This is a genomic window from Amycolatopsis ruanii (assembly GCF_003385175.1).
GTDB lineage: Bacteria > Actinomycetota > Actinomycetes > Mycobacteriales > Pseudonocardiaceae > Amycolatopsis_E > Amycolatopsis_E thermalba.
The window spans coordinates 1-113984 of the sequence record NZ_PQHY01000015.1; the positions used below are offsets into that span (position 1 = coordinate 1).

The following is a 113984-nucleotide window of genomic DNA, read 5'->3' on the forward strand; positions in this document are numbered from 1 at the left end:
GTGCCGGGCCGAGCAGGCCGCCGACACGCCGGCCCCCGGCTCGGCCCGGCACGCCGGCCCCCGGCTCGGCCCGGCACGCCGGCCCCCGGCTCGGCCCGGCACGTCGCCCCCCGGCTCGGCCCGGCACCGCCCTCCGGCGCCGGGCGTCCGCTCGCCTGCGGCCCCTCGGAATCGCGCGGCCCGTCGGCAAACCTGCGCCGCGAGTGGCTTCGCCGCAGCTCCGTGCGCGGGTGACCGTCAGCCGGCGCGGCGCTCCGGTAGCCGTACGTGCGGGCGGCGCCCGCGGGAGATCGTCCGGGGCGGGGGTACCAGGCCGGCGTCCGCCAGCAGCTCGACCGCGGCCAGCTCCTCGCTGTCGAGTTCGACCACCGGGGGTGCGTCGACCACGGCGCTCAGCACGCAGTCACCGCAGGCGCGGCCCCGCAGCGTGCACCGGTTGCACTCGATGATCACGGTGTTGTCGTTCATGGTGTGCCTCCTCGGTTCCTACTGAGGTGCACGGTACGAGTGACCACCGACAATTTCGGGCGCGCGTATCGAACGAATGGACCAACGGTGCACCAGCAAACCGCTGACCAGCGGAAACTCCGCTGAAAAAATTCCTCAGACCCGTCCCAGACGAGCCAGCAGCACCGCCGAAGCCACCGGGTGCGCCCCCGATCGCCGCACCGAGTCGGCCACCGCGCGGTCCGTCGAGGCCACCACCAGCGGCCGCCCCTGGGGCTCGGCCGCCACGAGCGACCGGATCACGTCGTCCGCGATCACGCCCGGGTCGGAGAACAGCACGCGCACCCCGCGGGCGCTCACGGTCGGCACCGACATCACCTCGGCGCCGTCGAACACCACCGTGATCTCCGCGCCGGTCCGCGCCGCCAGCGCCCCGAGCTGCTGGACCAGCCGGTTGCGCTGGTCGGCCAGCGCCAGCTCCGGATAACCGGTCTTGGTCACGTTGTAGCCGTCGACGATCAGGTGGACGCTGGGCAGCGCGAGCAGCCGGTCCAGCACCGCCGGATCCCGCACCTGACGCCCGGCCCCGGTCCCCGACGACGCCCCCGGCACCGTGTCCGCGGGCCGCCGCGAGCTGGTGTCCAGCGACAGCTCCCGCCGCAACCCGGACACCGCGCCCTGCAGCGTGTCCACGAGCAGCGACAACCGCACCTCGTCGGCTTCCCGGGCCTCCTTCGCGGACTGGCGGGCGATCTCCGCGTCCGCCGCCGCCCGCTCGGCCCGGGCCCGCTCGGCGGCCGCCCGCTGGCGCTCACGCTCCAGCTGAGCGGTCACCGCGGCCACCTCCTGCTCCCGCCGCACGTCGGCCTGCGCCAGCAGCTCACGCGCCTCCTCAGCGGCGTCCTTGGCCTGCCGCAGCTGCGTGCCCTGCTCCCGCAGGCGGTTGCGGAGCTTGGTCAGCTCCTCCTCGCGCTCCTGGCGGGCCCGCTCGACAGCCTCCAGCGCCTGCGTCAGCTCCTCCCGCACCCGCGCCAGCTCCGCCTCCAGCCGCTGGCTGCGCGCCACCGCGGCGTCGCGCTCGGCGCGCAGCGCCGTCTCCGCCGCGTTCTTGACCACCAGCCGCACCCGGGTGGCCGCGCTGGCCTCGCCCAGCAGGACGGCCGCCACCGCGGCGGCCACCGGATCGGGGTCGTTCGGGTCGAGCGCGTCCGGCCGGTACTCACGCACCCACTCCAGGACGGCGGTGCGGAACGCCGTCGAGTCCTCCAGCGTTGTGAGGAGCGCCGCACCACCCAGCTTGGCCCGCTTCGCCGGCGCGAACTTCGCGACCGGGCGCAGCTGCTGCGGGATGTCGATGCGCGGGATCTTCCCCAGTGCCTCGGCGGCCAGCTCGGCGAGCCGGCCGCGCACCGGCTCGGGCAGATCGCGCCAGCTCACGGACCTGGCGTCCGGCTCCGGGCGCGGGCTCGCCGCGGCGGCCCGGAGACCGGGGTCTTCGGGCTCTTCGGCGTGCACTGAGGGAAACATCCATCCAGGGTAGTCCGCTTCGGTAACGATCACCGGTCGTGCCGTGATCCGGGATTGTCGGTCCCCCTCCCTAGGGTGCCGATCATGCACCTGGCGGACCGCGCGCAACTGACCTTCGACGAACTCGGCACGCCGTTGCGGGACACCACCTTCGTGGTGTTCGACCTGGAGACCACCGGGACCAAGCCGGGCCCGCACGGCATCACCGAGATCGGCGCGGTCAAGGTCCGCGGCGGCGAGGTGCTGGGTGAGTTCGCCACCCTCGTCGACCCGGGGATGCCGATCCCGCCGCAGATCGTCGCGCTGACCGGCATCACCTCGGCGATGCTGCACGACGCGCCGAAGATCGACCGCGTGCTGCCCGCGTTCCTGGAGTTCGCCAGCGGCGCCGTGCTGGTCGCGCACAACGCGCCGTTCGACACGTCGTTCATGCGCGCGGCCTGCCTGCACCACGGCTACGCGTGGCCCAGGCCGGCCGTGGTGTGCACGGTCCGGCTGGCGCGCCGCGTGCTGACCCGGCAGGACAGTCCCAGCTTCCGGCTGTCCGCGCTGGCGGCCCTGTTCGGCTCGCCGGTGACGCCGAACCACCGCGCGCTGGAGGACGCCCGCGCCACCGTCCACGTGCTGCACGCGCTGCTGGAGCGCGTCGGCAACGTCGGCGTGCAGTCCCTGGAGGAGCTGCTCGACTACCTGCCCGAGGTGACGCCGGCCCAGCGGCGCAAGCGCGGCCTGGCTGCCCACCTGCCGGAACGCCCGGGCGTCTACCTCTTCCGCGGCCCGGGCGACGAGGTTCTCTACGTCGGCACGGCGAGCAACCTGCGGCGCCGCGTGCGCCAGTACTTCACCGGTTCGGACAGCCGCGGCCGGATCCGCGAGATGGTCGCCCTCGCCGGGCGGGTGGACGGCATCGAGTGCAGCCACGCCCTGGAGGCCCAGGTCCGGGAGCTGCGGCTGATCGCCGCGCACCGGCCCGCCTACAACCGGCGGTCGAAGAACCCGCGCAAGTCGTGGTGGATCGTGCTGACCGACGAGGCCTTCCCGCGCCTGTCCGTGGTGCGGCTGCCCAAGGACGGCGCACTCGGGCCGTTCTCCTCACAGGTCACGGCCAAGATCGCGGCGGACGCCCTGGCCGGCGCCGTCGGTCTGCGCACGTGCACCCAGCGGATCTCCGCGCACTCGCCGTCCGGCCGGCCGTGCGCGGCCGCCGAGCTCGGCCGGTGCGGGGCGCCGTGCGCCGGACGGCAGAGCGTCGAGGAGTACTCCCCCGGCGTGCACGCGATCGCCGACCTGGTCGCCGGCCGCGGCACCCGGCCCCTGGACTCGGCTCGGCGCCAGCTGGACGAGCTGGCCGGGGCCGAGCACTTCGAGCAGGCCGCGCGGCGGCGGGACGAGCTCGCCGTGCTGGTGCGCGCCGTCGACCGGGCCCACCGGCTGTCGTCGCTGGCCGCCATCCCGGAACTGGTCGCCGCGGCCCCGGACGGCAACCGCGGGTGGGAGTTCGCGGTGATCCGGCACGGCAGGCTGGCCTCCGCCGGAGTGGCCCGCCGGGGTGTGCCGCCGATGCCGGTGGTCGAGCAGCTGGTGGCGTCGGCGGAGACGGTCGAGCCGGGCCCCGGGCCCCTCTACGGGGCGCCGCCCGAGGAGACCTCGATCCTGCTGCGCTGGCTCACCCGGCCCGGTGTGCGGCTGGTGCGCACCGCCGTGCCGTGGTCGGAGCCCGCGCACGGCGCCGGCCCGTGGCGCGGCTGGCTGGAGCAGGTCGCCACCGCCGTGTCGCTCGAGCAGGCCGGGTAGGGACGCGGGGAGCTACGATCGCCGCGCTACCCAATTCATGCGAGGAGGACGCGAGTGATCACCGCGATCGTGCTGATCCATGCCGTGGCGGACAGCATCCCGGAGACCGCGCAGGCGATCGCCGACATCGACGGCGTGGCGGAGGTGTACTCGTGCGCCGGCGACGTCGACCTGATCGCGATCGTGCGCGTGCACGCCCACGAGGAGCTCGCCGACCTCATCCCGGCCCGGATCGGCAAGGTGCCCGGCGTGATCGACACCGACACGCACATCGCGTTCCGGTCCTACTCCACCGCCGACACCGAGTCCGCGTTCGCGATCGGCATCGAGGACGCCGACTGACCGGACGAAACGAGAAAGGGCCCCCGGATCGCTCCGGGGGCCCTTCTCGTGACCGTGGACTAGTGGTCCGGCGTCTTCCAGCCCGCCGGGACCTCGCCCTTCTCGGGCAGCTCGCCCGGGACGTGGCCGTTGCCGTGCCCGTCGCCGCGGGCCCGGTCGAGCGCCGCGGTCTCCTCCACCGGGTCCGGCGCCAGCATCGTGCCCGGCACCGCGCGCCCGGCCGCGCCGAGCTTGTTCATCTTCTTCGGCACCGCCGCGCCCTGGTACTCCAGCGGGATGGCGTGGCCGTGGTCGTCCACACCGCCCAGCGGCTGGTGGATCTCGATGAACTCACCATGGGGCAGGCGCTTGATGATGCCGGTCTCGATGCCGTGCTCCAGCACCTCGCGGTCGGACCGCTGCAGGCCCAGGCAGATCCGGTAGGTGATGAAGTACGCCAGCGGCGGCAGCACCAGGATGCCGATGCGGCCGGCCCACGTCGTCGCGTTCAGCGAGATGTTGAACTTGTCCGCGATGATGTCGTTGAACCCGGACAGCTCGATCACCATGAAGAACGCCAGCGCCATCATGCCGATCGAGGTGCGGACCGGTGCGTCACGCGGGCGCTGCAGGAGGTTGTGGTGCGCGGTGTCGCCGGACAGCTTCCGCTCGATGAACGGGTAGGCGATCAGCAGCGCGAACAGGATCGGCATCCAGAGCGCACCGGCGAAGAACACCGCCGGGACCGTGTAGTTGCCCAGGTAGAGCTCCCACGCCGGGAAGATGCGCAGCAGGCCGTCGGCCCAGGCGAGGTACCAGTCCGGCTGCGAGCCCGCGGACACCTGCCCCGGGTTGTACGGGCCCAGGTTCCAGATCGGGTTGATCTGGAAGAGACCCGACATCATCGACAGGATGCCGGTGACGATGACGAAGAAGGCACCGGCCTTCGCGGCGAACACCGGCATGATCCGGACGCCGACGACGTTGGTCTCCTTGCGCCGCACGCCGGGGAACTGGGTGTGTTTCTGGTACCAGACCAGCGCCAGGTGCACCCCGACCAGCGCGAGCATGATGCCCGGAATCAACAAGATGTGCAGCGTGTACAAGCGCGGCACGATCTCGTCGCCGGGGAACTCCCCGCCGAACAACGCCCAGTGCAGCCAGGTGCCCATGATCGGCACCGAGAGCACGATGCCCGACATCGTGGCGCGGATACCGGTACCCGACAGCAGGTCGTCCGGCAGCGAGTAGCCGAAGAAGCCCTCGAACATGCCCAGGATCAGCAGCAGCGCGCCGATGACCCAGTTGGCCTCACGCGGCCTGCGGAACGCTCCGGTGAAGAAGATCCGGAACATGTGCACCATCATGGCCGCGACGAACACCAGCGCGGCCCAGTGGTGCAGCTGGCGGACGAACAGGCCGCCGCGGACCTCGAACGAGATCTCCAGGGTCGTCTGGAACGCGCGGGACATCTCGACGCCCTGCAGGTTCTTGAACGGCCCGTTGTAGACGACCTCGGTCATCGACGGATCGAAGAACAGGGTCAGGTAGACGCCCGTGATGATCACGACGATGAAGCTGTAGAGCGCGATCTCGCCGAGCAGGAACGACCAGTGGGTCGGGAAGACCTTGTTCATCTGGTGCCGCAGGCCCTTGGCCAGGCGGTACCGCTGGTCCATGTTGTTCGCGGCCTCGCCGGCGTGCCGCTCCAGGGCGCCGGACCCCCGGGTCGGCGTGGTGAGTGAACTCATGACTTGCGCTCCCAATAGGCGGGGCCGACCGGCTCGATGAAGTCTCCGCGCGCCACGAAGTACCCCTCATCGTTGACCGTGATGGGCAACTGCGCAAGCGCGCGGGTCGCCGGGCCGAAGATGGGCTTGGCGTACTGCAGGGCGTCGAACTGCGACTGGTGGCACGGGCACAGGATCCGGTTGGTCCGCTGCTCGTACAGGGAGGTCGGGCATCCGACGTGACTGCAGATCTTCGTGTAGGCGTAGTAGTCGCCGAAGTTGAAGTCCTCCTGGCCCGCGCGCTTGACGACCCGCTGGGCGTCCTCGGGACGCAGGCGGATCAGCATGACCGGGGTGTCCGTGCGCATGAAGACCGCGGACAGCGCCTCGTGGTCGCCGCGCTCGCTCTCCCGGAACGGGTAGACGGTCTCCATGCCGCCCGCGTCCAGGTCCTCCGGGCGCAGCAGGACGACCTCGTGCGGCTTGCCGGTGTAGCGGCGCAGGTAGACGGTCTCGCCCGGGTGCGCCGGCTTCCACGGCGTGTGGGCCAGGTTGTCCGGGGAATCGGGGTCGGCCCACGGGTTCTTGATGAACGAGGCGACCGGCAGGGCGACCAGGCCCAGGCCCATCACACCGGCGCCGAGGCCGGCGGTGCGCTTGACCAGGGAGCGGCGGCCGATGGTGCTGCGGTTACCCGCGTCGGCCAGCTGCGCGACGATGGTCTTGCGGTCGATCTCGGCCGAACCCTTGCCGTCGCCGTCGTGCCGCTCCTGCACCGCGAGCTCGTTCGGGATGAACCGCTTGGTGTAGAGCAGCACGCCGATGCCCAGCGCGAGGATCGACAGGCCGAGCGTGAAGCCCAGCACGGGCGTGTAGAGCGCGTACGTCTCGTACTCGCCGGTGTCCGGAGCCTTGTACTCCCACCACTCCGGCCAGCAGATGGTCACCAGGAAGCCCAGACCGGCCAGCGCCGCGATGGTGAACCACAGCGCGACGACCCGCTCCGCGCGCTTCTCGGCGCGGGTGCCCTTGACCGGCCACGGGTCCGGGTAGTCGACCAGCTCGACGCCATCGAGCTTCGTCCCCAGCTCCACCAGCTGGTCGCGGTCCATCTCGGCCAGTTCGGCCTCGGAAGGCTGGGGAACCCCCGGCTCGCGCCCGGCGCCCGGGTGCTCTTCCATGCTAGTCATGCCCTCGATCCAATCCACAAAGTCACGCCGACGATGGCGCCGATGCCGACGATCCACGCCACGAGCGCCTCCGAGGCCGGCCCCAGGCCGCCCAGGCCGTTGCCGCCCGGGTTGTTGTTCCCGTCGGACACGGACTTGACGTAGGCGACGATGTCCCGCTTCTCCTCGGGGGTGAGCTGCCGGTCGGAGAACTTCGGCATGTTCTGCGGACCGGTCAACATCGCCGTGTAGATCTGCTCTTCGTTGGCCGGGCCGAGCTCCGGCGCGAACTTGCCTGCCGACAGGGCGCCGCCCTGGCCGGTGAAGTTGTGGCACGACGCGCAGTTGAGGCGGAACAGCTCGCCACCGCGTGCCGGGTTGTCGCCGCGCAGCGCCTCACCGGTCTGGGCGGGCCGCTCCGGGCCGCCGCCGTTGGCCTGGATGTAGGCGCCGAGCGCGTCGATCTCCTCCGGGGTCAGCTTGGCCGGCTTGCGCTCGGCCTGCGCCTCCTGGCGGACCGCCGGCATGCGGCCGGACGAGGTCTGGAAGTACACGGCCGCGTCGCCGACGCCGATCAGGCTCGGCCCGCGGTCCTCCACGCCCTGCAGGTTCGAGCCGTGGCAGCTGATGCAGCTGTTGTTGTAGACCTGCTGGCCCAGGCGCAGCTGCGCCGGGTCGTCCTGCGCCTGCGCCGTCTGCGGCTGCGGCACCAGGAGGGCGTAGCCCAGGCCCGCGCCGACCAGCGCCACACCGAGCGCGAGCGCACCGGCGAGGCGGCGGCGCAGCTTGGTGCGGGCACCGAACCGGCGCCTGGAGGTGTTCTTGCTGGTGGTCATTCTTCGGCAACCCTTGCTGTCAGTTCAGGCCGGTCCATGGGGTGGCTGGCGCGGTCACGGGATGATGTAGATGACCGCGAACAGGCCGATCCACACGATGTCGACGAAGTGCCAGTAGTAGGACACGACGATCGCCGAGGTCGCCTGCGCGGGGGTGAACTTGCTCAGCTTCGTGCGGATGAGCAGGAAGACGAAGGCGACGAGACCACCGATCACGTGCAGACCGTGGAACCCGGTCGCCAGGAAGAACACGGTGCCGTAGGCCCCGGACGGGATGGTCACGCCCTCGTGGATCAACGTGACGTACTCACCGGCCTGACCGGCGACGAAGATCGCGCCCATGATCAGGGTGATGACGTACCAGCGGCGCAGCCCGTAGACGTCACCGCGCTCGGCGGCGAACACGCCGAGCTGGCAGGTGAACGACGACGCCACCAGGATGATGGTGAAGGGCAGCGCGTACGGGATGTCGAGGTGGATGGGCTCGTCGGTCGCCGGGTTGATCGGCGGCCAGACCCCCGTGTCGTTCTGCGCCTTGACCGTGAAGAACATCGCGAACAGCCCGGCGAAGAACATGAGCTCGCTGGAGAGCCACACGATCGTGCCGACACTGACCATGTTCGGCCGGTTCAGCGAGTGCACCCGCTGGCTGATGGTGGGAGCTGCCGTTGTCACGGGTCGCATTATGTCTCCCTGCGAAGCGACCTGCTTGGTCGGGTCCGGCACGCCGCGCCGGGGGTGTTGGTCACAGTGACGAACGCGGAGGGTGAGGATCAGGGCGTGGGATTCTTCGATCGGGTGCGTGACCTGCTGCGAAAGCGTGGCGGACCGGAGCTCACCGTGGACACCGAGGGTGTCGTCGTCGTGGCCGAGGCCTTCGACGTCGCCGAAGCCGACTCGTCGGTGCTTCGGAGATCACACCGCTGGCGGGCGGACGAACCGGCGATTCTGCGCCATCACCTCGTTCTGCCACCGGATCGGGTCACCGAGGCGGCGTCGGTGCTCGCCCAGGACGGGTGGCAGCTGCGCCCGGAAGCCGGCGGCGCGGGACCCGTCCGGGTGCACGCGCTGCGCGTGCAGAAGCTCGACGCGCTGCACTGCGCGCAGGAACGGGCCCGGATGGCCGGTCTGGCGCAGCGGCTGGACGGCGACTGGCTCGGCTGGGACGCGTTACAGCCGATGGGCCTGGGTGGAACCGGGCGGGACGGCTAGCATCGACACGACCAGTACAGCGACGAAGCCGGAGGGTCGACTTGTCCGAACAGTCCACGCGGATCCTGGTGTTCAGCCACCGACCAGAAGTGCGGGAGTCGATCATCACGGCGGTCGGCCGCAGGCCCGCCACCGATCTGGGCCGGGTCGACTACGTCGAGGCCGCCGGAGTGGCCGACGTGCTGGCCGAGATGGACGAGGGCGCGGTCGATCTGGCGATCCTGGACGGCGAGGCCCAGCCGACCGGCGGCATCGGGTTGTGCCGGCAGTTGAAGAACGAGATCGACGACTGCCCGCCGATCGTGGTCGCCGTCCGGCGCAAGGACGACCGCTGGCTGGCGACCTGGTCCCAGGCCGACGCCGTCCTGGTCCATCCGCTCGACCCGCTGACCGCGGCGGAGACGGTCGCGGACGCTCGCCGGGCCCGCCGGGTCCCGGTCGTCCGGGGCTGAGGCGCCGCGACGAACTCAGGCCGGTTCGCCGGTCTGGAGGAAAGGTGACCATGGGCACGCAGACTTGGCCCACGCTGCTCAACCAGCTGATCGCCGGCGCGGATCTGTCCGCGGAGGACACCGCGTGGGCGATGGACCAGGTGATGTCCGGGGAGGCCACCCCCGCCCAGGTCGGCGGCTTCCTGGTCGCGCTGCGCGCGAAGGGCGAGACGCCGGCCGAGATCACCGGTCTGGCCGACGCGATGCTCGCGCACGCCCGGCGGGTGCGGATCTCGCGGGACGCGGTGGACATCGTGGGCACGGGTGGTGACCGGTCGGGGTCGGTGAACATCTCGACGATGGCCTCGCTCGTGACGGCGGCGGCCGGGGTGCCGGTGGTGAAGCACGGCAACCGGGCGGCGTCGTCGAAGGCCGGGACCGCGGACGTGCTGGAGGCCCTCGGGGTGGCGATCGACCTGCCGCCCGAGGGGGTGCAGCGGTGTGTGGAGGAGCTGGGCATCGGGTTCTGCTTCGCGCCGGTGTTCCACCCCGGGTTCCGGCACGCGGGTGCGCCGCGCCGGGAGCTGGGGGTGCCCACGGCGTTCAACCTGCTGGGCCCGTTGACGAATCCGGCCCAGCCGACGGCCGGGTTGATCGGGTGCGCGTTCCCGGACAAGACGGAGGTGCTGGCGCGGGTGTTCGCGCGCCGGGGCACGTCGACGCTGGTGGTCCGCGGAGACGACGGCCTGGACGAACTCACCACGACGACGACCAGCTCGGTGTGGGTGGTGTCGGCCGGGGCGGTGCGGGCGGCGTCGCTGGACCCGGCCGCGCTGGGCATCCCACGCGCGACGGCGGAGGACCTGCGGGGCGGCGACCCGGCGGTGAACGCGGAGGTCGTGCGGGAGCTGGTGGCGGGCAAGCCGGGCCCGGTACGGGATGCGGTGCTGCTCAATGCCGCTGGCGCGCTGGCGGCGCACGCCGGGTTCACGGAGTCGCTGGAGGATGACCTGACGGCGGGACTGCGCCGGGCGGCGGAGGCCGTGGATTCGGGTGCGGCTGCCGAGCTGCTGGCTCGGTGGGCGGCTTTCCGCTGAGTTTTCTCGGTTGGGGGTTGGGTGCGCGGCTGGGTCGGGCCTGGGTGCGCAGTGGGGCCGGTGGTGGCCGCGAGGCTGGACCAACGGCGGCCGCACGAGAGGACCGTTCGCGTAGGCGCGACTGGCGCCCGCACGACTGGGCCGGTGGTGGCCGCACGAGAAGACCACTCGCGCGGGCACCACTGGCACCCGCGCGACTGGACCAACCGCGACCGCACGAGAAAACCACCCGCGCAGGCACCACTGGCACCCGCACGACTGAGCCAGCGGCAGCCGCGCGACTGGACCCACCCCGACCGCACGAGAAAACCACCCGCGCAGGCACCACTGGCACCCGCACGACTGAGCCAGCGGCAGCCGCGCGACTGGACCCACCCCGACCGCACGAGAAAACCACCCGCGCAGGCACCACTGGCACCCGCACGACTGGGCACGTGATGGCCGCACGAGAGGACCGTTCGCGTGCGTGCGACTGGCGACCGCACGGCTGGACCAGTGGTGGCCGCACGGAAGGACCAACGGCGACGACCCGAGAAGCCCACTCGCGCAGGCGCCACTGGCAACCGCACGGCTGGACCAGCCGCGGCCGCACGAGAAGACCAACCGCGCCCCCACGACCGGCCCAACGGTGACCACATGAAGGGACCGTTCGTGCTGCGTGGAAGGGCCACTCGGCGAAGGAAGACCGCCCAGGGCCGCCTCAGCCAGACACTCAGCCCGCACCAGTCACAAAAGGGCGCCCCTCCGCCGAACGCCCAGCCCGCACCACGGACGAAGAGGGCTGCCCTCAGCCGAACACCAGCCTCACCAGGAACAAGACACGGCCGCCCTCAGCCAGGCACCCAGCCCACACCAGTCACAAAAGGGCACGACAGCCACGCAACCAGCCCGCACCAGCCGCAACAGGGCGCCCCTCACCCGAACACCCAGCCCGCACCCGGCACGCGAAAAAGGCCCGCCCGGCGTGCATCCGCCGGACGGGCCCCCCGCAGAACAAACATCACTCGTGGTTGGGCCCCGTGTGGTACTCGAACACCAGGCCGCCCACCGTGAGCAGAATCAGGATCCCCCCGACGACCAGCATCCAGATGTGGAAGAACGCCAGGCCGAGACCGACGAACGCGGCCGACGCGGCCAGCCCGACCGGCCAGTAGCTGCCCGGGCTGAAGAAGCCCATCTCGCCGGCGCCATCACTGATTTCGGCGTCGTCGCGGTCCTCGGGGCGCGGTTCGATCCGGCGGCCCACGAACCGCATGTAGCTGCCCGCCAGGAGGGACAGCCCGCCGGTCAGGATCAGGGCTACCAGGCCGACCGGCTCGACGCCGTAGCCACTGGCCAGGCCGGTCCACACGCCGTACACGATCGCGATGAAGAACGCGAAAGCGGTGACCAAGTCGAAAATCCGGGCTTCGACCTTCATGACGCTGTCCTCACTGTGCTCATGCTTCCAACACCCACGTGAACCAACCGGCTCAGCCGGACTGCGTCCGCAGCGTGCGGTCGGTGTTGAACGGCTTCGTCGTGGTCGCCTGCGGCGCGCACAGCTCGCCGCAGTTCAGCGCGGCCAGCGCCTCGGCGGTGGTGTTCGGCTGCCCGGTGGCCGGGTTGATCTGCGTGCGCAGCTGGATGTACCGGTCGAACTGGTCCGCGGGCAGCGCCCGGACCTCGAAGTTCATGCCCGAGTGGTAGGTGCCGCACAGCTCGGCGCAGCGGCCGACGAACGCACCGGTCCGGTCGATCGTGTTCTGGAACGACGGGTCCTGGTTGTTCTTCTCCGGGTCCGGGAACACGTCCCGCTTGAAGTGGAACTCCGGCACCCAGAAGGAGTGGATGACGTCGGCCGACCGCAGGTTGTACTGGATCCGCTTGCCGGCGGGCAGGACCAGGATCGGGATCTCGCTCGAGCTGCCGACGGTCTTGATGACCTGGCCGTTGGCGTCCTTCGGCGCGCTCGGGTAGTCGAACTCCCAGTTCCACTGGAACGCGATCACGTCGACCGTGACGTCCGGGTCCGGCTCCTCGGCCAGCACCTTGCTCTCGGTGGTCGCGGTGAAGAAGAACAGCACGCAGACCATCACGAGCGGCAGCACGACGCAGAACAGCTCGAGCGGCACGTTGTACTGGAACTGCCGCGGCAGGTCGCCCGGCCCGTGGGTCTTCTTCTTCCGGTGGAAGGCGACCGACCAGAAGATCAGGCCCCACACGATGACGCCGACGACGAGCGCGGCGATGACGGACCAGGTCCACAGGACACGCATGTCCTCGGACTCCTTGGTCACGCCGACGGGCCACCCGAACCGCAGCACCTCGTCACCGGAGCACCCGGTCGCCAGGAGCGCGACGAGCCCGGCCAGCGCGGCGACCTTACCCACTTTCGCCGAACGTGATGCCGGAGTGCGCTCATCCCTGCCCACTGCGCAGCGCCCTTTCAACCCAGGCCTCCTTGACGATTTCTGGCTTACCAGCGGGAGCCTAGCCGAGCTACCGCGATCCGCAGCCCAAGGGGTGACCGTTCGTGGCGGGGGCTGCGGGCATACTGGGCGCTCGACATCCGGCCACGACCTCGAGGTGTGAATATCCGTGTGCGGCCTGCTTGGACTGGTGTGTGCCACTGAGAACGACGCGGTCAACGCGCGTGACGCGGTCGGCGAAGCCATGCGCTGCCAGCGTCATCGCGGTCCCGACGAGCGCGACACCTGGACCGACGCCGAGGTCGTCTACGGCTTCAACCGGCTCGCGTTCATCGACGTCGAGCACGCCCACCAGCCCCTGACCTGGGGCCCGCCGGAGTCGCCGAACCGGTACACGCTGAACTTCAACGGCGAGATCTACAACTACCGTGAGCTGCGGGAACAGCTCACGGAAGAGCACGGTGCGAAGTTCGCCACAGAGGGCGACGGCGAGGCGATCGTCGCCGCCTACCACTACTGGGGCCGCTCGGCGGTGGCGAAGCTGCGGGGCATGTTCGCGTTCCTGATCTGGGACGCCGAGGAAAAGGTGATCTTCGGCGCACGCGACCCGTTCGGCATCAAGCCGCTGTTCTACACGCACGGGCCGGGCGGCACGGCGTTCTCCAGCGAGAAGAAGTCGCTGCTGGAGCTCTCCGGCGTGCTGGGGATCACCAAGCAGCTGGACCGGACCGCCCTGCAGCACTACCTGACCCTGCAGTACGTGCCGGAGCCGGAGACCCTGCACACGCGCATCCGCCGCATCGAGTCGGGCACGTCGTTCACCGTGTCCCCCGGCGGCGAGCCCAGGATCGAGCGCTACTTCTTCCCCGAGTTCACCGCCAAGCCGGTGCGCGGCGCCGCCGAGGCGAAGATCCTGCACGAGCGCATCCGCGACGTGATGCGCGACTCGGTCGGCAAGCACATGATCGCCGACCCGGACATCACCGTCGGCACGTTCCTGTCCGGCGGCATCGACTCGACCGCGATCGCGGCGCTGGCCAAGGAGCACAACCCGAACCTGATCGCGTTCACCACCGGGTTCGAGCGCGAGGGCTACTCCGAGGTCGACGTGGCGGCCGAGTCGGCGGCGGCGATCGGCGTGAAGCACGTCATCCGGACGGTGTCGGCGGACGAGATGATGGAGGCCCTGCCGCTCATCGTCTGGTACCTCGACGACCCGGTGGCCGACCCGGCGCTGGTGCCGCTGTGGTTCATCGCGCGGGAGGCGCGCAAGCACGTCAAGGCGGTGCTGTCCGGCGAGGGCTCGGACGAGCTGTTCGGCGGCTACACGATCTACAACGAGCCGCTGTCGCTGGCGCCGTTCGAGAAGGTGCCCGGCGGCCTGCGCAAGGTGATCGGCAAGGTGTCGGAGCGGATCCCGGAGGGCACCCGCGGCAAGGACCTGCTGCGCCGGGGCGCGCTGCCGCTGGAGGAGCGCTACTACGGCAACGCCCGCATCTTCCGCGACGACCAGCTGCGCGGCGTGCTGAAGACGTTCCAGGAGGGCGTCGGGCACCGGGACGTCACCGCGGAGCACTACCGCACGTCGGCGAACTGGGACCCGGTCGCCCGGATGCAGCACGTGGACCTGTTCACCTGGCTGCGCGGCGACATCCTGGTCAAGGCCGACAAGATGACCATGGCGAACTCGCTGGAGCTGCGGGTGCCGTTCCTGGACGCCGAGGTGTTCAAGGTCGCGGCCGGCATCCCGCTGGACCAGAAGATCACCAAGGAGACCACGAAGTACGCCCTGCGCCGCGCGCTGGAGGGCATCGTCCCGGCGCACGTGCTGAACCGCCGCAAGCTGGGCTTCCCGGTGCCGATCCGGCTGTGGCTGCGCGACGAGATGTACGACTGGGCGCGCGGCATCATCGCCGATTCCAGGACCGACGAGCTGCTGGACAAGCAGGCCGTGCAGCGCCTGCTCGACGAGCACCGGGCCGGCACGCTGGACCACAGCCGGCGCATCTGGGCGCTGCTGGTGTTCATGATCTGGCACGGCATCTTCATCGAGCACCGCATCAAGCCGGAGATCCCGGAGCCGGTCTACCCGGTGCGGATCTGACGCGCTGACCCCCGTGACGGGCCGTGGCCGGATGACCGGCCACGGCCCGTTTTTTCGCGAGCCGCGTGCGGGGGGTCAGGCGGGCAGCGCGGGAGCGATCTCCGCCGCCGCGTCCGGGCCGAACGCCGCGCCGATCCGGGACAGCGCCGACTCGCGGTCGAGGGTCCACTCCTGCGTGCCGACGGTCTCCAGCACCAGCACGGCGATCATCGAGCCGAGCTGGGCGGAACGCTCCAGGCTCAGGTCCGCGTTCAGGCCGGCCAGGAATCCGGCCCGGAAGCCGTCGCCGACGCCCGTCGGGTCGGCCTTGGTCAGCTCGGGCACCGCGCCGACCTCCAGCGCCACCCCGCCCTTGCCGACGATCTCCACGCCCTTCTCGCCGAGGGTGGTGATGCGGATGCCGACGTGGTCGAGCACGTCGGCCTCGGACCAGGCCGTCTTCTGGAGCAGCAGCTCCCACTCGTAGTCGTTGGTGAACAGGTACTTCGCCCCGGCGACGAACCGCCGCGCCTGCTCGCCGGTCATGCGCGCCAGCTGCTGGGAGGGGTCCACCGCGAAGTCGAACCCGCGCTGGCGGCACTCGTCGGCGTGCCGGAGCATGCCGTCCGGGTCGTCCGGGCCGATCAGCATCAGCCCGATCCCGCCCACGCGGTCGGCGATCGGGCCCAGCTCGATGTTGCGGGCCTCGGCCATGGCGCCGGCGTAGAAGGTGGCGATCTGGTTGAGGTCGTCGTCGGTGGTGCACACGAACCGGGCGGTGTGGGCCAGCTCCGAGATCAGCACGCCGGCCGTGTCCACCCCGTGGCGCTCCAGCCAGGACCGGTAGTCGGCGAAGTCCGCGCCCGCCGCGCCGACCAGCACCGGGCTCGCGCCGAGCACGCCCAGGCCGAAGGCGATGTTGGCGCCGATGCCGCCGCGCCGGACGACCAGGTCGTCGGCGAGGAAGCTCAGCGAGACGCGGTGCAGCTGGTCGGCGACCAGCTGCTCGGCGAACCGGCCGGGGAAGTGCATGAGATGGTCGGTTGCGATGCTGCCGGAAACGGCGATGCGGGCGTTGATGGCCACCGGTGCTCTGCTCCCTCTGGCTGGCTCGAACTGAAGTTACCGACGGGAAATACCCCGTCGGAGCTAAATCTGACCCGCTGACCGACACTACTAGCTGGTAGACCTGTCCGGCTCGCGCTGGTCGTCCTAGCGTCGCCTGCGTGAGCACCGTGACGGAACCGGAGACCATCGCCGAGCTGATCGACGACTGCGCCGACATCCCCGCCGAACTGCGCGCCGCGCACGCCTCGGCGCCCCGCCCGCCCGCGCCGCGGGACTGGGCCGTCGCCGACGCCTGCCACGCACAGGTAGTCGGGCTGGAGGACTATTAGTTACGCGGACGCGAAAAGGGCGCCGGTCGAAGCTTCGACCGGCGCCCTTTCGTGTGATGGCTCAGTGGAACGAGTCACCGCAGGCGCAGGAGCCCGTGGCGTTCGGGTTCTCGATGGTGAAGCCCTGCTTCTCGATCGAGTCGACGAAGTCGATCACCGCGCCCTCGACGTACGGCGCGCTCATCCGGTCGACCGCCACGCGCAGGCCGTCGAACTCGCGGAACAGGTCGCCGTCGAGCGTGCGCTCGTCGAAGAACAGCTGGTAGCGCAGGCCCGCGCAACCACCGGGCTGGACCGCGATGCGCAGGTGCATGTCGTCGCGGCCTTCCTGGTCGAGCAGGGCCTTCGCCTTGCTCGCCGCGGCGTCGCTCAAGGTCACGCCGTGGGTGGCCTCGGCCTCGGCCTGCGTGCTGGTCTGCTCAGCGGCAGTCATAGCTCTCCCTCGGGGTCTTGCCGTGCACCGGGTGGGGGGTGCTCCTCCCTACTGGAAACACCAGTGCCACCCGATCTGTTCCCGGGCTGGTTTCCCGCCTTGGCGCTGATCCCATGGTTACACATCCCCGAGGGGGATGAACACGGACGCCGGTGTCTGGAATAAGCTGGTCGAGTGAGGTTTCTCCGTCGTAACAGCACGACCACCGCAGACAGCCCCGAAAGCGAGGCCGCCGAGGTGGCCGAAAGCGTCGAATCTCACACCCGGGGTTACACCCCGGCCAAGGGCAGGCCGACGCCGAAGCGCAAGGAGGCCGAGGGCAAGCGCCGCGGCCCGGTCGCGCCGCCGCCGCGGACCATGCGGGAGGCGATGAAGCGCAACCGCGAGCTGCGCAAGTCGAACCCGGTGAGCAAGGAAGAGCGGCGCCGCCTGGCCGGGGAGCGCCAGGAGCGGATGGCCGCCGGCGACGACCGCTACCTGCTGCCGCGCGACAAGGGCCCGGTCAAGGCGTACGTGCGCGACCTGGTCGACTCGCGCCGCCACTTCCTGGGCGCGTTCATGCCGCTGGCCATCGTCGTGTTCGTCGTGCTGCTGGTGCCCTACCCGGCGATCCAGCAGTACGTGACGCTGCTGTGCATGGCCGCCATCCTCGTGATGGCCGTCGAGGGCTACTTCAACGGCCGCCGCATCGCCCGGCTGGCCCGCGAGAAGTTCCCGAAGGAGAACATCAGCGGTCGGTCGCTGGGGTGGTACGCGTTCGTGCGGGCGAGCCAGATCCGCAAGCTCCGGATGCCGAAGCCGCGCGTCAAGGTGGGCGACAAGGTCTCCTGACCCCGGCTGGAGCCACTCCAGGTCGTTAGCAAGGCGAACCATTTCCGAGTAGGCTGCCGGCCATGGAGTTTCGCCGTCTCGGCCGCAGTGGCCTGTCCGTCAGTGAGATCGCCTACGGGAACTGGCTCACCCACGGGTCCCAGATCGCCGAGGAGCAGGCCCAGGCCTGCATCAAGGCCGCGCTCGACGCCGGGATCACCACCTTCGACACCGCCGACGTCTACGCGAACACCGTGGCGGAGTCGGTGCTCGGGCGGGGGCTGGCCGGTCAGCGCCGGGAGAGCCTGGAGATCTGCACCAAGGTGTTCTGGCCGACCGGCCCCGGCGGTCCGAACGACCGCGGCCTGGGCCGCAAGCACATCATCGAGTCCTGCCACGCGTCGCTGAAGCGCCTGCAGACCGATCACATCGACCTCTACCAGGCGCACCGGTTCGACCCGACCGTGCCGCTGGAGGAGACCATGTCGGCCTTCGCCGATCTGGTCCGCCAGGGCAAGGTGCTCTACATCGGGGTCTCGGAGTGGAACGCCGAGGAGATCACGCGCGGCGCGGCGCTGGCCCGCGAGCTGCGGATCCCGTTCGTGTCGAACCAGCCGCAGTACAACATGCTCTGGCGCGTCATCGAAGCCCAGGTCGTGCCCGCGAGCGAGCGGGAGGGGCTGAGCCAGATCGTCTGGTCGCCCATCGCGCAGGGGGTGCTGACCGGGAAGTACAAGCCGGGCCAGCCGCCGCCCGCCGGATCGCGCGCCACCGACGAGAACGGCTCGCGGTTCGTGCAGCGGTTCCTGCAGGACGAGGTGCTGGAGCGCGTCGCCCGGCTGGAGCCACTGGCCGCGCAGGCCGGGCTGACGCTCGCGCAGCTGGCGGTGGCGTGGGTGCTGCAGAACCCGAACGTCGCCTCCGCGATCGTCGGCGCCTCCCGGCCGGAGCAGGTGCACGAGAACGTCAAGGCGGCCGGCGTGAAGCTCGACGCCGACCTGCTCACCGAGATCGACTCGGTCCTGCTCGGCGTCGTCGAGGAGGATCCGCGCCTGACCGCCCGCGCGGGCTGACGATAAGTTGGCGCCGTGACTGACGTGTCGTTCGCCGACGTCCCCCAGCCCGACGAGCCCGCCCGCGCCGAGGCCCTGCGCCGGCACGCCGAGCTGCTCAAGCCGGTCGACTCGCTGGGTCAGCTGGAGGCGCTCGGCGCGTGGGTCGCGGCGTGCCAGGGCTCGGTGCCGCCGCGGCGGTTCCAGCGGCCCCGCGTGATCGTGTTCGCCGGGGACCACGGGATCGCCGCCAAGGGCGTCTCCGCCTACCGGCCGGAGGCCACCGCGCAGCTGGTGAGCACCCTGCTCAAGGGCTCCGGCCCGGTCGCGGTCGCCGCGGCCGTGGCCGGCGCCGGGCTGCGCGTCGCCGACATCTCGGTCGACGGGGAGACGCCGGTCGCCGAGTTCAAGGTCCGGGCCGGCTCCGGGTCGATCGACGTCGAGGACGCCCTCACCGAAGACGAGGTGCAGGCCGCGCTGCGGGCCGGGATGGCGATCGCGGACGCCGAGGTGGACGAGGGCACCGACCTGCTCGTCGCGGGCAGCGTCGGGGTCGGGGTGAGCACGCCGGCCGCGGTGCTGGTCGCCGCGCTGACCGGGGCCGAGCCGGTGGCCGTGGTGGGCCGCGGCTCGGGCATCGACGACAACGCCTGGATGCGCAAGGCCGCCGCGATCCGGGACGCGCTGCGCCGGGCCCGCGCCGTGCTGCCCGATCCGGTCGCGCTGCTCCGCACGGCGGGCGGCGCGGATCTGGCCGCGCTGACCGGTTTCCTGGCGCAGGCCGCGGTCCGCCGGACCCCGGTGCTGCTGGACGGCCTCGCGGTGGGCGCGGCCGCGCTGGTGGCCGAGGAACTGGCGCCCGGCGCGCGCTCGTGGTGGCAGGCCGCCCACCGCGACGCCGAGCCGGCGCACCGGATGGTGCTGGAGCACCTCGACCTGAAGCCGATCGCCGACCTGGGCATCCGGCTCGGCGACGGCACGCCGACCGCGACGGCGCTCCCGCTGCTGGTCACGGCCGCCCGGATGCTCACGGACCTGCCCACGCACGCCGAAGCCGGAGTCGCGCCGCCGAACGCTTGATCCGGCGTCAGGTCCCGGCTTCCCCCTCCGCCAGCCCCAGACGGCGCCGCGCGTAGGCATCGATGGCCGCGGCCAGCCAGGCCGGGAGGTCCGGGTCGGCCTCCTCGGCCATCGACCGTTGCGGGTCGGTCACGTACAACCCGCCCAGAGCGGCGTACGCCCGGGGCGTGGGTTCCCAGTGCAGGCGCACGGACTCGTAGTGATCGGCGACCGCGTCGAGTGCGGCGGGCTCGTCCGGCGCGGCCCCGGTGCGCATCACCCGGGCGAGCCGCCGGAACAGGGCCGCACCCCGGGCGGCGGCGTGTTCGTAGTCCGCGGCGGTGAGACCGTCCTGCGCGGCTTCGGCGGCGTCGAAGGCCGCGTCGGTTCCCTCGCCGAAGGTCGCCCGCAGGGTGCGCCGCATGGCGGCCCGGTCCTCCCGCAAGCCGGCGAAGAACCGCTCGGGATCACGAATCCGGGCCTCGTCGAGGTCGGCGATGGTCTCCCGCACGGTGGCGATGACCTGGTCGAGGTGGCGCCGCTCGTCTTCCAGCTACGCCGGGTGCCCGCGCAGCGCGGCCGCCTCGACGGTCTGGCTCCGCAGCACCTCACCGATCTCCGCGAGCCCGAGGCCGAGGCGGCGCAGCATCATGATGCGCTGCAGCCGGAGCAGTTCCGCCCGGCCGTACCAGCGGTATCCGTTGCTGCTCACCGAACCCGGCGGGAGCAGTCCGATCGCGTCGTAGTGGCGGAGCATCCGCGCGGACACGCCGGAGGCCTTCGCGACCTGGCTGATCGAAAACCGCTCGTCCACAAGCTTGACCTTCACATCGTGTCAACTTTTACCGTGGTCGTCACACGCCGCCCACGGTGCGCGTGGCGATGGCGCAGGGCGCGGGACCGGAGGCGGCAGACGTGCGGTCGTCCAGCATCGGCCACGGCTCCCGGCGGACATCCCACGATGATGTACGCGCCCTTCCCCTACGTGACGGGCCCGCAGGACGCGGCGGCGTTCGTCGCCGACCGGGTGGCCGAGGGAGCCACCCACCTGAAGGTCCTGTACGACGACGGCACGGGCGGCGGTCCGATGCCCATGCCGTCCCTGGACGTGCCGACGATCGCCGCGCTCGTCGAGGCCGCGCACCGCGCCGGCCTGGTCGTGGCGGCACACGTGTCCACGGCCCGCGGTGCGGTGGACCTGCTGCCGACAGGCGTGGACGTCCTGGCCCACGTGCCCTTCGACCCTCTCACCGAGGGCCAGGTCGAGGCCATCGCCGAGGCGGGCGTCGCGGTGATCACGACCTTGGCGGTGGCCGACGGCTTCCCCGGCGAGGACGGTCCCGGGGTGCCGCTGCTCGCCCGGCCCGCGCTGGCCCGGCTCCTGGGTCCGGCCTGGTCGGGGGTCCTCGAACGGCAGGCGGACCGGTGGATGTCCCCGGAACTCCCGGACTTCACGGTGCCGGCCGGCAACGCCCGCCGGCTGCACGAGGCCGGCGTGCGTCTGCTGGTCGGCACGGACGCGCCCAACCCCGGGACCGTCCACGGCGCGAGCGTCCACCGCGAACTCGAACGCCTCGTGGCCGCGGGCATCGGCCCGGCCGCGGCCCGCACCGCGGCCACCGCGCGCACGGCCGACGTGTTCGGTCTCCGCGACCGGGGCCGGATCCGCCCGGGACTGCGCGCGGACCTGGTCCTCGTCGACGGGCGACCCGACCAGGACATCACCAGCACACAGCAGGTGGCGGCCGTGTGGAAGCAGGGCGTCCGCGCCGACCTCGGCACCTACGTCGGCTCGGCCGACGAGCGCGACGGACTGGCCGCTCTCCGCGCGCAGACCGAGAAGGTCATGGCCGCCGTCCGGGAGCGGCTGGCCGAGTTCCACGGCAACCCGAGGAGTTGAGACATGATCACTTCGGACCCGACGATCAAGTGCCCCTGCGCGGGCTGGTCCGTCAGTGGGTGCGCCCACCGGACGCGGAAGCGGTCCCGGCGCGCTTCCTGGATGCGGACAGGTTTCCAGCTCGACAGGCCCTCGTGGATCGACCCGCGAACCGTGCGCGTGCAGCGCCCACCACCCGTGGTGACGCGACAAGGGCCACCTCACCGGAACCGGCGGGGTGGCCCTTGTCGAAACAACGATCAGGACAGCTTGTGCATCCAGCCGTGCGGGTCGGGGCGCGTGCCGTCCTGGATGCCGGTCAGCTCGGCGCGCAGCTTCATCGTCACCTCGCCGGGCTGGCCGCCCGCGATGGTGAACTCGCCGCCGGCGTGCTTGACCCGGCCGACCGGCGTGATGACCGCCGCGGTGCCGCACGCGAACACCTCGGTCAGCTCACCGGACGCGGCCGACTTCTCCCACTCGTCGGTGGAGATGCGGCGCTCCTCGATGCCCAGGCCGTGGTCGGCGGCCAGCTTGATCAGCGAGTCGCGCGTGACGCCGGGCAGCAGCGAACCGGACAGTTCCGGCGTGACGATCCGGGCGTCCGCGCCCGAGCCGAACACGAAGAACAGGTTCATGCCGCCCATCTCCTCGACGTAGCGGCGCTCCACCGCGTCGAGCCACACCACCTGGTCGCAGCCCTGCTCGACGGCCTGCGCCTGGGCCACGAAGGACGCCGCGTAGTTGCCGGCGAACTTCGCCGCGCCGGTGCCGCCCGGGGCCGCCCGCACGTACTCGGTGGACAGCCACACGCTCACCGGCTTGACCCCGCCGGTGAAGTACGAGCCGGCCGGCGAGGCGATCACCAGGTACAGGTACTCGCTGGCGGGTGCGTTCACGCCGAGCCCCACCGAGGTGGAGATCATGAACGGGCGCACGTACAGCGTGTCGCCCGGGTTGGTGGGCACCCAGCGCTCGTCGACCGCCATCAGCTCGTGCAGGGAGCCGAGGAACAGCTCCTCGGGCAGCTCCGGCATCGCGATGCGCGCCGCCGACCTGCGGAAACGGGCCGCGTTGGCGTCCGGGCGGAACGCCGCGACCGATCCGTCCGGCTGCCGGTAGACCTTCAGGCCCTCGAAGATCGCCTGCGCGTAGTGCAGCACCGACGTGGCGGGGTCGAGCACGATCGGCTCGTAGGGGCCGACGTTCGCGTCGTACCAGCCGCGGTCGTTGCTGTACTTGATCGAGACCATGTGGTCGGTGAAGAACGTCCCGAAGCCCGGCTTCGCCAGTACCTCGGCTACACGCTCCGCCGAAGCGGGAGACGGGTGCGGGGTACGGGTGAAGGGCAACGTGGTCGTCATTCGACCAGGATAACGGTTAGTTGGACTTCCGAGAATCACCTACTCCCCTACCATGACCGCGTGACCGCCAACGTGCCGCAGCCCGCCACACCGAACTCGGTGTCCGCCGGACCCGCCTCCGACGTCAAGACGTTCCTCACCGCCATCCTGCTCACCTTCGCGGTGGGTGAGCTGACGCTCCTCGGCTACGCCCTGCTCGGGGTGTTCGGCGGGATCATCGGCCTGGTCGGCGGCATCTTCGGAATCGTGTGGTGGCGCAGCATCCACGACAAGAAGGTGTTCCCGCGCGACCTGCCTGCCAAGTCGGTGATCATCCTCGCGGTCGCCACCGCGCTGATCACCGTGGTGGCGTTCCTGCTCGTCGCGTGACGACGGTGCCCGCCGCGACGGCGGCGACCGTCCCCAGTAGATACACCGGCGGCAGCCAGGCCAGCAGCGTCACGGCCAGTACCGCCGCGATCACGGCGCGCACGGTGATCCCGGCGATCATCGACAGCACCGCGGTCACCAGCACCTCGGCCAGCGCGGCCGCGGCGGCCAGCAGCAGCGCCTGATCCGGGTCCAGCAGGCCGGCCACCACCGCGGTGATCAGTCCACACGCGACGGACACCCGCGGCCAGGACAGTTCCGCCCGCGCCTCGCCCAGCGCGAGCAGCGCGGCGGGCACAGTGGACAGGACGACGACCCCGGCCAGCAACGGATCCAGCACCTGACCGTCCAGCGCCGCCAGCGCGTCGCGGACGGGCACCCCGGACAGCGCCAGCCGCACCGGGCCGAGCTGGTACAGCGCACCCGCGCCGATCGCCAGCACCGCCACCACCGAGCCCGCGAGCCAGGGCGGGTTGTGCCGGGGCAGCAACGGGAACAGCACCGCGCCCGCCGCGCACAGCCCGCCGATCGTGAACTGCGGCGCGGTCACCGGTTGCGCGGGCTCGATCCCGAAGCTCAGCGCCACGAACCCGGCCCCGGCGACCAGCAGGACACCCAGCAGCCACGCCCGCGCGTACCGGGCCAGCCGCAACCCGGCGGCGTCGGCGGCGGTGATCACGAGCGCGACGACCGCGCCCGCCCACGGCTGGTCCGGGAACAGGTAGGCGGCGAACACCGCGGCGAACAGCGGCACCAGCGCGAGCCGGGACACCAGGCGCGTCGCGGCCAGCAGCCGGGCCGGGTTCGGCTCCAGCGCGGGGGTCCGCGGCACGCAGAACGCCAGCAGCGCCGCCACCACCGCGCCACCGAGCAGCCACCAGCCGCCCGCCCGCGCGCCCACGGCCAGCGCGATCAGCAGCCCCGCCGCCAGCCGCACGCCCACCACCTGCCTCTCCCGCCGGGCTCCGTCCTCATTAGCATGGCTCACTACCCGGCCGGGTACCCGACCCGGCACGACCGTCGATGGATGCGCGAGGAGCCACAAGTGACCGTGCCGAAGTTAGCCCTGATCGAGAACACCGGCGCCGCGCTCGGCAAGAGCCGGGCCGAGGTCGTCGTGATCGGGACGCTGCAGGGCGACAAGGCCGTGACGCTGGCGCCGGGTGCCGAGGCCGTCGACGCGGCCTTCGACGGGAAGCTCGCCGAGCTGCTGGCGACCGTGGGCGCGACCGGCAAGGCCGAGGAGGTCGTCAAGCTGCCCACGCTGGGCAAGCTGCCCGCCGCGGTCGTGCTGGCCGTCGGCGTGGGCAAGGCCGCCGACGACGGCACCGTGACCGCCGAGCAGGTGCGCCGCGCCGCGGGCGCCGCCGGGCGCGCGCTGGCCGGCACCGCGCGGGCGGTGTGCACACTGTCCGCTGTCGACCTGCAGGCCGCGGTGGAGGGCACCGCGCTGGGCGCCTACAAGTTCACCGAGTACAAGTCCGAGCCCGGCGACGCGCCGGTGGCCGCGGTCGACTTCGTCTCGCCCGCCGAGGGCACCAAGCGGGCGCACACCGCGACGCTCAAGGCCGCGACGGCGATCGCCGAGGCCGTGATCATCGCCCGCGACCTGATCAACACCCCGCCGAACGACCTGTTCCCGGCCTCCTTCGCCGAGCGCGCCCGCACGATCACCGAGGCCAACGACCTGGACTTCGAGGTGCTCGACGAAAAGCAGCTCAAGCGCAAGGGTTTCGGCGGCATCCTCGGCGTCGGCGGCGGCTCGTCCCGCCCGCCGCGGCTGGTGCGGGTGTCGTACAAGGGCCCGAAGGCGGCGAAGAAGGTCGCGCTGGTGGGCAAGGGCATCACGTTCGACTCGGGCGGCATCTCGATCAAGCCGGCCGCGAACATGGACCACATGACCTCGGACATGTCCGGGGCCGCCGCGGTGCTCGCCTCCGTGGTGCTCGCGGCCAAGCTCAAGTACCCGCTCGAGGTGACCGCCAACATCCCGCTCGCGGAGAACCTGCCCTCGGGCACCTCCTACCGCCCGGGTGACGTGCTGCGCATGTACGGCGGCAAGACCGTCGAGGTGCTCAACACCGACGCCGAGGGCCGCCTGGTGCTGGCCGACGCGATGGTCCGCGCCGCCGAGGACGACCCGGACTACCTGATCGAGACCTCGACGCTGACCGGCGCGCAGATGGTCGCGCTGGGCAACCGCACGGCCGGGATCATGGGCTCGGACGACTTCCGCGACCGGGTGGCCGCGATCGCGCAGGCGACCGGCGAGGGCGGCTGGCCGATGCCGCTGCCCGAGGAGCTGCGCGGCGACCTGGACTCGCGGCTGGCCGACCTGGCGAACGTGACCGGGCACCGCTGGGGCGGGATGCTCGCCGCGGGCATCTTCCTGCGCGAGTTCGTCGCCGAGGGCCTGCCGTGGGCGCACATCGACATCGCGGGCCCGTCGTTCAACACCGGCGGCCCGTGGGGCTACACCGGCAAGGGCGGCACGGGCGTCCCGGTGCGCACCATCGCCGCGGTGCTGGCGGACATCGCCGACCAGGGCTAGCCCGGGGTCACGGCGCGGCGGACGGTTTCGCGGAGGAGCGCTCGGCGGCGGTCGTGGACGTCGCCGGGCTCCCCGGCCGTCGCGGCGTAGACGTGGCTAGCCCGGCGCAGGAAGCTCGCTCGGCGGGCAGCGGTGGCAGGCCCGCGACCGCCGCCGTGCTCGCCTCCGCGCCGCACGGGATCACCGCCGAGGCCGAGGTGCTCCCCTCGGCCGGGGTGAACGAGCGCCTGGCGCGGGGCGACGTCCGCTACCGCTTCGTCCTCGATCCGTCCGACCTGGACTGACGTCAGCCCCCGGCGCGCTTCTGCCGCTCTGTGTATTCGCGCATGCGCTTGGGGTAACCGACTTTCGCGACCTCGTAGACCGGGATCGAATGCTTGCGCCCGAACTGCTGCGCGGCGTCCAGGCTGCCGATCCGCCGCCGCGTCCATTCGCCGTCGTGCGCGACCAGGACGACCGTGGTCTCGGTGACCGTCGTCCGCGGCTCCACGAACGCCTCGACGCCCCGCCGCGCGGCCGCCCAGCCCTCCAGATGACGCAGGTCAGCGTCGCTGGCACGGCGCAGCGTGCCCGGTTTCCCGGCGCCGCGCCTGCGCTTCAGACCGTCGAACAGACCCACCTCGACCACCTCATCTCCGCCGGCCCTCCCCCGCCATTATCCCGGCGATCAGAAGTGCGCCGATTAACACACCCGGCTACCTCGCAGGGCCGGACTCCGTAGTGACAAGATGATGAGGGTTTGGACGTAAAACGAGGAGTAAATGACGTGAGCGACGCTGGCGCCGACCTGGTGATCCTCGGTGGCGGATCCGGCGGCTACGCCGCGGCTTTCCGCGCCGCGGAGCTGGGCCAGTCCGTCATCCTGATCGAGAAGGACAAACTGGGCGGGACGTGCCTGCATCGCGGCTGCATCCCGACCAAGGCACTGCTCCACGCCGCCGAGGTCGCCGACACCGCCCGCGAGGGCGAGCAGTTCGGTGTGAAGACCACCCTGGAGGGCGTCGACATCGCCGGCGTCCACAAGTACAAGGACGGGGTCATCAGCCGCCTCTACAAGGGGCTGCAGGGCCTGGCGAAGGCCCACAAGGTCACCGTCGTCGAGGGCACCGGCACGTTCGTCGGCGGCACCACGGTCGAGGTGGACGGCACCCGGTACACGGGCAAGAACCTGATCCTGGCCACCGGCTCGTACTCGAAGACCCTGCCGGGCCTGGAGCTGGGCGGCCGGATCATCGCCAGCGACGAGGCGCTGACCCTGGACTGGATCCCGGAGAAGGTCGTCGTGCTCGGCGGCGGCGTCATCGGCGTCGAGTTCGCCAGCGTGTGGGCCTCCTTCGGCGTGGACGTGACGATCGTCGAGGCGCTGCCGCGGCTGGTCCCGGCCGAGGACGAGTTCGCCAGCAAGCAGCTCGAGCGCGCGTTCCGCCGGCGCAAGATCGGCTTCAAGACCGGCGTGAAGTTCACCGGCGCCAAGCAGGACGACAACGGGGTGACCGTGTCCCTGGAATCCGGTGAGACGCTGGAGGCCGACCTGCTGCTGCTCGACGTCGGCCGCGGCCCGAACACCGCGGGGCACGGCTACGAGGAGGCCGGCGTCAAGATGGAGCGCGGTTTCGTCCTCACCGACGAGCGCCTGCGCACCAACCTGCCGAACGTCTACGCCGTCGGCGACATCGTGCCCGGCCTGCAGCTCGCGCACCGCGGCTTCGCCCAGGGCATCTTCGTCGCCGAGGAGATCGCCGGGCTGCAGCCGAAGGCGATCGACGAGGCGGGCATCCCGCGCGTCACCTACAGCCACCCCGAGGTCGCCTCCGTGGGCCTGACCGAGGCGGCGGCGAAGGAACGCTACGGCTCCGACGTGAAGACCTTCACGTACGACCTGGCCGGCAACGGCAAGAGCCAGATCCTCAAGACTTCCGGCGCGATCAAGGTGATCAAGGCGCCGGACGGGCCGGTCGTCGGCCTGCACCTGGTCGGGGACCGGGTCGGCGAACTGATCGGCGAAGCCCAGCTGATCTACAACTGGGAGGCCTTCCCGGAGGACGTCGCTCCGCTGATCCACGCCCACCCGACCCAGACCGAAGCCCTCGGCGAAGCACACCTCGCCCTGGCCGGCAAGCCACTGCACGTGCACAGCTGAGCCGGACCGCAGCCGACAAGATTCAAGGGAGTCAATTCACGATGGCCTTCTCCGTCACACTGCCGGAGCTCGGCGAGAGCGTCACCGAGGGCACCGTCACCCGCTGGCTGAAGCAGGAGGGTGACACGGTCGCGGTCGACGAGCCGCTGCTGGAGATCTCCACCGACAAGGTCGACACCGAGGTCCCGTCGCCGGTCGCCGGCACGCTGCAGAAGATCGTCGCCCAGGAGGACGAGACCGTCGAGGTGGGCGGCGAGCTCGCCGTGATCGACGACGGTTCCGGCGGCGGTTCCGCTCCGGCGCAGGAGCAGGCGCCCGCGCAGCAGGCCGAGCCGGAGCCCGAGCCGCAGCAGCAGGCCGCCCCGCAGCAGCAGGAGGCGCAGCCCGCCCCCAGTGGTTCCGCTCAGGGCGGTTCTGCCCAGGGCGGTTCTGCTCAGGGCGGTTCTGCCCAGGGTGGTTCTGCTCAGGGCACGCCGGTCACGCTGCCCGAGCTGGGCGAGAGCGTCACCGAGGGCACCGTCACCCGCTGGCTGAAGTCGGTCGGCGACACGGTCGCGGTGGACGAGCCGCTGCTGGAGATCTCGACCGACAAGGTCGACACCGAGGTCCCCTCGCCGATCGCCGGCACCCTGCTGGAGATCAGCGTGCAGGAGGACGAGACCGTCGAGGTCGGTGGCACGCTCGCCATCATCGGCGACGCGAGCGCCGCGCCCGCCCCGCAGCAGGAGCAGCAGAAGGCGCCGGAGCCCAAGCCCGAGCCGAAGCCGGAACCGAAGCCCGAGCCGGCCCCGGCCGCGCAGGCCCCCGCACCCCAGCAGCAGGCGCCCCAGCAGCCCGCGCCGCAGCAGCCGGCTCCGCAGCCGCAGGCCGCCCCGGCCGCGAGCGACGGCAACGGCAGCGGCCCGTACGTCACCCCGCTGGTCCGCAAGCTCGCCACCGAGCACGGCATCGACCTGGCGACGGTGACCGGCAGCGGTGTCGGCGGCCGCATCCGCAAGCAGGACGTGCTGGCGGCGGCCGAGGCGAAGCAGAAGCAGAGCGCTCCGGCTCCCGCCGCGCAGGCCCCGGCCGCCGCGCCGAGCGCCCCCGCGGCGAAGGCCCCCGCGGCCCCGTCGCCGGAGCTGGCCGCGCTGCGCGGCACCGTGCAGAAGGCGACGCGGATCCGCCAGGTCATCGCGCAGCGCACCCGCGAGTCGCTGCAGAGCTCGGCGCAGCTGACCCAGGTGTTCGAGGTGGACGTCACCAAGATCGCCCGGCTGCGTCAGCAGGCGAAGGCCGCCTTCCAGGAGCGGGAGGGCGTGAAGCTCACGTTCCTGCCGTTCTTCGCCAAGGCGACGGTCGAGGCGCTCAAGCAGCACCCGAACATCAACGCCTACCTGGACGAGGAGAAGAAGGAGATCACCTACTTCGGCGAGGAGCACCTCGCCGTCGCGGTGGACACCGACCGCGGCCTCCTCTCGCCGGTGATCCACAAGGCGGGCGAGCTGAACCTGGCCGGCCTGGCCCGGGCGATCGCCGACGTCGCGGCGCGCACCCGCGCGAACAAGATCAAGCCGGACGAGCTGTCGGGCGGCACCTTCACGGTGACCAACCTGGGCAGCAACGGCGCCCTGTTCGACACGCCGATCATCAACCAGCCGCAGTCCGGGATCCTGGGCGTCGGCGCGGTGGTGAAGCGGCCGGTCGTGGTCACCGACGCCGAGGGGCAGGACACCATCGCCATCCGGTCGATGGCCTACCTGGCCCTGACCTACGACCACCGCCTGATCGACGGCGCCGACGCGGGCCGGTTCCTGACCACGATCAAGAACCGCCTCGAAGAGGGCCACTTCGAGGACGAGCTGGGCCTGTAACCGCTTGACCGGGGACCCCCTCCGCCGGTATTCCGTAATTACGGAAAACTGGAGGAGAGGGTCTTCGTGCTTTCCCGGCGCACGCTGCTCGGCTCCGCGGCACTCGCCGGCGCGGCCACGCTCGCCGTGCCCGCGACCGCGGTCGCCGACACGTCCACCCCGCAGGGCTGGTTCGATTGGATCGCCCGGCACCGCGACCAGGTCGGCGCCTTGGCCGTGGACGCCGACGGGCGCCGGGTGGCGCACCGGCCGCACGCCCAGCAGGTCCTGGCGTCCACGATCAAGGTCGTGCACCTCGCCGCCTACGCCGCCGCGGTCGAGCATGGCCTGAACCCGGACGAGCCGGTGCTGCTCGGCGACTGGGAGGCGTTCTACCCGTTCGGCGGCGACGGCGGCGCCCACCTGTCCGCCCTCCGGGAACTCGGCATCCCGCACACGGACCGGGGCAACGCGCTCGACCCGGACGCGACGGTCCCGCTGGACCGGCTGGCCCGCGCGATGATCGTCTTCAGCGACAACGCCGCGGCCGACTACCTGCGCGACCGCCTCGGCGACCGGGCCCTGACCGCCGCGGCCGCCCGCGGCGGCTGGCTCCGGCCCGACCTCCGGTCGTTCTGCGGCGAGGTGCTCCTGCTGCTGTTCCCCGAGTTCCTCCCGCGCTCCCCCGCGCTGCGGCCCGCCGCGGGCGACCGGCTGGCGCGCCGGTTCGCCACCGAGCCGGCGTTCCGGGACGAGGTGCTCGCCCGCTTCCAGACCGCGCCGGGTGCCGACGCCCAGGTGGCCTGGACGCGCGGGCACGGGCGCGGGAGCGCGGCCGGGCTGTTCGCGATGCACCGCGCGCTCGCGGCCGGACGCTTCGGCGAGACCGTCGTGCGGCGGCACCTGGAGGAGCCCTTCGCCGCGCTCGTCCCGCCCGGCGCCGCGGCGGTCGCGTTCAAGGGCGGCAGCCTGCCGCGCGTGCTGACCGCCGGGATGACCGTGCGGTGGCCGGGCGGACGCGCCGCGACCCTCGCGCTCCTGCTCGACGACGTGGCCGACGTGGATTTCGCCCACCAGGGGCCGTTCGTGCGCGCCGGGCTCGCCGCACTGTCCACGCGGGAGGGTTTCGACGGGTTCGCGCGGGCACTGCGCGGCTGACCGTCATGCTGGGTCCGTGAACGACGACGTGCTCAACCGTCTGGCGGACCTGGAACGCCGGGTGGCCGCGCTGGAAAGCGGCGCCAGGGCGGACGGGACCGGTGTGGTCGCTTACCGCGGCCGCACCGAGGAGCCGCTCGAACTCGAGTGGGAGATCACCGTCACCCCGGCCCGCGCGCTGGCCCTGGACGACGGTCCGCGCGCGGAAGTCCTGGCGGCGCTGGGCAATCCGGCGCGCCTGGCGATCGTGCGGGCGCTGGCCGCGAGCGGGCCGCAGCCGGCCGCCGCCCTCCAGGAAGCCGCCGGCCTCGGCTCGACCGGGCAGCTCTACCACCACCTCAAAGCACTCACCGGCGCCGGGATCGTCGAGCCGGACAAGCGCGGCAGCTACCGGTTGCCCGCCCGCGCCACGATCCCGGTACTCGTGCTGCTGACCGCGGCCGCCGACGTCGCCGGGCAACTGCGGTGAGGGAACGTGCGCGAACCGGCGGCGTGCGCAACCATCGGGGTATGCGAGTACTGATCGCCGGCTCCAGCGGGCTCCTCGGCTCGGCGCTCGTCGCCGCGCTGCGCGACTCCGGGCACGACGTGCGCCGCCCGGCCCGGCGCCCGGCCCGGGCCGCGGACGAACACTCGTGGGACCCGCCGGCCGGGCGGATCGACGACCGCGCCTTCGAGGACGTCAGCACCGTCGTCAACCTGTGCGGCTCGCCGATGGGACTGCGGTGGAGCGCGGCCCGCAAGCAGATGATCCGGGACAGCCGCGTCGAGCCGACCGAGGTCCTCGCCGAAGCGGTCGCCGAGTACCGGATCCCGGCGCTGGTGAACGCCTCCGGCGTCGGCTACTACGGCGACACCGGCGACACGGTCGTCACCGAGGACTCGCCGCGGGGCGACGGCTTCCTGGCCGAGCTGTGCGAGGCGTGGGAGGAGGCGACGGCACCCGCGGCCGAGGCCGGTTCCCGCGTGGTCAACCTGCGCACCGGCCTGGTGCTCGCGAAGGGCGGCCTGATCGGGCCGCTGAAGCCGCTGTTCTGGCTCGGCCTGGGCGGGCGGCTCGGCGACGGCGGGCAGTACATGCCGTGGATCAGCCTGCGTGACCACGTGGCCGCGGTGCGGTTCCTCCTCGAACACGAGACGCTGTCCGGCCCGGTGAACCTGTGCAACCCGGAACCGGCGACCAACGCCGAGTTCACCCGCGCGCTCGGGCACGCGCTGCGTCGGCCGGCGCCGTGGTGGGTGCCCGGTTTCGCGCTGCGCGCCGCGCTCGGCGAGGTGGCCGACGAGATGGCGCTGATCTCGCAGCGCGCGGTCCCCGCGGTACTGGAGAAGGCCGGGTTCACGTTCGTGCACACCGACCTGGAGGGCGCACTGGCGGTGGCCCTGTGACCAGGTGGCTCCCGCTCGGCGGCGCGTTCTTCGTCCTGTTCCTCGGGCTGGGCGTGGCCGTCGCCCGGCCGCCGTACGCCGTCGACCGGGCCGTGGCGGGCCTGGTGCAGGGCTGGTGGCGGGACACCCCGGGCCGGGTGGCGCAGATCGTCAGCGACGTGTTCGGGCCGGTCGTGCCCGCGACGTTCGCGATCGCGCTGGCCATCGGGATCCTGGTGTGCTGGCGCCGCGGCATGCGCTACCAGGCCGGCGTCGGCCTGCGGGTGCTGGCCGTGCTCGCCACGACCCGGCTGGTGAGCGTGGTGTTCAAACCGCTGTTCGACCGTGACCGGCCGCGCGAGTACCCGGAGTTCAGCTACCCCAGCGGGCACGTGGTGTCGATCTCCAGCACCGGCCTCGCGGCGACGCTGCTGTGCCTGTGGCTGGCGCCGAAGCTGACGAAGTGGGTCGTGGTGTTCTTCTCGATCGCGATCGTGCTGTGCGCGGCCAGCCGGGTGGTGCTCGGGGTGCACTGGGTCAGCGACACCATCGGCGCCGTCCTCGGCGTGCTGGGCGTCGGGTTCGTCACCGGCTGGGCGGTGCGGTTGCTCCCGCCACAGCCCGTGCCGTCGCCGGCGCGGGCGGCGTAACCTGCCAGACGTGAGTCCACAGTCCTGCCGCGCCGCCGGCGCCCCCGTCACCGTCAAGAACGTCGGCACCATCGACTACCTGCAAGCCTGGGAGCTGCAGCGGGAGCTGGCGACCGCGCGGGCGGAGTGCGAAGAGGCGTCGGACACGCTCCTGCTGCTGGAGCACCCCTCGGTCTACACCGCGGGCAAGCGCACGGAGGAGTCCGACCGGCCCACCGACGGCACGCCGGTGATCGACGTCGACCGCGGCGGCAAGATCACCTGGCACGGGCCGGGACAGCTGGTCGGCTACCCGATCGTGAAGCTGGGCGACCCGATCGACGTCGTGCACTACGTGCGTCGCCTGGAGGAGGCGCTGATCCGGGTGTGCGACCAGTTCGGTGTCTACACCGGACGGGTCGAGGGCCGCAGCGGCGTGTGGGTGCCCGCCGACGAGCGCGGGCCGGAGCGCAAGATCGCGGCCATCGGCATCCGCGTGCAGCGCGGCGTGACGATGCACGGCTTCGAGCTGAACTGCAACGCCGACCTGACCGCGTTCGACAAGATCGTGCCGTGCGGGATCCGGGACGCCGGCGTGACGTCGCTGTCGTTCGAGCTGGAGCGGGACGTCCCGGTCGCCGAGGCGCTGCCCCTGGCCCGCGACGCGGTGCTGGCCGCGCTGGACGGCGAGCTGGCGGTGTCGGACGACCGGTGGCTGCGGCGCGAGGACTCGGCGCCCGCCGCGCCGGGCGTGACGTTCGCCCTCCGGCCCTGAGCCGCGCCCGGGGCCGGAGGACGCGCGGTCACAGCTGCGGGGCGACCTTCGACGCGATCAGCTCGAGGTGGTCCAGGTCGGACAGGTCCAGGACCTGCAGGTACAGCCGGGTGACGCCGGTGGCCTCGCGGTAGCGGCCGATCTTGTCGACCACCTCGTCGACGGTGCCGGCCAGGCCGTTCTGCTTCACCTCGCCGGTCTCGCGGCCGATCGCGGCGGCGCGGCGGGCGAACTCGGCGGCGTCCTTGCCGACGGCCACCACCTGCGCCGCGGACCGGATGATCTCCTGGGGGTCGCGGCCGATCTCGCGGCAGGCGGCGTCGACGCGCTCGAACTGGGCGGCGCCGGTGGCCGAGTCGACGAACGCGACGTTGAACTCGTTGGCGAAGCGCGCGGCCAGCGCCGGGGTGCGCTTCTTGCCGCCGCCGCCGATGATCACCGGCGGGCGCGGCGACTGGGCCGGCTTGGGCAGCCCGGGCGCGTCGGCGAGCTGGTAGTGCTTGCCGTCGAAGGAGAACGTCTCGCCCTCGGGGGTCTCCCACAGGCCGGTGATGATCTCCAGCTGCTCGGCGTAGAGGTCGAAGCGCTCCTTGATCTCCGGCATCGGGATGCCGTAGGCCTGGTGCTCGGCGTCGTACCAGCCGGAGCCGAGACCGAAGTCGACGCGGCCGCCGGACATCTGGTCGACCTGCGCCACGGAGATCGCCAGCACCGACGGGTGGCGGAAGGTGGCGGCGGTGACCAGCGTGCCCAGCCGGATGCGGGAGGTCTCGCGGGCCAGCGCGCCGAGGGTCACCCACGCGTCGGTCGGGCCGGGCAGCCCGGAGGCGGAACCCATCTTCAGGAAGTGGTCGGAACGGAAGAAGGCGTCGAAGCCGTTGTCCTCGGTCGCCTTGGCGACGCGCAGGAGATCGTCGTAGCTCGCGCCCTGCTGGGGCTCAGTGAAAATCCGAAGGTCCACGAGCCCACCCTAAGGAATATCCGGTGAACGGCTTGCGTGGCGGTGCGGGTGGCGGAACCTGAGGCGGCCCCTCGCTGTGGGATCGCCTCCTCATGAACGCCAGTTCACCACGTCGGCGCTGTCCTCGCGAGGAACCACCTCAGAACCCGCGGCGGTGCAAGCATGGCGGCGCGACGCAAAGGCTAGGCGGTGCGCCGAACCCGGTGCAGCAGCTGCACGATCACCGCTTCGATCTGGGCGCCGACCTTCTTCGGGTCCGGTGAGCTCGCGATCTCGGTCGCCGCGCTGTGCAGGGCTCCGAACAGCAGCCGCGCGGTGATCTCGACCGGGACCTCGTCCACCTCGCCCGCCTCGATCAGGTCCTCCAGGCTCGACCGGATCAGCCCGAAGCTCGCCCTGTCCTCGGCCTCCCGCCAGCGCTCCCAGCCCATCACCACCGGCGCCTCGTGGATCGCGATGCGCTGGTAGGCCGGGTCGAGGCAGCTGGAGATGAACTCGCGCAGCCCGGCCAGCGCCCGCTCCCACGGCGTGCCGCTGCCGCCCATGATCTCTTCCAGGCGCCCGAAGACCCGGCTCTCGACCTTCTCGAACGCCGCTTCGAAGAGCGCCTGCTTTCCACTGAAATGGTGATACAGGGCACCCTTGGTGACGCGGGCGCGCTTGGCGACCTCATCGAGCGAAGTGCTCGCGTAGCCCCGTTTGGTGAACAGCTCCACCGCGCTGTTCACCAGGGCCGACCGCGTGGACTCCGAATAGTCGAGACGCCTGGACCGCATTGTCACCACGCTCACAAGCTTACGCCGGTTTCCGTTTCCATACCCGTGGTATGTTCACTGTGTCGGCACCATACCGACAGTATGCTTCAAACCCAGAGTATGGCCGGGGTCACAACAGTGGAGGACCCATGAGCTGGAACGACTTCTACCGGCGGCGCGACATCCTGGACGCCGTCCTGACCGCGGCGGCCCGCGACCCGCGAGGCCCGCTGCCCTTCGAGGAGATCCCCGGAGCCGAGCAGGCCTTCGGCACGCGCGAGAACCTCATGGCCGCGCTGCACTACCGCTGGACCCAGCTGCTCAGCGGTCACCTGCGTGCCCAGACCGAGGGCGAGGACGACCACGTGGACGCGGTCAAGCGGGCGTTCACCGCTGCCGTGCGGCGCAACCGCGCGCTCTACGAGGTCGTCGCCACCCACCGGGACTCCTACCCCGCGCTGAAGACCGCGCACCGCGCCGAGCAGGCGATGCTCGCCGTCGCGGCCGGGCTGGCCGGGCCGGACGAGCCGGTGGAGGAGGTGGCCAAGGTCGGCGCCGCCTTCGAGGCCCTGCTGACCGAGGGCCCCGGCCTGCGTCCCGCGCGGCCGTTCAACCGCCTGCTGCGGATGCTGGCCCCGAGCGCGTGATCTTCCCTAGTATCCGGGCATGAAAACCTGGACCGAGGCCGACATCCCCGACCAGACGGGCCGCACGGTGCTCGTCACCGGCGCGAACTCCGGCCTCGGTCTGCAAACCTCCCTCGTGCTGGCCGCCAAGGGCGCGCGCGTGCTGATCGCCTGCCGCAACCCGGAACGCGGTGAGCAGGCGCTGCGCACCGTTTCCGCGGCCGCGGCGGTCGCCCCCGAACTGATCTCCCTGGACCTGGCCGACCTCGCGTCGGTGCGCGCGGCCGCGCAGCGCACCGAGGAGATCACCAGCGGCAGGCTCGACGTCCTGATCAACAACGCCGGCCTGATGGCCGCGCCCAAGAGCCGCACCAAGGACGGTTTCGAGCTGCAGTTCGGCACCAACCACCTGGGGCACGCGGCACTGACCTGGCTGCTCATGCCCGCCCTGCGGCGCGGCACGGACGCCCGGGTGGTGACGCTGTCCAGCCTCGCCGCCACCGGTGGCCGCGTCGACTTCGACGATCCCGGCTTCGAGCACCGGCGCTACAACCCGGCCGCGGCGTACGCGCAGTCGAAGATCGCCAACCAGATCTTCGCGCTCGAACTGGACCGCCGCCTGCGCGCCGCCGGTGACGACGTGATCAGCGTGGCCGCCCACCCCGGCTACACGGCGACCAGCCTGAACTCGAACATGGCCAACGCGCAGGGCCACCCGGTCGTGCGCGCGATCGTCGGCGGGGTGACCTTCCTGGGTGACCTGCTCATCGCGCAGGGTGTCCGGACGGGCGCGCTGCCGTCACTGATCGCGGCCACCGCGCCGGACGTCAACGGCGGTGACTACATCGGCCCGCGCCTGTTCCGCGGCATCCGCGGCAACCCCACCGTGGTGCCGCCGCTGCGCCCCGCGCTGGACCGCGAGACCGGCCGCAAGCTGTGGGAGCTGACGGCCAAACTGACCAGCGTGACCCCCGACCCAGCGTAGGTCGTCGCCCCCTGCCGAGAGCGTACGCTGGGGCGCGTGACTGTTGTGCCTGAAGGTCGGAAACTGCTGCGGCTCGAGGTCCGCAACAGTGAAACCCCGATCGAGAAGAAGCCGTCCTGGATCAAGACCCGCGCGAAGATGGGGCCGGAGTTCACCGAGCTCAAAGGCCTGGTCCGCCGGGAGGGCCTGCACACGGTCTGCGAAGAGGCGGGCTGTCCCAACATCTACGAGTGCTGGGAGGACCGCGAGGCGACGTTCCTCATCGGCGGTGACCAGTGCACCCGCCGCTGCGACTTCTGCCAGATCGACACCGGCAAGCCGGCGGCGCTGGACCGCGAGGAGCCGCGCCGGGTCGCCGAAAGCGTTCAGGCGATGGGCCTGCGCTACTCGACCGTCACCGGTGTCGCCCGCGACGACCTCGAAGACGGCGGCGCGTGGCTGTACGCCGAGACCGTCCGCCAGATCCACGCGCTCAACCCGGGCACCGGCGTCGAGCTGCTGATCCCGGACTTCAACGCCGACCCCGGCCAGCTGGCCGAGGTGTTCGGCTCCGCGCCCGAGGTGCTCGCGCACAACGTCGAGACCGTGCCGCGGATCTTCAAGCGCATCCGCCCCGGCTTCCGCTACGCGCGGTCGCTGGAGGTCATCACCCGCGCCCGCGAGGCCGGGCTGGTCACCAAGTCGAACCTGATCCTCGGCATGGGGGAAACCCCCGAGGAGGTCGAGCCGGCGATGCGCGACCTGGTGAACGCGGGCTGCGAGATCCTGACGATCACCCAGTACCTGCGCCCGTCGGTGCGGCACCACCCGGTGGACCGGTGGGTCAAGCCGGAGGAGTTCGTCGAGCACGCCAAGGTCGCCGAGGGCCTCGGGTTCGCCGGGGTGATGGCCGGGCCGCTGGTCCGCTCGTCCTACCGGGCCGGCCGGCTGTACGCCCAGACCAAGCGGCACCGCGGCGAGGAGCTGCCGGAAAACCTGGCCCACCTGGCCGAGGCCGGGCCCGCCGCGCAGGAGGCCAGCAGCCTCCTGACGCGCTGAAAGTCGGGGGAATTCCCTGACGAAAGTGCGCCGCGGGCCCGATACCGTGCACGGTAGTTTGAAGGGGTCAGCAGGGGCGTAACGGACAGGGGAATCGCACGTGGCGTTGGTAACCGACATCCTGGAATGGCTGCAGGCACTACCGCAGCCGGCGTTGGTCGGCGCGACGGGCGCGCTCGTGTTCGCCGAGTGCACGATCGGGCTGGGTTTCATCGCCCCGGGCGAGTCGGGACTGCTGGTCGCCGCGACCACGGCCAACACCGCGCCGCGGTTCCTGATCCTGTGGGCGGTGGTGTCGGTGTGCGCCACCCTCGGCGACTCGCTCGGGTACGCGATCGGGCGGAGGTTCGGGCCGCGGCTGCGGGAGACCAAGCTGATCCAGAAGTACGGCACCGACGCCTGGGACAAGGCGACCGACGTGCTGCACCGCAGAGGCGCGTGGGCGGTGTTCTTCGCGCGGTTCCTGCCGGTGATCCGGACGCTGACCCCGGCCGCGGCGGGCACTTCCGGCCTGGAGTTCCGGAAGTTCCTGCCGGCCGCGGCCGCGGGCGCGATCAGCTGGTCGCTGCTGCACATCAGCCTGGGCGCCGCCATGGGCGAGGCGGCCAAGCGCATCGAGGGCATGCTGAACACCGGCGGCCTGATCGTGGTCGGCGTCCTGGTCGCGGTGGGCGTGTTCTTCCTGCTGCGGTGGAAGAAGAAAAAGGCGATGGGCAAGCTCGAGCAGCGCACCACGGAGCCCAGCAAGGCCGAGTGAGGCAGCGCACGAACGCAGAACTCGCCTCCCCGAACGCAGAACTCACCTCCCCGAGCGTGGGACTCGCGGTCACGAGCGTGGAACTCGCGGCAGCCGCGAGTCCCACGCTCCGGCGCGCGAGTCCCACGCTCCGGCGCGCGAGTTCTGCGTTGCGGCGCGCGAGTTCTGCGCTCGTGTGCGGTCAGCGGGCGGCGGCGATCAGCGCCTTCGCCGCGGCCACGTCGAGCGTCGCGTGCACACCGAAGTCCACGGTCGTCGTCGGCGTCGGTTCGGCCGGGCGGCGGGGTGCGGCGTGCACGTGCCGGACCCTGGTGGCGTCGAGCACCTGGCGGACGTTGTGCGGGCGGATCCCGCCGCACGCCATCACCGTCAGCCGGTCCCCGGCGGCCGCCGCCATCCGCCCCAGCACCGGCGCACCCTCCACCGCGGTCCTGGCCTGACCGGAGCTGAGCACGCGCCGCACGCCCAGCTCCGCCAGCACCTCCAGCGCCGCGAGCGGGTCCGCGCACACGTCGATCGCCCGGTGGAACGTCACCTCGCGGCCGTCCGCGGCGGCCACCAGCTCCCCGACCACGCCCCGGTCGACCTCGCCGGCCGCGGTCAGCGCCCCGACCACCACCCCCGGCGCCCCGGCCGCGACCGCGTGCCGGACGTCGGCGAGCATGGCGTCCACCTCGGCCGGCGCGTAGCGGAACCCGCCGTCCCGCGGGCGGATCAGCACGTGCACCTCGGCCCGCGCGCAGCGGGCCAGCGTGGCCGCGAGCAGCCCGGGGCCGGGCGTCAGTCCGCCGAGCGCCCCGGCGGCACACAGCTCGACGCGGTCCGCGCCGAGGCGGTCCGCGGCGATCGCACCATCCACCGTGTCCGTGCTCAGCTCGACGAAGGCCATCGCCGAGTAGTACCACGGCTCAGCCGGTCGCGTACCGCCGCGCGACGTTGTCCTCGGTGGACGCTCCCGCCCGCCAGTCGGCGATCCACGGCCCGGTGCCCTCGCTCGGGTCCAGCACACCCTCCTCGAGCCAGGTGTAGGCGCCGTCCAGGACCCGGTCGGTGAGCCGGCGGTCGGCGTCGTCGGTGTTGCGCCACAGGCCCTCGAACAGCACCTCGATCCGCACCCGCGCCTGACGGCAGAACACGTCGGCCAGCTCGTAGGCGGCCTCGCCCTCCCGCACGTCGTCCTCGCGCTGCATCTCCGCCCGCACGCACGCCGCGGACATGGCGAACAGCTCGGCGCCGATGTCGACGATCCGGCCCAGGAAGCCCTGCCGCTTCTCCAGCCCGGCCTGCCAGCGCGCCATCCCGTAGAACGTCGACCGCGCCAGCTTGCGCGCCGTGCGCTCGATGTAGCGCAGATGCGGCGCGAGCTGCCCGAACTCGGCGAACGACGTGGGCACCTGGCCGCGGCCGGTGACCAGCTGCGGCAGCCACTTCGCGTAGAACCCGCTGGCCTTGGCGGCGGCCTTGGCCTTGGCGGGCAGGTCCGCCTCCAGGTCGGCGAGCGCCCCGGCGGCGGCCAGGTGCGCGTCGACCGCTTCCCGCGCGATGAGCAGGTGCATGATCTCGGTGGAACCCTCGAAGATCCGGTTGATCCGCAGGTCGCGCACCAGCTGCTCGACGACCGCGGCGCGTTCCCCGCGCGCGGCCAGCGACTGGGCGGTCTCGTACCCGCGGCCGCCGCGGATCTGCATCAGCTCGTCGGCGATCTTGCAGGACATCTCGCTGGCGTAGAGCTTCGCCAGCGCCGCCTCGATGCGGATGTCGTTGCGGCCCTCGTCGCTCATGTGGCCGGACAGCTCCTGCACGCTCTCCAGCGCGTACGTGGTCGCGGCGATGAACGAGATCTTGTTCGCCACCGCGGCGTGCCCGGCGATCGGCTTGCCCCACTGCACGCGCGCCGCGGACCACTCGCGGGCGATCTTGAGGCACCACTTGCCCGCGCCCGCGCACATCGACGGGATCGACAGCCGGCCGGTGTTCAGCGTCGCCAGCGCGATCTTCAGCCCCTTGCCCTCGCCGCCGACGACCGCGTCCGCGGGCACCCGGACCTGGTGGAAGCGGGTGACGCCGTTCTCGATACCGCGCAGGCCCATGAACGCGTTGCGCCGCTCGACGGTGATGCCGGGCGAGTCCATCTCGACGATGAACGCGGTGATCCCGCCCGGGTGCCCCTCGCTGCGCGGCACGCGCGCCATGACGACGACCAGCTCGGCGACGACCCCGTTGGTGGTCCACAGCTTGACGCCGTCGAGCAGGTAGCCGCCGTCCTCGGTCGGGGTCGCGGTGGTGGCCAGGCGCGCCGGGTCGGAGCCGACGTCGGGTTCGGTGAGCAGGAAGGCGGTGACCGCACCCTTCGCGCAGCGCGGCAGGAACTTCGCCTTCTGCTCGGGCGTGCCGGCCAGCTTGAGCGGTTCCGGCACGCCGATCGACTGGTGCGCCGACAGCAGCACGCCCAGCGTCGGGTGGACCGAGCCGAGCAGCGCGAGCGCGCGGTTGTAGGCGACCTGGGACAGCCCGAGCCCGCCGTACTCCTCGGGGATCTTGATGCCGAAGCAGCCCAGCTCGGCCAGGCCCTTCACGTACTCGTCGGGGATGCGCGACTCGCGTTCGATCACCGTGCCGTCGAGGGTCTCGGCGTACTCGCGCAGGCGGGTGAGGAACTGCTCGGCCTTCGCCGCGGCGGCCGGTTCGGCACGCGGGTGCGGGTGGACGAGGTCGAGCCGGAAGCGGCCGAGGTACAGCTCCTTGGCGAACGACGGCTTGCGCCAGCCGCTTTCCCGGGCCTCCTCGGCGACCGCGCGGGCTTCCTTCTCCGTCACCTTCGGCTGATCAGCCACCGGACACCTCCGCGCTACGCCGTCAATGGTTTGTGACCAGTGTTACTCGCTGGTAGTGCGGAAGGGAAGCCCCTTGCCCGAGGTGGTGAACGCCACCTGACCTCCGATGGCGACGCCGGGGAACGCGGAGCACCATGCGAGTGGAGGTGGTCCGATGCCCGAGGTCGACCTGCCCCGCCCGGTCGGGTTCGTGCTCGGCGGGGGCGGCAGCCTGGGGGCGATGCAGGTCGGGATGCTGCGTGCCCTCGGCGAGGCCGGGATCAAGCCCGACCTGGTGGTCGGCACGTCCGTGGGCTCGCTCAACGGCGCGGTGCTCGCGCTGGATCCGGACGACGCCGGCGAGCGGCTGCGCAAGACGTGGACCCACATGACCCGCCACGAGGCCTTCCCGGGCGGCGTCCTCAGCCAGGTCCGCACGCTGCGGCACAGCAAGACCCACCTGTTCCCGAACATCGGGCTGTCCACGATCGTCGACGACCACCTCGGTCCGGGCACCCGGTTCGAAGACCTGGCGCTGCCGCTGGGCGTGGTCGCCACCGAGGTGGACACCGCGGAGGCCCGGCTGTTCACCTCCGGCGACCTGCGGCCACCGCTGCTGGCGAGCGCGGCCATCCCGGGCATCTACCCGCCGGTCGAACACGACGGGCACCTGCTCTACGACGGCGGCCTGGTCGCGAACGTGCCGATGCGGCAGGCCCTCACGCTCGGCGCGCGGTCGCTGGTCGTGCTGGACTGCGCGTTCCCCGGTCAGATCCCGTCGCCGCCGCAGACGTTCGCCGAGGTGCTCATGTACACCGCGATGGTGAGCATGCGGAACCAGGCCGTGCTGGAGGCGCCGATCGCGGCCGCGGAGGTGCCGGTCGTCTACCTGCCCGGCCCGCGCCCGGTCCGCCTGAGCCCGTTGGACTTCAGCCGCACCGAAGACCTGACCGACCTCGCCTACCAGGCCGCGCGGATCTACCTGGACGGCCTCACCATCGACGGGCCGGGCCTCTACGGCGGCCCCGGAGTCAAGATCGGGTGAGCCCGCGGAAAAACGCGGTGATCCGGACCACTCCGGTACAACAAACCGGGTGCGGGCGCGTCTATCCGGCGCGGTAGTTTTGCTTGCTCACCCACCATTTTCCCAAAAAGAGACCACATGACAGTCAAGAAGACTTTACTTTTCTCCCGCAGGGCGCCGATCGCGGCCGGACTGCTCGCCGTGGCACTCTTTCTTCCGGCCTGCACTTCCGGCGATTCCGGCAATTCGAACAACGGCACGGCCGGGCCCGCGGGTTCGAGCCAGGCGGCCGCGGTGACCGTGTCGATCGAGCCCGCGAACGCGACGAGCATCAGCCCGGTCACACCGATCGTGGTGAAGGCGGCCAACGGCACGCTCACCGGCGTGACCGTCCAGAACACCGCCAAGCACACCACGGTGAAGGGCGAGTTCTCGGCCGACAAGACCACCTGGACCTCGTCGGAACCCCTGGGCTACGGCAGCACCTACGCCATCGACGCGCACGGCGCGGACAGCAGCGGCAAGACGGTCGAGCAGCAGGGCCAGGTGACCACGGTGTCGCCGTCGAAGCAGGCCAACCCGAACATGATCCCGGCGCCGGCCTCGGTGGCGCAGACCGGGGTCGGCGTCGGCCAGCCGATCGTCTTCCAGTTCACCTACGCGGTGAAGAACAAGGCGGACGTGGAAAAACAGCTGTCGGTGGTGTCGAATCCGCCGCAGGAGGGCAGCTGGTACTGGATCGACGACAAGAACGTGCACTACCGGCCGAAGGAGTACTGGCAGCCGGGCACCACGCTGACCGTTTCGGCGAAGATCTACGGTGTCGATTTCGGCAACGGCGTCTACGGCGCGGAGGACCGCACCGAAACCTACCACGTGCACGATTCCTGGATCGCGAAGGCCGACGGCAACACCGAGCAGATGCGGATCTTCCACAACGGCCAGGTGGTGAAGACCATGCCGATCTCGATGGGCAAGGACTCCACCCCGACCCACCTCGGCCCGCACGTGATTTCGTTCAAGGCCGAGAGCTACCACATGGACTCCTGCACCTACGGGGTCTGCAAGGGCGATCCGGGGTGGTACAGCTCCGACGAGAGGTGGTCCGAGCGCATCTCCAACGACGGCGAGTTCGTCCACGAGAACCCGAACAGCGTGGGCGCGCAGGGCAGTTCGAACGTCTCGCACGGGTGCATCAACCTCAACGCCGAGAACGCCGAGTGGTTCTTCCACAACCTGGGTCTCGGCGACGTGGTCGAGGTGACCAATTCCGGCGGGCAGCAGCTCCCGGTGTGGGACCTCTACGGCGACTGGGCGTTGTCGTGGGAGCAGTGGCAGCAGGGCAGCGCGCTGAAGTGAGCAGGTGGTGATCGCGGTTCCGGGACGGCACGATGGGGGCATGACCGCCCCGGAACTCGATCACGCGCGACTGCTCGTGGACGGCGCTTCGCGGATCGTCGCGCTCACCGGCGCCGGCGTCTCCACCGATTCGGGCATCCCGGACTTCCGGGGGCCGCAGGGGGTGTGGACGAAGAACCCGGCCGCGGAGAAGCTGTCGCACATCGACGACTACGTCGCCAGCCGCGAGGTGCGCGAGCAGTCCTGGCAGGCGCGGCTCGGCCACCCGGGCTGGTGGGCCCGGCCGAACGCCGCGCACCTGGCCCTGGTGGACCTGGAGCGGCAGGGCAGGCTGTCGGCGATCCTCACGCAGAACATCGACGGGCTGCACCAGAAGGCGGGCAACTCACCGGACCGGGTCGTCGAGCTGCACGGCACGATGGCCGACACGATCTGCCTGTCCTGCGACGACCGCCGCGACATGCACGAGACGCTGGACCGGGTGCGGGCCGGGGAGTCCGATCCGGAGTGCGAGGTCTGCGGGGGGATCCTGAAGTCCGCGACGGTGTCGTTCGGGCAGATGCTCGACCCGGAGGTGGTGGACCGCGCCCGGGAAGCCGCGATCACCTGCGATCTGATGCTGGCGCTGGGCAGCTCGCTGACCGTGCACCCGGCCGCCGGGCTGGTGGACGTCGCCGGGGCCGCCGGGGCGCCGGTGATCGTCGTGAACGCCTCCGAGACGCCCTACGACGACGTGGCGACCGTCGTGCTGCGCGAACCGCTGGGCGAGGTGCTGCCGAAGCTGGTCAGCCGCTGACCGGTTCGCCGTGGCTGGCGATCACCGTGGTCGCCACGAGCGCGGGGATCGGGAAGCCGATCACGATCGGACGGCACACCTGGCGGGTGGGCCCGGCTCCCCCTCGTCCGGGCCCACCGCGTGGGTGCCTTCTCACCGCCGTACGGTCCCCCGCGGACGCCGACGGTACCGGCCGGAGTGACCCTGAGTGTCCGATCTCGAGAGCCCGGAGCACGGTCCCCATCCCCGGGACCCGCTCCATCTCGCCACTGTCCGTAGCTGATACCCGGACCGTGAAGGCTAGACAAGGTTTACCCGGTCGCTCTCCGTAGAGCTAGCACCTTCGGGGAACTCTCACTCGTATGGAGCAGCAGTTGTGGCGCTGAGTAGTTGATCGTTCGAGCCCCGTGCTCGCCGGGTCCGCAGTTCCGCGATCGCGAGCGCCAGCGCGACGACGACGAACCCGACGGCGCACAGCAGCGACAGGGCGAGCGCGGCCGGGAAGTCGTTGTCCGAGGCGGGAAGGACCGCCCGGAACACGGACGCGAGCACCGCGGTGCCGATCGCCGTGCCGATCCGCTGCCCGGTCTGCAACGCTCCCCCGGCGACACCGGCCATGCGCGTCGGCACGCTTTCCAGCGTGAGGGTCGTGTTGGGCGAAATCACCATGCCACCCCCGATCCCGGCGACCAGCAGCGGCAACGCGACCACCAGCCCGAGGTCCTGCCCCGGCGCGAGCCACGCCAGCAGCGCCACGACGCCCAGCCCCAGCGCGACGAGGAACAGGCCGGCGACGGTGAGACGGCGGCCCCACCGCGCGACGAGACGCCCGGCCACGGCCGCGGACACCGCCGCGCCGACCGCGAACGGGGTCACCGCCAGCCCGGACTCCAGCGGCGTGTACCCCAGGCCCTGCTGGAAGAACATCGCGAACACCAGCCAGATCCCGGCGAACCCGCAGAAGTAGACCGCGCCGATCGCGGCACCCGGCGTGTAGCCGGGGGTTTCGGTGAACAACCGGACGTCCATCAGCGGCGGGCGGTCGTGCCGCACGACGCGTCGCTCCCAGCGGACGAACGCGAACCCGAGCACGGCCGCGACCGGGAACAGCCACCACAGCCGCCGCGGACCGTCCTGTTCGGACTCCACCAGCGGCAGGAGCACGCACAACACGGCGAGCCCGAGCAGCAGCACACCGAGGAAGTCGATCTCCGAGCGCAGCCGCGCGGGACGGCCCCGCGCGGGCGGCAGCAACCGCAGCGCCAGGACGAACGCGAGCGCGCCGATCGGCACGTTGACGAAGAACACCCAGCGCCAGCCGTGCTCCTCCCCGAACACGGCGAGGATGAGTCCGCCCAGCACCGGGCCGACCGCCGTAGAGATGCCCACGACCGACCCGAACAGGCCGAACGCCGGGCCGCGGTCGGCACCTTGGAACAGGTCCTGGATGAGACCGGAGTTCTGCGGCGTGAGCATCCCGGCCGCGCACCCCTGCAACAGCCGCGCGACCACCAGCACCTCACCCGTCGGCGCGGCCCCGGCGAACGCGCTCATCGCGACGAACGCCGCCAGCGCGATGAGGAACATCCGGCGCCTGCCCAGCGCATCACCCAGACGGCCACCGGAGACCAGGACCAGGCCGAAGGTGAGCGCGTACCCGGAAACGACCCACTGTGCGGTGCCGGCGTCCCCGCCGATGCCCCGCTGGATCGAGGGCAGGGCGACGTTGACGATGCTGACGTCCAGCAGGCCCATGAAGCCCGCGGTGAGACTGACGGCGAGGGCCTTCCAGCGGCGCGGGTCCGGTTGCCGGGTGAGGGTCACCTGTCCATGGTGACTTGTGGTTGCTGATGGCGCGCGCTTTGGAGCCGCTACGCGGGTGTTTGCGCTGCACGCGGCTGAAAGCGCCGGCTTCGCTTCGCTACGCCCGGATCTGCCCCTCCCGAACCCGGTCTTTCAGTGTTCGGTTGCCGAGAAGCGGCGTCAAGGCTGGAAAGAGTACCTTGACCCCGCTGCTCGGCAACCGATTTCGCTGGGGATCGGGTTGCGGGAGAGGTGTGGCTCGGGCGGTGGGGCCGCTTGCGTTGCCGAGTGGCGGTTTGGGTGGGTTGTTGTTCTGTCAGGTGCCTGCGGTGATGCCGGGGATGCCCTTCAGTTCGCCCATCAGCATGGAGCTGACCTTGACCGGGTAGTCGTAGAGGGCGAACGTCGTCTCGCGTTGTTTGCCCACCAGCTTCAGCCGGACGGGTGTTTCGCCGCGGTGGGCGAGCAGCGTCGACTTCAGCTCGCCGACCACGCTCTTGTCCAGGCGTTCCGCGGTGCACCGCAGCACGAGCGGGGGCTCGTCCTCCCCGTTGCCGATCTCGGACAGGTCCAGTGGTACCAGGCCGCCGCCGAACACCGACATCTTGTCCTCGCGCCAGTTGACCCGGCCCTTGACCAGGACGGCGTTGTCCTCGATCAGGTCCGCCGAGAACATGGCGTAGGCCTTGGGGAAGAACAGGACTTCCAGCGAGGCGTCCATGTCCTCCACCGTGCAGATGGCCCAGGGTTCACCCTTCTTGTTGACCCGCCGCTCCAGCGAGGTGATCAGGCCGGAGATGACCAGCTCACCTTCCTTGGGCGGGTTGTCCAGGATCGCCGCGATCGGACGCGGGGCGTGCTTGCGCAGGATCCGCTCGGCGCCGTCCAGCGGATGCGCCGAGACGTACAGGCCCAGCATCTCCCGCTCGTAAGCCAGCAACTGCTTGCGTGGCCATTCCTCGTCGCCGAACTTCAGGTGCGCCAGCGGCGACGACGACGGTGCGGCTTCGGCCGCGTCGCCGTCTCCGCCGAAGGCCCCGAACAGGTCGAACTGGCCCATCGCCTCCTGGCGCTTGAGCGGCACGACCGCGTCGACCGCGTCCTCGTGGACCTGGATCATCGACAGGCGGGTGTTGCCGAGCGAGTCGAACGCACCGGCCTTGATCAGGGATTCGATGACCCGTTTGTTGCAGGCCACCAGCTCCGACTTGTCGAGGAAGTCGGTGAAGGAGGTGTACTTGCCCTTCTCCTGACGGGTCTTGATGATCGATTCGACGACGTTGGCGCCGACGTTGCGCACCGCGCCCATGCCGAAGCGGATGTCGTTGCCGACCGCGGCGAAGCGCTGGCCCGACTCGTTGACGTCCGGCGGCAGCACCTTGATCCCGAGCCGGCGGCACTCCGACAGGTAGACCGCGGACTTGTCCTTGTTGTCACCCACCGAGGTGAGCAACGCCGCCATGTACTCCGCGGTGAAGTTCGCCTTGAGGTACGCCGTCCAGTACGACACCAGGCCGTACGCGGCCGCGTGGCTCTTGTTGAACGCGTACCCGGCGAACGGGAGGATCGTGTCCCACAGCGCCTGGATGGCCTCGTCGGAGAAGCCGCCGGGAACGAGGTCGCTGGCCTTCATCCCCGCGGCGAAGCCCTCGAACTCCTTGTCGAGGACCTCCTTCTTCTTCTTGCCCATCGCGCGGCGCAGCACATCCGCTCGGCCCATCGAGTAGCCGGCGACCTTCTGCGCGATGTGCATGATCTGCTCCTGGTAGACGATCAGGCCGTAGGTGTCGGCCAGGATCTCCTTCAGGGGCTCTTCCAGCTGGGGGTGGATCGGCTTGACCTGCTGCCGGTTGTTCTTCCGGTCGGCGTAGTCGTTGTGGGCGTTCATGCCCATCGGACCGGGCCGGTACAGCGCGCCGACCGCGACGATGTCGTCGAACACCGTCGGCTGCATGCGGCGCAGCAGGTCCCGCATCGGGCCACCGTCCAGCTGGAACACGCCGAGCGTGTCACCGCGGGAGAGCAGCTTGTAGGTCTCCGGGTCGTCGACGCCCAGGGTGTCCAGGTCGATCTCGATGCCGCGGTTGGCCTTGATGTTGTCGATCGCGTCGCCGATGACGGTGAGGTTGCGCAGGCCCAGGAAGTCCATCTTCAACAGGCCGATGGCCTCACAGGAGGGGTAGTCCCATCCGGTGATGATCGATCCGTCGTCGCGCTGCCACAGCGGGATGGCGTCCATCAGCGGCTCGCTGGACATGATGACCGCGCAGGCGTGCACGCCGGCGTTGCGGATCAGGCCCTCGATCCCGCGTGCGGTGTCGAAGATCGTGGAGACCTCTTCGTCGGTCTCGATCAGCGTGCGGACCTCGGCCGCCTCGCCGTAGCGCTCGTGCTGCGGGTCCACGATGCCCGACAGCGGGATGTCCTTGGCCATGATCGGCGGCGGCAGCGCCTTGGAGATCTTGTCCGCGATCGCGTAGCCCGGCTGACCGAAGTGGACCCGGGCGGCGTCCTTGATCGCCGCCTTGGTCTTGATGGTGCCGAACGTGATGACCTGGGCGACCTTGTCCGCGCCGTACTTCTCGGTGGCGTAGCGGATCATCTCGCCGCGGCGGCGGTCGTCGAAGTCGATGTCGATGTCGGGCATCGACACGCGCTCGGGGTTGAGGAACCGCTCGAACAGCAGCTTCTGCGGGATCGGGTCCAGGTTCGTGATGCCCAGGACGTAGGCGACCAGCGAACCCGCCGCCGAACCACGGCCCGGGCCGACCCGGATGCCGACCTTGCGGGCGTAGTTGATGAGGTCGGCGACGACGAGGAAGTAGGCCGGGAAGCCCTTGCCGATGATGACCTCGAGCTCCATGTCCAGCCGCTCGCGGTACCCCTCCGGTGCGCCGTCGGGGAACCGCCACGCCAGGCCGCGGTCGACCTCGGCGCGCAGCCAGGACGCCTCGTCGTGGCCCTCGGGCACCTCGAAGACCGGCATGCGGTCCTTGTGGGTGTAGACGTCTTCGTAGGACTGGACGCGTTCGGCGATGAGCAGGGTGGAGTCGGCGGCGCCGGGCACCTCGGTGTCCCAGTACTCGCGCATCTCCGCGGCCGACTTCAGGTAGTAACCGTCGCCGTCGAACTTGAACCGGTTCGGGTCGTTGAGCGTCTTGCCCGACTGCACGCACAGCAACGCCGAATGCGAGGCGGCCTGGTCCTTGGTGACGTAGTGCGAGTCGTTGGTGGCCAGCGGCTTGAGGTCGAGCAGCTTGCCGATCTCCAGCAGCCCCTCCCGCACCGACCGCTCGATCGGCAGGCCGTGGTCCATCAGCTCCAGGAAGAAGTTGTCCGCCCCGAAGATGTCCTTGTAGTCCGAGGCCGCCTGGATCGCCTCGGCCTTCTGACCCAGCCGCAACCGCGTCTGCACCTCACCCGACGGGCAGCCGGTGGTGGCGATGATGCCGGAGGCGTTCTCCGCGATCAGCTCCCGGTCCATCCGCGGCTTGCGGTAGTACCCCTGCATCGAAGCCAGCGACGACAGCTTGAACAGGTTCCGCAGACCCGTCGCGTTCTCCGCCAGCATCGTCATGTGGGTGTAGGCACCACCACCGGAGACGTCGCCGCCCTCACCGAACTCGTCCGAGCCCCGCTGCGACGCCTGCCCCCAGAACACCGGCTTCTTGTGGAACCGCGACTCCGGCGCGATGTAGGCCTCGATCCCGATGATCGGTTTCAGCCCGGCCTTGCGCGACTGCTGGTAGAACTCGTCCGCCCCGTACATGTTGCCGTGGTCGGTCATCCCGACCGCGGGCATGCCGAGACGACTCGCCTCGGCGAACAGCGGGGCGATCTTCGCCGCACCGTCGAGCATCGAGTACTCGGTGTGCACGTGCAGGTGGACGAAGGAATCGTTCGACACCAGCAAGAACCTCCCCTGTGTTGCGCGCTGACTCCCGGCCTGGAGGATCAGCGTAGCTCGCGGCACCGACAAAAAATCGCCGACGTGCCGAGCGAAGTTTATTTGACCTCTAGTTCCAGTTTGAGCTACGGTCGCGGCGTGGCGAGAGCGAAGGCCTTCGACGTGGACGTGGCCGTGGACCGGGCGATGGAGGTCTTCTGGGCGAACGGGTTCGGCGACACCACACCCCAGCAGCTGGTCGACGCGCTGGGCATCGGCCGCGGCAGCCTGTACAACGCGTTCACCAGCAAGCACGCCCTCTACGAGCGGGCGCTGCGGCGCTACTACGAGCGGGAGACCGTCCGGCTGATCGAGATCCTGGACGGGCCGGGGCCGGCCCGCGAGCGGCTGCGCGCGGCGGTCGGACTCGTCGTCGAGGCGGCCCGCGAAGACCGGCGGGGCTGCATGATGGCCAACGCCGCGGTCGAGTTCGGCGAGGCCGACGAGGTGGTCAACCACCTGGTGCGGCGCACCTTCGAACGGCAGGAGGCGGCCTTCCGCAGCACCATCGAGGAGGGGCAGCGAGCGGGCGACATCGATCCCGACGCCGACGCCGGCGCGCTCGCGGCGTTCCTGCTCACCACCATCAACGGCATCCGCGTGCTGGCCAAGGCCGACCCCGACCCGCGACGGCTGGCGGGCCTCGCCGAGACGGCGTTGCGCGCGCTCTGAACCCACCTGCTGGCGGCGCGCCGTGCGCTGCGCTCATTTTGTAACTCTAGTTCAAGAAAGAGAGAACACGTGGACCTGCAGCTGGAGGGCAAGACGGCGGTCGTGACCGGCGCGAGCAAGGGGATCGGGCTGGCGATCGTCCGGGCGCTGGCCGCCGAGGGCGTGACCGTGTTCGCGGCGGCACGCACGGTGAGCGAGGGCATCCCGGTCCGGGCCGACCTGACCACCCCCGAGGGGGTGACGCTGCTCGCCGAACGCGCCGGGGACGTGGACATCCTGGTCAACAACCTCGGCGGGGTGACCACGACCAGCATGCGGGCCGGCGGTTTCCTCGACATCGACGACGAGGCGTGGCAGCGGACGTTCGAGCTGAACCTGTTCGCCACCGTGCGGGTGACCCGGGCGCTGCTGCCCGGGTTGCTGCGGCGGCGTGGAGTCGTGATCAACATCTCGTCGATCGGCGCGCGTGCGGCGTTCCCGCCGGTGGACTACGGCACGGCCAAGGCGGCGCTGACGAACCTGACGAAGGCGCTGGCGGAGGAGTTCGGCTCGCGCGGCCTGCGTGCGCTCACGGTCAGCCCGGGCCCGACGCGGACCGCCAACTGGGCCGACCCGGACGGGTACGCGGGTGAGCTGGCGGCCGCCGCGGGCGTCCCGCTGGCCGAGTACCTGGCCGGCGTACCGGCCGCGATGGGCATCACGACCGGCAGGCTGACCGAGCCCGAGGAGACGGCCGCGCTGGTGACGTTCCTCGCCTCGCCGCGGTCGGGCAACCTGACCGGCGCCGACTACCTGGCCGACGGCGGGGTGATCAAGACCGTGTAGTGACGAGCATCCGCTTGACAGGGTGGAAGCGGCGCGGCGAGCCTCGGGGCGTGGTGATCCCTCTGGTTCAGGTAGTCCGCGACGGGCTCGTGGAAAGTGTCCACTTCGGATCGCGGGTCGTCCTCGGCCCCGGTGGCGAGGTGCTGGAGGCCGGGGGTGACGTCGACCAGCCGGGTTACCCCCGGTCGACGGCGAAGCTCATGCAGGCCACCGGCATGGTGCGGCTCGGTCTCGACCTGCCGCCCGACCTGCTCGCCCTGGCCGCCGCCAGCCACTCCGCCGAGGAGTTCCACCTGGCCGGCGCGACCCGGATCCTGGACGGGGCCGGGCTCACCGAGAACGACCTGCGGTGCCCGGCGCACCTCCCGCACGACCCCGTCCTGCACGACCGGTGGATCACCGAGGGCCGGGCGCCCCGGCGGCTCGCGCACTGCTGCTCGGGCAAGCACTCGGCCATGCTCGCCACCGCGAGGCTGAACGGCTGGTCCACCGGCGACTACCTCGACCCGGCGCACCCGCTGCAGGTGCAGCTCGCCGAGACGGTGGCCGAGCTGGCCGGGGAACCGGTCGCGCACACCGCCGTGGACGGGTGCGGCGCGCCGCTGTTCGCGATCTCCCTGCGCGGCCTGGCGCTGGCCGTCCAGCGGGTCGCCACCGCGCCGCACGGGACGGCCGAGCACCGCGTGGCCGAGGCGATCCGCAAGCACCCGGAGATGCTGGCCGGCCCGAACCGGGACGTCACCCAGCTCATGACGGCCGTGCCCGGGCTGATCGCCAAGGACGGCGCCGAGGCCGTGCAGATCGCGATCCTGCCGGACTGCACCACGGTCGCGGTCAAGATCGCCGACGGCTCCGAGCGCGGCCGCATGCCGGCGACCCTGGCGGCCCTGCGCCGCGTCGCGCCCGAGTACGACTGGGACGACGTGGTAAAGCGTTGTCCCCGCCTGGACGCGCCCAATATGGTCGGGCTGTGACAACACTGCGCGAAGAAGACGTCGACCGCCTCCGCCGCGACACCCCGGGCACGGACGCGGTCGTGCACCTCAACAACGCCGGTTCGTCGCTGCCGCCGCGGCAGGTCACCGACACCGTGCTCGACTACCTGCGGGAGGAGTCGGTGCGCGGCGGCTACGAGACCGCCGCCGCGCACGCCGACCGCATCCGGGGCGTCTACGACGGCATCGCCCGCTTCCTCGGTGCCGACGCCGCCGACATCTCGGTGACCGACAGCGCGACCCGCTCGTGGCAGGCCGTCTTCTACGCGTTCCGCTTCGCACCGGGCGACCGCATCCTGACCGGCCGTGCGGAGTACGCCAGCAACGCCATCGCCTACCTGCAGATCGCCCGCCGCACCGGCGCGGTGGTCGAGGTCGTCGAGGACGACGAGAGCGGCCAGCTGGACATCGCCGACCTGGAGCGCCGGCTGGACGACACCGTCAAGCTCATCGCGATCACGCACGTCCCGACGCAGGGCGGCCTGGTCAACCCGGCCGAGGAGGTCGGCGCGATCGCCGAGCGGGCCGGGATCCCGTTCCTGCTCGACGCGTGCCAGTCGGCCGGGCAGCTGGACCTCGACGTGCGCCGCCTGCGCTGCGACGCCCTGTCCGCCACCGGCCGCAAGTACGTCCGCGGCCCGCGCGGCACCGGTTTCCTCTACACGCACCCGCGGCTGCGGGAGCGGCTCGAGCCCGCGATGCTCGACCTGTACTCGGCCACCTGGACCGCGCCGGAGGAGTTCGAGATCGCGCCGGACGGCCGCCGCTTCGAGACCTGGGAACGCAACTACGGCCTCGTGCTCGGCCTCGGTGCCGCCGTCGACTACGCGCGGCGGGTCGGGCTCCCGGCCATCGAGGAACGGGTGACCGCGCTGGCCGCCCGGCTGCGGGCGGACCTGTCCCAGATCGCCGGGGTCACGGTGCACGACCAGGGCAAGCGCAAGTGCGGGATCGTCACCTTCAGCGTCGCCGGGACCGAGGCCGCGGAGGTCCAGCAGCGGCTGGCCGCGGCGAAGATCAACACCTCGATCACGCGCCCCACCTCCTACCAGTACGACCAGGAGGTGCGGAACCTGCCCGCCATGGTGCGGGCTTCGGTGCACTACTACAACACCGAGGACGAACTGCGCGCGCTGACCGAAACCGTGGAGCGGCTCGCGTAGCCGGTCACTCGCTGCGCAGGACGGCGGCGATGGGCGTCCGTGCGGCGCCCCGCGCCGGGATGACGGCCCCGGCCACCGCGATGACGATGCCGGCCAGCACCAGCCCGGCCGCCGTCGGCACGCGGTAGACGTCCACGACGAAGCCGAACACGTCGGACTGGGCCGCGCGCATCATCGCGGGGGCGACCACCCGGTGCGCGAGGATCCCGAGCGGCACGCCGACGAGGCCGCCGACGAGGCCCAGAGCGCCCATCGAGGTCACCATCATCACCGTGACCTGGCGGGGTGTCATGCCGATCGACTTCAGCATGCCGAGGTCGCGGCGGCGTTCCCGGGCGTCGAGGACGACGGTGTTGAACACGCCGAGCGCGGCGACGGCCCCCAGCACCAGCGTCAGCAGCGTGGCGGAGCCGACGAGCACCTGGGCCTGGCTCGACGTCCCGTCGCGCGGGGGCAGCACCACCAGGCCCGGGTCGCCGTCCGCGACGGCGGCCCGGTACGCCTCCTGGTCCGTGCCGGGCGCGAGTTCGACCCGGTAGGTGTCGGCTCGTGCATCCGGGTCGAGCAGCGCCAGGGCCGTCCAGTCGGCGAAGATCGTGTCGGCGTTGTTGACCAGCACCACGCCGACGATCCGCATCGCGGCGCGCTGCCCGGCGAGTTCCACGGTGACGGTGTCACCGGTCGCGAGCCCGCGCTGGTGCAGGAACCTCGACGGGACCGCCACCTGCCCGGGTCCCGCCGGCCAGTGCCCGCTCGCGAGCCGCGGGGCGAGGGCGGCGGAGTCACCGCGGAAGAACTCGGCCCGCGCGGTCTGCTGCCCGCCGACCACGTTGACGTTCTTGGCGGCCACCGCCGCCACCCGCCGCGCACCGGGGGCCGAGCGCAGCAGGGCCTCGTCCTCGGCGTCGCTCAGCGCCGGCGTGACCGCGCCGCCGGGCGCCGGCCCGCCTGCCAGCACCTCGATCCGGTCCGGATAGGACGGACGCATCGCCGCGTTGTAGGCGTTCACCGACAACGTCACGCCGATCGCGAGCGTCACGGTGGTGACCCCGATGACGACCGCGGCCAGCGTCAGCCCGCTGCGCGCCGGGCGGGCCAACGGCACCCCGAGGCCGAGGCTCACCGACCGCGGCAGCCGCAGGCCGGACAGCCACCGCTGGACCACCAGCGCGCGGCCGGGCCGGGGTGCGCTGCCCGCGCTGATCGCCAAGGCCGCGGGCAACCGGCGGGCCCGCAGCGCGGACAGGAGCGCGGCCAGGACGACCACGGCGGGCAGGCCCAGCAACGCCACCACGGTCACCCACGGGTCGATGCCCGCCGCGCCCGCGCCGAAGACCTGGAACGCGTCGGCCAGCAGCGGCCGCGCGACCAGGTTGCCGAGCACCGTGCCCAGCACGCACCCGGCCGCGGACGGGACGGTGACCATCACCAGGTAGACCGCCATCACCTGGTTCGGGGTGAAGCCGAGCGCCTTGAGCATCCCGATGTCGCGGAACCCGGCCACGACCGCGCCGCCGACCACGTTGGCGACGATCAGCACCGCCACCACCAGCCCGAGGACCCCGAAGACGACCAGGAACGGCACGTACACCCCGACCTCGGCGACGAGCTGCTGCCGCACCGTGAGGGAGGACTGCGCACCCAGGAGTGCCCCGGGCGGCAGCCCGGCCGTCACGGCGGCCTGCCCCGCGGCGACGTCCTCCGCGGTCGCGTCCGGGGCGAACCGGTAGAGCATCTGGGTGGCGGTCGGCCGCAGCGCCGCGGCCTGCTCGGGGGTGACCCACGCGTCGGCGGACGCGCTCACCGTGTGGGCGAACCCGACGACGGTCAGGACGGGCTGCCCGGGGACCTCGATCCGCGAACCGAGGGGCACCAGGGTCGTGCCGGGGGCCAGGTTGAGGACGATCTCGCCCGGTGTGGTGGCCCACCGGCCGTCCCAGACGTCCACCCGGTCGACCGGGCCGCCGGGCTCGGCGCGGCCCACCGTGGTCAGGGCCGGGCCGACGAACTGCGTGCTCTGCGAGGTGTCGAGGGTGAGCTGGGCGAACGGCCCGGCCACCGCGTCGGCCCGGGCGCCGGCCCGCGTCAGCTCCTCGTCGGTCACCTGGGCGCGGTCGAACACGGCGACCAGGTCGGCGCCGCTCTGCCGTGCGTGCGCCCGGTCGAAGGGAGCCGACGAGGACACCAGCAACCCGAGCGCGAGCACGATCGTCGCCGTGGAGATCGTGACCACCAGGCCGATCACGGTGGTCTGCAACCGGCGCCGCCCGAGCTCGGCCCGCGCGACCCGCCACACCGCGCTCACGGGGTCCGCTCCACACCGGTCTCGCGCGCGACCCGGCCGTCGACGACCTCGACCACGCGGCTCGCGCAGCGGGTGGCGAGCCGCTCGTCGTGGGTCACCAGCAGCAGCGTCTGCCCGATCTGGTTGAGGTCGAGCAGCAGGTCCATCACCTGCTCGCCGGCGCGGCTGTCCAGCGCGCCGGTCGGCTCGTCGGCCAGCAGCAGCGCGGGCCGGTTCATCAGGGCCCGCGCGACCGCGACGCGCTGCCGCTCACCGCCGCTGAGGCGGGCCGGGTAGACGTTGCGCCGTCCGGCGATGCCCAGTTCGCCGAGCAGTTCGAGCGCACGCTTGCGTGCCTGGCCCGCCGGGGTGCCGGTGAGCTGCGCGGCCAGCGCCACGTTGTCCAGCGCGGGCAGGTCGTCGAGCAGGTTGAAGAACTGGAAGATCATGCCGATCCGGCGGCGGCGGAACAGCGCCAGCCCGGTCTCGTTCAGCTTCCCCAGGTCCTCGCCGTGCACGACCACCGTGCCGGAGGTCGGGCGGTCCAGCCCGGCCACCAGGTTCAGCAGCGTGGACTTGCCGCTGCCGGAGGGTCCCATCACCGCGACCGCCTCCCCGGCGTGGATCTCCAGGGAGATCCCGTCCAGGGCAACCGAGTCGCTGTATTCCTTGCGCACGGCGGTCAGCCGCACGACCGCGCCGTCATCTCTGGTCACAGCGGCCATCCTGCGGGCCGCGGCCCGGTGCGGGCATCGGCCCGGGGAGGTAACCCGCCGCGCGGGTCATCCCGGGGATGTAGTCCGGAGGTGGATGCGGATCGCGCGCTGTCCTGGAAGAGTTGCCCCGTGGTGGAACTGGTTGTCGCGGCGGTGGCGTGCCTGGTGGCCGCGGTGCTCGCGGTCCGGCTCGCCCGCTGGCGGCGGGCGTTCGCCAGAGCACTGGAGGAACGCGGCTGGCTGCTGGAGCGCGAACGGGAAAGCGCGGCACGCAGCGCGGTGGACGCCGAACGGGCCCGGATCGCGCGGGAGCTGCACGACATCGTCAGCCACAACGTGAGCGTCATGGTGGTGCAGACCGGGGCCGCGCGCCGGGTGCTCGCGACCGAACCCGGGCAGGCCGCGACGGCGCTGGAAGCGGTCGAGGCGGCGGGCCGGGACACGATGACCGAGCTGCGGACCCTGCTCGGCGTGCTCGCACCACCCGCCGACGGGGACGAGCACGCCGACCTGTCCCCGCAGCCGAGCCTGAGCAGGCTCAGCCCGCTCATCGACCGCATCGCGTTCGCCGGGCTGCCGGTGGAGGTCCGCGTGTCCGGGGAACCGCGGCCGCTGCCCTCGGGCGTGGACCTGACGGCGTACCGGATCATCCAGGAGGCGCTCACCAACGCACTCAAGCACGGCGACGGGCGGCAGGCCGAGGTGACCGTGCGCTACGCCGACCGCTACCTGCGGGTCGAGGTGCTCAACAGCGGCCCCAGCGTGCTGACCGGGGACGCGCCGGCGTGGCCGGGCGAGACCGAGGAGGGACGCGGTCTGCTCGGGCTGCGGCAGCGCGTGGCGGTCTTCGGCGGCGACCTGGACGCCCGGCGGCGCCTCGGCGGCGGGTTCCGGGTGCGGGCGAAGATCCCGCTGGAACGGCCGTGACCGAACCGCGCGTGGTGATCGCCGACGACCAGGCGCTGGTGCGCACCGGCTTCCGGATGATCCTCGCCTCCGGCGGCATCGACGTGGTCGGCGAGGCGGCGGACGGCGCGGAAGCCGTCGCCACCGTCCGCGACCTGGACCCCGACGTCGTGCTCATGGACATCCGCATGCCGGCGATGGACGGCCTGGAGGCGACCCGCCGCATCCTGGCCCGCTCCCCCGGCTGCCGGGTGCTCATGCTGACCACGTTCGACCTCGACCGCTACGTCTACGACGCGCTCGCCGCCGGGGCCAGCGGCTTCCTGCTCAAGGACGTCACCCCCGAGCACCTGGTGGCCGCGGTGCGCCTGGTCGGCTCCGGCGACGCGCTGCTGGCGCCGTCGATCACCCGGCGGCTGGTGGAGCGCTTCGCCGCGGGGCAACCGCGCCCGGCGCTGCACCGCGACCTGGCCGTCCTGACCCCGCGCGAACTCCAGGTCCTCACCCTCGTCGCGCGGGGCCGGTCGAACGCCGAGATCGCCGCGGAGCTGACGCTCAGCGAGGCGACGGTCAAGACGCACGTGGCCCGCATCTTCGCCAAGCTGGCGTTGCGGGACCGCGCCCAGGCCGTCGTCCTCGCCTACGAGACCGGGCTCGTGTCACCCGGCGAGTGAACCGGGGTGGTCAGCACGCGGTCGGGCCCGGCCTCGCGCACCGGGCCGGTCAGCTCGAACGTGGCGTGGCAGGGCAGGTCACCCGCCGAGCGGCCGGCGAAGACCTCGATCGTGCCCGGTTCGACGATCCGGCGCAGGTCCAGGCCGGTGAACGCGAGCCGGTCGGCGTGCAGCCGGAACACCACGGTCCGGCTCTCCCCGGCCGCCAGGGTGATCCGCGCGAACCCGGCCAGCTGCCGCACCGGGCGGGTCACCTGCGCCAGCACGTCGCGCACGTACAGCTGCACCACCTCGTCCCCGGCGCGGTCACCGGTGTTGCGCACCCGCACCGAGACCTCGACCTCGCCGTCGGTGGGCACCTCGCGGGTGCTCACCGCCAGATCGGAGTACTCGAACGTGGTGTAGGACAGGCCGTGCCCGAACGGGAACAGCGGGCTCGGGTCGAGGTTGCTGATGCCCTCGCTGTTGCCGCCCAGCGGCGGCTGCAGGTAGGTGCTCGGCTGCGCGCCGGCCACCCGCGGCACCTGCACCGGGAGCCGTCCGCCGAAGTTCGTCCGTCCGGACAGGACAGCCGCCAGCGCGGGGCCGCCCTCCTCGCCGGGCATGAACGCCTGCACCAGGGCCGCCGCCCCCGTGTGGTTTCCCAGCGCGTACGGCCGCCCGGACACCACGACCACCACCACCGGCGTGCCGGTCGCGAGCAGTTCGGTCAGCAGCTCGTCCTGCACGCCGGGCAGCCGCAGGTCCGGCGCGTCGCAGCCCTCGCCGGAGGTGCCCTCGCCGAACAGGCCCGCCCGGTCGCCGACGACCGCGATGCACACGTCGGCGTCCCGCGCGGCTTCCACTGCTTCGGCGAAACCGGACCGGTCCTCGTCGCGGATCGGGCAGCCGGCCGCCGAGGTGATCACTGCGTCCGGCAGTTCCGCGCGCAGCGACTCCAGCAGCGACGGCGCCGCCACCCCGATGCCGTGCCCGGGATACCGCGGCAGCACGTGGTTCGGGTAGGAGTAGCAGCCCATGAACGCGAGCGGATCGTCCGCGCACGGGCCGACCACGGCGATCCGCTTCGCGCGCAACGGCAACTCGCCGTCGTTGGACAGCAGCACCACCGACTTCTCCGCCAGCTCCCGCGCGATCGCCCGGTTGCGCGGCGAGTCCAGGTCCACCGGACGCGCCCGCGGCGCCCAGTCCGCGTCGAGCAGGCCCAGCTCGGCCTTCTGCCGCAGCAGCCGCCCGGCCGCACGGTCCACAAGGGACTCCGGCACCTCGCCGGAGCGCACCAGCTCGACGAGTTCCTTGCCGTAGCAGAGGGTGTCGGGCAGCTCCACGTCGATGCCCGCGGCCAGCGCGAGCGCCCCGGCCTGGCCGGTGCTGTCGGCGACCCGGTGCATGCTGCCCAGGAACGCGATGGCCCAGTAGTCGGACACCACCACACCCTCGAAACCCCACTCGTCCCGCAGGATCCCGGTCAGCAGCGGCACGTTCGCCGCGGCGGGCACCCCGTCGAGGTCGACGTAGGCGTTCATCACCGACCGCGCCCCGCCCTCGCGGATCGCCATCTCGAACGGCGGCAGGATCACGTCCCGCAGCTCCCGCGGGCCGATCGACACCGGCGCGTGGTTGCGGGCCGCGCGTGACGCCGAGTACCCGGCGAAGTGCTTGAGCGTGGCGATGATGCCGTTGCGCTCCAAGCCCCGCACGTATGCCGCGCCCAGCGTGCCGACCAGGTACGGGTCCTCGCCCAGGGTTTCCTCGACCCGGCCCCACCGGTAGTCCCGCACGACGTCCAGCACCGGGGAGAGCCCCTGGTGCACCCCGCAGTTGCGCATGTCGTCGGCGATCGCCGACGCCATCCGCTCGACCAGCTCCGGGTCGAACGTCGCCGCCCACGCCAGCGCCGCCGGGTAGACCGTGGCGCCGTAGGTGGTGAAGCCGGTCAGGCATTCCTCGTGCACGATCGCCGGGATGCCCAGCCGGGTCTCCTCGACGATCTCCCGCTGCAGCGCCTCGACCCGCGCCGCGCCTTCGGCCGCGCTGACCGGCGCCGTGCCGAACACCCGCGTCAGGTGCCCGATGCCGTTCTCCCGCGCCTGTTCGAACGGCACCCCGCCGCGCGCGAACACGTCCTGCATCGGCGCGACGTTGCCGTTCAGCTGCTCGTTGCCCGGCCACGCGCTGCCCAGCTGCGCCACCTTCTCCTCGAGGGTCATCTCCGCCAGCAGCGCCTCGGCTCGGGCGGCGGCGGGCAGCGCGCTGTTCCGCCAGATCGGTTCCGTCATGGTGCTCCTCGCAGGTTCGTCGTCGAATCGCGCACCACCAGGTTGGTGGCCAGCTCCACGTGGTGTGAGTCGAGGGTTTCGCCCGCGGCCAGGCGCATCAGGGTGCGCAACGCGACGCGGCCCATGTCCTGCAGCGGCTGCCGCACGGTGGTCAGCGCGGGCGTGGCCAGCTCGGCGAGCATGGTGTCGTCGAACCCGACCACGGACAGGTCCTCGGGCACGCGCAGGCCCCGCCGCCGCGCGGCCTCCATCACGCCCAGCGCGGTCGCGTCGCTGCCGGCGAACACGGCGGTCGGCGGTTCCGGCAGGTCGAGCAGCCGGCCGCCCATCTCCAGGCCGTCCGGGTAGCCGAAGGCGCCGTGCAGGATCAGCCGCGGATCGACGGTGACACCGGCGTTCTCCAGCGCCGCGCGGTAGCCGTGCTGGCGGGCCTGGCTGCACGAGGCCTGCACCGGCCCGCCCGCGTAGGCGATGCGGCGGTGGCCCAGCCCCAGCAGGTGCTCGGTGGCCGACACCCCGCCGTTCCAGTTGGTCGCGCCGACGCTGGTCACCTCGACGCGCGGCAGGTTCAGCGGGTCGATCACCACGAGCGGCAACCCGGCCCGGTCGAAACCCTCGACCTGGGCGCGGGTCAGCTCGGAGGTGACCACGATCAGCCCCTCGCGCCCGGCCAGGCGCAGGCGCCGCGCCCAGTCGTCGTCCCCCTCCTCGGGCAGCCGCCCGACCACGACGTCCACCCCGGTCTCGGCGCCCGCCTCGGTGACCCCGCGCAGCACCTCGAGCGAGTACGGGCTGACCAGGTCGTCGAACACCAGGTCCACCACGCGCGCCGGGCCGACCGTGCGCCGCCCGGACTGCGGCACGTAGCCCAGTTCCCTGAGCACGTCCTGAACCCGCTGCCGGGTCGCCGCGGCCACGTCGCCGCGGCCGTTGAGCACCTTGGACACCGTCGGCAGCGAAACCCCGGCGGCTTCCGCGACCATCGCGAGCGTCGCGCGCTGGGAACCGGCAGGCACCGCACCCTCCAACCAGGTTGTTGCCGAAAAGTTTCAGGCGACTATAACGCTATTTTCCTTGGCGAAACAGCTCTTGACGCCCCGGTACCGGCGGCATATCTTCCGACACATACCAGAGTGTTTCCGAAAACTTTCGGACCTTCGATGGGGAAGGCGCATCATGACACTGGTCAAGCGGCGCACCGCCGTGATCGCGGCCGGGCTGGCCGCGGTTCTCTCCCTCACCACCGCGTGCGGCTCCAGCGGCCCCGCCGGCGGCAACGGCGCCACCGCGTGGGCGCTGACCGGCGGTGACGAACAGACGTTCCGGACGTCCTTCGAATCCTCCGGCATCGACGCGCAGTACTTCGGCAACGACGCCTACAAGCAGAAGATCCGCACCGCGATCGGCGCGAACGAGGCTCCGACCCTGGTCTTCAGCTGGAGCGGCGGCCTGCTGAAGTCCTGGGTGGACTCCGGCAAGATCATGGACCTGTCCGGTGAGGCCGCGAACGACCCGGCGTTCGTGAACCGCTTCCTGCCCTCGGTCGCCCGCACCGGGGTGATCGACGGCAAGACCTACGCCGTGCCGAACAACGGCATGCAGCCGGTCGTGTTGTTCTACAACAAGGAACTGTTCGACTCCATCGGCGCGCAACCGCCGAAGACGTGGGACGACCTGATGGCCCTGGTGCCACGCTTCACCGCGGCCGGCATCGCGCCGTTCGCGCTGGGCGGGCAGAGCAAGTGGCCGCAGCTGATGTGGGAGGAGTACCTCGTCGACCGCATCGGCGGACCCGAGGTGTTCGACAACATCGCCGCGAACAAGCCGGGCGCCTGGTCGGATCCGGCGATCATCCGCGCCAACACGATGATCCAGCAGCTGGTCGACGCCGGCGGCTTCGTCCGCGGCTTCAACTCCATCGCGACCGACAGCAACGCCGACACCGCGCTGCTGTTCACCGGCAAGGCCGCGATGTACCTGATGGGCTCCTGGGCCTTCCCCACCATCAAGCAGGCCGACCCCGAGTTCATCGCAGGCGGCAAGCTCGGCTGGACGACCTTCCCCACCGTGCCCGGCGGCAAGGGCGATCCGGCGAACATCGTCGGCAACCCGGCCAACTACTGGTCCGTCTCGGCCACCGCGAGCGAGGAGCAGAAGCAGGCGGCGCTGCGGTACCTGCGCGAGGACCTGATGAACGACTCCTACGTCGACTCGCTGCTCGCCGGCGGATCGGTGCCGCCGCTCACCGGCATCGAGGACAAGCTCGCGAAGACCGAGGACCCGCAGTACCTGTCCTATGTGTACGAAATGGCGAGCAAGGCGCCGAACTTCCAGCTGTCCTGGGACCAGGCGCTGTCCCCGGGCCAGGCCGACGCGCTGCTGACCAACCTGGAGCAGCTGTTCCTCAAGCAGATCACGCCGGAACAGTTCTCCGCCAACATGAACGCGACGATCGGGCGATGAGCACCGTGCTCGAACGGCGGGACCGGGCGCCGGCACGCACGCCGGCGCCCGGCCGGGGCCGGCTGCACACCGGCCCGAGCCCGCTGATGGCGGTGCCGGCGCTGGCGTTCTTCGCGGTGTTCGCGATCGTGCCGCTGGGCGGGGTCGCGGTGCTGAGCTTCATGGAGTGGGACGGCATCGGCGACCCGTCGTGGGCCGGCCTGGCGAACTGGGCGGCGGCCCTCGCCGATCCGGTGACCTACCACGCGATCTGGCTGTCGGTGCAGGTGATGGTGGTCAGCTGGCTGGTGCAGACGCCGATCTCGCTGCTGCTGGGGGTGCTGATCGCCGGACGCGGCCGGTACCGCGCGGTGCTCGGCGTGCTGTACTTCCTGCCGATGCTGCTGTCCGCGGCGGCCATCGCGATCGCGTTCAAGGCGCTGCTGGACCCGAACTTCGGCGCCAGCAGGGCGTTCGGCCTGGACTTCCTGTCGCAGGACTGGCTCGGCAGCCCGACGCTGGCGCTGTACGTGGTGGTCTTCGTGATCGCCTGGCAGTTCGTGCCGTTCCACACGCTGCTCTACCAGGGCGGGGTGCGGCAGATCCCGAGGTCGCTGTACGAGGCGGCCGAGCTGGACGGCGCCGGGCGGGTGCGGCAGTTCTTCCACATCACGCTGCCGCAGCTGCGCTACACGATCATCACGTCGTCGACGATGATGCTGGTCGGCTCGCTGACCTACTTCGACCTCGTGTTCGTGCTGACCGGCGGCGGCCCCGGCGACGCGACGCGGATGCTGCCGCTGGACATGTACCTGTCCGGGTTCTCCGGCAACGACATGGGGCGGGCGAGCACGCTGGCCGTCCTGCTGGTGGTCGCCGGGCTCGCGCTGGCGCTGGGGTTGTCGAAGCTGTCGAGTTTCCGCCGCGGCAGCCAGCTGGAGGGTGCGTGATGCGGACCCGTCCGAACTACCTGGGTGGCCTGGCCGGTTTCGCCTGGCTGGCGATCGTGCTGGTGCCGGTGTACTACGTGGTGGTGACGAGCCTGCGCAACCAGCGCGGGTTCTACGACGCGAACCCGTTGTCGCTGCCCGCTCCGCCGACGCTGAGCGCGTACGAGCTGGTGCTGCGCAACAACTTCTGGCGGTACTTCGCCAACAGCGTGGTGGTGACGCTGGCGACGGTCGCGATCGCCGTCGCGGTGGCGTTGATGGCCGCCTACTACGTGGTGCGCGGCACGACGTGGTTCTCGCGGTTCACCTACCGCGGCTACCTGCTGGGCCTGGCGATCCCCATCCAGGCGACGATCATCCCGGTGTACTACCTGATCACGCGGGCGCAGCTGTACGACACGCTGCTGGCGATCATCCTGCCGTCGGTGGCGTTCGCGATCCCGCTGTCGGTGATCATCCTGGCGAACTTCCTGCGGGACGTGCCGAACGAGCTGTTCGAGTCGATGCGGGTGGACGGGGCCGGGGACTGGCGGATGCTGTTCAGCCTGGTGCTGCCGATGATCCGGCCGGCCGTGGTGACGGTCGCGGTGTACGACGGGCTCAACGTGTGGAACGGGTTCCTGTTCCCGCTGATCCTCACGCAGAGCCCGGACCAGCGGGTGCTGCCGCTCGCGCTGTGGTCGTTCCAGGGGCAGTTCCGGGTGAACATCCCGGCGGTGCTGGCGGCGGTCGTGCTCTCGACGCTGCCGGTGCTGGCGCTGTACGTGCTCGGGCGGCGGCAGCTGGTCAGCGGCCTGACGGCGGGTTTCGGGAAGTGAGGCCGCCGCGAACTCCCGCTCGCCGGGAAACGCGACGAGGTGCGCCTCGGTGCGGTCGTCGAGGGAGCGGACGCGGCGTTCGAGGCGCCCCGGTGGATCACCGCCCGCGCACCACGCCCCGCACATCCGCCGCCGACGGCGCGCCCAGCGTTCGCGAGATCCCGCGCGCCGCGGCGGTCATCACCGGCACCACGGCCCGCGGCTCGCACTCGTCGAGGTGCACCACCAGTCCCCAGCGTGGCGACCACCTCGTCGCCCTGGCCGCGGATCGGTGCCGCGAACGCCACCGCCTCCGGCGTCAGCTGCTCAGGAACGGCTGGGCCAGCTCACGCAGCTCCAGCCCGCGCGGCACGAGCGCGGCCAGCTCCAGCAGGTGCAGCCCGATGCGGTAGCGGCCGTCGTCGTCGCGTTCGTGGGCGCCCCAGTTCATCAGCTCCCCGGCGAGCCGGTGCGCGGTGGTCAGGGAAAGCCCGGCGCGGCGGCTGATCTTGCTCAACGTCAGCAGGCTGCGGCCCGGGGTGAACGCGTCGAGCAACCGCCCCGCCGCCGTCATGGGAGTCGGTCTCCGCAAGGCCCTGTCCACGGCGGCTCCCTCGGGGGGCGGCGCTGACTCCGTCGGTTCCATCCTTGATCGTGTGCCGCCGCTGATACAACCGGCCTTCCGCATGGTGGAAGCCCTCTTGCGTGACGGTCACACGCGCGAGTGGTCAAGTTGGCTCGATGGAGTTTCCGTGGCGCGCCCGATCGCCACGACGTGATTACGTGGCGGACCCGAAACCGACCACCCGAGGAAGATCGCTTGTGACGGCAACGACCATCCGGCAGGAAACCGTCCCGCTCACGTTCGGCGGATTCGAGTACGCGGGCCGCATCGTGCGCGGGGGCGGCAGACTCGCGCCGATCGTCCTGGTGGGCGGCGCGTTCCAGCACAAGGACGCGTGGGGCCGGGTGGAACGCGACCTGCTCCGGCACGCCGACGTGATCACCGTCGACCTCCCCGGCTGGGGCGCGGCGGACCGGCTGCCGCCCGAGTACGGCGTGGATTTCCTCGCCGGCGCGCTGAACCACCTCCTCGGCCACGTCGCACCCGAGCCGGTGCACGTGGTCGGCGCCTCCTACGGCAGCGGTGTCGCGCACCGGTGGGCGCAGCTGCGTCCGGAACGGGTGCGCCGGCTACTGCTGGTGGGCACGATGACGCACGTGACCGGCCGGTTGCGCACCCGCATCGCCCGCAGCGTCGAGCTGGCCGAACAGGGCAGGCACGCGGAGTTCACCGCCGAGGTGCTGGACCTGATGCTGAGCCGCGAGCCGGGCGTGCGGCGGCAGGCCGCGGTCCGCCGGTGCCTGACCGGCCTGGTGGGCGCGATGACCGACGCCGACATCGCCAAGTACCTGGACAACACGCGGCGGCTGCTGGACCGCCCCGGCGACGACGGCCGCGTCCTGCCCGTCCCCGTGCTGGTCACGACAGGCGAGCACGATCCGCTGACCACCCCGCGGCTGAGCCGGGAGGCCGCGGCGAGGTGCGCCGACGCCAGGTTCACCGCGATCCACGGCGCCGACCACCTCGTGCACCTGGAACGGCCGGCCGAGGTCGTGGACCTCGCGCTGCGGTTCTTCGCCGGGGAACCGTTGTCCGGCCTGCCCTACTGCACCCCGGTCGAGCACGTCGTCTGCGGGGTGGCGCGGTGAAGCACGTCCTGTTCGTCAACGTCGCCGACCACGGGCACGTCAACCCCACGCTCGCCGTGGTGTCCGAGCTGGTGTCCCGTGGCTGGCGGGTGAGCTACGCGGTCGGCGCGGACTTCGTCCCGCAGGTGCGCGCGGCCGGGGCGGAACCGGTGGTGCTGCCGGACGTCCGGGACGGCGGCCCGCCGCCGGAGGACCTGATGGCGGGCGTGGAGATGTACCACCGGGACGCCCAGGCGGCACTCCCCGTGCTGGAAACGCTCGATGATCTTCCGGACGTGATCGCCTACGACTTCGTCGCGTTCGCGGGCAAGGTCCTGGCGCGCAAGCTGGGCGTGCCGATGGTGCAGCTCTCGCCGACGCACGCGTTGTTCCCCGGCTGGGAGCGCATCGCGTTCGGCGTGACGAGCGTGTCGGAGCTGCCGGTGTACCAGCGGTTCCAGCGGTTCCTCGACGACCAGGGGCTCGGCTGTTCGGTCGAGGAGTTCCAGGCGATGGACGACCCGAAGGTGGTGTTCGTGCCGCGGGCGTTCCAGATCTCGCCGGAACTGCTCGGGCCGGAGCACACCTTCGCCGGTCCCGCGCTGGGCGACCGGTCGTTCCAGGGGTCCTGGCGCCCTCCGGTGGGCAAACCGGTGCTGCTGATCTCGCTCGGCTCGTGCTTCACCGACCAGCCCGGGTTCTTCCGCGCGTGCCTCGACATGGCCGCGGGCCTGGGGTGGCACACCGTGATGGCGATCGGGCGGCACGTCGATCCGGCGGCGCTCGGGCCGGTTCCGGACGGTGTCGAGGTCGCTCCGATGGTGCCGCAGCTGGACGTGCTGGCCGCCGCGTCGGCGTTCGTCACGCACGCCGGGATGGGCAGCCTGCTGGAGGCCCTGCACCACGGCGTGCCGATGGTCGCGGTCCCGCAGATGGCCGAGCAGCGGCTGAACGCGGCCCGGCTGACCGAGCTGGGCCTGGGCGTGACGCTCAACCGCGCGGAGGTGTCGGCGCAGGCGCTGCACAACGCGGTGCTGCGGGTGTCGTCCGACGCGGGGATCGCGGCGAACGTGCGGGGTATGCGGGAGATCGTGCGGGCGTGCGGCGGGGCGGTGGAGGCCGCGGACGTCATCGAGAAGACCGCGATCCGGGACGGAGCCGCGCTGTGACCACGCTGGAAAGCCCGGTGCGGAGCGTCGTGCTGGAGACCGACCGCGGCCGGTTCGCCGCGCACCGGGCCGGCCTCGGGGAGCCGGTGGTGCTGGTGGGCGGGTATCTGGGGTCCAAAGAGGACTTCGCGCCGCTGTTGCCGCTGCTGGCCGCCGCGGGGTACGCGGCGTGGGCGGTCGACCACCACGGCCAGCACGAGAGCCCGGGCCCCGACGACCCGAGCGCCTACACGCTGCCGGGCATGGCGCAGGACCTGCTGGCGGTGATCGGCGAGGTCGGCGAGGGCGAGCCGGCGCACGTGGTGGCGCACTGCGCGGGCGCCGCGGTCGCGCACGCCGCGGTCGTCGCCGCGCCGCGGGTAGTGCGCAGTTTCGCGCCGCTGGGCAGCTTGCTGTCCGGTTCGGACAAGGAGACCGCGTTCCTCACCTGGTGCGCCGACGCGGTGGCCACCGAGGGGGCCGCGGGCTTGCGTGGCTTGATCGACCACTGGGCCCGTGCCGAGCCGGACCGGCTGGACCTGATGACCACCCGGTTGTCGACCACCCGCACCGGTCACCTCATCGGGTTCCCGCGGCTGTTGTGCGGTCCGCGGGCGGGGGTCGGTGAGCTGGCCGGGTCCGGGGTGCCGTTGCTGTTCGTGCACGGCATGGACGACGAGTTCACCGGCTCGCACGAGGAGTACCAGCGCCTGGCTCGCCGCTTCGGCCGGGACGCGGTCGGCATCGACGGCGCGGGGCACTGCGTGCAGCTGGACCGTCCACAGGAGACGGCCGAGGCGCTCATCCGGTTCTGGCGCGCAGTTTCAGCAGACCGTCGGCCAGTTCCGGCAGCGGGAGGTCGTTGACCTCGGTGACCGTGCGGACGGCGTCCTCGGGGAACGCGTCCGCTCCGGTGCAGGCGCCCGCGATCGCGCCGGCCATGGCGGCGATGGTGTCGGTGTCCCCGCCGAGGCTCGCGGCGGTGCGGCAGGCGTGCCACGGGTCTTCGGCGTGGTGCAGGACCGCGAACGCGGCGGGCACCGATTCCTGGGTGGCGACGCTGGTGCCGATCAGGGCCGGGATGTCGGCGGCGGGCATGGTGCGGGACCACCGAATCCGGGCGGCGACGTCCCCGGCCGCGACCCAGTTCCCCCGCTGGGCGGCCAGTTCCGCGGCCGCGACGGCGAAGTCGATGGCCTCGGGCAGGCTCGCGCCGTCGATCCCCGCGCTGACCGCCGCGGCGACCGCGGCCGCCCCCGCCAGGGCGACGCCGGTGTTGTGGGTGACCCAGCTGGCCTCGACCACGCTGTCGACGAGCCGGCCGAGGTCGGCCGGAGTGGCGATCCCGACGGGGGCGATGCGCATGGCCGCGCCGTTCGTGGTGCCGTGCTTGCCGGCCTCTTCGAGGGAGGCCCCCGCGGCGACGGCGTTGAGCGCGGCGCGCGTGGAGGGCCCGAGCAGCCCCCGGATGCCGCGGCTGCGCAGGTCGCGCTCCCACGCCAGGAGCGCATCCGCGAGCCGGTGCGGATCGATCCGCCCATCCCCATCGATCAACAACCGCGCGACGATCACCGCCTGCTGCGTGTCGTCGGTGACCCCACCGGCCGGCAACCCCCGGGCCGCCGCGAAGCCGGTGACGGGCACGATCTCGGCCGGGGACAACCCTTCGGTGGGCATGCCGAGCGCATCCCCGATGGCAAGGCCCGCCAGGGCCGCGAGCGCACGTTCCCTCACCCCGCCACGATCTCACCGGCCGCGGCAGCGGAGCAACCAAAAGCAGCTGGGTGGTCATCCCGTCGCCTGACACTGGACGATCACCTTGAGCCAGGGCCGCAACCCGGGCTCTCTCCGGCGGCCGTCCATGCCAACCTTGCGGCCCTGGCTCAAGGTGATATGCACAAACCGGAAGGCGACGGGATGACCACCCGGCGACCACTTGCCCGAGGTGAGCCGACAACGGTCCCCCGTCATCCCGGAGCCTGCCCGTCCGGCGAGGACATCTTTTGATCTTTAGTCTTGCTTTTGGGCAGGCGGGGAGTCCGCCCTGCGGGCGGGAAGCGCCTCACGGCGCCGAACGGTCACCTTCCGACCACCCCCGCCCCCGATGCCTGATTGTGTTTCAGTCGCCGAGCAGGCGTGTCAAGGCGGGAAAGAGTACCTTGACACGCCTGATCGGCGACCAAAGACCGGCTGTGGATCGGGGGCGGGGGAGGTCTGGTTGGGGTAGTCGGTGCTGATGCGTTACCGGCCGCCGGTCTGCAGGGCTACCGCGTGGTCAGCCACCTACCACTCCACTCCCGCTGCCGGCCGCCGGTCATCCAGGGCTACCGCACGGCCAGCCACCTACCACTCCACTCCCACTGCCGGCCGCCGGTCATCCAGGGCTACCGCACGGCCAGCCACCTACCACTCCACTCCCACTGCCGGCCGCCGGCCATGCAGGGCTACCGCACGGCCAGCCACCTACCACTCCACTCCCCACTGCCGGCCGCCGGTCATCCAGAACCCTCCGGCCCCAGTGCGCAGCCTGCCCACTCCCGCTCCCGGCTTGCCGTCCGCTACCCCAGATACCGCTCCGCCACCACGTCCGGGTACTCCACCGGCCGTCCCCGCGCCACGGACCACGCCAGCCTCAGGTACTGCGCGTGCGTCCAGGCCAGCGGGGTCGCCGATGCGGTCGGCGTCCCGGGGCGTACGGCCGGGTACGGCGGGTTCCGGTCCCACACCTGCTCCGGCAGCAACCCCGTCTCCCCCGCGCACGCCGCCATGTCCCGCAGCCGCCCGGCCGCCGCGTCCCGGTCGCCGGCCAGTAGTTCGTATTCGCCGCGCTCGCCGGCGAAGATCGGCCACAACCGGCCGTACGTGCGGTGCAACTCGGGCCGGTTCACGTTCCACGGGCCGCCGTCGGCCTGTTCGCCGTAGCCGTCGCCGGAATACCGGTGCCAGTGCCGGCCCGACGGCGTCACCGTCGAGATCCGCTCGTCGACCACGGCCAGCGAGTTCACCACCACCGGGTCCTCCGGCGACCGTACCCCCAGCCGCACCAGCTCCAGGAAACCGGCGTCCACGACCGCTCGCTGGTCGGTCGGGTCCGGGTTGTTGTTGCCCAGGTTGTAGGTGGTTCCGGCGTCCGGGTCGCCGTCCTTGGTGAGCCGCACGAAGTACGGGCGCGGCGCGTACGGCCCGGTCGACGTGACCGTCCAGCCGTCGACCGCCGCGCGCCACCGGTCCGCCGCGCCCAGGAACCGGGCGGGGTCGCGTCCCGCGCGGCGCATCAGGTCGGCCAGGCACACCAGCCCGGCGATCACGGACGAGATCGTCGACGGCGAGTACCCGCTCTGCTCCTCCCACCGCTCCTGCTCGGTGTACGGCGAGGAGTACCCGTCCTTGGCGTAGGACAACAGGAAGTCCCCACCCCGCACCAGACTGTCCACAGTGACCACGTCATCCCGGTCGAGCAGCCAGGCCAGCAGCATCGGCGCGGCGGTCTCGTCGAGCTGGATCGACGTCCAGAACGGCTCCCCCGACACCTTCGTGTTCTGCGGCCAGTGCCCGTGCGGCTGCTGGATCCGCAGCAGGTAGTCCAGCGCCCGCTCGGCCGCCGCGCGATCCCCGGCGGCGAGCATCCCGGTCGCGATCTGGTACAGGTCCCGCGGCCACACCAGGTGGTAGGACCCGTACTCCGGCGCCACCGCCCGGTCGAACCCGAACGCCCACGGCATCGACGGCGACGCGATGAACGCCCCCGGGTTCCGCTTGTCCTCACTGCACGCCAGCGCCACCACGGACGTCAGGTAGATCCGCCGGTCAGCACCCTCCGGCGCCGCGGGCAGGCCACGCAGGTACTCCCGCCACCCCGCGGCGTACGCCGACGCGGCGGATCCGAAGCCCCGCGCCAGCGAACCACGCGCCGCGCGCACCGCGGCGTCCCCGTCGGTCCCGAAACCCAGCGCGACCAGCTCGCGGGTCCGCGAAGTGCCGTCGAGCCACAACCGCCCCAGCTGGACGACGTTGCCCGGCCCGGCCGTCGCGTAGCGCCGGTCCAGCCGTCCCCGGCCGGCCACCAGCTGGGTCCAGCCGTCGTTGACGCCCGCGTAGCCGACCGTCGACTCGCTGAACCCGCCACGGGCGAGGATGGCGCTGGCGGTGGAACCGTCGGACGCCACCAGCGCCCCGGCCTGCGGAAAGGCGCGGTCGGCCGTGCCTTCGCCGCCCAGCGCCGGATCGTGCAGCAGGTACACGCGCAACGGCCGCCGCGACCGGAACTCCACGTCGATCAGCACGGAGTCGCGGTCCGGGTCGGTGACGTACCGGGTGGTCAGCGTCCAGCCGGTGCCGCGCGCGGTCTGCCGGTACGCGGGCATCCCGGCGTCCGGCAGCTCGGTGCGGTGCTCGACGTCCGACACGCGCTCCACAAAGGACTCGCCGTCGGTGACCACGATCTGGGTCTCGCGGCTCGCCGGGGTGCTCAGGTCGGGGTGGTAGACCTCGGAGAGCCGCCCGTCCTGGAGGGTGAACCAGACCGGGCTGGCCGAGCGGGCCGTGCCGAACCCGAGCTTGTCCGCCGGGGTGAAGGTGGTGTCGGCACCCGGCCCGCCCGGCGGCGCACCGCCCTGGCCCGCGCTCGCGGGCACCGCCGGTGCCGCCACCGCCGTCGCCCCGACGAGCGCCGCCGCTCGCAGGAAATCCCGCCTCGAGGTAGTCATCGTGAACCTCCCACAACGTGATGCCCGGCCTGGGCAACATCTACCAGCGCCGCGGATCGCGGGAAAGGGGCCGGTCAGCCAAGCGGCGCGAGCAGGAGCGTGGCGAAGCCGAAGCAGTCCCGGTAGCCGCGCAGCCACCCGTCCCGGTGGGCGGCGGCGATGGCGAGCACGTCGGGCTGGTCGAGGCTGCGGGCGGCGAGTGAGCCGGTCCAGTTCCACTCGTAGTCGTCCAGCTCGTGGCGCGTGCTGAGGTGACCGTAGAGCGGCACCCAGCCGTCGGCGGTGATCGTGTCGACCGTGGTGGGGAGGTCCACGAGGTCGCCGAGGGCCTCGACAGCGGCCGCGCTCGGTTCGCGCTCCCAGTACCCCTCGCCGACGACGACCCGCCCACCGGGCGCGAGAACCTTCCGGGCCGCCGCGAGGGCAGGCAGGAGGCCGCCGAAGGCGTGGGTAGCGCCGACACAGAGCACGATGTCGGCCGGCCGCTCGGGCGCGAAGCCGGCCGCGTCGGCCTGGTGGAGCGTGAGCCGCTCCGCGAGGCCGCGGCGCTCGGCCTCCCGGCGGGCGTGGTCGAGGGCAGGCTCGGAGACGTCCACGCCTTCCGCCGTGACCCCGGGCGCCAGGGCGAGGGCGCGCAGCAGCCACTCGCCGCCACCGCACCCGAGGTCGAGAAGACGCTCGTCCCCGCGCGGCAGGGCCCGCTCCAGCAGGGCGCTCACCGAGGCGTCCCCGAGGGGCGCCGCGATGGGATGGTCGGCATGCGCGAGGCGCGAGATCAAGTCACGTTCCACGACGGCACCCTGCCCCGTGGCGGGATGGGGCGCACTCCAATTTCCGGCGATCGTCCGGGGGACCCGGCTCCGGCGGCACCCGATGACGGTGACAGAAGAACACCGCCCGGGGAACGCCGCCGGACGGAGCAACGGGTGCGCCCGTCCGGCGCCGCTTCGTGAAAAGGACCCGTGTGGGTGGGCCGAGTCACCCGGCGCCCGCCCCACAACGAGACAGGACGCCAGAACAGGCAGGCACCAGCCACCGAAAACGGTGGGCGCAGCAGGGTTCGAACCTGCGACCCCCTCCTTGTAAGGGAGGTGCTCTTCCGCTGAGCTATGCGCCCTCGAACCGGCGGCACCCCACACGAGGCGACGCCGGTGCGAGCATCACTGCGGCAGCTCGGCCACCGCTCGCTTCCAGGCGAGCTGGTCGCGCGGCTCACCCGGCTGGTTGACCTCGGCGTAGCGCACCACGCCGCTCTTGTCGATCAGGAAGGTGCCCCGGTTGGCCAGCCCGGCACCCTCGTTGAACACGCCGTACAGCTTGGCGACCTCACCGTGCGGCCAGAAGTCCGACAGCAGCGGGAACTGGTAGCCCTGCTGCTCGGCCCACGCCTTCAGCGAGAACGGTGTGTCGACCGACACACCGAGCACCTGGACGCCCTGGCCGTCGTACTCGGCGAACTCGTCGCGCAGCTGGCAGAGCTCGCCCTGGCAGATCCCGCTGAACGCGAACGGGTAGAAGACCAGCAGGACCGGCTTGTCGCCCTGGAACGACGACAGCGTCACCGGCTGTTTGTTGTAGTCGTTCAGGGTGAAATCCGGAGCAGCTGAACCGACCTCGACCGCCATCGAAGCACCTTTCGCATCGCCAACGTTGCACTTGCCGCACGCCCACCTTAGCGTGCGGCCGTTCAGCGCTGCTTCGACTTGGTCTTCGGCGGCACCAGCTTGGTCCCGGCCCAGTTCGGGCCGACGCTGATGTTCGACGTCTGCGCGAGCCCGACGGTGGGCACCGCCTCGGCGATCTCACTCGGCTGCACGTGCCCGGGCTGCCCGGTCTTGGGCGTCAGCACCCAGATGAAACCGTTCTCGTCGAGCGGCGACCGCGCGTCCATGATCGCGTCGACCAGGTCCCCGTCGTCCTCCCGCCACCAGAGCAGAACCACGTCGATGACCTCGTCGGCGTCCTCGTCGAGGAGATCGCCGCCGATATGTTCTTCGATCGCGGCACGCAGGTCGTCGTCGACGTCCTCGTCCCACCCGATCTCCTGAACCACCATGTCCGGCTTGATGCCAAGCCTCTCGGCGACGCTGCTGTACTCAGCGTCTCCAGCGGCGACCACTGCAGTCACTCCTCCAACTCACGACGCGGGCGGCACAGCGCCGCCGCGCTCGACATACGGATGGGTGTAGCGAACACGCCCGGAGCCTCCGGCGCAACCGTCCACACCGGATCTCTCTCAACTCGTAGCGCAGCGTAGGGCCTCGCCGGAGGTGTTCGCGACCGCAAAACGACCCTCGGCGGGACCCGTTCGGGCACACCTGGCCTAGGGTAGGCATAACGCGCGCGCGTGCGCGCGCGGACTTAGGTGAACGTTACCGCTCAGTAGCGATGACGGGAAGCCCGGACTAGACGACCATGACAGAGAGGGCACGGCCAGACTGAGGCATCCGTGCCCGCACGCGAAGTGACAACCGGCGAGGAGATCCCTTGGCCCCCCAGAACGACCAGGCCGCAGGCACCGGCGCCAGCACCGATCGGGCCCCGGCCCGGGTCCGCGTCATCCGTGACGGATTGGCGGCCCACCTGCCCGACATCGACCCCGAGGAGACAGCCGAATGGCTGGACTCGTTCGACGAGGCTCTCGCCCGGGGCGGCCAGCAGCGGGCTCGCTACCTGATGCTGCGGATCCTGGAACGCGCCCGCGAGCGCAACGTCGGTGTCCCGCCGCTGACCGCGACGGACTACGTCAACACCATCCCCACGGAGAACGAGCCGTGGTTCCCGGGCGACGAGGAGATCGAGCGCCGCTACCGGGCCTACATCCGCTGGAACGCGGCGATCATGGTGCACCGGGCGCAGCGCCCCGGCGTCAGCGTCGGTGGCCACATCTCCACCTACGCGTCGTCGGCGGCGCTCTACGAGGTCGGGTTCAACCACTTCTTCCGTGGCAAGGACCACTCCGGCGGCGGTGACCACGTCTTCATCCAGGGCCACGCCTCCCCGGGCATCTACGCCCGCGCCTACCTCGAGGGCCGGCTGTCCGAGCAGCAGCTCGACGGGTTCCGGCAGGAGCTGTCGCACGCGGGCGAGGGCGGCGGCCTGCCGTCGTACCCGCACCCGCGGCTGATGCCGTCGTTCTGGGAGTACCCGACGGTGTCGATGGGCCTGGGCCCGATGAACGCGATCTACCAGGCCCGGTTCAACCGGTACCTGCGCGACCGCGGCATCAAGGACACCTCCGACCAGCACGTGTGGGCGTTCCTCGGCGACGGCGAGATGGACGAGGCGGAGTCGCGGGGCCTCATCCACGTGGCCGCCGGGGAGGGCCTGGACAACCTGACCTTCGTGATCAACTGCAACCTGCAGCGGCTCGACGGCCCGGTGCGCGGCAACGGCAAGATCATCCAGGAGCTGGAGGCGTACTTCCGCGGCGCCGGCTGGAACGTGATCAAGGTCATCTGGGGCCGCGAGTGGGACGCGCTGCTGCACGCCGACCGCGACGGCGCCCTGGTCAACCTGATGAACGTCACCCCGGACGGTGACTTCCAGACCTACAAGGCCAACGACGGCGCCTACGTCCGCGAGCACTTCTTCGGCCGCGACCCGCGCACGAAGGACCTGGTCAAGGACCTGTCGGACGCCGACATCTGGAACCTCAAGCGCGGTGGCCACGACTACCGCAAGGTGTACGCGGCGTACAAGGCGGCGATGGAGCACCACGGCCAGCCGACGGTGATCCTGGCCCACACCATCAAGGGTTACGGCCTGGGCCCGGCCTTCGAGGGCCGCAACGCCACCCACCAGATGAAGAAGCTCTCGCTCGACGACCTGAAGCTGTTCCGGGACGCCCAGCGCATCCCGATCAGCGACGAGGAGCTGGAGCGCGACCCGAAGCTGCCGCCGTACTACCACCCGGGCGCGAACTCGCCCGAGATCGAGTACATGCTGGGCCGCCGCAAGACCCTCGGCGGGTTCGTCCCGGAGCGGCGCAACCGGGCGAAGCCGCTGGTCCTGCCGGGCGACAAGGTGTACGAGGCCGTCCGCAAGGGCTCGGGCAAGCAGGAGGTCGCCACCACGATGGCGTTCGTCCGGCTGGTGCGCGAGCTGGCCAAGGACGGCGAGATCGGCAACCGGATCGTGCCGATCATCCCGGACGAGGCCCGCACGTTCGGCCTGGACTCGATGTTCCCGACGGCCAAGATCTACAACCCGCACGGGCAGACGTACACGTCGGTGGACGCCAACCTGATGCTGGCGTACAAGGAGTCCGAGCACGGCCAGCTGCTGCACGAGGGCATCAACGAGGCGGGGTCGACGTCGTCGTTCACGGCGGTGGGCACGTCCTACGCCACGCACGGCGAGCCGATGATCCCGATCTACATCTTCTACTCGATGTTCGGCTTCCAGCGCACCGGTGACGGCCTGTGGGCGGCCGCCGACCAGATGGCCCGCGGTTTCGTGCTGGGCGCCACCGCCGGGCGCACCACGCTGACCGGTGAGGGCCTGCAGCACGCCGACGGGCATTCGCTGCTGCTGGCGCACACGAACCCGGCCGTGGTGGCCTACGACCCGGCGTGGTCGTTCGAGATCGCCCACATCGTCAGGGACGGCCTGCGCCGCATGTACGGCGAGGGCGGCCCGGACGGCAACGGCGAGAACGTCTTCTACTACCTGACGATCTACAACGAGCCGTACCGGCAGCCCGCCGAGCCGGCGAACCTGGACGTCGAGGGCCTGCTCAAGGGCCTGTACCGGTACGCCGAGGCGCCGTCGGGCGACGGTCCGGAGGCGCAGATCCTGGTGTCCGGCGTGACGATGCCGGACGCGCTCAAGGCGCAGCAGATGCTGGCCGAGGAGTGGGGCGTGCGCGCCGCGGTGTGGTCGGCGACGTCGTGGTCGGAGCTGCGCCGCGAGGCGGTGGAGATCGACCGGGACAACCTGCTGCACCCGGGCGAGTCGCCGCGCGTGCCGTACGTGACGCAGGCGCTGTCCGGCGCGACCGGGCCGGTCGTGGCGGTGTCGGACTGGATGCGCGCGGTGCCCGACCTGATCCGCCCGTGGGTGCCGACCGACATGGTCACCCTGGGCACCGACGGGTTCGGCTTCTCCGACACGCGTCCGGCGGCGCGGCGGTTCTTCCTGGTCGACGCCGAGTCGATCACGGTCGCCACGCTGGCCGCGCTCGCCAAGCGCGGTGAGGTGCCGCAGGACAAGGTGGCCGAGGCCGCGCGGAAGTACCGGATCGACGACGTGTCGGCCGCCGGTCCGCAGCTGACCGACGCCGGGAACGCCTGATCTGTCCGTTCACCGTGGAGGTCATCCCCGTCGCGGGGGTGGCCTCCACGGTTGTGTGCGCGAGGATGGTCCGATGACGCGACGCCGCCTGCCCAGGCCCAGTGAGCTGCAGCAGATCCTGCGACCCAAGCCGGTGAAGCTGAACCCGACCGACCGGCGCCTGTCCAACGCCCACACCATCGCCGACCTGCGCACCATCGCCCGCAAACGGACGCCGCGGGCGGTGTTCGACTACACCGACGGCGCCGCGGAGCTGGAGGACAGCCTGCGCCGCGCCCGGCAGGCGTTCCGCGGCGTGGAGTTCCACCCCAACGTGCTGCGCGGGGTGTCCGATGTGGACACGAGTGTGACGGTGCTGGACGAGCACTCGGCGCTGCCGTTCGCCTTCGCGCCGACCGGGTTCACGCGGATGATGCACCACGAGGGCGAACGGGCGGTGGTCCGGGTGGCGCAACGGGAACGCATCCCGTACGCGCTGTCGACGATGGGGACGACGTCGATCGAGGACGTGGCGAAGGCCGCACCGCACGCGCGGAAGTGGTTCCAGCTCTACGTGTGGCGCGATCACGCGGCGGGCGCGGAGCTGATGCGGCGGGCGGAGGAAAGCGGTTACGACACGCTGCTGCTGACGGTGGACACCCCGGTCGGCGGCGCGCGGATGCGGGACGTGCGCAACGGCCTGACCATCCCGCCGACGCTGACGCTGCGCACGTTTCTCGACGGCGCGATGCACCCGGCGTGGTGGTTCAACCTGCTCACCACGGAGCCGCTCGAGTTCGCGTCGTTCGGTTCGTGGGACGGCACGGTCGCGGAGCTGATCAACAGCCTGTTCGACCCGACGCTGAGCTTCGACGACCTGGCCTGGGTACGGGAGACGTGGCGGGGCAAGCTGGTCGTCAAGGGCATCCAGAACCCGGACGACGCGCGGGACGTGGTGAAGTACGGCGCGGACGCGGTGGTGCTGTCCAACCACGGCGGCCGCCAGCTGGACCGAGCACCCACCCCGCTGGAACTCCTGACCCCCACGCTGGACACGATCGGCGACGACGCGGAAGTCTGGGTGGACACCGGAATCCTGTCCGGGGGCGACATCGTGGCCGCGATGGCCCGCGGCGCGTCGATGTGCCTGATCGGCCGCGCATACCTCTACGGCCTGATGGCCGGGGGCGAGCGGGGAGTCCAGCGGTGCGTGGACATCCTGCGACAGGAGATCATCCGCACGATGCAGCTGCTGGGCGTACGCACGATCAGCGACCTACAACCAACCCACGCCACCCTGCGCTAAACAACGAAACCGCCACCCGGCACTGAAAGCCCCCACGGCCCACGAGCCGCCCCTCTCCCGCAACCCGATCCCCAGCCAAATCGGTTGCCGAGCAGCGGGGTCAAGGTACTCTTTCCAGCCTTGACGCCGCTTCTCGGCAACCGAACACTGAAAGATCGGGTCCGGGAGGGGCAAATCCGGGCGTAGCGAAGCGAAGCCGGCGCTTCCAGCCCTGCAGCGCAAACCCAACTTTGCGCACCACCCGCACGATCATCGTCCCGATAGCGGCCCCAGCAGTACGTCGAGATTCAAGTATTCGCTCAGCAGATGCTTGAGGTGCGGCCCCTCACTAAGTTGGATCCGTCCGTGACGAGCAACGAAATCGTGCGATGCTTTGCCAAAACGTGAAGTAGTGACCAGCACGCCTCGACTCGCGCGCTTGTCATCCATCACTCCGGCGAGCGCACGGACGGCATCTGGTTCAACAGTCCCCTTGTACCTCTTCGCTTGAATAACGCACACCCCACCCATGATCGGGTCTTCGTTGACAGCGATCGCATCGAGCCCGTCATCACGGGATGCCTGTGTAACCCAGGATTTCATCCCCATTGCCTCGAAGAGCTGTTTGACGAGAACCTCGAACTCGAAGGGCTTCATCTCCAAGAGCACCGGACGACCATCCAGGCCCGCTGCCACGTCATGGGCGTCCACCAGCCGATACTTCGACAAGTCCGGATCGAATATCGGTCGCACTGCCTCAAGGTCCCACGGGTGGGGCGACACGAGCGCGTTGAAGTACTTAAGGCATTCAGCGGGATCAAGTTCGGTGAGGACGAGTTCCTCAAACTGTTTGCGAGTCGCAGAAACGCTTACCAGGCAGGGGCGCTCGGGTTTACCGGTAGCTCTGTTACGCGTCGACACATGCGCGTTGACAGCCACCTCGTCCACGAGCTCACTCGGCCGGACTTCAAACACGTCGCGCATGGTCCTCAGGACGATCTGCGCAACCAGGTTCGCGTAAGCCTGCTTGATCTCCTTCACAAGCCGCGGCTTTGCGACGATCTCGTCTCGCGACTTGACATACGTGTATTCACGGTTCTGAGGAATCACGTCGACCCCGGGCAACTCCCGGATCATGAGCAACTTCTTCGAATCCGGCTGGTAGGCGACTTCGACGTCGACTGGCAGGTCGGCCGGCAACGGCGACCGTTCTATCAGCAACTCGAAATAGTCCTCGACCGCCTCCGGCAGTCCTGCCATCACTCGTTTCTCCAGGTCGTCTACCTGGGCGTTGTGTTGTTCCACTTCTTGTCGGCGAGATTCCTCACCCTGGCGATGCCGCGCCTCGGCAGCTGCCAGCGCAGTGAGACGTTCGTGCTCGCTATGCTGATAAAGCGCCATGTCGCGGGCGAAACTGGCCTTGGCCTGCTCGATTGCTCTGTTGTGAGTTCCCTTGAACAAACGGCCCACACCCGAAGGAGGCGGCGGCGCATACCGCTCCCATCGCGGTTGCCGCGCGGGGGTGGCGAGAGCGGACGGGGCTTCGAACGGCCGCGGCCTGAACGACCTGCGCATTTGGCGGAATGAAAACACTCCTCGATGACGAAGACCGTCCACCAGCACTCGGCCGAGTTCATTCATCCGGTCCTGTGCGGCGACGGTGTAGGCCGCCGCTTCGTCCTGTTGCTGCTTGACATGCAATTCCCGCTGTTCGCGGGCTTCCTGCGCCAATGCTCGTTCCCGAGCGCGGGCCGCCTGTTCGGCTTCCTTCGCCGCCTGCTTGAGCTGCCGCTGCCTTTCTCGCTCCTGCAACATCTGCTGATGCTGGAGCTCGGCGAAGAAACCACGTTTGCGTGCCACAGCACACCCCCACAACCCACCGATTCGACAAGCGACCGTATCCCAGATACAGCTTGATTGACGATGCGCCGAATCGGCGATCTTTCCACGTCAGCCGGACCCCATCTCGATCAGTGAAACGCCCCACTTGACCACACCCCGGCAGGACCGGACCATTCCTCCCCACACCAAGCGGAACCCAACTTCCGCGATGTGGAATCGAGGTCGGCCATGTTCGTGCAGGAACTCGCCCCGCTGGCCGGGTCGCTCGGCCTGTCCGCGCTGGTCGCGGCGCTCCCCCTGGGCACCGTGCTCGTCCTGCTCGGCGTGGTCCGCATGAAGGCCCACCAGGCCGGCCTGATCGGCCTGGCCGTCGCCCTGATCGTCGCCGTCACGATCTTCGGCATGCCGATCGGCCAGGCCGTCTCCAGCGGCTTCCAGGGCGCCGCGTTCGGGCTGTTCCCCATCATGTGGATCGTCGTCAACGCGCTGTGGATCTACCGGATCACCGTGCGCACCGGGCACTTCGACGTGCTCCGGCGGTCGTTCGGCCGGGTCTCCGACGATCCGCGCATCCAGGCGCTGATCATCGCGTTCTGCTTCGGCGCGCTGATGGAGGCGCTGGCCGGGTTCGGGGCGCCGGTCGCGATCAGCTCGGTGATGCTCGTGGCGCTCGGGTTCACCCCGGTGCGCGCGGCGGTCGTCGCGCTGGTCGCCAACACCGCGCCGGTCGCGTTCGGCGCCATGGGCACCCCGGTCGTCACCCTCGCGCAGGTCACCGGGCTGCCGCTGGACACCGTCTCCTCGATCGTCGGCCGTCAGACGCCGATCCTCGCGGTGTTCGTGCCACTGCTGCTGGTCTTCATCGTCGACGGGCGCCGCGGGCTGCGGGAAACCTGGCTGCCCGCGCTGGTGTGCGGCGCGGCGTTCGGGGTGGTGCAGTTCGCCGCCGCCAACTACGTCTCCGCCCAGCTGGCCGACATCGGCGCCGCGCTCGCCGGGGCGGCGGCCCTCGTCGCACTGCCCGCCGCCCGCAAGCCGGCCCGCGCGGAGGTCCGGACCGCCGTGCTGACCGGCGTCGCCACCGAGACGCTGGACCGGCCGGAGGACCGCGGCGAGGTCGTCCGCGCCTACCTGCCGTACGGGCTGATCATCGTGATCTTCTCGATCGGCCAGCTGCCGCCGGTCAAGCGGCTGCTCGACGCGGCCACCTGGAAGTTCGACTGGCCCGCGCTGTCGGTGGCGAACTCGGCGGGCAAGCCGGTCTCCGGGAACACGTTCTCGCTGCCGTTCCTGAGCACCGGCGGCACGCTCGTGCTGATCGCGGGCGTCCTCACCGCGGTGTTCCTGCGGGTCCGGGCGCGCGACGCGGTGCGCGAGTGGGGCGGCACGGTGCACGAGCTGCGGTTCGCGATCCTGACCGTGACGAGCGTGCTCGCCCTGGCCTACGTGATGAACCTGTCCGGCCAGGCCACCACGATCGGCTACTTCATCGCCGGCGCGGGCGCGGGCCTGGCGTTCCTGTCGCCCGTGCTCGGGTGGTTCGGCGTGGCGGTCTCGGGCTCGGACACCTCGGCCAACGCCCTGTTCGGCGCGCTCCAGGTGACGGCGGCGCACCAGGCCGGGCTGTCGCCCGAGCTGCTCGCCGCGGCCAACTCCTCGGGCGGCGTGCTGGGCAAGATGATCTCGCCGCAGAACCTCAGCATCGCGTGTGCGGCGGCGATGCTGCCCGGCGAGGAGGGCACGCTGTTGCGCAAGGTGCTGCCGTGGAGCCTGGGGCTGCTGCTCGTGATGTGCCTGATCGTGGTGGCGCAGGCGAGCTTCCTCAGCGGGATGCTGCCGTGAGTTCCGGGCGGCGGACGGCGGCGCGGTGCCAGCTCCACCAGCCGTGCACGACCAGGACGGCGAACACGAGGTAGACCGCCGCGGAGAAGTACAGGCCCGAGGAGATCTGCAGCGGTACGCCGATCGCGTCCACGACCAGCCACACCAGCCAGAACTCGACCAGACCGCGGCCCTGCGCGGCGAAGGCGACCAGCGTGCCGATGAAGATCGCCGCGTCCGGCCACGGCGCCCAGGACGCGTGCAGCGCGTCGAGCACGAGCGCCATCGCCACGGTGCCTGCCCCGAACGCCCCGGCCATCACCAGCCGTTCCACGGCGCGGCCGCGGCGCACGACCACCCCGTACACCGGGTCGCGGCGCCGGGTCCAGGCCCACCAGCCGTACACCGAGATCAGCAGGATCGCGACCTGCCGGGCCGCGAGCCCGCCCAGGTGGGCGGAGGCGTAGACGGCGAACAGCAGCACCGTCGCGCCGACCTGCACCGGCCAGGTCCACAGGGTGCGCCGCTGCGCCAGGAAGACCACGGCGAGCGCGCACAGCTGGCCGATCAGCTCCGCGATGGAGATCCACTGTCCGAAAACGGACAAACCGTGCTGCAACAGAACGTGCATGGCGCCTCCCGTCTGCCGCAACAACCTGCCACATCCGGCACTGATTCCCTCACCCCCAGTGAGCCCCGCTACACCGGTCGAAAATTACTTGCACGATCGAGTGAGAAGACTGGCGGAAAAATATCCACAAGGTCCATAGTGGACCTACCGGTGGGGACCGGGGAGATGAGGCCGCCCGGCGCTGCGAGAACCGCGTGCGCCGGGCGGCCTCGCGTTTACCGGGCAGCCGGTTAGAGTCGGTTCACGATGACCCAAACCAACAGCAGACGGCCGGCCAAGCACCACGGCCTCTCGGCGAAGACGCTGCGCAGGCTGGAGCGCGCCTCCGGGCGCCTCGCCTCGGCCAGCGTCGCCGCGATGGAGCAGCGGCTGCCCTGGTTCGGGCGTCTGCCCGCCGAGCAGCGGGCGAGCATCCTGCTGATCACCCAGACCGGCGCGGCCGGGTTCGTCGACTGGCTGCGCGACTCGCAGGAGGCGCTCAAGCTCACCACCGAGGCCTTCCGCGGCGCCCCGGAGGACCTGTCGCGGTGGATCAGCCTGCGGCAGGCCGTCGGGCTGGTGCGGCTGGCGATCGAGGTGTTCGAGGAGCAGCTGCCGGAATTCGCCGCCACCGAGGCCGAGCACGCCGCGCTCATCGAGGGCATCCTCCGGTACGGCCGGGAGATCGCCTTCGCGACGGCCAACTCCTACGCCGCGGCCGCCGAGGCCCGGGGTGCGTGGGACGCCCGGCTGGAGGCGCTGGTCGTGGACGGCATCGTCCGCGGCGACGCCGAGGAGGCGGTGCTGTCGCGGGCGGCGGCGCCGGGGTGGGAGCCGTCGGCGATGGCGACCGTGCTGGCCGGCCGTCCGCCCTCGGACGATCCGCCGAGCGTGGTGTTCGAGGTGCGGCGCCTGGCCGCGCGCCTGGGGCGGCCGGTGCTGCTGAGCGTCCAGGGGTCGCGGCTGATCGTCGTGGCCGGCGGGCCGACCGAGGGAGACACCAAGCAGAAGGAGGTGCTCGGCAAGCTGGCCGGCGCGTTCGGCGAGGGGCCGGTGGTGGCCGGGCCGACGGTGGGCAGCCTGGCCGAGGCGCACCGCAGCGCGGCGGAGGCGCTGTCCGGGTTGCGTGCGGTGGTGGGCTGGCCGGGGGCGCCGCGCCCGGTGCGGTCGTCCGACCTGTTGCCCGAACGCGCGTTGTCCGGCGACGCCGAGGCCGAGCGGCTGCTGATCGAGGAGATCGCGCAGCCGCTGGAGGCCGCGGGCCCGACGATGCTGCAGACGGTGGACGAGTACCTGGAGTCCGGCGGCGTGCTGGAGACGTGCGCGAAGAAGCTGTTCGTGCACCCCAACACGGTGCGCTACCGCCTGCGCCGGGCGGCCGAGCTGACCGGCCGGAACGCCACCGAGCCCCGGGACGCCCTGGTGCTGCGGGTGGCACTGACGGTGGGCCGGCTCGCCCGAGCACGCGGCCTCTGGTGACGTTCACACGCAACCGACGACCACGGTAGCTCCCAGGGCGCAGCTCACACAGCCTCCGGTGACATTGCACGTAGCCGACGACCGCGGCAGCCGACAGGGCGCCAGCTCGCGCGGCCAGTCCCCCGTCCACGCCCGCGAGTCCCACGTTCAGGAACGCGAGTCCCACGCTCGTGCGCGCGAGATCCACGTCCGGGCCCCGCGAGCCTGCCCTGGGTGACCGGTCTCACTTCCGCCCTGCCCGGAACCGACAACACATCAGCGCTGGAAGACGGCCTGCGGGCGCCATTTTTGTAGGGCCTCTACAAGATCGCCGCTCCGACTTGGTGAACGGCGGCATCCCGGGCCCGCCGGGGGAGCATGTTCCCTTAGAGGCGTGACAGCAGTGCTCGCTCCCGGACAGGGCTCCCAAGCGCCCGGCATGTTCTCCCCCTGGCTCGACCTCGACGGCGCCCGCGAGAAGCTCGCGCGCTGGTCCGAGCGCACCGGGCTCGACCTGGTCCACCTCGGGACCGAGGCCGACGCCGAGACCATCCAGGACACCGCGATCACGCAGCCGCTGATCGTCGCGCTCTCGCTGCTGGCCTTCAACTCCCTCGGTGACGTCCCGGACGACACCCCGGTCGCCGGCCACTCGGTCGGCGAGCTGGCGGCCGCCGCCGCGGCGGGTGTGCTCACCGCCGAGGACGCCGTGGCGCTGGCCGCCGTCCGCGGCGCCGAGATGGCCAAGGCCTGCGCGATCGAGCCGACGTCCATGGCGGCCGTCATGCTGGGCGACCCGGACGAGGTCGTCGCCTGGCTGGAGGGCCACGGCCTGACCGCGGCGAACCGCAACGGCGCCGGTCAGATCGTCGCGTCCGGGGCCAAGGACGCCATCGAGCGCATCGTCGCCGAGCCGCTCGAGGGCACGAAGGTCCGGCCGCTGAAGGTCGCCGGCGCCTTCCACACCTCCTACATGGCCCCCGCCGAGGAGGCCCTGCGCGCGCACGCCGCGTCGATCACGCCGAAGGACCCGGTCCGCCCGCTGCTGTCCAACGCCGACGGCACCGTGGTCACCAGCGGCGCCGAGTACCTGGAGCGGCTGATCAAGCAGGTCACCCGCCCGGTCCGCTGGGACCTCACCATGGACGGCCTGGTCGAGCTGGGCGTCACGGCGACGGTCGAGCTGCCGCCCGCGGGCACCCTGACCGGCCTGGTCAAGCGCCAGCTCAAGGGCACGGTCACCCAGACCGTCGCGCTGAAGACCCCCGCCGACCTGCCCGCCGCGAAGGAGATCCTGTGAGCCCGGTGTTGCGCCAGAAGCAGGGTCCGGCCGCCACCCGCATCCTGGGCGTCGGCAGCTACCAGCCGGACCGGGTCGTCACCAACGACGACCTGTCCCAGATCATGGACACCAACGACCAGTGGATCCGCGACCGGGTCGGCATCACCGAGCGCCGTTTCGCCGAGAAGGACGAGCTGCTGGTGGACATGGCGGTCAAGGCGGGCAACGCCGCGCTCGCCGACGCGGGCCTGCAGCCGTCCGAAGTGGACACCGTGATCGTGCCGAACTGCACGATGCCCGCGCCCATCCCGAACGCGGCCGGCCAGGTCGCCGACCGGATCGGGGTGAAGGCGGCCGGCGCGTTCGACCTCAACGCCGCGTGCGCCGGGTTCTGCTACGGCCTGGGTGTCGCCTCCGACCTGATCCGCGCCGGCTCGGCGGGCAAGGTGCTGGTGATCGGGGCGGAGAAGCTGACCGACGTGGTCGACCCGGTGGACCGGGCCAACGCGATCATCTTCGCCGACGGGGCGGGCGCGGCGGTGGTCGGCCCGTCCGACGAGCCGGGCATCGGGCCGGTGTCGTGGGGCAGCGCGGGCGATCTGGTCGACACCATCTACATGCGCGACCACAAGTACATCTACCAGGAGGGCCAGTCGGTCTTCCGGTGGGCGACCACGCAGATCGCGCCGATCGCGCTGAAGGCGGTCGAGCTGGCCGGGCTGGAGCCGTCGGACATCGACGTGCTCATCCCGCACCAGGCGAACCTGCGGATCGTCGACGCGATCGCCAAGCGGCTGAAGGCCAAGGGCGCGCGGGAGGACCTCGTCGTCGCCGACGACATCAAGTTCTCGGGCAACACCTCGTCCGCGTCGATCCCGATGGCGCTGGACCACATGCGGAAAGCGGGCACCGTCAAATCGGGTGACGTCGTGCTGATGGTTGGATTCGGCGCGGGCCTGTCCTACGCCGGACAGGTCGTCATCTGCCCGTGATACCACTATCGCCGGCAGGCGCGGAGCCTGCCGGTATCAACCACCAGAAGGGAACAACCATCGTGGCGGACAAGCAGGAGATCCTCAGCGGCCTCGCGGAGATCGTCGAGGAGGTCGCGGGTGTCGCGCAGGACGACGTGAGCCTGGAGAAGTCCTTCGTCGACGACCTGGACATCGACTCGCTGTCGATGGTGGAGATCGCGGTGCAGGCCGAGGACAAGTTCGGGGTCAAGATCCCGGACGACGAGCTGGCCAACCTGAAGACCGTCGGCGACGCGGTGGACTACGTCGCCGCGAACGCCAAGTAAGCACGAGCTGAATTCTTCGTCTGAACCTCGGGGAGACTCCTCATGAGCAACATCGACGTCGTGATCACCGGGATCGGCGCGACGACGCCACTCGGCGGGGACGTCGCGTCCACGTGGGAGGGCTTGCTCGCCGGCCGCAGCGGCATCCGGCGGATCGAGGCCGACTGGGTCGAGAAGTTCGACCTGCCGGTCAAGATCGGCGCCACGCTCGCCGAGGATCCGGCGGAGAAGTTGCCGCGCGTGCAGGCGCGCCGGCTGGACCGGTGTGAGCAGATCGCGCTCATCGCGGCCCGGCAGGCGTGGGCCGACGCCGGTTTCGAGCAGCCCAGCGAGGAGCACACCGACGTCGACCCGGACCGGCTCGGCGTGTCCATCGGCACCGGCATCGGCGGGCCGCTGACGCTGCTGGCGATGGACGACCTGCTCGAGCAGGAGGGTCTGCGGAAGGTCTCGCCGCTGACCGTGCCGATGCTGATGCCGAACGGGCCTGCCGCGCACGTCGGCATCGACCTCAAGGCCAGGGCCGGGGTGCACTCGCCGGCGTCGGCGTGTGCCTCCGGTGCCGAGGGCATCGCCAACGGCTACCAGATGATCCAGAACGGGCGGGCCGACGTCGTGGTGGCGGGTGGTGCGGAGTCCTGCATCCACCCGATCACCGTGGCCGGGTTCGCGCAGGCCCGGACGGTGTCGACGCGCAACGACGAGCCGGAGCGCGCGTCGCGCCCGTTCGACGCCGACCGGGACGGGTTCGTGCTCGGCGAGGGCGCCGGGGTGGTCGTGCTGGAGCGGGCCGACCGCGCGAAGGCCCGCGGCGCGCGGATCTACGGGCGGCTGGCCGGGTACGGCATCACCTCGGACGCGCACCACATCACCGGCAACCACCCGGAGGGAATCGGGCAGATCGCCGCGATGGCGAACGCGATGACCATGGCGGGCCTCACGTCGGCCGAGGTGGGGCACGTGAACGCCCACGCGACGTCCACGGTGGTCGGCGACATCGGCGAGGCCGCGGCGATCCGCAAGGCCGTGGGTGAGCACCCGGTGGTGACGGCGCCGAAGTCGGCGCTGGGGCACCTGGTCGGTGGCGCGGGGGCGGTCGAGGGCATCCTCACGCTGCTGTCGGTGTACCACGGGCTGGTGCCGCCGACGCTGAACCTGGAGAACCTGGACCCGAAGGTCGGGCTGGACGTGGTGGCCGGCGAGCCGCGGAAGGTCGAGTTGACCGCGGCGCTGAGCAACTCGTTCGGTTTCGGCGGCCACAACACGGCGCTGCTGTTCACCGGCGTGTGAGTTCGTTTTTGCGGGGACCCCGGCTGTGGGCGGCCGGGGTTCTTTGCTTTTTCGTGCCGGTTCGTGGACTCTGCCTCGGCAGGAGTAGCTGCTCTCGCCCGGGGGCGGTCGGACGGCTCTGGGGTGCCCAGGGGGCGGGTACCGCCCGGTCCTTCTGTGGGAGGCAGCCGCTTTTCCTGAAGTAGCCGGGCGTCAGTTGCCGCGCCGGCGGGTTCTGCCCAGGGGTGGCCACTCTCGCGCCGGCGTCGGCCAAGCTCCACCCGGGCGCCTCAACGCCGGGCAGGCAGCAGCCGCGCCCTTGGTACGGAAGCAGCCGCTTGTCCTTGAAGAGCCAGGCGTCAGTCCCCGCGCCGCCGGGTCCTCCCCAGGGGGACCACCCTCGCGCCAGCGCCAGCCAGCTCCACCCGGGCGCCCACAGTCGGCCAGGCACCAGCCCATCCGTCGCCCGCGCTCTTTGTACGGAAGCAACCGCGCTCCCTGAAGCAGCCGGGCGCCAGTCGCCCCGCCGCGGAGCCCCCAGGGGTGACCACTCTCGCGCCACGCGCTAGCCAAGCTCCATTCGGTCGCCTCGAAGCCGGGCAGGCGCCAGCCGGGCGTCCCGTCAGCAGCGGGACAGTTCGGGTGTGGTGGAGCCGGTCACGGTGTCCACCTTCCAGGCGCCGGACTCCAGGGCGAGCGGGAGCACGAGCCGCCAGTGCACGCAGGGTTCCGGGAGCTCGGCCGGGGCGTCCTTGACGTCCTGGGTGCTGGTGAAGCCGACCAGGGCGCGGAGTTCGTCGTCGGTGACCGGGTCGATCCGGTAGACGAGGATGCTGCCGTCCTTCGTGGTGCGGTAGTCGTTGAGCCAGGTGCTCTTCGGTTTGGCCTGGACGCGTTCCCGCGTGACGGCCGTTTTCCACAGCTCGTAGTCGCGGTTGTTGATCGAGTCGAAGTAGGTCTGCAGCAGCCCGCGGACCGTGGCGTTCTGCGGGTGCGCGGCGGCGTCCGGGGTGAGCTCGACGATGCCCGGGCCGGGTTGCTCGGCCAGCGGCCGGGCGGGCGAGGTCTGAGCGAGGATCGCGTCCGGGGCGGCTTCGGGCAGCCGGTACAGCTCGCGGGCCAGGAGACCGCCGCCGACCATGATCGACACCACGACGATGACGACGGGCACCAGCCATCGCGGCGGTGCTGCGGGAGGCGCCGGCATGGCTGTCACATCGGCAGCGTAGTAGCGATCGTTACCGAGTGCTGTCCCGCATCGGTGGCTGCCGGTTGGGGTTGGGCCGTTCCGGTGAACGGACTGAGCCGACCCGGCGGTTGGCCTCCGGGCTTGGCTGCTGCGAGTGGTCACGTCACGGGTGGATGAACGGACCATTCATCACCGCACGACTGGACACTTGGTGGTGGGGAAAGGCATGAACGGTCCATTCATCACCACGCGGCTGGACACCTCGTGAGCGCCGAGACATGAACGGTCCATTCATCGCTCCACGACTGGGCACCTCGTGGCGGCGAAGGCATGAACGGTCCATTCATCACCGCGCGGCTGGACACCTGGTGGCGGGGAACGCATGAACGGACCATTCACCGCCGCGCGGCTGGGCACCTCGCGGCCGACAAGGCATGAACGGTCCATTCATCGCTCCACGACTGGGCACCTCGTGGCGGCGAAGGCATGAACGGACCATTCATCACCGCGCGGCTGGACACCTGGTGGCGGGGAACGCATGAACGGACCATTCACCGCCGCGCGGCTGGGCACCTCGCGGCCGACAAGGCATGAACGGTCCATTCATCGCTCCACGACTGGGCACCTCGTGGCGGCGAAGGCATGAACGGACCATTCACCACCACACGGCTGGACACCTGGTGGCGGGGAACGCATGAACGGACCATTCACCACCGCATCGTTGGGCATCTCGTGCGCCAGCGAGGTGTCCACTCACGGCCCCACGAGTGGACACCTCGCGGCGGGCAAGGCATGAATGGACATTCATCGCCGCGCCTGGCGCCTCGGGGGCGCCAAGGTATGAATGGACCATTCACGGGCGCACGGCTGGGCACCTCGGGCGCACCAAGGCGTGAACGGTCCATTCCTGGGCCCGCGGCTGGGCACCTCGCGCCCTAGCGAACGGTCAGCACAACCGGAAACCCGAAACCCGAAACCCGAAACCCGGCCCGGAACCCCGAACCCCGGCAACTCACCCCACCCGATGCAGCCAGGTAACCGGCGCCCCATCCCCCGCGTGCCGGAACGGCTCCAGCGCCTCGTCCCAGCTCGAGGCCAGCAGCTCGTCCAGTTTGTGCGCCAGCTGCTCCCCCGCGCGGCACGTCGCGACCAGCGTGCGCAGCTGGTCCTCGCCCACGACGATGTCCCCGTTGGCGCTCGTGCGGCCGCGCCACAGCCCCAGCCCGGGCACGTAGCAGAACCGCTCGCCATCCACACCGGCGCTCGGCTCTTCGGTCACCTCGAAGCGCAGCATCGGCCACGCCTTCAGACCGGCCGCCAGCTTGGCGCCGGTTCCGGCGGGCGCGCTCCACGTGCACTCGGCGCGGAGCTGCCCTGGAGCGGCGGGTTGCGCCGTCCACTTCAGATCCACCCGGGTACCGAGGGTGCCCGAAATCGCCCACTCGACGTGCGGGCACACCGCAGACGGCGACGAGTGGACGTAAACCACGCCACGGGTGCTCACTGCTGACCTCCGCTACTCGACGAGGGGCGTCTTCCCCTACGACCTCGCGAGCCTCGGCGCGCCTGCCGTCAAACAACCTTGACGTGACTGCCCATATTGTGCACCCCGGCAGTGGCATTTCGCCACAGGAACCTCAGATGTCGCAGCACCACCACCGCGCGGAGGCCGCCATCACGGCCCCGCGAGCGCCCCCACCGCGGCAACAGTGTCCACCAGCCCGGCCCCCTTGTCGAAGCTCGAACCGCCCTCGTACGGCGCACCATCACGGTACTTGTACGCCGTCGACTTGATCGCGGTCTCGATGTCGCCCGGCGTGGCACCCGGCCGGGCCTGGAACAGCTGCGCCACGATCCCGGTGATCTGCGGCGCCGCCATCGACGTCCCGCTGATCACGTTGTAGGTGCCCAGATCCAGCGGGCCCGGGCCGTTCGACGGCTGCAACCCGGTCGCGCAGATCACCAGGTACGGGCGGCACGCCGACAGGATGTTCTCACCGGGCGCGGACACGTCCGGCCACGTCGACGGGTCCGTGGCGAGCCCGCGCGAGGAGTAGTCCGACACCGTGCCGTCGCGGGTGCCGGTGCCCTGGTCGTTGTACGAGGCCACGGAGATCACACCCGGCGTCGGGTCCTTGCCCGGCGGGTTCGACAGGTCCGCCGAACCGTCCCCGCCGTCGTTGCCGTTCGCCCACACCGTCACGACCCCCTCGGCCGCCAGGGCGCGCTGCAGCTTCACCGTCGCCGACTGCGGGTCGAACTCGCCGCCGCCGCTCGGGCCGTAGGAGTTGTTGATCACCTTGATCGGCGGGCACACCGTGGCGGGCACCCCGGCGCCGCACGGCGCGGCGTGGTTCTCCAGCACCCAGTTCAGCGCGGCGTCCGTACCCAGCACCAGGATCGCCAGGCCGGTCGAGATCGACACGATCTTCGCGCCCGGCGCCGACCCGCCCACGGACGATCCGCCGGCCAGCGTGTACGGCGCGCCCGCCGCGATCCCGGCGACGTGGGTGCCGTGCCCACCGAGCGCGGTCGCGTCGGTGTCGAGCGACGTGGGCACGTCGACGATGCACGAGGTGGTGGTGCCGCCGAGGCACAGGCTCTTGAGGTTGCGCACAACCCGGGTCGAGCCGTCGGCGCCGCGGAAGGCGGGGTGCGTCGGGTCGATGCCGGTGTCGATGATCGCCACCGACACCCCACGCCCGTCCAGCGGAGCGCCGTCCGCGCCGGTGAGGGTCGTGCGCGCTTCGGCGCTGCGGGTGGCCGTCGTGCCGGACGAGCCGAACGCGACGAGCGGGTCGTTGTTCTCCACGTAGCTGACCCCGGCCGCCTTGCGGACCGCGGCGACCTGCGCGGCGGTGCCCGTCGCGGCCACGACGCCGATGCGCGGGAACCGGGTGATCTCCCGCATCCCGGCCGCCTGGACAGCCCGCGCGGCGGTGCCCGCGTCCGCCGCGTGCACCAGCGTGGTGAGCGGAGTCGGCCCGCTCGCGGTGGCGAGCACCCGGCCCAGCGTGTCCGACACGGGCGCGAGCGGGGCCTGGGCGTTCGCCGCGGGGACGGCGCCGGCGAGCGGGACGACGAGAGTGGCGACGAAGGTCGTCGCCCACCGGACGGAGCGCCATCTCATCGGGATCTCCTGATCTGTCGAGCAGCCGTACGACCTACCAACGAGTAGCACACGGATGAGTGACGGTGGTCACGAACCGATCACCAACTGTGCAACAAGGGCGGGTGATTTTCACACCATCGAGCGGCCCAGGCCGGCCGGCGCGCTAGCGTATGCGCGCACGCGGACGGGACCGGGGAGGTGCGAGGTGCGGCTGATCCGCCTGGAACGACAACCCTCGCGCGTCGCCGAAGACGTGCGGGCCGCGCTCGCCGCGCTCGGCCGCGGTGACGACTTCGCGGGCGGTATCGCGCTGGCCGGGGCGCGGCCGCTGCCGGGCAGGCCGCCGGTCGAGGCGATCGTCGTCCTCCCCCGCGCCGTGCTCGTCGTGATCGGCGTCGACCTGCCGGACCCGGCGATCCGCCTCGACGCGCCCCTGACCGGGCAGTGGAAGGCCGACGGCTGGCCGCTCGTGGCCGACGGCGAGGTCGTCAACCCCGCCACGGAGGCCCTCGCGTTCGCCGGCGCCGTCGCCGAACGCCTGCGCCCGGACGTCCCGGAGCACCTGCCGATCGCCACGATCATCGCCGTCGGGCCGTTCGTCGAGGAGATCGAGCAGCCGCCGGCCGACCTCGCCGGCAACGTCCGCGTCCTGTTCCCGACGCAGAACAGCCTGCTCGCCGCGATCGCCTCGCTGACCCCGGCGCCGTGGCCGTGCACCCCGGCCCAGGCGCGCGCGCTGATCGACACCCTCGCCCCGGACACCAATCTGACCGGGGACGCTCTGGCCGCGGAAGGCTTCACCGTCACCGAGGAGTCGGCCACGGTGAAGCTGCCACCGGTCAAGCCGCGCCCGCGGCGGACGCGCCCCGCCGGGCCCGCGGCCGTGCCGCCGGTCGTCCCGCCCGCCGAGGTGACGATGCCGGTGCCCCGCGTCACCGCGGCCGCGCCCGTGCGCACGCCCCCGCCTCCCGGGCCCGTGCCGTGGCGGCCGGTCGGGGCGATCGCCGTGGCGCTGGTGCTGGTGGTCGTCGTGCTCGTCCTGGTGACGACCGGCGGGGACGACGAACCGGTCACCGCGCCCACGACCACCACCGCGGTCACGCCGGTGCGGCAGGCCGTGGCGGGCATCGAGTTCACCAAGCGCGCCTCGGGCACGGAACGCACCTGCGCCGCCCGCGCCTACGGGGACCTGCAGGCGCGGTTGCAGGCGGGCGGTTGCGCGGGCATGGAGCGCGGCAGCTTCGAGGCCACCGTGGACGGGCGGGTGGTCGCGGTGTCGGTCGCCGTGCTCACCTTCGGCAGCGACGAGCAGGCCGCGGCGTTCAAGCAGCTCGCCGACACCCCGGGCAGCGGCGGGATCACCGACCTGGCAACCGAGACGCACCAGTGGCCGCGGGAACCGGACACCGCCGGAGCCGCCTACCAGAGCGCGATCTCCGGGGCCGCCGTCCGGCTCGTGCTGGCCGCCTACCTGGACGGCCAGTCCTCCCCGGAGGACCCGGTCCTGCTGCGGGCGGCGGGCGCGGCGCTGGGCGTGCGGATCAGCTAGCCGATCGCCGCGGCGAGGATCTCCTCGGCGTGCGTCCACAGGAGGGCGCCGCCGGCACCGGGCACGACGCGCCGTTCGGCCCCCGGGATGCGAGAGGTGAGCAGCGCGCCCAGGTCCGGCGAGTGGACGCGGTCCCGCTCGCCGAACCACACCCGCACGGGCACCCGGATCGCGGACCAGTCCAGCCGCCACGGCGACATCGCGATGAGCGTGTCGGTCGCGTAGCCGGCGCCGTCGTTCGCGAACCCCTCGCGCAGAGCCGCGCGGTACCGGGCGAGGAACGCGGGGTCGGTGTACACCTCGCGATCGCCCGGGTCCGCGCCGTCCAGCACCATCCGTTCCATCCCGGCCGGGCCGAGTCCGGCGAAGAACGCCCGCGCGGCCGCCGGGTCCTGCCGCACTCGCGTGACGACGTCGCGCACCGGGCCGGGCAGCCGCGCGAACACCCGCGGGTCGGCGACCTCGTCGGCCGGGGAGACCAGCAGCAGCCGGGACGCGATCCCGCGCGCGGCGGCCGCGAGCCCGAAGACCGCGGCCTGCGAGTTCGCCACGACCGGCAGCGGCCCGCCGAGCCGCGTCACGAGACAGCCGAGGTCGGCGGCGGTGGACGCGGCCGACCGGCCGGGATCGTGCGTCGACGCGCCGATACCGGGGCGGTCCACCGTCACCAGCCGGACCCCGAGCCGGGCCAGGTGCTCGTCGCCGAAGGTCATCGCACGGCCGGTCGCCGCGCCGGCCAGGAACAGAACCGGGGCGCCGGCGCCGGTCTCGGACCAGGCGAGGACCCGGCCGCCGGGCAGCGACAGCTCGTGATCGACGGACACGCGGCCAGGGTCGATCACCGTGACCGCGCCCGGCAAGCGGTTTTCAGAGCCCGTACTCCTCCAGCAGCCGCAGCCACACCTCGCTGATCGTCGGGAACGACGGGACCGCGTGCCACAGGCGGCCCAGCGGCACCTCGCCCGCGATGGCGATCGTCGCCGAGTGCAGCAGCTCCGCCACGTCCTGGCCGACGAACGTGACGCCGACCAGGACCTCGCGCTCGGTGTCGGCGATCATCCTGGCCTTGCCCGCGTAGCCGTCCGCGTGCAGCGACGACCCGGCCACGGCGATGTCGACGTCGACCACCCGGTGCGGCGCGCCGGACTCCGGTTCGGTCAGCCCCACCGAGGCGACCTCCGGGTCGGTGAACACGACCTGCGGCACCGCGTGGTGGTCGGCGGTGGCGCTGTGCTTGCCCCACGGACGGGTGTCCACCGGCTTGCCGGTGGCGCGCGCGGCGATCACGTCACCGACCACGCGGGCGGCGTACTTGCCCTGGTGGGTCAGCAACGCCCGGCCGGTGACGTCACCCGCCGCATACAGCCAGTCCCCGTCCACTTCGGACACCAGCCCGCTGTCGTCCACGGTGATCGGCTTGCCCGGCGCGAGCCCGATGACCTCCAGCCCGAGGTCGTCGGTGGCGGGGCGCCGTCCGGTCGCGACGAGCACCTGGTCGGCGGTGACGACCGCGCCACCGGTCAGCTCCAGCCGGGCGGAACCGTCCACAAGGGAGGCTCGCGCCAGGCCGGATTCGGTGTGCACGCGCACGCCGTCGGCGCGCAGCCCCTCCGCGACGGCGTCACCGGCGAAGTCCGGGTACCGGGGCAGCGGGCGCGGGCCGGTGACGATCAGGTCCACCCGCGCGCCGAGCCGGGCCCAGGCCTGCGCCATCTCGACGCCGACCACCCCGCCGCCGACGACGGCCAGCCGTGCCGGGACCGTGCTGCTGGACGTCGCCTCGCGCGAGCCCCAGACCGGCACTTCGTCCAGGCCGGGGATCGGCGGAGTCTTCGGCACGCTACCGGTACAGACCACCACGGCGTGCCGCGCGCGCAGCACCCGGCCGCCGTCCACAGTGATCTCGCGCTCACCGGTGATGCGGGCGCGTCCGCGGATCGGCTCGATGCCGGCGCCGCGGGCCCACTCGGCCTGGCCGCTGTCGTCGCCCTTGCCGGTGAAGTAGTCACGGCGCTCGAACACCGCCGCCGGATCGAGGGCGTCACCCACCGGAACACCGGGCAGCCGCCTGGCCGCGGCGAGCGCGTTTCCCGGTCGCAGCAACGCTTTGCTCGGGATGCAGGCCCAGTAGGAGCACTCACCCCCGAAGCGTTCCTGCTCGACCAGCGCGGCGGACAGGCCGCCCTTGACCGCCCGGTCCGCCGCGTTCTCCCCCACCGGTCCGCCACCGATCACGATGGCGTCAAAAGTCTCCTCGGACATGGGTCACAGCGCACACCAGCCCGGCGGCCGGCGCAAGTGGGGCGGGTATTCTCAGCGGCAAATCGTAAGTACTGGAGGTTATCGGTGGCGAAGAACACCGCGGTGCAACTACTGGACGACCTGAACGGCGAACCGGCCGCGGAGACGGTGCGGTTCGGCCTGGACGGCGTCGAGTACGACATCGACCTCTCGGACTCGAACGCGAACAGCCTGCGGGAGCTGCTGGCGACCTACGTCGAGGCGGGCCGCCGCACGGGTGGCCGCAAGCGCCCGCCGCGCCGCCTCGCGCCGGTGAAGCGCACCCGTCGCGCGAACTCCCCTGCCACGACGGCGAAAACCACGGGCAAGGTTCCGGCGAAGACGGCCGCCGCGAAGACCACGGAACCGGCGGAGGCCGCTGCGAAGACCACGCGCCGGGGCACGGCCAAGAGCACCACCGCGAAGGCGGCCCGGACGGCGGCGGGCAAGTCCACGAAGAGCGCGGCGAAGAACGCCACCGGAGCCGCGTCGAAGAGCACGACCGCGACGGCGGCGAAGCCGGCCGCTCGCAAGACCGCCAGCAGCACCGCCGCTGCCGCGAAGAGCACCACGCCCGCGACGAAGCCGGCGACTCGCCGCAAGGCGGCCGCCCCCGCCGCCGTGAAGCCCGCCGCGGGCAAGGCCGCCACCGGCACCACGCCCGCGACCCGCCGCAAGGCGGCCACCGCCACCGCGGCGAAGCCCACCGAAGCCAAGACCACCGCGAGCAAGATCACCCCGGCGACGAAGCCCGCCGCCAGCAAGGCGACCGGTGGCGGCGGAACCGCCACCCCGGCAGCGAAGCCCGCTGCCGGTGGCAAGGCGGCCAAGTCCGCCACGGCCGATACCGGTGGCAAGCCCACCCCGGCGGCGAAGCCCGTCACCGACAAGGCAGCCACCGGCGGCAAAACCGCCACCCCGGCGGCGAAGCCCGCTGCCGATGGCAAGGCAGCCACGGCCGCCACGGCCGATCCCGGTGGCAAGTCCACCCCGGCGGCGAAGCCCGTCACCAACAAGGCAGCCACCGGCGGCAAAACCGCCACCCCGGCAGCGAAGCCCGCTGCCGGTGGCAAGGCGGCCAAGGCCGCCACCAAGCCCGCGGCGAAGCCGTCGCGCGCCAAGGCGAAAGCCGCCAACATCAAGCCGGTCGAGACGGCGCCGGCCAAGGAGAACGCCACCGCCAAGAAGCCGGCCGCCAAAAAGGCCGCCCCGGCGGAGAAGGCGCCGCGCAAGACCGTCCGCAAGGCGCCGCCCGTCGTGTTCTCCGCGGCAGGCAACTAGCTACACGCGACCCGTGGTGTCCGCAGGCAACGAGCAAGGCGCCGCCGTCATGTACTCAGCGGCAGGCAACTAGCCAGAGCCACCAGCGTGTCCGCAGCCGGCGGCCGGCTAACGCCACCCGTCGTGTTCTCGGCAGGCAACTGGCCAGGTGCCATCCGTGGTGTCCGCGGGCAACCAGCAAGGCGCCCGTGGCGTTCTCCGCGGGCAACCAGCCATACGCCGCCCAGCGGCGGTGCGTGGCAGGCCGGCTCGCCGCTCGTGGGGTGGTGAGCCGGTCACCTCACCGGTCGATGCCCAGGTGCTCCCGCAGCGTGGTGCCGCTGTAGTCGCCGCGGAAAACGCCCCTCTCCTGCAACAACGGCACCACCTTGTCGGCGAACGGGTCCAAACCCCCGGGCGTCACGTGCGGCACCAGGATGAAACCGTCGCTCGCGTCGGCCTGGACGTAGGTGTTGATCGCCTCGGCGACCGTCGCCGGGGCACCCACGAACGTTTGCCGTCCGCTGACCTCCACCACCAGGTCCCGGATCGACAGGTTCTTCGCCTCGGCCAGCTCCCGCCACTGCCGCACGGTCGCCACCGGGTCCCGGTACACCCGGGTCTGCGCGCGCCCCTTCGCGAGCGCGTCCGCCCCCACCACCGGCTCGACCTCGGGCAGCGGCCCCTCCGGGTCGTAGCCGGACAGGTCCCGGTTCCACACCTGCTCCAGGAACTTGATCGCCGTCTGCCCGCTGACCTGCTGGTACCGCACGATGCTCGCCAGCTCCTCGGCCTCGGCGTCGGTGTCGCCGAGCACGAACGTCGCCGCGGGCAGCACCAGCAGCTGGTGCGGCTCGCGCCCGTACGCGGGCAACCGGCGCTTCACGTCGGCGTAGAACTTCCGCCCCGCCTCCAGCGTCCCGTGCCGGGTGAAGATCGCGTCCGCCGTCGCCGCCGCGAACTCGCGTCCCTCGTCCGAGTCGCCGGCCTGCAGGATCACCGGCCGCCCCTGCGGCCCGCGCGGCACGGTGAACCGCCCCGCGATGTCGAACTGCGCGTCGTGCCGTTCGAACTCACCCGCCCGCGGATTCCGCACGAACACCCCGGACGACTTGTCCGCGGCGACATCGTCCGCGCCCCACGAGTCGAACAGCTCGAACGCGGTGTCCAGGAACAGCTTCGCCCGCTGGTAGCGCTGTTCCTCGGGCAGGTACCCGCCGCGGCGGAAGTTCTCCCCGGTGAACGCGTCCCACGAGGTCACCACGTTCCACCCGGCACGCCCCTCGGACAGGTGGTCGAGGCTCGCGAACTGGCGGGCCACCTCGTACGGCTCGTTGAACGTCGAGTTGATCGTCCCGGTCAGGCCGAGCCGGTCGGTGACCGCGGCGAGGGCGGCCAGCACGGTGAACGTGTCCGGGCGGCCGACCACGTCGAGGTCGTAGATCCGGCCCGCGTGCTCGCGCAGCCGCAGCCCCTCGGCGAGGAAGAAGAAGTCGAACTTCGCCCGCTCCGCGGTCCGCGCGAGGTGCGCGAACGAGGAGAACTCGATGTGGCTGCCCGCCTCCGGATCGCTCCACACGGTGGTGTTGTTGACGCCGGGGAAGTGCGCGGCGAGGTGGATCTGCTTCATCGCGTCGCTCCTGCGTAACGGTTGGCGGGACGCTCCAGGCCGAGCAGACCCCGCAGCGTGGTGGCCTCGTACTCGCGGCGGAACGCGCCGCGCTGCTGCAGTTCGGGCACGAGCCCGCGGGTGATGGCGGTCAGGTCGTGCGGCAGGGCGCCCGGGCGCAACCGGAACCCGGACAGGCCGGCGTCGCGCCAGGCCAGCAGCTGGTCCGCCAGCCGGGCGGGCGTGCCGGTGAAGACCAGGGCGTCGGAGGTGAACTCGGCGCGGTCGTCCAGGCGCGCCTTGCGGTCGCGGGCCGCCTGCTCGGTCTCGTCGAGGAACACCACGACGTCGCCGAACACCAGCAGGCCGTCGAGTTCCCGCGCCAGCGCACCCGCCTCCTCGACGTCGTGCGGGGTGACGAACACGAGGTCGGCCGAGCGGGCGGCGAGCCGGTGGACCTCGGCGAGGTGCGAGAGCACGGCGACCGGCGGCTGCCCCTGCGGCGGGCGCGGCGTGATCGACGGGCCCTTGACGCTGAAGAACCGGCCGGTGAAGTCGATGTAGTGCAGCTTGTCGCGGTCGATGAAACGGCCGGTGGCGACGTCGCGGATTTCCGCGTCGTCCTCCCAGCTGTCCCACAGGCGCCGCACGACCTCGACCCAGTCGCCGGCCTCCTCGACCAGGTCGGGCAGCGGGACCGGGAACTCGCGGCGACCGAAGTGCGCGGCGTCCTCCGGGCTGCTCGCGATCCGGACGCGCACCCCCGCCCGGCCCTGCGAGACGTAGTCGAGGGTGGCGATCGCCTTGGACAGGTGGAACGGCTCGGTGTGCGTGACGATCGCCGTCGGCAGGAACCCGATGTGCCGGGTCAGCGGCGCGACGCGGGACGCGACCAGCACCGCGTCCAGCCGCCCCCGCACGCGGTCGGTGCGGTCGGTCCCCGGTCCGAGCGAGTCCTCGATCGTCACGAAGTCCAGCAGGCCGCGTTCGGCCTCGACCACCAGATCGCCCCAGTACCGCGGGCGGAACAGCTCGTCCGGGCGCGCGTCCGGCTCCCGCCACGCGGCCGGATGCCAGCCCGCGCCCTCCAGTGCCACCGCGAGATGAACCATGCCTCGCTCCTTTCGCCTCCCCCCGTCCAGCGACCGGGTGGCGCGCGCTATTTCGCGTACCACCCGTTGGGACGCCTACCGTGGGAGGCATGTACTCCACGGAGATCGAGGTGACGACCGGCGGCCGCGCCGTCGTGCACGACCTGACCAAACAGGTCGAGGCGTTCCTGGCCGAGGCCGAGGCGTCCGACGGGCTGCTGCACGTCTTCGTGCCGCACGCCACCGCGGGGCTGGCGATCCTGGAGACCGGCGCGGGCAGTGACGACGACCTGCTCACCGCGCTGGACGAGCTGCTGCCGCGGGACAACCGGTGGCGCCACCAGCACGGCAGCAAGGGCCACGGGCGTGACCACGTGCTGCCCGCGCTGGTGCCGCCCTACGCGAGCGTCCCGGTGCTGGGCGGGTCGCCGGCGCTGGGCACCTGGCAGTCGATCTGCCTGGTGGACACCAACATCGACAACCCGGTCCGGCGCGTCCGGTTCAGCTACCTGGCCGGCTGAAGCTCCGGCGCCGCCTCCGCCGGCGCGGACCGCTTCGCGCGCCCCGGCCAGAGGACGACCACCAGGCCGGCGACCAGCATCGCGCCGAGCACCCAGATCCCGGTGGTGACGTCGGGTGCGTCCGGGGTGCCCTGCAGCAGGCTGCGGGTGCCCTCGGTGGAGAACCGGAACGGCGTCCACGACCACAGCAGGATCCGGTAGGCCGGGTTGAGCAGCTCCGGCACCTGCCCGGCGACGTTCGGCGCGAGCAGGTACAGCGGCGCGAGGATCGCCATCGCCCGGATGCCCAGCAGCCGCAGCAACGCGGTCTGCACGGCCGCGAACGCCGCCGCGGTCAGCAGGATGTAGCCGAGCACGTCCCAGCCCAGCGGCAGGGACGAGTCCCACAGCGCCAGGAACCCGGCGGCGACCCCGGTGATCAGTACCGCGGTGACGGTCACCTGCGTGAGGCGCGCGGTCAGGCCGACCCGCCGCCCGGCGCGCTGGGCGAGGACGACCAGCAGCGCGCCCGCGGCCAGGCTGCCCACCCACGCGAGGACGCTCACCGCGAGCGGCGCGGTCCGGCCGGCCGGGCTCGCCGGGTGCACGGTTTCCACCCGCACCGGGGCGGCCGGGGTGCCGGTCGCCTGGCTCAAGGCCGTCGAGAGCGCCTGCCCGGCGCCGGTGAGGGCCTGCTGGGCGATCTGCGTGCCGCTCGGGTTCACCGCGCCCGACACGACGACGCCGACCTGCCCGGGCGCCAGTTCCAGGACGCCGTAGACGTCCTTGTCGTCGAGCAGCCGCCTGGCCTCCGCGGGTGAGGTGACCTGCCAGCTCAGGGCCTCGCCGCTGTGGGTCGAAAGCTGCCCGGCCGCGGCGCGCAGCTGCGGCGGGGCGTTGTCGGGCACCGCGACCGCCACGGGCAGGCCGTGTGGTTCGACCGACGCCTGGACCCCGACGGTGAGGAATCCCAGCACCACCGCGATCACCGCACCGGCCAGGGCCGCCAGTCCGGCTGTCGGCCTCCGGGATGTGCCGGCCATGGGGACCTCCCTGAATAATTTCTGCACACGTTGAATTCATCCACGCTAGCCCGGCAGGGCGATCGAAGTCAACGCTTGATGAATAACGGTCTTGGTAGCGTCAGCGGATGTGACGAGCAGTGCGCACCGCCTGGTGCTGTGGGACATCGACCAGACCCTCATCGACCTGCGCGGCGCCGGCCGCGGCTGGTACCGGCAGGTGCTCGAAGAGGTGACCGGGGTCGCGATGACCGAGATGCCGGACTTCTTCGGGCGGACCGAGCGCGCGATCACCGCCGAAGTGCTGACGCGGCACGGGATCGAGCCGACCGAAGAGCTGATCCGGAAGATGTGGGCGGCGCTGACCGCGGTGTCCGAGCTGGCGCTGCCGGAGCTGGCGAAGCGCGGCCTGGCGCTGCCCGGCGCGGCGACGGCGCTGGCGGGGGTGGCCGAGGCGGGTGCGGTGCAGTCGCTGGTGACCGGGAACCTGCGGGAGGTCGCGTGGCACAAGCTGTCCGCGTTCGGGCTGCACACGCATCTCGACTTCGAGATCGGCGGCTACGGCGACCTGTCCGCGTACCGGCCGGACCTGGTGGCGTACGCGGTGGACCGGGCGCACGCCGCGCTCGGGCGGCCGTTCGAGCCGGCGTCGGTGATCGTCGTGGGCGACACACCGCACGACATCGACGCCGCACGTGCCCACGGCGCGGTCGCGGTCGGCGTGGCGACGGGCCGCTTCGATTCGGAGGCACTCCGGGAGGCCGGGGCGCAGGTGGTGCTGCGCGACCTCGGCGACACGAAGCTGGTGCTGTCCGCGGTGTTCGGCTGACCGAACGGGAAACGGCCCGCCGGGGCGGGCCGTTTCCGGAAGCTCGGTCAGCCGCGGACGAGCTTCACCAGGTGGTCCACCACGGCGTCCACCGCGATCTCCTCGCGGTCGCCGGACTTGCGGTCCTTGACCTCGACCACGCCCTTCGCCAGGCCGCGGCCGACGACCAGGATCGTCGGCACCCCGACCAGCTCGGCGTCGGCGAACTTGACGCCCGGCGTGGCCTTGCGGTCGTCCAGCAGGACCTGCACGCCGGCCGCGTCGAGGTCGGCGGCCAGCTTCTCGGCGCCCGCCGCGATCGACTCGTCCTTGCCCGCGATCACCACGTGCACGTCGTACGGCGCGATCTCGCGCGGCCACACCAGGCCCAGCTCGTCGTGGCTCTGCTCGGCGATCACCGCGACCAGGCGGGACACGCCGACGCCGTAGGAGCCCATCGTGATGCGGATCGGCTTCGAGTCCGCGCCGAGGGCGTCGACCTGGAACGCGTCGGTGTATTTGCGGCCCAGCTGGAAGATGTGTCCGATCTCGATGCCGCGCGCCGCGACCAGCGTGCCCTGCCCGTCCGGCGAGGCGTCGCCCTCGCGCACCTCGGCGGCCTCGATCGTGCCGTCGGGGTGGAAGTCGCGGCCGGCGACGAGGTCGACGACGTGGTGGTCGGCCTTGTCGGCGCCGGTGACCCACGCCGTGCCGGTGACCACGCGCGGGTCGACGAGGTAGCGAACCCCGTTGTCCTGCAACGCCTTCGGGCCGATGTAACCCTTGACGAGGAACGGGTTGGCGGCGAAGTCGGCCTCCTCGAGCAGCGCGACCTCGGCCGGATCCAGCGACGCTTCGAGGCGCTTCTGGTCGACCTCGCGGTCACCGGGGATCCCGATGCCGAGGATCTGCCAGTCCTTCTCGCCCGGCTGGCGGATCTTCACCATCACGTTCTTGAGTGTGTCCGCAGCGGTGAAGGTGCGGCCCAGATCGGTCTTGGTGTTGAGGTAGTCGACCAGCGTCTGGATGGTCGGCGTGTTCGGCGTGTGGTGCACCTGCGCGTCCGGCTTGTCCTCGGTGGACTGCGCGGGCGGCGGCGGGGTGACGACGGCCTCGACGTTGGCCGCGTACCCGGAGGCGTTGCTGCGGACGTAGGTGTCCTCACCCGTTTCGGAGACGGCGAGGAACTCCTCGGACGCCGAGCCGCCCATCGCGCCGGAGGTGGCCGTGACGATCACGTACTCCAGGCCCAGCCGGTCGAAGAGGCGGATGTAGGCGTCGCGGTGCAGCTGGTAGGACCGGGACAGGCCGTCGTCGTCGAGGTCGAAGGAGTAGGAGTCCTTCATGACGAACTCGCGGCCGCGCAGGATGCCCGCGCGGGGGCGCGCCTCGTCGCGGTACTTGGTCTGGATTTGGTACAGGATGACCGGGTAGTCCTTGTACGAGCTGTACTCGCCCTTCACGGTGAGGGCGAACAGCTCCTCGTGCGTGGGGCCGAGGAGGTAGTCGGCGCCCTTGCGGTCCTTGAGGCGGAACAGGGCGTCGCCGTACTCGGTCCAGCGGCCGGTCGCCTCGTACGGCTCGCGCGGCAGCAGCGCGGGGAAGAGGATCTCCTGCCCGCCGATCGCCGCCATCTCCTCACGGACGACCCGCTCGATGTTGCGCAGCACCCGCAGGCCCAGCGGCAGCCACGAGTACCCGCCCGGCGCGACCCGGCGGACGTAGCCGGCCCGCGTCAGCAGCTTGTGGCTGGGAACCTCGGCGTCGGCCGGGTCCTCGCGCAGCGTGCGCAGGAACAACGACGACATCCTGGTGATCACTGGGCTGCTCCTCGGCGTCGAAACACGGTGTGAACAGGGTAGTCAGGGGCGTCCAGCGGTTATCGGGCGGGCCGGAATTGTCGGTGCGGCGCGCTACCGTCCGGGCATGACTCTCGAACTGGGGATGGTGACCGTGGACTGCGCGGATCCACGGCAGATGGCGGCGTTCTGGTGCGGCGCGCTCGGCGTGCGGATCGACCAGGACTGGGGTGAGTACCTGGTGCTGACGCCCGCGCGCGAAGGCGGGGTGCGGCTGGGGTTCCAGCAGGTGCCGGAGGAGCGGGCCGGGAAGAACCGGCTGCACCTGGACCTGGCGACCACCGACCGGGAGGGCGAGGTCGCCCGGCTGGTCGGCCTCGGCGCGACGGCGCTCGGCGAGCACGAGGTGCCCGGCCTGGCGTGGACGGTGCTCGAGGACCCGGAGGGAAACCGGTTCTGCGTGGGCGAACCGCACTGAAGCGCGCCGAGCTGCCCCCGGCGGGGTGGGTTCCGCGTGGGCGAACCGCGCTGAGGCGCACCGAGCTGCCCCCGGCGGGGTGAGTTCCGCGTTCGGGCTGCGGCCGGGGAAAGGTGGTGCGCTCGGCCGCGGGGGTTGAGCGCGCTGCCGCCCGGCGAAGCAGGCGGCTGCGGGCGCGCCCGCGGCCGCCTCCCGAGGAAAGGCGCCCGGGACGGCACGGCAGAGCGCCCTCTCAGCGGGGCAGCACCGCGCCCAGCTCCCGCGCCGCCTCCTGGAGGGCCGGTACGAAGGCCTCCAGCTCGGCCACCGAGATCCGGTACGCGGGCGCCGCCGTGGACAGGGCGGCCATCGCCACGCCGTCGGGGCCCAGGATCGGCACTCCGACCGCCCGGATGCCGGGCTCGTGCTCCTCGTCGGCCATCGCGTAGCCGCGGGACCGCACCGAACGGATCTCCCGCGCGAACTCCTCCCGCGAGGTGATCGTCCGCGGCGCCAGCTCCGCCAGCTCCAGCGAACCCACCAGCTCCTCCCGCACCGGCGCGGGCGCGAACGCCACCAGGCACTTGCCCATCGCCGTGCAGTGCAGCGGCCCGCGCAGCCCCGGCTCGCCCCGGATCTGGATCTGCCGCGGGCCCTGCACGGAGTGCACGTAGACCTGCTCATGCCCGTCCAGCACCGCCATCAGCGTCGGCTCGCCGGTCTGCTCCGTCAGCGCCCGCAGCACCGGCAACGCCACCCCGGCGAACCCCCGCGCGTGCGACACCCGCTGCCCCAGCTCGAACAGCCGCAACCCCAGCGCGTACCGCTTCGACCCCGGATCACTGCGCGCGAAACCCTGCTCCTGCAACGAACTCAGCAACCGGTGCGTCGTGCTCACCGGGTACCCGGCCCGCCGCGCCAGCTCCGACACCCCGGCCCCGTCCGGGTACTCGCCGAGCAGCGACAGCACCCGCAGGGCCTTGCCCACCATGTCAGCCACGCACCACCCCTTGACGCCACCCGGTCAACGTTCCACACTCGATCAAGTACCGCATTGCGGAAGAGCTTTCCATATCACGGAAAGAACGGCAAGGAGGCCGCCTTGGAGAGCCCGCCACTGACCGGCACGACCGGCGCGTCCGCACAACTGGGCAGGCAGCGCTGGCTGCGCCTGATCCCGATCGTCTTCGTGACCTACAGCCTCGCCTACCTCGACCGCTCGAACTTCTCGATCGCGGCGGCCGGGGGCATGTCCGAGGACCTGGGCATCACGAGCTCGACCTCGGGCCTGATCGCGGCCTCGTTCTTCGCCGGCTACTTCCTGCTGCAGGTCCCGGGCGTGCTCTACGCCGACCACCGCAGCGTCCGCGACCTGATCTTCTGGTCGGTCCTGGCCTGGGGCGCGCTCGCCACGCTGCAGGGCCTGCTCAGCTCCGTCCCGCTGCTGATCGTCGTCCGCTTCCTGCTCGGCGCGGTCGAGGCGGCCGTGCTGCCCGCGCTGGTGGTCCTGCTCGCGCGCTGGTTCACCAAGGCCGAACGCGGCCGCGCCAACGCCTTCCTCATCCTCGGCAACCCGGTCACGGTGATGTGGCTGTCCGCCGCGTCGGGCTACCTCATCGAGGCCACCAGCTGGCGCGGGATGTTCATCATCGAGGGCGTGCCCGCCCTGATCTGGGCGTTCTACTTCCGCGCCCAGGTCCGCGACCGGCCAGCCGACGCGCCCTGGCTGGCCCCGGCCGAACGCGCGGCCGTCGACGCCGCCATCTCCGCCGAGCAGGCCGAACTCGCGACCACCACCGACACCACCGGCCGCCACCCGCTGATCGACGCCCTGCGCACCCCGGCCGTGCTGGTGTTGTCCGCGCAGTACCTGCTGTGGAGCGTCGGCGTGTACGGGTTCGTGTTCTGGCTGCCCTCGATCGTCAAGGCCGGGTCGTCCGCCGGTATCGGCGCCACCGGCCTGCTGTCGGCCGTCCCCTACGCCTTCGCCGTCGTCGCGATGCTGCTCAACTCGCGTGGTTCCGACCGCAGCAACCGGCGCATCCGCTACATCTGGCCGTGGCTGCTCGCCGGCGCGGTCACCTTCTACGGCTCCTACCTCGCCGGGCACGACGCCTTCTGGCTGTCGTTCCCGCTGCTGGTCCTCGCCGGGATCGCGATGTACGCGCCCTACGGCCCGTTCTTCGCGATGATCCCGGAGCTGCTGCCGCGCCGCACCGCCGGTGTCGCCGTGGCGCTGGTCAACTCCGCCGGCGCGCTCGGTGGCTTCCTCGGCACGTATCTGGTGGGCTGGTTGCGCACCGCCACCGGCACCGACGCCGCGGCGTTCCTGATGCTGGCGGGCACGATGGCCGCGTCCGCGCTGGTCCTGCTCGCCGTCCGCACCCCGAAGAGGAAGGTCGCATGACGCCCCGAGTTCTGCTGCCCTGGTCCGGTCTGGCCGTCCCGGACGGCCTGGACACCGCCGTCTATGACGGCACCGGCGCACCACCGGACCTGGAGCACGTCGAGTTCTACGTGCTGCCCTACGACAGCGGTCCGGAGCCGCAGGAACTGATCGCGAAGATGCCGTCTCTGAAGGCCGTGCAGTCGCTGTCCGCGGGGGTGGACAGCCTGCTGCCGCTGATCCCGGACGGCGTCACCCTGGCCAACGGGCGCGGCCTGCACGACCTCAGCGTCGCCGAGCACACCCTCGCCCTCGTCCTGGCCGCGCAGCGGGACCTGCCGCGCTGGTTCGCCCAGCAGCGCACCGGCTCGTGGGACCGCGAGCACACCCGCTCGCTGGCCGACGAGCGCGTCCTGCTGATCGGCTACGGCTCGATCGGCAAGGCCATCGAGCGGTACCTGGAAGCCGGGGAGGCCGACGTCGTGCGCGTGGCGAGCACCGCGCGCGACGGCGTGCACGGCATCGACGAGCTGCCGGAACTCCTGCCGGGCGCGAGCATCGTCGTGCTGATCCTGCCGGACACGCCGGCCACCCGCGGCCTGATCGGGGCGCCGGAACTGTCGGCCCTGCCGGACGGCGCGCTGGTGGTGAACGTCGGCCGCGGCACCGCGATCGACACCGCGGCGCTGACGAAGGAGGTCGCGGACGGCCGCCTGCGGGCGGCGCTGGACGTGGTGGACCCGGAACCGCTGCCCGCGGATCACCCGCTGTGGCAGCTGCCGGGCGCGATCATCACCCCGCACGTGGCGGGTGGTTCGGACTCGTTCCACCCCCGCGCGAAGCGGCTGGTGGAACAGCAGCTGGAGCGCTTCGCCCGGGGCGAACCGCTGGTCAACGTGGTGCGGTGATCAGGACGCCCGGGCGTACTCGACGACGTAGTCGGCCGTGCAGACGCAGTCACCGTCGACCTCGTCGCACCGGATCGTGAGGCTGTGCCGCACCAGGTCGGTGTCGGTGCAGTCCGGTTCGGTGCACTCGACCAGGGCGTCCACGTGCAGGACGAGGGTGCCGTGGCAGTGGTCGAGGTCCCGTGCGCAGCTGGGGCACTCCATGTCTGACACCTTCCGCCGGTTCGTGTTGCGGCACCTTGGTACCACCACGCCTCACCGGAAGGTGGGAGGAGGTCCCGGCGTGTCGGGTGAGGTCAGGCGCTCTTCGGCGAGCGGCGGGTGCGCGCCGAGGGGGCGGCGGGTTTCTTCGCGGCCGTGCGCTTGGCCGGTTTGCGCGCCTTCTTGGCCTCGCTGACGCTCGCCTCCAGGGCGGCCATCAGGTCGACCACGTCGGTCTGGGGCGCGCGCCCCTTCGGCCGGGTGGTCTTCTTGCCCGCGATCTTCGCCTCGATCACCGATTCCAGCGCCTCGCGGTACTGGTCGGTGTACTTGTCCGGGTCGAACACCGGCTCGGACAGCGACTCGATCAGCGAGCCGGCCATGCTCAGCTCCTGCGGCCGGACCTGAGGCAGCTCGTCGCGCAGGAACCCGAAATCCGGGGTGCGCACCTCGTCCGGCCACAGCATGGTGGTCATGACCATGACGTCGGCGTGCACGCGCAGCAGGGCCAGGGTCTCGCGCTGGCGCAGGGCGACCTTGGCGATGGCGACGTTGCCGGACTTGTGCAGCGCGTCGCGCAGCAGCACGTACGGCTTGACCGCGGCCTTCTGCGGCTCCAGGTAGTAGTGCCGGTCGAAGTGCAGCGGGTCGATGGCCTCCAGCGGCACGAACTCCAGCACGTCGATGACGTTCGAGCTGGACAGCGGCAGCTCCTTGAGGTCCTCGTCGGTGATCACGACCATCTCGCCGTCGTCGGTCTCGTACCCCTTGGCGATGTCGGCGTAGGGCACCTCTTCGCCGTCGATGGTGCAGAAGCGCTTGTACTGGATGCGCCCGCCGTCGGTGACGTGCACCTGGCGCAGGGACACGTTCTTGTTCTCGGTGGCCGCGTAGAGGTTGATCGGGATCGTGACCAGCCCGAACGACACCGAGCCCTTCCACATCGATCGCATCGCCGGGGCCCTCCGCTCCTGCCGACATAACCGCAGGTCGGACGTTACGCGAGAACCGGGCCGGCCACCAGGCGGCCAACCGGCGGCAGCGCGGCCGCCCGCGGGAGGGCAGCGCGAGTGCATCATCTCCGCACCATCACGACCCCACCGATCACCGCGCCGGAGAACTAGGCTGTGGCGGTGGCGGGCACACTTCCGAGCGAGCTCACCAGCTTCGTCGGCCGGCGGCAGGAGCTCGCGGACATCCGGCGGCTGCTGTCCGTCACGCGCCTGGTGACGCTGACGGGGCTCGGCGGGGTCGGCAAGACCAGGCTCGCGGTGCGGGCCGCGGTCGGGCTGAAACGCGCGTTCCCGGACGGGGTGCACTTCGCCGAGCTCGCCGCCCTGGACGACCCGGCGCTGCTGCCGCAGACCGTCGCCACCGCGCTCGGCCTGCGCGACGAGGCCGTCGAGCCCGCGGACCGGCTCGCCCAGTTCCTCGGCGACCGGCAGGTGCTGCTGGTGCTGGACAACTGCGAGCACCTCACCGACGCGTGCGCGACCCTGATCGGCAAGCTGCTCGCCGTGACGAGCGGGCTGCGCGTGCTCGCCACCAGCCGCCAGCGGCTCTCCGTCGAGGGCGAGCACCTGCTGCCGGTGGAACCGCTGAGCCTGCCCGAGCGGAGCGGGACGACCGAGGGCACCGAGGGCTGGGACGCGATGTCGCTGTTCGCCGACCGCGCCGCCGCGGTGTCGCCGGGGTTCGCGCTGACCGCCGGGAACGAGGCGCTCATCGCCGCCATCTGCCGCCACGTCGAGGGGCTGCCGCTGGCCATCGAGCTGGCCGCGGTGTGGCTGCGCACGCTGTCGCTGGCCGAGCTGAACGACCGCCTGACCGACCGGTTCGCGCTGCTGACCGAGGCCTCCCGCACCGCGCCGCCGCGCCAGCAGGGCCTGGAGGCGCTCGTCGACTGGAGCTACCGGCTGTGCCTGCCCGCCGAGCAGCGGGTGTGGGAGCGGCTGTCGGTGTTCCGCGGCGGGTTCGACCTGCCGGCGGCCGAGTACGTGTGCGTGGGCGAGGACATCGGCGGTGAGACGGTCCTCGGCCTGCTCGCCGGGCTGGTCGACAAATCAGTTCTGGTGCGGGTGCGGGAGACCTACGGGCACAGCGCGCGTTACCGGATGCTGGAAACGCTCGCCGAGTTCGGCGCGGCGCGCCTGGCCGAGCACGGTGATCCCGCCGAGTCCGCGCGGCGGCACCGCGACTTCTACCGCGCGCTCGCCCGCCAGTTCACCGCGGAGAAGATCACCGCGCGCCAGCAGGACTGGATCGCGCGGCTGCACAGCGAGCACGCGAACCTGCGCGCCGCGCTGGAGTCCTGGCTGGAGGAGCCGGATCCGCGGCCCGCGCTGGAAATGGCCGGGAACCTGTCGACGTTCTGGATCGCCGGCGGGCACCTGGTCGAGGGCAGCCGGTGGCTGGACCGCGTGCTCCGCCTCGACGGCGGGGCGTCAAGGGAACGGGCCCGCGCGCTGCACGCGTCGCTGCTCACCTGCACCTGGCTCGGGGTGCGCAAGGGGTTCGCGGGGCGGCTGCGGGAGTACCGGTCGATCGCGGCGGAGCTGGACGACCCGGTGATCAGCGTCGAGCTGCTGGTGTGCGAGGGCGTCAGCCGCTACTTCCTCGGTGACCCGCGACGGGCGTGCGAACTGCTGGAGAAGGCGCACGAGGCGTGCCGGGAGATCGGCAACGACGGGCTGTCCCTGCAGATCCTGCCGTACCTGGCGCTGGCGCGGTTCGTGCTCGGCGAACCGGATGCCGAGCAGGCGGGTGAGCAGGCGGTGGAACTGTGCGCGGCGCACGGCAATCCGCCCTGGTACACGGCGCTGGCGGTGTGGGTGCTGGGCCTGGCGCTGTGGCGGCGGGGCGATCTGCAGCGCGCGCAACGCCTGCAGCGCGACGCGATCCGGTTGCGCGAACCGGCGGGCGACCACTCCGGGATCGCGCTCAGCCTGGAGTCGCTCGCCTGGTGCGCGGCCTCCGAACGCCGCTACGATCGGGCCGCCCGGCTGCTCGGCGCGGCGGCGACCGCGTGGCGGCTGTCGGGCGCGGGACGGATCGAGCCGGCGCTGCAGCAGGTGTCCCAGACGCACGCCGCGCTGCCGGCTCGGGAAGCTTTGGGGCGGCAGGTGTTCGAGCAGGAGTTCGCGCTCGGGGCGTCGATGGCGTTCGGCAAGGCGGTGGCGTTCGCGCTGGACGAGCGGCGCACGCGCGCGGCGCCGGAAAGCCCGTCCCGCAACCCGCTGACCGCCCGCGAGTCGGAGATCGCCGCGCTGGTGGCGAAGGGGCTGAGCAACCGGCAGATCGCCGGGCAGCTGGTGATCTCCCAGCGCACGGCCGAAACCCACGTCGAGCACATCCTCGCCAAGCTCGGGTTCACCTCGCGCAGCCAGATCGCCGCCTGGATCACGGCGAACGAGTCATGACGGCGGAAGACCTGCGCGCCCGGGTGGCGGAGAGCTACGCGCGCCTGCGCATGCCTTCCTGGCCCGATCCGCACGCGGACCCGGACTTCCCGCGCGACGAGGAGTACTCGCGGGTGACCGATCCCGGGCGGTACCGCGTGGTGCACGCCCGCGCCCGCGTCTGGGCCGAGGTCCTGGGCACCCAGCCCGGTGTCTCGGTGGAGGCGCTCGCCCCGGGACGGCTCGGCGACGGGGAGCGGTTCGACCGAGGGGCCCGGATCACCTCCGCCCGGCCGGGCACGCTGCCGCTGCTGCTCCTGGAGCAGGACGCGCCGCTCGCGGTCCTGCACGTGGGCGTCGTCCGGCCGGAGATCGCGGTGTCGGTGCAGCCGGACTGCGGCTGCGACGCGTGCGACTGGGGCTCCGACGACCTGCTGGAGGCGATCGACGAGGCCGTCACCGCCGCCATCGGGCCGTTCGTGGCGCTGCACGGACGCGGCTGGGACGCGCAGTGGCACCCCGGCGGCGGCAGTTCCTCCGGCACGCACCACGAGCGGGCGCTCGAGCTGTGCCGCCGGCTCGCCGACGGCGAGGACGTTCCGCTCCCGGACGGCACCGAGGCCCACGTCGGCCGCTCGTGGTTCAGCTGACCTCCGCGGGCTCCCGTCGCCCGATCCGGCCCAGGCGGGCCGGCACGTCGAACCCGACCAGCAGCGCGGTGAGCAGCGTCAGGCCGGCCGCGAGCCAGCCCAGCGCCGGTCCGAGCCCGATGTGCCCGGCCACCTGGGCGCCCAGCAGCGGGGCGACCGCGCCACCGAGCGCGCCGACGTTGTAGGTGAACCCGAGGCTCGCCGCGCGCGAGCGCGTCGGGAAGTGGTCGCCGATGTACTTCGGCAGCAGCCCGGAGATGCCGGAACTGGTGCCCTGCAACACGAACAGCAGCACCCACACCAGCACGATGCTGCCCGGGCCGAGTGCGAACGCGGGGAACACGAACACCAGCGACAGCAGCAGCCCGCCGACGTAGGTGGTGCGCGTGCCGAACCGGTCGCCGAGGATCCCGGCCAGGCACGACCCGGCCGCGTACCCGAGCCCGGCCCAGGTCAGCGCGTTGGCCACCTGCCCGGCGTTGTAGTGCAGCTCCGTCTTCAGGTAGGTGGGCAGCAGCGACTGGATCGGCCACGAGTACAGGAACGCGCAGAACACGGTCAGCATCAGCCCCACCGCCACCGGCCACGCGCGGCCGCTGATCTGCGCGCCGAACACCACGAACCCGGCCACGCACAACGCGATGCACAGCGGGTACAGG

The 113984-nt window shown here is 71.7% G+C and carries 104 protein-coding genes and 1 tRNA gene (1 of these 105 running past the window's edge); 57 read left to right on the forward strand and 48 right to left on the reverse strand.

What is annotated here, in order from left to right; all coding sequences use genetic code 11:
- Positions 1 to 237: 237 nt before the first annotated feature.
- Positions 238 to 468, reverse strand: a complete 231-nt coding sequence (locus D0D28_RS10760; protein WP_094004345.1) for a hypothetical protein — start codon at positions 466 to 468, stop codon at positions 238 to 240.
- Between the two features lie 135 nt (positions 469 to 603).
- Complete coding sequence (locus tag D0D28_RS10765) at positions 604 to 1974, reverse strand: NYN domain-containing protein (protein ID WP_167481493.1); 1371 nt, start codon at positions 1972 to 1974, stop codon at positions 604 to 606.
- An 84-nt stretch (positions 1975 to 2058) separates the two neighbouring features.
- Between D0D28_RS10765 and D0D28_RS10770 the strand changes: the two genes are divergently transcribed.
- Both D0D28_RS10770 and D0D28_RS10775 read left to right on the forward strand, forming a co-directional pair.
- A complete protein-coding gene (locus D0D28_RS10770; protein WP_116110538.1) occupies positions 2059 to 3768 on the forward strand; it encodes a DEDD exonuclease domain-containing protein in 1710 nt (569 codons plus the stop codon).
- A 54-nt stretch (positions 3769 to 3822) separates the two neighbouring features.
- Positions 3823 to 4110, forward strand: a complete 288-nt coding sequence (locus tag D0D28_RS10775; protein ID WP_094004343.1) for an Lrp/AsnC family transcriptional regulator — start codon at positions 3823 to 3825, stop codon at positions 4108 to 4110.
- A 59-nt stretch (positions 4111 to 4169) separates the two neighbouring features.
- Here D0D28_RS10775 and qcrB read toward each other — a convergent pair whose 3' ends face one another.
- Genes qcrB through ctaE form a run of 4 tightly spaced genes read right to left on the reverse strand, consistent with a single transcriptional unit; the run spans position 4170 to position 8508 of the window.
- Complete coding sequence (qcrB, locus tag D0D28_RS10780) at positions 4170 to 5840, reverse strand: cytochrome bc1 complex cytochrome b subunit (protein WP_094004342.1); 1671 nt, start codon at positions 5838 to 5840, stop codon at positions 4170 to 4172.
- Entirely contained in the window at positions 5837 to 7000 is a 1164-nt protein-coding gene (qcrA, locus tag D0D28_RS10785) for a cytochrome bc1 complex Rieske iron-sulfur subunit (protein ID WP_094004341.1), read from the reverse strand. The genes qcrB and qcrA overlap by 4 nt, the downstream gene beginning before the upstream one ends.
- A 5-nt stretch (positions 7001 to 7005) precedes the next feature.
- Positions 7006 to 7824, reverse strand: a complete 819-nt coding sequence (gene qcrC / locus D0D28_RS10790; RefSeq protein WP_094004340.1) for a cytochrome bc1 complex diheme cytochrome c subunit — start codon at positions 7822 to 7824, stop codon at positions 7006 to 7008.
- A gap of 54 nt (positions 7825 to 7878) precedes the next feature.
- Positions 7879 to 8508, reverse strand: coding sequence for an aa3-type cytochrome oxidase subunit III (gene ctaE, locus D0D28_RS10795; protein WP_094004339.1), 630 nt, complete (start codon positions 8506 to 8508; stop codon positions 7879 to 7881).
- Positions 8509 to 8604: 96 nt separating this feature from the next.
- Between ctaE and D0D28_RS10800 the strand changes: the two genes are divergently transcribed.
- The 3 genes from D0D28_RS10800 to trpD are packed head-to-tail and all read left to right on the forward strand — an operon-like array spanning position 8605 to position 10564.
- A complete protein-coding gene (locus D0D28_RS10800; protein WP_094004338.1) occupies positions 8605 to 9036 on the forward strand; it encodes a hypothetical protein in 432 nt (143 codons plus the stop codon).
- A 41-nt stretch (positions 9037 to 9077) separates the two neighbouring features.
- Positions 9078 to 9488 carry a hypothetical protein gene (locus tag D0D28_RS10805; protein WP_116110483.1) on the forward strand — a complete coding sequence of 137 codons (411 nt, stop codon included), beginning with the start codon at positions 9078 to 9080 and terminating at the stop codon, positions 9486 to 9488.
- 50 nt (positions 9489 to 9538) lie between these two features.
- Positions 9539 to 10564, forward strand: coding sequence for an anthranilate phosphoribosyltransferase (gene trpD / locus D0D28_RS10810; RefSeq protein ID WP_116110484.1), 1026 nt, complete (start codon positions 9539 to 9541; stop codon positions 10562 to 10564).
- A 1000-nt stretch (positions 10565 to 11564) separates the two neighbouring features.
- On the opposite strand, the gene D0D28_RS10815 is transcribed toward trpD, so the two are convergent.
- On the reverse strand, positions 11565 to 11984 hold the full coding sequence (locus D0D28_RS10815; protein WP_094004335.1) for a cytochrome c oxidase subunit 4: 420 nt from the start codon (positions 11982 to 11984) through the stop codon (positions 11565 to 11567).
- A gap of 52 nt (positions 11985 to 12036) precedes the next feature.
- Complete coding sequence (gene ctaC, locus D0D28_RS10820; RefSeq protein WP_162830552.1) at positions 12037 to 12978, reverse strand: aa3-type cytochrome oxidase subunit II; 942 nt, start codon at positions 12976 to 12978, stop codon at positions 12037 to 12039.
- A 166-nt stretch (positions 12979 to 13144) separates the two neighbouring features.
- Here ctaC and asnB point away from each other — a divergent pair, with 166 nt between their 5' ends.
- Positions 13145 to 15079: an asparagine synthase (glutamine-hydrolyzing) gene (asnB, locus tag D0D28_RS10825; RefSeq protein ID WP_116110485.1), complete on the forward strand. Its 1935-nt coding sequence runs from the start codon at positions 13145 to 13147 to the stop codon at positions 15077 to 15079.
- A 75-nt stretch (positions 15080 to 15154) separates the two neighbouring features.
- Here asnB and D0D28_RS10830 read toward each other — a convergent pair whose 3' ends face one another.
- Positions 15155 to 16144, reverse strand: a complete 990-nt coding sequence (locus D0D28_RS10830; RefSeq protein ID WP_094004332.1) for a carbohydrate kinase family protein — start codon at positions 16142 to 16144, stop codon at positions 15155 to 15157.
- 140 nt (positions 16145 to 16284) lie between these two features.
- Here D0D28_RS10830 and D0D28_RS36115 point away from each other — a divergent pair, with 140 nt between their 5' ends.
- Positions 16285 to 16455 carry a hypothetical protein gene (locus D0D28_RS36115; protein WP_205413224.1) on the forward strand — a complete coding sequence of 57 codons (171 nt, stop codon included), beginning with the start codon at positions 16285 to 16287 and terminating at the stop codon, positions 16453 to 16455.
- Between the two features lie 61 nt (positions 16456 to 16516).
- On the opposite strand, the gene D0D28_RS10835 is transcribed toward D0D28_RS36115, so the two are convergent.
- Positions 16517 to 16888, reverse strand: a complete 372-nt coding sequence (locus D0D28_RS10835) for a HesB/IscA family protein (protein ID WP_094004331.1) — start codon at positions 16886 to 16888, stop codon at positions 16517 to 16519.
- Positions 16889 to 17062: 174 nt separating this feature from the next.
- Here D0D28_RS10835 and D0D28_RS10840 point away from each other — a divergent pair, with 174 nt between their 5' ends.
- The 3 genes from D0D28_RS10840 (at position 17063) to cobT (ending at position 19830) form a co-directional block, all read left to right on the forward strand.
- Positions 17063 to 17719, forward strand: coding sequence for a DUF3043 domain-containing protein (locus D0D28_RS10840; RefSeq protein ID WP_162831030.1), 657 nt, complete (start codon positions 17063 to 17065; stop codon positions 17717 to 17719).
- 62 nt (positions 17720 to 17781) lie between these two features.
- Complete coding sequence (locus D0D28_RS10845) at positions 17782 to 18771, forward strand: aldo/keto reductase family protein (RefSeq protein ID WP_116110487.1); 990 nt, start codon at positions 17782 to 17784, stop codon at positions 18769 to 18771.
- A 15-nt stretch (positions 18772 to 18786) separates the two neighbouring features.
- Positions 18787 to 19830 (forward strand): nicotinate-nucleotide--dimethylbenzimidazole phosphoribosyltransferase, encoded by a 1044-nt coding sequence (gene cobT / locus D0D28_RS10850; RefSeq protein ID WP_116110488.1) that lies wholly within the window; start codon positions 18787 to 18789, stop codon positions 19828 to 19830.
- A gap of 7 nt (positions 19831 to 19837) precedes the next feature.
- Here the strand turns inward: cobT and D0D28_RS10855 are convergent, their stop codons facing one another.
- A complete protein-coding gene (locus D0D28_RS10855; RefSeq protein ID WP_240323161.1) occupies positions 19838 to 20320 on the reverse strand; it encodes a TipAS antibiotic-recognition domain-containing protein in 483 nt (160 codons plus the stop codon).
- Between the two features lie 42 nt (positions 20321 to 20362).
- Entirely contained in the window at positions 20363 to 20638 is a 276-nt protein-coding gene (locus tag D0D28_RS36670; protein WP_240323162.1) for a MerR family transcriptional regulator, read from the reverse strand.
- A gap of 132 nt (positions 20639 to 20770) precedes the next feature.
- Between D0D28_RS36670 and D0D28_RS10860 the strand changes: the two genes are divergently transcribed.
- The gene (locus tag D0D28_RS10860; protein ID WP_240323163.1) at positions 20771 to 21709 is read left to right on the forward strand and encodes an amidohydrolase family protein; all 939 of its coding nucleotides are present in this window, start codon (positions 20771 to 20773) and stop codon (positions 21707 to 21709) included.
- Positions 21710 to 21948: 239 nt separating this feature from the next.
- On the opposite strand, the gene D0D28_RS10865 is transcribed toward D0D28_RS10860, so the two are convergent.
- The gene (locus D0D28_RS10865; RefSeq protein ID WP_116110489.1) at positions 21949 to 23052 is read right to left on the reverse strand and encodes a branched-chain amino acid aminotransferase; all 1104 of its coding nucleotides are present in this window, start codon (positions 23050 to 23052) and stop codon (positions 21949 to 21951) included.
- Between the two features lie 60 nt (positions 23053 to 23112).
- On the opposite strand from D0D28_RS10865, the gene D0D28_RS10870 reads away from it, so the two are divergent.
- Positions 23113 to 23421 carry a hypothetical protein gene (locus tag D0D28_RS10870; RefSeq protein ID WP_094004326.1) on the forward strand — a complete coding sequence of 103 codons (309 nt, stop codon included), beginning with the start codon at positions 23113 to 23115 and terminating at the stop codon, positions 23419 to 23421.
- Here D0D28_RS10870 and D0D28_RS10875 read toward each other — a convergent pair.
- On the reverse strand, positions 23390 to 24358 hold the full coding sequence (locus tag D0D28_RS10875; RefSeq protein WP_240323164.1) for a hypothetical protein: 969 nt from the start codon (positions 24356 to 24358) through the stop codon (positions 23390 to 23392). The two genes, D0D28_RS10870 and D0D28_RS10875, sit on opposite strands and share 32 nt — an antisense overlap.
- Positions 24359 to 24466: 108 nt before the next feature.
- Between D0D28_RS10875 and D0D28_RS10880 the strand changes: the two genes are divergently transcribed.
- Together D0D28_RS10880 and D0D28_RS10890 are read left to right on the forward strand one after the other, a co-directional pair.
- Positions 24467 to 25972, forward strand: a complete 1506-nt coding sequence (locus D0D28_RS10880) for a leucyl aminopeptidase (protein WP_116110491.1) — start codon at positions 24467 to 24469, stop codon at positions 25970 to 25972.
- 92 nt (positions 25973 to 26064) lie between these two features.
- Positions 26065 to 26256 (forward strand): hypothetical protein, encoded by a 192-nt coding sequence (locus tag D0D28_RS10890; RefSeq protein WP_205413225.1) that lies wholly within the window; start codon positions 26065 to 26067, stop codon positions 26254 to 26256.
- Positions 26257 to 26258: 2 nt separating this feature from the next.
- On the opposite strand, the gene D0D28_RS10895 is transcribed toward D0D28_RS10890, so the two are convergent.
- Positions 26259 to 26600 (reverse strand): oxidoreductase, encoded by a 342-nt coding sequence (locus D0D28_RS10895; protein ID WP_094004322.1) that lies wholly within the window; start codon positions 26598 to 26600, stop codon positions 26259 to 26261.
- A gap of 138 nt (positions 26601 to 26738) precedes the next feature.
- Between D0D28_RS10895 and lpdA the strand changes: the two genes are divergently transcribed.
- The 7 genes from lpdA (at position 26739) to lipB (ending at position 33874) form a co-directional block, all read left to right on the forward strand.
- Positions 26739 to 28112 carry a dihydrolipoyl dehydrogenase gene (gene lpdA, locus D0D28_RS10900; protein WP_116110492.1) on the forward strand — a complete coding sequence of 458 codons (1374 nt, stop codon included), beginning with the start codon at positions 26739 to 26741 and terminating at the stop codon, positions 28110 to 28112.
- A 41-nt stretch (positions 28113 to 28153) separates the two neighbouring features.
- A complete protein-coding gene (gene sucB / locus D0D28_RS10905) occupies positions 28154 to 29965 on the forward strand; it encodes a 2-oxoglutarate dehydrogenase, E2 component, dihydrolipoamide succinyltransferase (RefSeq protein ID WP_116110493.1) in 1812 nt (603 codons plus the stop codon).
- Positions 29966 to 30031: 66 nt separating this feature from the next.
- Positions 30032 to 31102 carry a serine hydrolase gene (locus D0D28_RS10910; protein ID WP_116110494.1) on the forward strand — a complete coding sequence of 357 codons (1071 nt, stop codon included), beginning with the start codon at positions 30032 to 30034 and terminating at the stop codon, positions 31100 to 31102.
- Between the two features lie 16 nt (positions 31103 to 31118).
- Entirely contained in the window at positions 31119 to 31571 is a 453-nt protein-coding gene (locus tag D0D28_RS10915; RefSeq protein WP_094004316.1) for an ArsR/SmtB family transcription factor, read from the forward strand.
- Between the two features lie 41 nt (positions 31572 to 31612).
- Positions 31613 to 32491 carry a TIGR01777 family oxidoreductase gene (locus tag D0D28_RS10920; RefSeq protein WP_116110495.1) on the forward strand — a complete coding sequence of 293 codons (879 nt, stop codon included), beginning with the start codon at positions 31613 to 31615 and terminating at the stop codon, positions 32489 to 32491.
- Positions 32488 to 33120, forward strand: a complete 633-nt coding sequence (locus D0D28_RS10925; protein WP_116110496.1) for a phosphatase PAP2 family protein — start codon at positions 32488 to 32490, stop codon at positions 33118 to 33120. The genes D0D28_RS10920 and D0D28_RS10925 overlap by 4 nt, the downstream gene beginning before the upstream one ends.
- 10 nt (positions 33121 to 33130) lie before the next feature.
- Complete coding sequence (lipB, locus tag D0D28_RS10930; RefSeq protein ID WP_429727963.1) at positions 33131 to 33874, forward strand: lipoyl(octanoyl) transferase LipB; 744 nt, start codon at positions 33131 to 33133, stop codon at positions 33872 to 33874.
- A gap of 28 nt (positions 33875 to 33902) precedes the next feature.
- Here lipB and D0D28_RS10935 read toward each other — a convergent pair whose 3' ends face one another.
- Complete coding sequence (locus D0D28_RS10935; protein WP_116110498.1) at positions 33903 to 34835, reverse strand: LLM class F420-dependent oxidoreductase; 933 nt, start codon at positions 34833 to 34835, stop codon at positions 33903 to 33905.
- Positions 34836 to 35017: 182 nt separating this feature from the next.
- Positions 35018 to 35611, reverse strand: a complete 594-nt coding sequence (locus D0D28_RS10940) for a TetR/AcrR family transcriptional regulator (protein ID WP_094004311.1) — start codon at positions 35609 to 35611, stop codon at positions 35018 to 35020.
- 128 nt (positions 35612 to 35739) lie between these two features.
- Between D0D28_RS10940 and D0D28_RS10945 the strand changes: the two genes are divergently transcribed.
- The 4 genes from D0D28_RS10945 to D0D28_RS10960 all read left to right on the forward strand — a co-directional run bounded on the left by D0D28_RS10945 (position 35740) and on the right by D0D28_RS10960 (position 38996).
- Entirely contained in the window at positions 35740 to 36237 is a 498-nt protein-coding gene (locus tag D0D28_RS10945) for a hypothetical protein (RefSeq protein WP_116110499.1), read from the forward strand.
- A 19-nt stretch (positions 36238 to 36256) separates the two neighbouring features.
- Positions 36257 to 37201: an oxidoreductase gene (locus D0D28_RS10950; protein WP_116110500.1), complete on the forward strand. Its 945-nt coding sequence runs from the start codon at positions 36257 to 36259 to the stop codon at positions 37199 to 37201.
- 36 nt (positions 37202 to 37237) lie between these two features.
- On the forward strand, positions 37238 to 38239 hold the full coding sequence (lipA, locus tag D0D28_RS10955; protein ID WP_116110501.1) for a lipoyl synthase: 1002 nt from the start codon (positions 37238 to 37240) through the stop codon (positions 38237 to 38239).
- A 100-nt stretch (positions 38240 to 38339) separates the two neighbouring features.
- Entirely contained in the window at positions 38340 to 38996 is a 657-nt protein-coding gene (locus tag D0D28_RS10960) for a DedA family protein (protein WP_094004307.1), read from the forward strand.
- Between the two features lie 181 nt (positions 38997 to 39177).
- Here D0D28_RS10960 and D0D28_RS10965 read toward each other — a convergent pair whose 3' ends face one another.
- Together D0D28_RS10965 and D0D28_RS10970 are read right to left on the reverse strand one after the other, a co-directional pair.
- Positions 39178 to 39885, reverse strand: a complete 708-nt coding sequence (locus D0D28_RS10965) for a copper homeostasis protein CutC (protein ID WP_116110502.1) — start codon at positions 39883 to 39885, stop codon at positions 39178 to 39180.
- A 19-nt stretch (positions 39886 to 39904) separates the two neighbouring features.
- Positions 39905 to 41830, reverse strand: coding sequence for an acyl-CoA dehydrogenase family protein (locus tag D0D28_RS10970; protein ID WP_116110503.1), 1926 nt, complete (start codon positions 41828 to 41830; stop codon positions 39905 to 39907).
- 154 nt (positions 41831 to 41984) lie between these two features.
- On the opposite strand from D0D28_RS10970, the gene D0D28_RS10975 reads away from it, so the two are divergent.
- The 3 genes from D0D28_RS10975 to D0D28_RS10985 all read left to right on the forward strand — a co-directional run bounded on the left by D0D28_RS10975 (position 41985) and on the right by D0D28_RS10985 (position 44988).
- The gene (locus tag D0D28_RS10975) at positions 41985 to 42854 is read left to right on the forward strand and encodes a patatin-like phospholipase family protein (protein WP_094004304.1); all 870 of its coding nucleotides are present in this window, start codon (positions 41985 to 41987) and stop codon (positions 42852 to 42854) included.
- Between the two features lie 117 nt (positions 42855 to 42971).
- Positions 42972 to 44192 carry a L,D-transpeptidase gene (locus D0D28_RS10980; RefSeq protein WP_162831031.1) on the forward strand — a complete coding sequence of 407 codons (1221 nt, stop codon included), beginning with the start codon at positions 42972 to 42974 and terminating at the stop codon, positions 44190 to 44192.
- A gap of 40 nt (positions 44193 to 44232) precedes the next feature.
- Positions 44233 to 44988 (forward strand): SIR2 family NAD-dependent protein deacylase, encoded by a 756-nt coding sequence (locus D0D28_RS10985; protein ID WP_116110504.1) that lies wholly within the window; start codon positions 44233 to 44235, stop codon positions 44986 to 44988.
- Positions 44989 to 45321: 333 nt separating this feature from the next.
- Here D0D28_RS10985 and D0D28_RS10990 read toward each other — a convergent pair whose 3' ends face one another.
- Complete coding sequence (locus tag D0D28_RS10990) at positions 45322 to 46722, reverse strand: MFS transporter (protein WP_240323169.1); 1401 nt, start codon at positions 46720 to 46722, stop codon at positions 45322 to 45324.
- Between the two features lie 364 nt (positions 46723 to 47086).
- The gene (dnaE, locus tag D0D28_RS10995) at positions 47087 to 50677 is read right to left on the reverse strand and encodes a DNA polymerase III subunit alpha (protein WP_094004301.1); all 3591 of its coding nucleotides are present in this window, start codon (positions 50675 to 50677) and stop codon (positions 47087 to 47089) included.
- Positions 50678 to 50815: 138 nt separating this feature from the next.
- On the opposite strand from dnaE, the gene D0D28_RS11000 reads away from it, so the two are divergent.
- From D0D28_RS11000 to D0D28_RS11015, 4 genes are all read left to right on the forward strand, one after another.
- On the forward strand, positions 50816 to 51388 hold the full coding sequence (locus D0D28_RS11000; protein WP_116110506.1) for a TetR/AcrR family transcriptional regulator: 573 nt from the start codon (positions 50816 to 50818) through the stop codon (positions 51386 to 51388).
- Between the two features lie 69 nt (positions 51389 to 51457).
- Positions 51458 to 52213 (forward strand): SDR family oxidoreductase, encoded by a 756-nt coding sequence (locus tag D0D28_RS11005; protein WP_094004299.1) that lies wholly within the window; start codon positions 51458 to 51460, stop codon positions 52211 to 52213.
- A gap of 56 nt (positions 52214 to 52269) precedes the next feature.
- Positions 52270 to 53187, forward strand: coding sequence for an asparaginase (locus D0D28_RS11010; protein WP_116110539.1), 918 nt, complete (start codon positions 52270 to 52272; stop codon positions 53185 to 53187).
- A gap of 5 nt (positions 53188 to 53192) precedes the next feature.
- Positions 53193 to 54371 (forward strand): aminotransferase class V-fold PLP-dependent enzyme, encoded by a 1179-nt coding sequence (locus tag D0D28_RS11015; protein ID WP_162831035.1) that lies wholly within the window; start codon positions 53193 to 53195, stop codon positions 54369 to 54371.
- Positions 54372 to 54375: 4 nt separating this feature from the next.
- Here the strand turns inward: D0D28_RS11015 and D0D28_RS11020 are convergent, their stop codons facing one another.
- Entirely contained in the window at positions 54376 to 56676 is a 2301-nt protein-coding gene (locus D0D28_RS11020) for an ABC transporter permease (RefSeq protein ID WP_116110507.1), read from the reverse strand.
- Positions 56673 to 57380 carry an ABC transporter ATP-binding protein gene (locus D0D28_RS11025; protein ID WP_116110508.1) on the reverse strand — a complete coding sequence of 236 codons (708 nt, stop codon included), beginning with the start codon at positions 57378 to 57380 and terminating at the stop codon, positions 56673 to 56675. The genes D0D28_RS11020 and D0D28_RS11025 overlap by 4 nt, the downstream gene beginning before the upstream one ends.
- 120 nt (positions 57381 to 57500) lie before the next feature.
- Here D0D28_RS11025 and D0D28_RS11030 point away from each other — a divergent pair, with 120 nt between their 5' ends.
- Both D0D28_RS11030 and D0D28_RS11035 read left to right on the forward strand, forming a co-directional pair.
- Positions 57501 to 58298: a sensor histidine kinase gene (locus D0D28_RS11030; protein ID WP_116110509.1), complete on the forward strand. Its 798-nt coding sequence runs from the start codon at positions 57501 to 57503 to the stop codon at positions 58296 to 58298.
- Positions 58295 to 58951, forward strand: a complete 657-nt coding sequence (locus D0D28_RS11035; RefSeq protein ID WP_116110510.1) for a response regulator — start codon at positions 58295 to 58297, stop codon at positions 58949 to 58951. Before D0D28_RS11030 ends, D0D28_RS11035 begins: the two co-directional genes overlap by 4 nt.
- Here the strand turns inward: D0D28_RS11035 and D0D28_RS11040 are convergent.
- Positions 58918 to 61230 (reverse strand): glycoside hydrolase family 3 N-terminal domain-containing protein, encoded by a 2313-nt coding sequence (locus tag D0D28_RS11040; protein ID WP_116110511.1) that lies wholly within the window; start codon positions 61228 to 61230, stop codon positions 58918 to 58920. The genes D0D28_RS11035 and D0D28_RS11040 overlap by 34 nt on opposite strands.
- On the reverse strand, positions 61227 to 62213 hold the full coding sequence (locus D0D28_RS11045; RefSeq protein WP_429728426.1) for a LacI family DNA-binding transcriptional regulator: 987 nt from the start codon (positions 62211 to 62213) through the stop codon (positions 61227 to 61229). The genes D0D28_RS11040 and D0D28_RS11045 overlap by 4 nt, the downstream gene beginning before the upstream one ends.
- A gap of 193 nt (positions 62214 to 62406) precedes the next feature.
- Between D0D28_RS11045 and D0D28_RS11050 the strand changes: the two genes are divergently transcribed.
- From D0D28_RS11050 to D0D28_RS11060, 3 genes are read left to right on the forward strand one after another with little or no spacing between them, the layout of a single operon-like run.
- Complete coding sequence (locus D0D28_RS11050; RefSeq protein ID WP_094004290.1) at positions 62407 to 63693, forward strand: extracellular solute-binding protein; 1287 nt, start codon at positions 62407 to 62409, stop codon at positions 63691 to 63693.
- Positions 63690 to 64622 (forward strand): carbohydrate ABC transporter permease, encoded by a 933-nt coding sequence (locus tag D0D28_RS11055; protein ID WP_240323166.1) that lies wholly within the window; start codon positions 63690 to 63692, stop codon positions 64620 to 64622. Before D0D28_RS11050 ends, D0D28_RS11055 begins: the two co-directional genes overlap by 4 nt.
- On the forward strand, positions 64622 to 65440 hold the full coding sequence (locus tag D0D28_RS11060) for a carbohydrate ABC transporter permease (RefSeq protein ID WP_116110541.1): 819 nt from the start codon (positions 64622 to 64624) through the stop codon (positions 65438 to 65440). The genes D0D28_RS11055 and D0D28_RS11060 overlap by 1 nt, the downstream gene beginning before the upstream one ends.
- Positions 65441 to 65537: 97 nt before the next feature.
- On the opposite strand, the gene D0D28_RS37330 is transcribed toward D0D28_RS11060, so the two are convergent.
- Both D0D28_RS37330 and D0D28_RS36120 read right to left on the reverse strand, forming a co-directional pair.
- Positions 65538 to 65666: a hypothetical protein gene (locus tag D0D28_RS37330; RefSeq protein ID WP_275895898.1), complete on the reverse strand. Its 129-nt coding sequence runs from the start codon at positions 65664 to 65666 to the stop codon at positions 65538 to 65540.
- Positions 65667 to 65738: 72 nt separating this feature from the next.
- Entirely contained in the window at positions 65739 to 65993 is a 255-nt protein-coding gene (locus D0D28_RS36120) for a helix-turn-helix domain-containing protein (protein ID WP_205413227.1), read from the reverse strand.
- Between the two features lie 248 nt (positions 65994 to 66241).
- Here D0D28_RS36120 and D0D28_RS11070 point away from each other — a divergent pair, with 248 nt between their 5' ends.
- Genes D0D28_RS11070 through D0D28_RS11080 form a run of 3 tightly spaced genes read left to right on the forward strand, consistent with a single transcriptional unit; the run spans position 66242 to position 69125 of the window.
- Positions 66242 to 67132 carry an alpha/beta fold hydrolase gene (locus D0D28_RS11070; protein ID WP_116110513.1) on the forward strand — a complete coding sequence of 297 codons (891 nt, stop codon included), beginning with the start codon at positions 66242 to 66244 and terminating at the stop codon, positions 67130 to 67132.
- Positions 67129 to 68280: a macrolide family glycosyltransferase gene (locus D0D28_RS11075; protein WP_116110514.1), complete on the forward strand. Its 1152-nt coding sequence runs from the start codon at positions 67129 to 67131 to the stop codon at positions 68278 to 68280. Before D0D28_RS11070 ends, D0D28_RS11075 begins: the two co-directional genes overlap by 4 nt.
- Positions 68277 to 69125: an alpha/beta fold hydrolase gene (locus D0D28_RS11080; RefSeq protein ID WP_116110515.1), complete on the forward strand. Its 849-nt coding sequence runs from the start codon at positions 68277 to 68279 to the stop codon at positions 69123 to 69125. The genes D0D28_RS11075 and D0D28_RS11080 overlap by 4 nt, the downstream gene beginning before the upstream one ends.
- On the opposite strand, the gene D0D28_RS11085 is transcribed toward D0D28_RS11080, so the two are convergent.
- From D0D28_RS11085 to D0D28_RS11110, 6 genes are all read right to left on the reverse strand, one after another.
- Positions 69061 to 69993, reverse strand: a complete 933-nt coding sequence (locus tag D0D28_RS11085) for an ADP-ribosylglycohydrolase family protein (protein ID WP_094004285.1) — start codon at positions 69991 to 69993, stop codon at positions 69061 to 69063. The two genes, D0D28_RS11080 and D0D28_RS11085, sit on opposite strands and share 65 nt — an antisense overlap.
- Before the next feature lie 824 nt (positions 69994 to 70817).
- A complete protein-coding gene (locus D0D28_RS11090) occupies positions 70818 to 72965 on the reverse strand; it encodes a glycoside hydrolase family 15 protein (protein ID WP_116110516.1) in 2148 nt (715 codons plus the stop codon).
- A 74-nt stretch (positions 72966 to 73039) separates the two neighbouring features.
- Positions 73040 to 73756 (reverse strand): SAM-dependent methyltransferase, encoded by a 717-nt coding sequence (locus D0D28_RS11095; protein WP_162831032.1) that lies wholly within the window; start codon positions 73754 to 73756, stop codon positions 73040 to 73042.
- Positions 73757 to 74010: 254 nt separating this feature from the next.
- Positions 74011 to 74082 (reverse strand) — tRNA-Val (locus D0D28_RS11100).
- Between the two features lie 43 nt (positions 74083 to 74125).
- The gene (locus tag D0D28_RS11105) at positions 74126 to 74590 is read right to left on the reverse strand and encodes a peroxiredoxin (protein WP_094004281.1); all 465 of its coding nucleotides are present in this window, start codon (positions 74588 to 74590) and stop codon (positions 74126 to 74128) included.
- Between the two features lie 62 nt (positions 74591 to 74652).
- Positions 74653 to 75084 (reverse strand): DUF3052 domain-containing protein, encoded by a 432-nt coding sequence (locus D0D28_RS11110; RefSeq protein WP_094004280.1) that lies wholly within the window; start codon positions 75082 to 75084, stop codon positions 74653 to 74655.
- Positions 75085 to 75452: 368 nt separating this feature from the next.
- Between D0D28_RS11110 and aceE the strand changes: the two genes are divergently transcribed.
- Positions 75453 to 78260: a pyruvate dehydrogenase (acetyl-transferring), homodimeric type gene (aceE, locus tag D0D28_RS11115; protein WP_116110518.1), complete on the forward strand. Its 2808-nt coding sequence runs from the start codon at positions 75453 to 75455 to the stop codon at positions 78258 to 78260.
- Between the two features lie 73 nt (positions 78261 to 78333).
- On the forward strand, positions 78334 to 79545 hold the full coding sequence (locus D0D28_RS11120) for an alpha-hydroxy acid oxidase (RefSeq protein ID WP_116110519.1): 1212 nt from the start codon (positions 78334 to 78336) through the stop codon (positions 79543 to 79545).
- A gap of 249 nt (positions 79546 to 79794) precedes the next feature.
- On the opposite strand, the gene D0D28_RS36675 is transcribed toward D0D28_RS11120, so the two are convergent.
- The gene (locus D0D28_RS36675) at positions 79795 to 81384 is read right to left on the reverse strand and encodes a restriction endonuclease (protein WP_240323167.1); all 1590 of its coding nucleotides are present in this window, start codon (positions 81382 to 81384) and stop codon (positions 79795 to 79797) included.
- 210 nt (positions 81385 to 81594) lie between these two features.
- Between D0D28_RS36675 and D0D28_RS11135 the strand changes: the two genes are divergently transcribed.
- A complete protein-coding gene (locus D0D28_RS11135; RefSeq protein ID WP_116110520.1) occupies positions 81595 to 83208 on the forward strand; it encodes an L-lactate permease in 1614 nt (537 codons plus the stop codon).
- Here D0D28_RS11135 and D0D28_RS11140 read toward each other — a convergent pair.
- Entirely contained in the window at positions 83189 to 83818 is a 630-nt protein-coding gene (locus D0D28_RS11140; protein ID WP_094004275.1) for a nicotinamide mononucleotide transporter family protein, read from the reverse strand. The genes D0D28_RS11135 and D0D28_RS11140 overlap by 20 nt on opposite strands.
- 246 nt (positions 83819 to 84064) lie before the next feature.
- On the opposite strand from D0D28_RS11140, the gene D0D28_RS11145 reads away from it, so the two are divergent.
- From D0D28_RS11145 to D0D28_RS11165, 5 genes are all read left to right on the forward strand, one after another.
- Positions 84065 to 85276, forward strand: coding sequence for a PucR family transcriptional regulator (locus D0D28_RS11145; RefSeq protein WP_116110521.1), 1212 nt, complete (start codon positions 84065 to 84067; stop codon positions 85274 to 85276).
- A 373-nt stretch (positions 85277 to 85649) separates the two neighbouring features.
- Positions 85650 to 86555 carry an ACP S-malonyltransferase gene (locus tag D0D28_RS11150; RefSeq protein WP_162831033.1) on the forward strand — a complete coding sequence of 302 codons (906 nt, stop codon included), beginning with the start codon at positions 85650 to 85652 and terminating at the stop codon, positions 86553 to 86555.
- Positions 86552 to 87529, forward strand: a complete 978-nt coding sequence (locus tag D0D28_RS11155; RefSeq protein WP_116110523.1) for a beta-ketoacyl-ACP synthase III — start codon at positions 86552 to 86554, stop codon at positions 87527 to 87529. Before D0D28_RS11150 ends, D0D28_RS11155 begins: the two co-directional genes overlap by 4 nt.
- Before the next feature lie 62 nt (positions 87530 to 87591).
- Entirely contained in the window at positions 87592 to 87837 is a 246-nt protein-coding gene (locus D0D28_RS11160) for an acyl carrier protein (RefSeq protein ID WP_017984121.1), read from the forward strand.
- 42 nt (positions 87838 to 87879) lie between these two features.
- The gene (locus D0D28_RS11165; RefSeq protein WP_094004271.1) at positions 87880 to 89127 is read left to right on the forward strand and encodes a beta-ketoacyl-[acyl-carrier-protein] synthase family protein; all 1248 of its coding nucleotides are present in this window, start codon (positions 87880 to 87882) and stop codon (positions 89125 to 89127) included.
- Between the two features lie 601 nt (positions 89128 to 89728).
- Here D0D28_RS11165 and D0D28_RS11170 read toward each other — a convergent pair.
- From D0D28_RS11170 to D0D28_RS11180, 3 genes are all read right to left on the reverse strand, one after another.
- Positions 89729 to 90313 carry a hypothetical protein gene (locus D0D28_RS11170; protein WP_233157125.1) on the reverse strand — a complete coding sequence of 195 codons (585 nt, stop codon included), beginning with the start codon at positions 90311 to 90313 and terminating at the stop codon, positions 89729 to 89731.
- 994 nt (positions 90314 to 91307) lie between these two features.
- Complete coding sequence (locus tag D0D28_RS11175) at positions 91308 to 91799, reverse strand: DUF3145 domain-containing protein (RefSeq protein ID WP_027934727.1); 492 nt, start codon at positions 91797 to 91799, stop codon at positions 91308 to 91310.
- A 171-nt stretch (positions 91800 to 91970) separates the two neighbouring features.
- Complete coding sequence (locus tag D0D28_RS11180; protein WP_116110524.1) at positions 91971 to 93425, reverse strand: S8 family serine peptidase; 1455 nt, start codon at positions 93423 to 93425, stop codon at positions 91971 to 91973.
- 187 nt (positions 93426 to 93612) lie between these two features.
- Here D0D28_RS11180 and D0D28_RS11185 point away from each other — a divergent pair, with 187 nt between their 5' ends.
- A complete protein-coding gene (locus tag D0D28_RS11185; protein ID WP_116110525.1) occupies positions 93613 to 94956 on the forward strand; it encodes a hypothetical protein in 1344 nt (447 codons plus the stop codon).
- Here the strand turns inward: D0D28_RS11185 and D0D28_RS11190 are convergent.
- Together D0D28_RS11190 and D0D28_RS11195 are read right to left on the reverse strand one after the other, a co-directional pair.
- A complete protein-coding gene (locus D0D28_RS11190; protein WP_240323168.1) occupies positions 94953 to 95780 on the reverse strand; it encodes an alpha/beta fold hydrolase in 828 nt (275 codons plus the stop codon). The genes D0D28_RS11185 and D0D28_RS11190 overlap by 4 nt on opposite strands.
- A gap of 43 nt (positions 95781 to 95823) precedes the next feature.
- On the reverse strand, positions 95824 to 97218 hold the full coding sequence (locus tag D0D28_RS11195; protein ID WP_116110526.1) for a dihydrolipoyl dehydrogenase family protein: 1395 nt from the start codon (positions 97216 to 97218) through the stop codon (positions 95824 to 95826).
- A gap of 36 nt (positions 97219 to 97254) precedes the next feature.
- Between D0D28_RS11195 and D0D28_RS37335 the strand changes: the two genes are divergently transcribed.
- Complete coding sequence (locus D0D28_RS37335) at positions 97255 to 98517, forward strand: histone-like nucleoid-structuring protein Lsr2 (protein WP_162831034.1); 1263 nt, start codon at positions 97255 to 97257, stop codon at positions 98515 to 98517.
- Positions 98518 to 98797: 280 nt separating this feature from the next.
- On the opposite strand, the gene D0D28_RS11210 is transcribed toward D0D28_RS37335, so the two are convergent.
- Both D0D28_RS11210 and D0D28_RS11215 read right to left on the reverse strand, forming a co-directional pair.
- On the reverse strand, positions 98798 to 100126 hold the full coding sequence (locus D0D28_RS11210) for an NtaA/DmoA family FMN-dependent monooxygenase (protein ID WP_116110528.1): 1329 nt from the start codon (positions 100124 to 100126) through the stop codon (positions 98798 to 98800).
- On the reverse strand, positions 100123 to 101217 hold the full coding sequence (locus D0D28_RS11215; RefSeq protein ID WP_116110529.1) for an LLM class flavin-dependent oxidoreductase: 1095 nt from the start codon (positions 101215 to 101217) through the stop codon (positions 100123 to 100125). Before D0D28_RS11215 ends, D0D28_RS11210 begins: the two co-directional genes overlap by 4 nt.
- A gap of 89 nt (positions 101218 to 101306) precedes the next feature.
- Between D0D28_RS11215 and D0D28_RS11220 the strand changes: the two genes are divergently transcribed.
- Positions 101307 to 101717, forward strand: coding sequence for a secondary thiamine-phosphate synthase enzyme YjbQ (locus D0D28_RS11220; protein WP_116110530.1), 411 nt, complete (start codon positions 101307 to 101309; stop codon positions 101715 to 101717).
- On the opposite strand, the gene D0D28_RS11225 is transcribed toward D0D28_RS11220, so the two are convergent.
- On the reverse strand, positions 101702 to 102739 hold the full coding sequence (locus D0D28_RS11225) for an ABC transporter permease (RefSeq protein ID WP_116110531.1): 1038 nt from the start codon (positions 102737 to 102739) through the stop codon (positions 101702 to 101704). The genes D0D28_RS11220 and D0D28_RS11225 overlap by 16 nt on opposite strands.
- Before the next feature lie 109 nt (positions 102740 to 102848).
- On the opposite strand from D0D28_RS11225, the gene D0D28_RS11230 reads away from it, so the two are divergent.
- Complete coding sequence (locus D0D28_RS11230; protein WP_116110532.1) at positions 102849 to 103547, forward strand: HAD family hydrolase; 699 nt, start codon at positions 102849 to 102851, stop codon at positions 103545 to 103547.
- A 47-nt stretch (positions 103548 to 103594) separates the two neighbouring features.
- Here D0D28_RS11230 and D0D28_RS11235 read toward each other — a convergent pair whose 3' ends face one another.
- Positions 103595 to 105346: a proline--tRNA ligase gene (locus tag D0D28_RS11235; RefSeq protein ID WP_094004248.1), complete on the reverse strand. Its 1752-nt coding sequence runs from the start codon at positions 105344 to 105346 to the stop codon at positions 103595 to 103597.
- 106 nt (positions 105347 to 105452) lie between these two features.
- On the opposite strand from D0D28_RS11235, the gene D0D28_RS11240 reads away from it, so the two are divergent.
- The gene (locus D0D28_RS11240; RefSeq protein ID WP_116110533.1) at positions 105453 to 105803 is read left to right on the forward strand and encodes a VOC family protein; all 351 of its coding nucleotides are present in this window, start codon (positions 105453 to 105455) and stop codon (positions 105801 to 105803) included.
- A 232-nt stretch (positions 105804 to 106035) separates the two neighbouring features.
- Here the strand turns inward: D0D28_RS11240 and D0D28_RS11245 are convergent, their stop codons facing one another.
- Entirely contained in the window at positions 106036 to 106773 is a 738-nt protein-coding gene (locus D0D28_RS11245; RefSeq protein ID WP_094004246.1) for an IclR family transcriptional regulator, read from the reverse strand.
- A 111-nt stretch (positions 106774 to 106884) separates the two neighbouring features.
- Between D0D28_RS11245 and D0D28_RS11250 the strand changes: the two genes are divergently transcribed.
- Both D0D28_RS11250 and D0D28_RS11255 read left to right on the forward strand, forming a co-directional pair.
- The gene (locus D0D28_RS11250) at positions 106885 to 108189 is read left to right on the forward strand and encodes an MFS transporter (protein WP_094004245.1); all 1305 of its coding nucleotides are present in this window, start codon (positions 106885 to 106887) and stop codon (positions 108187 to 108189) included.
- On the forward strand, positions 108186 to 109076 hold the full coding sequence (locus tag D0D28_RS11255; RefSeq protein ID WP_116110534.1) for a 2-hydroxyacid dehydrogenase: 891 nt from the start codon (positions 108186 to 108188) through the stop codon (positions 109074 to 109076). Before D0D28_RS11250 ends, D0D28_RS11255 begins: the two co-directional genes overlap by 4 nt.
- On the opposite strand, the gene D0D28_RS11260 is transcribed toward D0D28_RS11255, so the two are convergent.
- Entirely contained in the window at positions 109077 to 109280 is a 204-nt protein-coding gene (locus D0D28_RS11260) for a hypothetical protein (protein ID WP_094004243.1), read from the reverse strand.
- Between the two features lie 92 nt (positions 109281 to 109372).
- Positions 109373 to 110230, reverse strand: coding sequence for a Ku protein (locus D0D28_RS11265; protein WP_198958150.1), 858 nt, complete (start codon positions 110228 to 110230; stop codon positions 109373 to 109375).
- A 180-nt stretch (positions 110231 to 110410) separates the two neighbouring features.
- On the opposite strand from D0D28_RS11265, the gene D0D28_RS11270 reads away from it, so the two are divergent.
- Positions 110411 to 112696, forward strand: coding sequence for an ATP-binding protein (locus D0D28_RS11270; protein ID WP_116110544.1), 2286 nt, complete (start codon positions 110411 to 110413; stop codon positions 112694 to 112696).
- Positions 112693 to 113325 carry a DUF6226 family protein gene (locus tag D0D28_RS11275; RefSeq protein ID WP_116110535.1) on the forward strand — a complete coding sequence of 211 codons (633 nt, stop codon included), beginning with the start codon at positions 112693 to 112695 and terminating at the stop codon, positions 113323 to 113325. The genes D0D28_RS11270 and D0D28_RS11275 overlap by 4 nt, the downstream gene beginning before the upstream one ends.
- Here the strand turns inward: D0D28_RS11275 and D0D28_RS11280 are convergent.
- Positions 113318 to 113984, reverse strand: partial view of a sialate:H+ symport family MFS transporter gene (locus D0D28_RS11280; RefSeq protein ID WP_094004241.1) — the final stretch only. The gene runs 722 nt beyond the window's last position; only the last 667 of its 1389 coding nucleotides appear in the window; its start codon lies beyond the right edge, outside the window; the stop codon is at positions 113318 to 113320. The genes D0D28_RS11275 and D0D28_RS11280 overlap by 8 nt on opposite strands.

What these genes read in the sequence shown, in the direction of transcription:
- D0D28_RS10860 (WP_240323163.1), top strand. Translation starts at nt 20,771, where the DNA reads ATGATGTACGCGCCCTTCCCCTACGTGACGGGCCCGCAGGACGCGGCG.
- D0D28_RS11060 (WP_116110541.1), top strand. Translation starts at nt 64,622, where the DNA reads ATGCGGACCCGTCCGAACTACCTGGGTGGCCTGGCCGGTTTCGCCTGG.
- sucB (WP_116110493.1), top strand. Translation starts at nt 28,154, where the DNA reads ATGGCCTTCTCCGTCACACTGCCGGAGCTCGGCGAGAGCGTCACCGAG.
- D0D28_RS10765 (WP_167481493.1), bottom strand. Translation starts at nt 1,974, where the DNA reads ATGTTTCCCTCAGTGCACGCCGAAGAGCCCGAAGACCCCGGTCTCCGG.
- ctaE (WP_094004339.1), bottom strand. Translation starts at nt 8,508, where the DNA reads ATGCGACCCGTGACAACGGCAGCTCCCACCATCAGCCAGCGGGTGCAC.
- D0D28_RS11040 (WP_116110511.1), bottom strand. Translation starts at nt 61,230, where the DNA reads ATGACGGAACCGATCTGGCGGAACAGCGCGCTGCCCGCCGCCGCCCGA.
- trpD (WP_116110484.1), top strand. Translation starts at nt 9,539, where the DNA reads ATGGGCACGCAGACTTGGCCCACGCTGCTCAACCAGCTGATCGCCGGC.
- D0D28_RS10985 (WP_116110504.1), top strand. Translation starts at nt 44,233, where the DNA reads ATGACCGCCCCGGAACTCGATCACGCGCGACTGCTCGTGGACGGCGCT.
- D0D28_RS11245 (WP_094004246.1), bottom strand. Translation starts at nt 106,773, where the DNA reads ATGGTGGGCAAGGCCCTGCGGGTGCTGTCGCTGCTCGGCGAGTACCCG.
- D0D28_RS10945 (WP_116110499.1), top strand. Translation starts at nt 35,740, where the DNA reads ATGAGCTGGAACGACTTCTACCGGCGGCGCGACATCCTGGACGCCGTC.
- D0D28_RS11105 (WP_094004281.1), bottom strand. Translation starts at nt 74,590, where the DNA reads ATGGCGGTCGAGGTCGGTTCAGCTGCTCCGGATTTCACCCTGAACGAC.
- D0D28_RS10815 (WP_094004335.1), bottom strand. Translation starts at nt 11,984, where the DNA reads ATGAAGGTCGAAGCCCGGATTTTCGACTTGGTCACCGCTTTCGCGTTC.
- D0D28_RS11145 (WP_116110521.1), top strand. Translation starts at nt 84,065, where the DNA reads ATGACCCAAACCAACAGCAGACGGCCGGCCAAGCACCACGGCCTCTCG.
- D0D28_RS11240 (WP_116110533.1), top strand. Translation starts at nt 105,453, where the DNA reads ATGACTCTCGAACTGGGGATGGTGACCGTGGACTGCGCGGATCCACGG.
- D0D28_RS10835 (WP_094004331.1), bottom strand. Translation starts at nt 16,888, where the DNA reads ATGACTGCCGCTGAGCAGACCAGCACGCAGGCCGAGGCCGAGGCCACC.
- D0D28_RS11090 (WP_116110516.1), bottom strand. Translation starts at nt 72,965, where the DNA reads ATGACTACCTCGAGGCGGGATTTCCTGCGAGCGGCGGCGCTCGTCGGG.
- D0D28_RS10940 (WP_094004311.1), bottom strand. Translation starts at nt 35,611, where the DNA reads ATGCGGTCCAGGCGTCTCGACTATTCGGAGTCCACGCGGTCGGCCCTG.
- D0D28_RS36120 (WP_205413227.1), bottom strand. Translation starts at nt 65,993, where the DNA reads ATGACGGCGGCGGGGCGGTTGCTCGACGCGTTCACCCCGGGCCGCAGC.
- D0D28_RS11220 (WP_116110530.1), top strand. Translation starts at nt 101,307, where the DNA reads ATGTACTCCACGGAGATCGAGGTGACGACCGGCGGCCGCGCCGTCGTG.
- D0D28_RS10920 (WP_116110495.1), top strand. Translation starts at nt 31,613, where the DNA reads ATGCGAGTACTGATCGCCGGCTCCAGCGGGCTCCTCGGCTCGGCGCTC.
- D0D28_RS10950 (WP_116110500.1), top strand. Translation starts at nt 36,257, where the DNA reads ATGAAAACCTGGACCGAGGCCGACATCCCCGACCAGACGGGCCGCACG.
- D0D28_RS11165 (WP_094004271.1), top strand. Translation starts at nt 87,880, where the DNA reads ATGAGCAACATCGACGTCGTGATCACCGGGATCGGCGCGACGACGCCA.
- D0D28_RS10975 (WP_094004304.1), top strand. Translation starts at nt 41,985, where the DNA reads ATGCCCGAGGTCGACCTGCCCCGCCCGGTCGGGTTCGTGCTCGGCGGG.
- D0D28_RS11120 (WP_116110519.1), top strand. Translation starts at nt 78,334, where the DNA reads ATGACGCGACGCCGCCTGCCCAGGCCCAGTGAGCTGCAGCAGATCCTG.
- qcrA (WP_094004341.1), bottom strand. Translation starts at nt 7,000, where the DNA reads ATGGAAGAGCACCCGGGCGCCGGGCGCGAGCCGGGGGTTCCCCAGCCT.
- D0D28_RS11140 (WP_094004275.1), bottom strand. Translation starts at nt 83,818, where the DNA reads ATGCACGTTCTGTTGCAGCACGGTTTGTCCGTTTTCGGACAGTGGATC.
- D0D28_RS11275 (WP_116110535.1), top strand. Translation starts at nt 112,693, where the DNA reads ATGACGGCGGAAGACCTGCGCGCCCGGGTGGCGGAGAGCTACGCGCGC.
- D0D28_RS10965 (WP_116110502.1), bottom strand. Translation starts at nt 39,885, where the DNA reads ATGGCCTTCGTCGAGCTGAGCACGGACACGGTGGATGGTGCGATCGCC.
- qcrC (WP_094004340.1), bottom strand. Translation starts at nt 7,824, where the DNA reads ATGACCACCAGCAAGAACACCTCCAGGCGCCGGTTCGGTGCCCGCACC.
- D0D28_RS11260 (WP_094004243.1), bottom strand. Translation starts at nt 109,280, where the DNA reads ATGGAGTGCCCCAGCTGCGCACGGGACCTCGACCACTGCCACGGCACC.
- D0D28_RS11050 (WP_094004290.1), top strand. Translation starts at nt 62,407, where the DNA reads ATGACACTGGTCAAGCGGCGCACCGCCGTGATCGCGGCCGGGCTGGCC.
- D0D28_RS11055 (WP_240323166.1), top strand. Translation starts at nt 63,690, where the DNA reads ATGAGCACCGTGCTCGAACGGCGGGACCGGGCGCCGGCACGCACGCCG.
- D0D28_RS11025 (WP_116110508.1), bottom strand. Translation starts at nt 57,380, where the DNA reads ATGGCCGCTGTGACCAGAGATGACGGCGCGGTCGTGCGGCTGACCGCC.
- D0D28_RS11195 (WP_116110526.1), bottom strand. Translation starts at nt 97,218, where the DNA reads ATGTCCGAGGAGACTTTTGACGCCATCGTGATCGGTGGCGGACCGGTG.
- D0D28_RS11135 (WP_116110520.1), top strand. Translation starts at nt 81,595, where the DNA reads ATGTTCGTGCAGGAACTCGCCCCGCTGGCCGGGTCGCTCGGCCTGTCC.
- D0D28_RS11210 (WP_116110528.1), bottom strand. Translation starts at nt 100,126, where the DNA reads ATGAAGCAGATCCACCTCGCCGCGCACTTCCCCGGCGTCAACAACACC.
- D0D28_RS11215 (WP_116110529.1), bottom strand. Translation starts at nt 101,217, where the DNA reads ATGGTTCATCTCGCGGTGGCACTGGAGGGCGCGGGCTGGCATCCGGCC.
- D0D28_RS11170 (WP_233157125.1), bottom strand. Translation starts at nt 90,313, where the DNA reads ATGCCGGCGCCTCCCGCAGCACCGCCGCGATGGCTGGTGCCCGTCGTC.
- D0D28_RS10865 (WP_116110489.1), bottom strand. Translation starts at nt 23,052, where the DNA reads ATGACGACCACGTTGCCCTTCACCCGTACCCCGCACCCGTCTCCCGCT.
- D0D28_RS11265 (WP_198958150.1), bottom strand. Translation starts at nt 110,230, where the DNA reads ATGCGATCGATGTGGAAGGGCTCGGTGTCGTTCGGGCTGGTCACGATC.
- D0D28_RS11225 (WP_116110531.1), bottom strand. Translation starts at nt 102,739, where the DNA reads ATGGCCGGCACATCCCGGAGGCCGACAGCCGGACTGGCGGCCCTGGCC.
- D0D28_RS10845 (WP_116110487.1), top strand. Translation starts at nt 17,782, where the DNA reads ATGGAGTTTCGCCGTCTCGGCCGCAGTGGCCTGTCCGTCAGTGAGATC.
- D0D28_RS10990 (WP_240323169.1), bottom strand. Translation starts at nt 46,722, where the DNA reads ATGGGCCTGCTGGACGTCAGCATCGTCAACGTCGCCCTGCCCTCGATC.
- D0D28_RS10980 (WP_162831031.1), top strand. Translation starts at nt 42,972, where the DNA reads ATGACAGTCAAGAAGACTTTACTTTTCTCCCGCAGGGCGCCGATCGCG.
- D0D28_RS11045 (WP_429728426.1), bottom strand. Translation starts at nt 62,213, where the DNA reads ATGGTCGCGGAAGCCGCCGGGGTTTCGCTGCCGACGGTGTCCAAGGTG.
- D0D28_RS10770 (WP_116110538.1), top strand. Translation starts at nt 2,059, where the DNA reads ATGCACCTGGCGGACCGCGCGCAACTGACCTTCGACGAACTCGGCACG.
- D0D28_RS10760 (WP_094004345.1), bottom strand. Translation starts at nt 468, where the DNA reads ATGAACGACAACACCGTGATCATCGAGTGCAACCGGTGCACGCTGCGG.
- qcrB (WP_094004342.1), bottom strand. Translation starts at nt 5,840, where the DNA reads ATGAGTTCACTCACCACGCCGACCCGGGGGTCCGGCGCCCTGGAGCGG.
- D0D28_RS11255 (WP_116110534.1), top strand. Translation starts at nt 108,186, where the DNA reads ATGACGCCCCGAGTTCTGCTGCCCTGGTCCGGTCTGGCCGTCCCGGAC.
- D0D28_RS11180 (WP_116110524.1), bottom strand. Translation starts at nt 93,425, where the DNA reads ATGAGATGGCGCTCCGTCCGGTGGGCGACGACCTTCGTCGCCACTCTC.